At 70.9% G+C, this 113,716-nt stretch carries 101 protein-coding genes and 1 pseudogene (1 of these 102 cut by a window edge); 61 read left to right on the plus strand and 41 right to left on the minus strand.

Features of this window, described 5'->3' with window-relative positions; all coding sequences use genetic code 11:
- Positions 1–29 precede the first annotated feature (29 nt).
- The 7 genes and pseudogenes from ACIBQ6_RS25295 to ACIBQ6_RS25325 all read left to right on the plus strand — a co-directional run bounded on the left by ACIBQ6_RS25295 (position 30) and on the right by ACIBQ6_RS25325 (position 8,582).
- Complete coding sequence (locus ACIBQ6_RS25295) at positions 30–527, plus strand: hypothetical protein (RefSeq protein WP_397214830.1); 498 nt, start codon at positions 30–32, stop codon at positions 525–527.
- A gap of 361 nt (positions 528–888) precedes the next feature.
- Positions 889–1,083 (plus strand): hypothetical protein, encoded by a 195-nt coding sequence (locus ACIBQ6_RS25300; protein ID WP_397214832.1) that lies wholly within the window; start codon positions 889–891, stop codon positions 1,081–1,083.
- A gap of 232 nt (positions 1,084–1,315) precedes the next feature.
- A complete protein-coding gene (locus ACIBQ6_RS25305; RefSeq protein WP_397214834.1) occupies positions 1,316–3,775 on the plus strand; it encodes a helix-turn-helix domain-containing protein in 2,460 nt (819 codons plus the stop codon).
- A gap of 130 nt (positions 3,776–3,905) precedes the next feature.
- The gene (locus ACIBQ6_RS25310; protein WP_397214836.1) at positions 3,906–4,274 is read left to right on the plus strand and encodes a hypothetical protein; all 369 of its coding nucleotides are present in this window, start codon (positions 3,906–3,908) and stop codon (positions 4,272–4,274) included.
- Positions 4,264–7,431 (plus strand): tetratricopeptide repeat protein, encoded by a 3,168-nt coding sequence (locus ACIBQ6_RS25315; protein WP_397214838.1) that lies wholly within the window; start codon positions 4,264–4,266, stop codon positions 7,429–7,431. Before ACIBQ6_RS25310 ends, ACIBQ6_RS25315 begins: the two co-directional genes overlap by 11 nt.
- A 557-nt stretch (positions 7,432–7,988) precedes the next feature.
- Positions 7,989–8,069, plus strand: a pseudogene (locus tag ACIBQ6_RS25320) (acyl-CoA dehydrogenase family protein); the annotation flags it as partial.
- A gap of 105 nt (positions 8,070–8,174) precedes the next feature.
- Complete coding sequence (locus ACIBQ6_RS25325; RefSeq protein ID WP_397214840.1) at positions 8,175–8,582, plus strand: hypothetical protein; 408 nt, start codon at positions 8,175–8,177, stop codon at positions 8,580–8,582.
- Positions 8,583–8,629: 47 nt separating this feature from the next.
- Here the strand turns inward: ACIBQ6_RS25325 and ACIBQ6_RS25330 are convergent, their stop codons facing one another.
- Positions 8,630–9,289 (minus strand): hypothetical protein, encoded by a 660-nt coding sequence (locus tag ACIBQ6_RS25330; RefSeq protein ID WP_397214842.1) that lies wholly within the window; start codon positions 9,287–9,289, stop codon positions 8,630–8,632.
- Between the two features lie 105 nt (positions 9,290–9,394).
- Between ACIBQ6_RS25330 and ACIBQ6_RS25335 the strand changes: the two genes are divergently transcribed.
- Entirely contained in the window at positions 9,395–10,048 is a 654-nt protein-coding gene (locus ACIBQ6_RS25335) for a DNA alkylation repair protein (RefSeq protein ID WP_397215363.1), read from the plus strand.
- Positions 10,049–10,563: 515 nt separating this feature from the next.
- Here the strand turns inward: ACIBQ6_RS25335 and ACIBQ6_RS25340 are convergent.
- The 3 genes from ACIBQ6_RS25340 to ACIBQ6_RS25350 all read right to left on the minus strand — a co-directional run bounded on the left by ACIBQ6_RS25340 (position 10,564) and on the right by ACIBQ6_RS25350 (position 11,958).
- Entirely contained in the window at positions 10,564–10,827 is a 264-nt protein-coding gene (locus ACIBQ6_RS25340; RefSeq protein WP_397214844.1) for a hypothetical protein, read from the minus strand.
- Positions 10,828–10,899: 72 nt separating this feature from the next.
- Entirely contained in the window at positions 10,900–11,358 is a 459-nt protein-coding gene (locus ACIBQ6_RS25345) for a hypothetical protein (protein WP_358282574.1), read from the minus strand.
- A 363-nt stretch (positions 11,359–11,721) separates the two neighbouring features.
- Positions 11,722–11,958, minus strand: a complete 237-nt coding sequence (locus ACIBQ6_RS25350; protein WP_397214846.1) for a hypothetical protein — start codon at positions 11,956–11,958, stop codon at positions 11,722–11,724.
- 488 nt (positions 11,959–12,446) lie between these two features.
- On the opposite strand from ACIBQ6_RS25350, the gene ACIBQ6_RS25355 reads away from it, so the two are divergent.
- Positions 12,447–13,094 (plus strand): hypothetical protein, encoded by a 648-nt coding sequence (locus tag ACIBQ6_RS25355; RefSeq protein WP_397214848.1) that lies wholly within the window; start codon positions 12,447–12,449, stop codon positions 13,092–13,094.
- Between the two features lie 145 nt (positions 13,095–13,239).
- On the opposite strand, the gene ACIBQ6_RS25360 is transcribed toward ACIBQ6_RS25355, so the two are convergent.
- The 5 genes from ACIBQ6_RS25360 to ACIBQ6_RS25380 form a co-directional block, all read right to left on the minus strand.
- Entirely contained in the window at positions 13,240–13,932 is a 693-nt protein-coding gene (locus ACIBQ6_RS25360; RefSeq protein WP_358282578.1) for a DUF4097 family beta strand repeat-containing protein, read from the minus strand.
- 141 nt (positions 13,933–14,073) lie between these two features.
- Positions 14,074–14,898, minus strand: coding sequence for an LLM class flavin-dependent oxidoreductase (locus tag ACIBQ6_RS25365; protein ID WP_397214850.1), 825 nt, complete (start codon positions 14,896–14,898; stop codon positions 14,074–14,076).
- Positions 14,873–15,385, minus strand: coding sequence for a hypothetical protein (locus ACIBQ6_RS25370; RefSeq protein WP_397214852.1), 513 nt, complete (start codon positions 15,383–15,385; stop codon positions 14,873–14,875). Before ACIBQ6_RS25370 ends, ACIBQ6_RS25365 begins: the two co-directional genes overlap by 26 nt.
- A gap of 117 nt (positions 15,386–15,502) precedes the next feature.
- Positions 15,503–15,850: an STAS domain-containing protein gene (locus ACIBQ6_RS25375; RefSeq protein ID WP_397214854.1), complete on the minus strand. Its 348-nt coding sequence runs from the start codon at positions 15,848–15,850 to the stop codon at positions 15,503–15,505.
- Between the two features lie 34 nt (positions 15,851–15,884).
- On the minus strand, positions 15,885–17,327 hold the full coding sequence (locus ACIBQ6_RS25380; protein WP_397214856.1) for an LCP family protein: 1,443 nt from the start codon (positions 17,325–17,327) through the stop codon (positions 15,885–15,887).
- Positions 17,328–17,409: 82 nt separating this feature from the next.
- Here ACIBQ6_RS25380 and ACIBQ6_RS25385 point away from each other — a divergent pair, with 82 nt between their 5' ends.
- Positions 17,410–18,426, plus strand: coding sequence for a glycosyltransferase family 2 protein (locus ACIBQ6_RS25385; RefSeq protein WP_352349181.1), 1,017 nt, complete (start codon positions 17,410–17,412; stop codon positions 18,424–18,426).
- Here ACIBQ6_RS25385 and ACIBQ6_RS25390 read toward each other — a convergent pair whose 3' ends face one another.
- Positions 18,427–20,160 (minus strand): CDP-glycerol glycerophosphotransferase family protein, encoded by a 1,734-nt coding sequence (locus ACIBQ6_RS25390; RefSeq protein ID WP_397214858.1) that lies wholly within the window; start codon positions 20,158–20,160, stop codon positions 18,427–18,429.
- Between the two features lie 69 nt (positions 20,161–20,229).
- Positions 20,230–20,964: an IspD/TarI family cytidylyltransferase gene (locus tag ACIBQ6_RS25395; protein WP_352349185.1), complete on the minus strand. Its 735-nt coding sequence runs from the start codon at positions 20,962–20,964 to the stop codon at positions 20,230–20,232.
- Between the two features lie 91 nt (positions 20,965–21,055).
- On the opposite strand from ACIBQ6_RS25395, the gene ACIBQ6_RS25400 reads away from it, so the two are divergent.
- The 6 genes from ACIBQ6_RS25400 to ACIBQ6_RS25425 all read left to right on the plus strand — a co-directional run bounded on the left by ACIBQ6_RS25400 (position 21,056) and on the right by ACIBQ6_RS25425 (position 26,848).
- Entirely contained in the window at positions 21,056–22,471 is a 1,416-nt protein-coding gene (locus tag ACIBQ6_RS25400; RefSeq protein ID WP_387668864.1) for a CDP-alcohol phosphatidyltransferase family protein, read from the plus strand.
- 70 nt (positions 22,472–22,541) lie between these two features.
- Entirely contained in the window at positions 22,542–23,150 is a 609-nt protein-coding gene (locus tag ACIBQ6_RS25405; protein ID WP_358282591.1) for a DUF5941 domain-containing protein, read from the plus strand.
- A 77-nt stretch (positions 23,151–23,227) separates the two neighbouring features.
- Complete coding sequence (locus ACIBQ6_RS25410; protein WP_352349191.1) at positions 23,228–23,962, plus strand: phosphocholine cytidylyltransferase family protein; 735 nt, start codon at positions 23,228–23,230, stop codon at positions 23,960–23,962.
- Between the two features lie 29 nt (positions 23,963–23,991).
- Positions 23,992–25,032, plus strand: coding sequence for an iron-containing alcohol dehydrogenase family protein (locus ACIBQ6_RS25415; RefSeq protein ID WP_358283907.1), 1,041 nt, complete (start codon positions 23,992–23,994; stop codon positions 25,030–25,032).
- The gene (locus ACIBQ6_RS25420) at positions 25,010–25,777 is read left to right on the plus strand and encodes a CDP-alcohol phosphatidyltransferase family protein (RefSeq protein ID WP_352321579.1); all 768 of its coding nucleotides are present in this window, start codon (positions 25,010–25,012) and stop codon (positions 25,775–25,777) included. Before ACIBQ6_RS25415 ends, ACIBQ6_RS25420 begins: the two co-directional genes overlap by 23 nt.
- Positions 25,778–25,963: 186 nt before the next feature.
- On the plus strand, positions 25,964–26,848 hold the full coding sequence (locus tag ACIBQ6_RS25425; protein ID WP_358282593.1) for a glycosyltransferase: 885 nt from the start codon (positions 25,964–25,966) through the stop codon (positions 26,846–26,848).
- Here the strand turns inward: ACIBQ6_RS25425 and ACIBQ6_RS25430 are convergent.
- The 5 genes from ACIBQ6_RS25430 to ACIBQ6_RS25450 form a co-directional block, all read right to left on the minus strand.
- Positions 26,845–27,552: an acetoacetate decarboxylase family protein gene (locus ACIBQ6_RS25430; RefSeq protein WP_397214862.1), complete on the minus strand. Its 708-nt coding sequence runs from the start codon at positions 27,550–27,552 to the stop codon at positions 26,845–26,847. The two genes, ACIBQ6_RS25425 and ACIBQ6_RS25430, sit on opposite strands and share 4 nt — an antisense overlap.
- Positions 27,553–27,590: 38 nt before the next feature.
- The gene (locus ACIBQ6_RS25435) at positions 27,591–28,553 is read right to left on the minus strand and encodes a glycosyltransferase (RefSeq protein WP_387668856.1); all 963 of its coding nucleotides are present in this window, start codon (positions 28,551–28,553) and stop codon (positions 27,591–27,593) included.
- A gap of 56 nt (positions 28,554–28,609) precedes the next feature.
- Positions 28,610–29,809: an acyltransferase family protein gene (locus ACIBQ6_RS25440; protein WP_358282599.1), complete on the minus strand. Its 1,200-nt coding sequence runs from the start codon at positions 29,807–29,809 to the stop codon at positions 28,610–28,612.
- Between the two features lie 172 nt (positions 29,810–29,981).
- Positions 29,982–31,616 (minus strand): LCP family protein, encoded by a 1,635-nt coding sequence (locus tag ACIBQ6_RS25445; RefSeq protein WP_397214865.1) that lies wholly within the window; start codon positions 31,614–31,616, stop codon positions 29,982–29,984.
- A 143-nt stretch (positions 31,617–31,759) separates the two neighbouring features.
- Entirely contained in the window at positions 31,760–33,280 is a 1,521-nt protein-coding gene (locus tag ACIBQ6_RS25450) for a hypothetical protein (protein WP_397214867.1), read from the minus strand.
- Positions 33,281–33,345: 65 nt separating this feature from the next.
- Here ACIBQ6_RS25450 and ACIBQ6_RS25455 point away from each other — a divergent pair, with 65 nt between their 5' ends.
- Genes ACIBQ6_RS25455 through ACIBQ6_RS25470 form a run of 4 tightly spaced genes read left to right on the plus strand, consistent with a single transcriptional unit; the run spans position 33,346 to position 38,290 of the window.
- Positions 33,346–35,373, plus strand: a complete 2,028-nt coding sequence (locus ACIBQ6_RS25455) for a hypothetical protein (RefSeq protein ID WP_397214869.1) — start codon at positions 33,346–33,348, stop codon at positions 35,371–35,373.
- A gap of 33 nt (positions 35,374–35,406) precedes the next feature.
- A complete protein-coding gene (locus ACIBQ6_RS25460; RefSeq protein WP_397214871.1) occupies positions 35,407–36,234 on the plus strand; it encodes a hypothetical protein in 828 nt (275 codons plus the stop codon).
- Between the two features lie 58 nt (positions 36,235–36,292).
- Positions 36,293–37,222 (plus strand): glycosyltransferase family 2 protein, encoded by a 930-nt coding sequence (locus ACIBQ6_RS25465; RefSeq protein WP_358282610.1) that lies wholly within the window; start codon positions 36,293–36,295, stop codon positions 37,220–37,222.
- A 3-nt stretch (positions 37,223–37,225) separates the two neighbouring features.
- Positions 37,226–38,290, plus strand: coding sequence for a glycosyltransferase family 4 protein (locus ACIBQ6_RS25470; protein ID WP_397214873.1), 1,065 nt, complete (start codon positions 37,226–37,228; stop codon positions 38,288–38,290).
- Here the strand turns inward: ACIBQ6_RS25470 and ACIBQ6_RS25475 are convergent.
- Positions 38,191–39,150, minus strand: a complete 960-nt coding sequence (locus tag ACIBQ6_RS25475; RefSeq protein ID WP_397214875.1) for a YbhN family protein — start codon at positions 39,148–39,150, stop codon at positions 38,191–38,193. The two genes, ACIBQ6_RS25470 and ACIBQ6_RS25475, sit on opposite strands and share 100 nt — an antisense overlap.
- Positions 39,151–39,240: 90 nt before the next feature.
- Between ACIBQ6_RS25475 and ACIBQ6_RS25480 the strand changes: the two genes are divergently transcribed.
- The 7 genes from ACIBQ6_RS25480 (at position 39,241) to ACIBQ6_RS25510 (ending at position 48,691) form a co-directional block, all read left to right on the plus strand.
- The gene (locus ACIBQ6_RS25480; protein WP_358282616.1) at positions 39,241–40,068 is read left to right on the plus strand and encodes a class I SAM-dependent methyltransferase; all 828 of its coding nucleotides are present in this window, start codon (positions 39,241–39,243) and stop codon (positions 40,066–40,068) included.
- A complete protein-coding gene (locus tag ACIBQ6_RS25485; RefSeq protein ID WP_352349216.1) occupies positions 40,065–40,973 on the plus strand; it encodes a lysylphosphatidylglycerol synthase domain-containing protein in 909 nt (302 codons plus the stop codon). The genes ACIBQ6_RS25480 and ACIBQ6_RS25485 overlap by 4 nt, the downstream gene beginning before the upstream one ends.
- Positions 40,974–41,070: 97 nt before the next feature.
- Positions 41,071–42,189: a glycosyltransferase family 1 protein gene (locus ACIBQ6_RS25490; protein ID WP_358282620.1), complete on the plus strand. Its 1,119-nt coding sequence runs from the start codon at positions 41,071–41,073 to the stop codon at positions 42,187–42,189.
- Positions 42,190–42,209: 20 nt separating this feature from the next.
- Positions 42,210–43,301 carry an NDP-sugar synthase gene (locus tag ACIBQ6_RS25495; RefSeq protein WP_358282622.1) on the plus strand — a complete coding sequence of 364 codons (1,092 nt, stop codon included), beginning with the start codon at positions 42,210–42,212 and terminating at the stop codon, positions 43,299–43,301.
- 63 nt (positions 43,302–43,364) lie between these two features.
- Positions 43,365–44,258 (plus strand): DNA-3-methyladenine glycosylase family protein, encoded by an 894-nt coding sequence (locus ACIBQ6_RS25500; protein WP_397215365.1) that lies wholly within the window; start codon positions 43,365–43,367, stop codon positions 44,256–44,258.
- Positions 44,259–44,309: 51 nt separating this feature from the next.
- Positions 44,310–46,862: a bifunctional FO biosynthesis protein CofGH gene (locus ACIBQ6_RS25505; protein WP_397214877.1), complete on the plus strand. Its 2,553-nt coding sequence runs from the start codon at positions 44,310–44,312 to the stop codon at positions 46,860–46,862.
- Between the two features lie 116 nt (positions 46,863–46,978).
- Positions 46,979–48,691 carry a substrate-binding and VWA domain-containing protein gene (locus ACIBQ6_RS25510; protein ID WP_397214879.1) on the plus strand — a complete coding sequence of 571 codons (1,713 nt, stop codon included), beginning with the start codon at positions 46,979–46,981 and terminating at the stop codon, positions 48,689–48,691.
- A gap of 31 nt (positions 48,692–48,722) precedes the next feature.
- Here ACIBQ6_RS25510 and ACIBQ6_RS25515 read toward each other — a convergent pair whose 3' ends face one another.
- From ACIBQ6_RS25515 to cofD, 4 genes are all read right to left on the minus strand, one after another.
- Entirely contained in the window at positions 48,723–49,148 is a 426-nt protein-coding gene (locus ACIBQ6_RS25515; RefSeq protein ID WP_358282726.1) for a DoxX family protein, read from the minus strand.
- Positions 49,149–49,164: 16 nt separating this feature from the next.
- The gene (locus ACIBQ6_RS25520; protein WP_397214881.1) at positions 49,165–49,902 is read right to left on the minus strand and encodes a lytic polysaccharide monooxygenase; all 738 of its coding nucleotides are present in this window, start codon (positions 49,900–49,902) and stop codon (positions 49,165–49,167) included.
- Positions 49,903–50,002: 100 nt separating this feature from the next.
- The gene (locus tag ACIBQ6_RS25525) at positions 50,003–51,274 is read right to left on the minus strand and encodes a coenzyme F420-0:L-glutamate ligase (RefSeq protein ID WP_397214883.1); all 1,272 of its coding nucleotides are present in this window, start codon (positions 51,272–51,274) and stop codon (positions 50,003–50,005) included.
- Positions 51,271–52,209 carry a 2-phospho-L-lactate transferase gene (gene cofD, locus ACIBQ6_RS25530; RefSeq protein ID WP_397214885.1) on the minus strand — a complete coding sequence of 313 codons (939 nt, stop codon included), beginning with the start codon at positions 52,207–52,209 and terminating at the stop codon, positions 51,271–51,273. The genes ACIBQ6_RS25525 and cofD overlap by 4 nt, the downstream gene beginning before the upstream one ends.
- Before the next feature lie 182 nt (positions 52,210–52,391).
- Here cofD and ACIBQ6_RS25535 point away from each other — a divergent pair, with 182 nt between their 5' ends.
- The 4 genes from ACIBQ6_RS25535 (at position 52,392) to ACIBQ6_RS25550 (ending at position 59,646) form a co-directional block, all read left to right on the plus strand.
- A complete protein-coding gene (locus tag ACIBQ6_RS25535; RefSeq protein WP_397214886.1) occupies positions 52,392–54,848 on the plus strand; it encodes a hypothetical protein in 2,457 nt (818 codons plus the stop codon).
- Between the two features lie 321 nt (positions 54,849–55,169).
- Entirely contained in the window at positions 55,170–55,430 is a 261-nt protein-coding gene (locus tag ACIBQ6_RS25540; protein ID WP_020546325.1) for a WhiB family transcriptional regulator, read from the plus strand.
- Between the two features lie 104 nt (positions 55,431–55,534).
- A complete protein-coding gene (locus ACIBQ6_RS25545) occupies positions 55,535–58,342 on the plus strand; it encodes a glycosyltransferase family 2 protein (protein ID WP_397214888.1) in 2,808 nt (935 codons plus the stop codon).
- Positions 58,339–59,646, plus strand: a complete 1,308-nt coding sequence (locus tag ACIBQ6_RS25550; RefSeq protein WP_397214890.1) for a DUF5719 family protein — start codon at positions 58,339–58,341, stop codon at positions 59,644–59,646. The genes ACIBQ6_RS25545 and ACIBQ6_RS25550 overlap by 4 nt, the downstream gene beginning before the upstream one ends.
- A gap of 80 nt (positions 59,647–59,726) precedes the next feature.
- Here the strand turns inward: ACIBQ6_RS25550 and ACIBQ6_RS25555 are convergent, their stop codons facing one another.
- The gene (locus tag ACIBQ6_RS25555; RefSeq protein ID WP_221762053.1) at positions 59,727–60,086 is read right to left on the minus strand and encodes a metallopeptidase family protein; all 360 of its coding nucleotides are present in this window, start codon (positions 60,084–60,086) and stop codon (positions 59,727–59,729) included.
- A 415-nt stretch (positions 60,087–60,501) separates the two neighbouring features.
- Here ACIBQ6_RS25555 and ACIBQ6_RS25560 point away from each other — a divergent pair, with 415 nt between their 5' ends.
- Genes ACIBQ6_RS25560 through ACIBQ6_RS25580 form a run of 5 tightly spaced genes read left to right on the plus strand, consistent with a single transcriptional unit; the run spans position 60,502 to position 64,506 of the window.
- The gene (locus ACIBQ6_RS25560; protein WP_352323386.1) at positions 60,502–60,870 is read left to right on the plus strand and encodes a DUF3499 domain-containing protein; all 369 of its coding nucleotides are present in this window, start codon (positions 60,502–60,504) and stop codon (positions 60,868–60,870) included.
- Between the two features lie 42 nt (positions 60,871–60,912).
- Positions 60,913–62,262 carry a phosphomannomutase/phosphoglucomutase gene (locus ACIBQ6_RS25565; protein WP_397214892.1) on the plus strand — a complete coding sequence of 450 codons (1,350 nt, stop codon included), beginning with the start codon at positions 60,913–60,915 and terminating at the stop codon, positions 62,260–62,262.
- Positions 62,259–62,426 (plus strand): Trm112 family protein, encoded by a 168-nt coding sequence (locus ACIBQ6_RS25570; RefSeq protein ID WP_352323388.1) that lies wholly within the window; start codon positions 62,259–62,261, stop codon positions 62,424–62,426. The genes ACIBQ6_RS25565 and ACIBQ6_RS25570 overlap by 4 nt, the downstream gene beginning before the upstream one ends.
- Positions 62,423–63,529 (plus strand): SIS domain-containing protein, encoded by a 1,107-nt coding sequence (locus ACIBQ6_RS25575; protein ID WP_358282742.1) that lies wholly within the window; start codon positions 62,423–62,425, stop codon positions 63,527–63,529. Before ACIBQ6_RS25570 ends, ACIBQ6_RS25575 begins: the two co-directional genes overlap by 4 nt.
- A 50-nt stretch (positions 63,530–63,579) precedes the next feature.
- Positions 63,580–64,506, plus strand: coding sequence for a cation diffusion facilitator family transporter (locus ACIBQ6_RS25580; RefSeq protein ID WP_397214894.1), 927 nt, complete (start codon positions 63,580–63,582; stop codon positions 64,504–64,506).
- 62 nt (positions 64,507–64,568) lie between these two features.
- Here the strand turns inward: ACIBQ6_RS25580 and ACIBQ6_RS25585 are convergent, their stop codons facing one another.
- Positions 64,569–64,904: a MerR family DNA-binding transcriptional regulator gene (locus tag ACIBQ6_RS25585; protein WP_397214896.1), complete on the minus strand. Its 336-nt coding sequence runs from the start codon at positions 64,902–64,904 to the stop codon at positions 64,569–64,571.
- Between the two features lie 102 nt (positions 64,905–65,006).
- Between ACIBQ6_RS25585 and ahcY the strand changes: the two genes are divergently transcribed.
- Positions 65,007–66,434, plus strand: coding sequence for an adenosylhomocysteinase (gene ahcY / locus ACIBQ6_RS25590; RefSeq protein WP_352349253.1), 1,428 nt, complete (start codon positions 65,007–65,009; stop codon positions 66,432–66,434).
- Between the two features lie 65 nt (positions 66,435–66,499).
- Positions 66,500–67,735, plus strand: a complete 1,236-nt coding sequence (locus tag ACIBQ6_RS25595) for an adenosylhomocysteinase (protein ID WP_357990511.1) — start codon at positions 66,500–66,502, stop codon at positions 67,733–67,735.
- A gap of 4 nt (positions 67,736–67,739) precedes the next feature.
- Here ACIBQ6_RS25595 and ACIBQ6_RS25600 read toward each other — a convergent pair whose 3' ends face one another.
- Positions 67,740–68,372, minus strand: coding sequence for a DUF305 domain-containing protein (locus ACIBQ6_RS25600; protein WP_358282748.1), 633 nt, complete (start codon positions 68,370–68,372; stop codon positions 67,740–67,742).
- Between the two features lie 168 nt (positions 68,373–68,540).
- Here ACIBQ6_RS25600 and ACIBQ6_RS25605 point away from each other — a divergent pair, with 168 nt between their 5' ends.
- On the plus strand, positions 68,541–69,947 hold the full coding sequence (locus ACIBQ6_RS25605) for a hypothetical protein (RefSeq protein WP_358282750.1): 1,407 nt from the start codon (positions 68,541–68,543) through the stop codon (positions 69,945–69,947).
- A 27-nt stretch (positions 69,948–69,974) separates the two neighbouring features.
- Here the strand turns inward: ACIBQ6_RS25605 and ACIBQ6_RS25610 are convergent, their stop codons facing one another.
- A complete protein-coding gene (locus tag ACIBQ6_RS25610; RefSeq protein ID WP_358282752.1) occupies positions 69,975–70,958 on the minus strand; it encodes an RDD family protein in 984 nt (327 codons plus the stop codon).
- Between the two features lie 51 nt (positions 70,959–71,009).
- On the opposite strand from ACIBQ6_RS25610, the gene ACIBQ6_RS25615 reads away from it, so the two are divergent.
- Positions 71,010–72,002 (plus strand): stage II sporulation protein M, encoded by a 993-nt coding sequence (locus ACIBQ6_RS25615; protein WP_364325757.1) that lies wholly within the window; start codon positions 71,010–71,012, stop codon positions 72,000–72,002.
- 11 nt (positions 72,003–72,013) lie between these two features.
- On the opposite strand, the gene ACIBQ6_RS25620 is transcribed toward ACIBQ6_RS25615, so the two are convergent.
- From ACIBQ6_RS25620 to ACIBQ6_RS25640, 5 genes are read right to left on the minus strand one after another with little or no spacing between them, the layout of a single operon-like run.
- Positions 72,014–73,387 carry a DUF58 domain-containing protein gene (locus ACIBQ6_RS25620; protein WP_397214900.1) on the minus strand — a complete coding sequence of 458 codons (1,374 nt, stop codon included), beginning with the start codon at positions 73,385–73,387 and terminating at the stop codon, positions 72,014–72,016.
- Positions 73,388–73,442: 55 nt separating this feature from the next.
- A complete protein-coding gene (locus ACIBQ6_RS25625; RefSeq protein ID WP_358282759.1) occupies positions 73,443–74,399 on the minus strand; it encodes a MoxR family ATPase in 957 nt (318 codons plus the stop codon).
- Between the two features lie 13 nt (positions 74,400–74,412).
- Positions 74,413–75,678, minus strand: coding sequence for a DUF4350 domain-containing protein (locus ACIBQ6_RS25630; RefSeq protein ID WP_397214902.1), 1,266 nt, complete (start codon positions 75,676–75,678; stop codon positions 74,413–74,415).
- Positions 75,675–76,313, minus strand: a complete 639-nt coding sequence (locus ACIBQ6_RS25635; protein ID WP_397214904.1) for a DUF4129 domain-containing protein — start codon at positions 76,311–76,313, stop codon at positions 75,675–75,677. Before ACIBQ6_RS25635 ends, ACIBQ6_RS25630 begins: the two co-directional genes overlap by 4 nt.
- A complete protein-coding gene (locus ACIBQ6_RS25640) occupies positions 76,310–77,692 on the minus strand; it encodes a glycerophosphoryl diester phosphodiesterase membrane domain-containing protein (RefSeq protein ID WP_397214906.1) in 1,383 nt (460 codons plus the stop codon). Before ACIBQ6_RS25640 ends, ACIBQ6_RS25635 begins: the two co-directional genes overlap by 4 nt.
- 268 nt (positions 77,693–77,960) lie before the next feature.
- Between ACIBQ6_RS25640 and mtrA the strand changes: the two genes are divergently transcribed.
- The 6 genes from mtrA to ACIBQ6_RS25670 all read left to right on the plus strand — a co-directional run bounded on the left by mtrA (position 77,961) and on the right by ACIBQ6_RS25670 (position 85,261).
- Complete coding sequence (gene mtrA / locus ACIBQ6_RS25645) at positions 77,961–78,638, plus strand: MtrAB system response regulator MtrA (protein WP_043620615.1); 678 nt, start codon at positions 77,961–77,963, stop codon at positions 78,636–78,638.
- An 18-nt stretch (positions 78,639–78,656) separates the two neighbouring features.
- Complete coding sequence (gene mtrB, locus ACIBQ6_RS25650) at positions 78,657–80,393, plus strand: MtrAB system histidine kinase MtrB (protein WP_397164989.1); 1,737 nt, start codon at positions 78,657–78,659, stop codon at positions 80,391–80,393.
- A complete protein-coding gene (locus ACIBQ6_RS25655; RefSeq protein ID WP_358282768.1) occupies positions 80,380–82,104 on the plus strand; it encodes an LpqB family beta-propeller domain-containing protein in 1,725 nt (574 codons plus the stop codon). Before mtrB ends, ACIBQ6_RS25655 begins: the two co-directional genes overlap by 14 nt.
- A gap of 301 nt (positions 82,105–82,405) precedes the next feature.
- Complete coding sequence (locus ACIBQ6_RS25660; protein WP_397214908.1) at positions 82,406–83,005, plus strand: ComF family protein; 600 nt, start codon at positions 82,406–82,408, stop codon at positions 83,003–83,005.
- A 627-nt stretch (positions 83,006–83,632) separates the two neighbouring features.
- Positions 83,633–84,298: a ribosome hibernation-promoting factor, HPF/YfiA family gene (hpf, locus tag ACIBQ6_RS25665; RefSeq protein ID WP_358282772.1), complete on the plus strand. Its 666-nt coding sequence runs from the start codon at positions 83,633–83,635 to the stop codon at positions 84,296–84,298.
- A gap of 264 nt (positions 84,299–84,562) precedes the next feature.
- Positions 84,563–85,261, plus strand: coding sequence for a response regulator transcription factor (locus ACIBQ6_RS25670; RefSeq protein WP_352326269.1), 699 nt, complete (start codon positions 84,563–84,565; stop codon positions 85,259–85,261).
- Between the two features lie 70 nt (positions 85,262–85,331).
- On the opposite strand, the gene ACIBQ6_RS25675 is transcribed toward ACIBQ6_RS25670, so the two are convergent.
- Together ACIBQ6_RS25675 and ACIBQ6_RS25680 are read right to left on the minus strand one after the other, a co-directional pair.
- Entirely contained in the window at positions 85,332–86,525 is a 1,194-nt protein-coding gene (locus ACIBQ6_RS25675; protein ID WP_352349285.1) for a DNA glycosylase AlkZ-like family protein, read from the minus strand.
- Between the two features lie 280 nt (positions 86,526–86,805).
- A complete protein-coding gene (locus tag ACIBQ6_RS25680; RefSeq protein WP_357970282.1) occupies positions 86,806–87,066 on the minus strand; it encodes an HGxxPAAW family protein in 261 nt (86 codons plus the stop codon).
- 225 nt (positions 87,067–87,291) lie between these two features.
- Here ACIBQ6_RS25680 and secA point away from each other — a divergent pair, with 225 nt between their 5' ends.
- Positions 87,292–90,081 carry a preprotein translocase subunit SecA gene (gene secA, locus ACIBQ6_RS25685; RefSeq protein WP_358282774.1) on the plus strand — a complete coding sequence of 930 codons (2,790 nt, stop codon included), beginning with the start codon at positions 87,292–87,294 and terminating at the stop codon, positions 90,079–90,081.
- A gap of 82 nt (positions 90,082–90,163) precedes the next feature.
- Here the strand turns inward: secA and ACIBQ6_RS25690 are convergent, their stop codons facing one another.
- From ACIBQ6_RS25690 to ACIBQ6_RS25700, 3 genes are all read right to left on the minus strand, one after another.
- Positions 90,164–91,438, minus strand: coding sequence for a PTS transporter subunit EIIC (locus ACIBQ6_RS25690; RefSeq protein WP_397214911.1), 1,275 nt, complete (start codon positions 91,436–91,438; stop codon positions 90,164–90,166).
- A gap of 79 nt (positions 91,439–91,517) precedes the next feature.
- Entirely contained in the window at positions 91,518–92,834 is a 1,317-nt protein-coding gene (locus ACIBQ6_RS25695; protein ID WP_358282778.1) for a PTS transporter subunit EIIC, read from the minus strand.
- A gap of 69 nt (positions 92,835–92,903) precedes the next feature.
- Positions 92,904–93,644, minus strand: a complete 741-nt coding sequence (locus ACIBQ6_RS25700; protein WP_352349295.1) for a GntR family transcriptional regulator — start codon at positions 93,642–93,644, stop codon at positions 92,904–92,906.
- 177 nt (positions 93,645–93,821) lie between these two features.
- Here ACIBQ6_RS25700 and ACIBQ6_RS25705 point away from each other — a divergent pair, with 177 nt between their 5' ends.
- The 10 genes from ACIBQ6_RS25705 to ACIBQ6_RS25750 all read left to right on the plus strand — a co-directional run bounded on the left by ACIBQ6_RS25705 (position 93,822) and on the right by ACIBQ6_RS25750 (position 101,783).
- Positions 93,822–94,856 (plus strand): SIS domain-containing protein, encoded by a 1,035-nt coding sequence (locus ACIBQ6_RS25705; protein ID WP_352321673.1) that lies wholly within the window; start codon positions 93,822–93,824, stop codon positions 94,854–94,856.
- A gap of 51 nt (positions 94,857–94,907) precedes the next feature.
- Positions 94,908–95,144: a PTS glucose/sucrose transporter subunit IIB gene (locus ACIBQ6_RS25710; RefSeq protein WP_352349299.1), complete on the plus strand. Its 237-nt coding sequence runs from the start codon at positions 94,908–94,910 to the stop codon at positions 95,142–95,144.
- Positions 95,145–95,154: 10 nt separating this feature from the next.
- Positions 95,155–95,601, plus strand: a complete 447-nt coding sequence (locus tag ACIBQ6_RS25715) for a PTS glucose transporter subunit IIA (protein ID WP_357970292.1) — start codon at positions 95,155–95,157, stop codon at positions 95,599–95,601.
- 180 nt (positions 95,602–95,781) lie between these two features.
- Entirely contained in the window at positions 95,782–96,045 is a 264-nt protein-coding gene (locus tag ACIBQ6_RS25720; RefSeq protein WP_352321677.1) for an HPr family phosphocarrier protein, read from the plus strand.
- Complete coding sequence (gene ptsP, locus ACIBQ6_RS25725; protein WP_397214913.1) at positions 96,042–97,706, plus strand: phosphoenolpyruvate--protein phosphotransferase; 1,665 nt, start codon at positions 96,042–96,044, stop codon at positions 97,704–97,706. The genes ACIBQ6_RS25720 and ptsP overlap by 4 nt, the downstream gene beginning before the upstream one ends.
- A 59-nt stretch (positions 97,707–97,765) precedes the next feature.
- On the plus strand, positions 97,766–99,070 hold the full coding sequence (gene nagZ / locus ACIBQ6_RS25730) for a beta-N-acetylhexosaminidase (RefSeq protein ID WP_397164977.1): 1,305 nt from the start codon (positions 97,766–97,768) through the stop codon (positions 99,068–99,070).
- Between the two features lie 59 nt (positions 99,071–99,129).
- Positions 99,130–99,777: an HAD family phosphatase gene (locus ACIBQ6_RS25735; protein ID WP_357970302.1), complete on the plus strand. Its 648-nt coding sequence runs from the start codon at positions 99,130–99,132 to the stop codon at positions 99,775–99,777.
- A gap of 31 nt (positions 99,778–99,808) precedes the next feature.
- Complete coding sequence (locus tag ACIBQ6_RS25740) at positions 99,809–100,318, plus strand: DUF6912 family protein (protein ID WP_357990569.1); 510 nt, start codon at positions 99,809–99,811, stop codon at positions 100,316–100,318.
- A 34-nt stretch (positions 100,319–100,352) separates the two neighbouring features.
- Positions 100,353–100,979, plus strand: a complete 627-nt coding sequence (locus tag ACIBQ6_RS25745) for an HAD hydrolase-like protein (RefSeq protein WP_352321686.1) — start codon at positions 100,353–100,355, stop codon at positions 100,977–100,979.
- A gap of 96 nt (positions 100,980–101,075) precedes the next feature.
- Positions 101,076–101,783, plus strand: a complete 708-nt coding sequence (locus ACIBQ6_RS25750; RefSeq protein ID WP_397214915.1) for an HAD family hydrolase — start codon at positions 101,076–101,078, stop codon at positions 101,781–101,783.
- Positions 101,784–101,851: 68 nt separating this feature from the next.
- Here ACIBQ6_RS25750 and ACIBQ6_RS25755 read toward each other — a convergent pair whose 3' ends face one another.
- Positions 101,852–103,360, minus strand: coding sequence for a penicillin-binding transpeptidase domain-containing protein (locus ACIBQ6_RS25755; RefSeq protein ID WP_397214917.1), 1,509 nt, complete (start codon positions 103,358–103,360; stop codon positions 101,852–101,854).
- A gap of 185 nt (positions 103,361–103,545) precedes the next feature.
- Here ACIBQ6_RS25755 and ACIBQ6_RS25760 point away from each other — a divergent pair, with 185 nt between their 5' ends.
- The 3 genes from ACIBQ6_RS25760 to ACIBQ6_RS25770 are packed head-to-tail and all read left to right on the plus strand — an operon-like array spanning position 103,546 to position 107,349.
- Positions 103,546–104,475, plus strand: a complete 930-nt coding sequence (locus ACIBQ6_RS25760; RefSeq protein WP_358282788.1) for a LysR substrate-binding domain-containing protein — start codon at positions 103,546–103,548, stop codon at positions 104,473–104,475.
- Positions 104,472–105,329, plus strand: coding sequence for a serine hydrolase (locus tag ACIBQ6_RS25765; RefSeq protein WP_397214920.1), 858 nt, complete (start codon positions 104,472–104,474; stop codon positions 105,327–105,329). Before ACIBQ6_RS25760 ends, ACIBQ6_RS25765 begins: the two co-directional genes overlap by 4 nt.
- A 58-nt stretch (positions 105,330–105,387) precedes the next feature.
- On the plus strand, positions 105,388–107,349 hold the full coding sequence (locus ACIBQ6_RS25770; protein ID WP_387668745.1) for an acetoacetate--CoA ligase: 1,962 nt from the start codon (positions 105,388–105,390) through the stop codon (positions 107,347–107,349).
- Between the two features lie 10 nt (positions 107,350–107,359).
- On the opposite strand, the gene ACIBQ6_RS25775 is transcribed toward ACIBQ6_RS25770, so the two are convergent.
- Positions 107,360–107,995, minus strand: a complete 636-nt coding sequence (locus ACIBQ6_RS25775) for a GNAT family protein (protein WP_358282794.1) — start codon at positions 107,993–107,995, stop codon at positions 107,360–107,362.
- Between the two features lie 627 nt (positions 107,996–108,622).
- Between ACIBQ6_RS25775 and ACIBQ6_RS25780 the strand changes: the two genes are divergently transcribed.
- On the plus strand, positions 108,623–109,237 hold the full coding sequence (locus ACIBQ6_RS25780) for a L,D-transpeptidase family protein (protein ID WP_397214922.1): 615 nt from the start codon (positions 108,623–108,625) through the stop codon (positions 109,235–109,237).
- A gap of 1 nt (position 109,238) precedes the next feature.
- Here the strand turns inward: ACIBQ6_RS25780 and ACIBQ6_RS25785 are convergent, their stop codons facing one another.
- The 4 genes from ACIBQ6_RS25785 to ACIBQ6_RS25800 form a co-directional block, all read right to left on the minus strand.
- A complete protein-coding gene (locus ACIBQ6_RS25785; RefSeq protein WP_397214924.1) occupies positions 109,239–110,747 on the minus strand; it encodes an FAD-binding oxidoreductase in 1,509 nt (502 codons plus the stop codon).
- 86 nt (positions 110,748–110,833) lie between these two features.
- The gene (locus ACIBQ6_RS25790) at positions 110,834–112,441 is read right to left on the minus strand and encodes an NADH-ubiquinone oxidoreductase-F iron-sulfur binding region domain-containing protein (RefSeq protein WP_358282800.1); all 1,608 of its coding nucleotides are present in this window, start codon (positions 112,439–112,441) and stop codon (positions 110,834–110,836) included.
- Positions 112,442–112,472: 31 nt separating this feature from the next.
- On the minus strand, positions 112,473–113,300 hold the full coding sequence (locus ACIBQ6_RS25795) for a hypothetical protein (protein WP_358282802.1): 828 nt from the start codon (positions 113,298–113,300) through the stop codon (positions 112,473–112,475).
- 55 nt (positions 113,301–113,355) lie between these two features.
- Positions 113,356–113,716, minus strand: the 3' end of a protein-coding gene (locus ACIBQ6_RS25800; protein ID WP_397214927.1) for a DUF1996 domain-containing protein. It continues 980 nt past the right edge of the window; 361 of the gene's 1,341 nt are visible here — the last part of the coding sequence; its start codon lies beyond the right edge, outside the window; the stop codon is at positions 113,356–113,358.

Below are 113,716 nucleotides of genomic sequence, written 5' to 3' on the forward strand. Positions count from 1 at the left end.
CTCAGTGTGAATCAGGCGTCTAATCGATCATGGATCTGCGGCACCTGAAACGCTCGCCCGCTCTGCTGTGCGCTCTGGCAGCGCCGTTGCTGTACGCCGGAGTGACCCTGATCGCGCTCCAGTTGGCCGCCCAGGCGGGGCTCAACCCCAGGCACGAAGGCTGGAACGACCTGCTGCCAGGCCGGCTGGACGGGGCGATCGAATCGGCGAGGGGATGGGTGGGCGCCATCGCCCTCATCCTCGCCGCCGAGGCGGCCGTGCTCGCCGCACTGGGGGGCTGGCTGAATCGCCGATCCACCGCCGGCGGCCTCGTGCTGTGCACGGCCGCCGGCATGGTCTACCTGATGAGTCTCGCCCTGGCCGTACTGAGCACTTACGCGATCGTGCTTTATCCTTCTGGCGATACCGATCTCGGGCCGTTTTTCCCGGGTTGGTACTTTCCTGCACTGATCGTCATCGCCATCGTGACCCTCACCGGGCTGACCGTCTGGCTGTCCGCCGCGGTCAGGGAGGCATCAGCCTCCTGATGGTCAACGCTGCAACCATGGGTGGCCGCATACGTGCCATGCCGCGCTCCACGAACATGTCCGCAGCCTGCCAACCGGCTCCGTGGGCTGATGCGACTCCTTGAAGTGTCACAACTCCACCCCCTCAAGCTGACCTTCTCAAACACGCTCTCAGGAGTTCTCCTTCTCGGCTGATCACCATCGCAGCGTAGCGACAGCACCTCGCGAACAGTCAACGGCTTACTCCTGAGCCGGGCTCTCTCCGAAGTCGATCCTGCTAACGCAGTCGCTAACAGCGGCCTCGGATGAACGTGGACGAAGCTGGAGCAGGAGTCCCACGGGAGGCCATTCGAGCAGGCTCTTCTGTTCGCTGTGGATGCTCGTGGACGTCCTTGACCCTGCTACGGATCAGAAGGCAATTCTCTGGTTGCGCGCCGGACGCTGTACAGCAGCACACTTCCGCAGCCAGTATCTGCCGCCTGACCAGGAGAAAGACCCTCGACGCTATGACTGGTTCCCGTTGCAAGCAGGCTCTCAAATTGACGAGCCGGTGCAGATGGCCGTGTTCTTTTCATAGAGCTGGAATACCATTTCAGCCCAACTCTATGGAGATTGAGGCCGCTGCTTGCTACGGTTCTCGCATGGCTCGCCCCTTCCCTGATGATGAACCACCGTCCTGGCGTTTACGCATGCAGACCGCTCCGTCAATGCCTGGGTCTGTCGATACTTGGGCCACACGTTTACCAGGAACTCTGCTCGCGATCAGCGGTGCCACGGTAAGTGACTCCGCTCAGATTACGATCCCAGGCGTGGAGGCCCCCGTTCGCCTCCGGGACCTCATGAAGATGCTCGGCAGTACGTTCGTACACCGAAGCGGGCACCAGGCTGTCTTAACCGATGAGGCTCAGCGTTGGTTGCAGGATGTGCAGCCAGCAGGTCTTGTGAAGCTTCTTCATAGGCGCGTGCGTCTTATCGGTGAACTGCTATTTATGCTGCAAGATGGGTCGCTATCACATGAGGCGTTGCGGACTATCGCCAATGAACGATACGCCATGGGGTGGACATCTCTAGATCCGCTTCGCCGACGCACTAATTGGCTTCAAGATACAGGCTGTGTCGACAAGTTTGACGGTGTCGTTCACCTAATGCCTTTCGGGCGATCTCTGCTGGCGGACCTAACCCTTGGTGAGCCTGATCCCTTCGACGATGGTTACGCTGAGATCGATCGGCCTACCGGAATAATTGGCGGGCTTCTGGATGGGCTACAAACGGCACGTCATCAAAATCGCGCAGATGCACGGGGACTGTTTCTTCCCAGCCCTACGGATAAAGGGCCTGTCCGCTTTATTGCGGATGTGGTGACAGCGGTCATCCCCTCATTGGCTGAGGAGGACCTCGACCACCTGATCAGGCAAGACGGGGGGATCGCCGACGCATCTGCGCAGCAAGCTCGCAACTCACTGCGCTCCCTCGGTTTGATCACACGGACACGTCTAGACCAGTGGACGGCGACGGAGGTAGCACGGGCATGGCTCGAAAGTAATGATCCTGTGGACCTAGCTGTGATCATCCATGCGAACACTTGGTTTGTTGGTGAGATTCTCGCCGAGCTCAGCGTAGGAGCGAGAACTGCCCCAGAGCTTGTTACGCGAAGTGCCGGTTATGGCAGGGATGGTCTCACGATTGCCTCGGTCCGAGTACGACTAGGACTTCTGCGAGATCTGGGGTTCGTAGAAAAGCTCTCTCAGCAGGAATACCAGCTCACTGCTCAAGGGCGGGGATTGCTCCAATTTCTCCCTCTCGCCGGGAAGCGCGTTGGAGCCCAGGAGAGTTTGCCGCTGTCGGAGCCGTCTGTCCAGACGGAGGCGGATGCCCCTCCGCGTCCAAAGGCCGAGGATACTTTACCCGTAACCTTTCGATTCCCCCGTCTTGCCGCCGTGTTCGGTTCTTCACCTGAGTGCGTTAGCTATGAGCAGCTTAATGCCCTTACGGTCAACGATGCCGCTGGCGAAGCCGAGGACCTTGACTACAAACTTAAGTACGAGACGGGCGATAAGGGCTCTGACGATATTGCCGTAGACATCGCTACCTTTGCCAATCATCGCGGCGGCGTCATCGTGGTAGGTATGGCGGAAGTTAACGCCCGCCCATCGAAAGTCGTCGGAGTGGAACTCAGTGACGAATTCGAGCGGTGGATCCGCTCAAAAGCCGCTGAAAGAATCTTCCCAATGCCCCAGTTCGCACTGCGGCCAGTTGCCAACCCTGCCGACAGTAGCAAAAAGCCCAAGGGCCTTATGCTTATCATCATCCCGCCCAGCTCGTCGTCTCCGCACGCTGTCGTCGTGCCGAACGAGAAGGGCAAGCTGCGCTGGCCACGCCGCCACGGGACCTCCAAGATGTGGCTTTCGGAGAGTGAGATCGCAGCTGCTTACAGGCGAAGGTTCGTCGCCGCAGCCGACCAGGGAAGCCGTCTGATCGACATCGAAACTGATGCAATTAAGGGGATGCAGCGGCTATACGAAGAGACACGTAGCAATCCAGGTGCGCTGCTGGTTGTGTCCCTTGTGCCCGAAACGCTCGGAGACCTCATCATCGATGCCGATACATTTCGCCGCTTTCAACAGGAAGTACAAGAGCAGATCGTCGTCATTGGGGATACTCAACCAGGAGATCTGAGCCGTGCGACGGTCGGCCGTCGGCGTCTCATCTGTTGGGGCGGGTGGAGCGTAGCCCGTGCTGAGCTCCATAGCGACGGCTCAGGTACATTCGCTGTTCAGGTCCCAGCAGGCGAGCGCTCTGACGGACAAGCCCATATCTGGGATAGTGCGATCGTCATGTGGATCGCCTCCGCGTTGCGCTATCTTGGCCGACATGCCCGCCATCGCGCCAATGCGTCTGGAGTCGCAGCAACGACTACGGCTCTGCTGCCCTACATGCCGGTTGGCAACGGTTCTAATGAGCTCGGTGGTCAGGCGGTCATCCTGACCGCCAGGCACTTCGGCAACAGCAGTCGTGTCTACGGAGCGGAACCACAAACTCGTGCCGCCGGGCAAGCCGACTTCCTTCTCGATGACCTTGCAAATGATGGGCAACCACTGGCCGCTGCGACGGCTCAACTTGCCAGTGACCTCTTCCAAGCCTTTGGTGCTGTGGAAACACTTCAAATCGGCCGCGACGGTACCTTGCGACGCAATGCGTGGACTGGGTTGGACTGGCCGAGGATCGAGCGGTGGGCGGTAGCATCAGATATTCCTATCGATCCACCGTGAGTGAATGGGATGTAGCACCCTACGCTCGCGCTGTTCCAGACCGAAGCACATTGTCAGAGTGCTGTATAGCACGCCATGCGAGGCGGCATGCCACCGGACGAGCACCCATTGCTTCCCATCCTGGTTCATTATGGAGAACATGAGTGGCTGGCGAATGGTGGCGTGGGCCGGGGCAGCGGTGGCGGGAGCCGGTTGCACCCTGGCCGGGGTGCTGTTGGTGCGGGCCGGGCTGGATGACGCCGACAAGTGGGCGAGCATCATCGGCATGTGTATCGCGGCGGCCGGATTTCCGCTGGCGGTCTACAGCATCGTCCTGGCCCGTCGCTCCGCCACCGCCCTACCCGCTGCTATGGAGGAACTGCCACAACCCCGGGCTCAGCCCAAAGCGTCCCAAGAGCAGGCCAGAGGCGGACCTGTCGTGTCCAACTCCACCATCGAAGGACCCAACATCCAGATCGGCCATGCTGACGGGAATGTGAACATCCGCTATGAGCGCTGAGGCCGCACCCCTTCCCGGCGGGCTACCCTCCGGCGCGCCTTCGGTGTCCGGCTCGCTGATCGGCGGGCCCAACATTCAGATTGGGCACGCTGCTGGGGATGTGCTGATCGCTCTCGATCGGCCCGGCTACCGACTGGAGATGCTCAGGGATGCTCCGCCGGTGCGTCTGCCGCGTTCTCGGCGCGGTCCCAGTTACCTGCTGGACGTGCAGCGTCAGGTGGTGCCCTACTGGACCCGCCCCGCCGAGGAAGAGGCATTGACCGCATGGCGGGATGACCCGGATGAACCCGTGTCGATGATTTTGTTGCATGGCCCCGGAGGGCAGGGAAAGACTCGCCTGGCTGCCTACTTCGCCTCCAGGAGCCACGCCGCAGGGTGGGCGGTAGCCCAGGCGGTGGAGAAGACTCCCCGCCTTCGCAACGGCAGCAGCGCCGTAGAGTTGGCCGACGGGCAACCGCTACTGGTGGTGGTCGACTACGCTGAACGCTGGAACGCGTCCACACTGGCTCAAATGATCGACGGCCTAGCGTGGGACCTGCCTGGCCGCACCATCCGCCTGCTGCTCCTGGCTCGCCCGGGAGAAGACCTGTGGCAGAGCATATGCGCCCAACTGGACCGTGGTGGCGCCGACCTGGCTGACCCCATCGCCTTGGGCGACTTCACCCCCGCCATCGACCGGCCTCATGCCTACTTCCAAGCCGCCACCGCGTTCGCCGCACACTTGGAGCACAACGGGCCTGTGCCAGGTCCACCGGCGGACCTGAACCATCCCGACTATGCCTCAGCACTAACCTTGCACATGGCCGCCCTGGCCGCCATCTACGCCGTCCAGGAGGAGGCTCCCGCCCCCGATCGTCCAGGTCTGTCGGACTATCTGCTTAACCACGAGATGCGCTACTGGCAGGCGACAGCACCCGCCTTCACCTCCCCCGTCGTCATTGAACGCATGGTGTTCCTAGCCACTGTGTTTGGTCCCCTGGAGGACGCTGCGCAAGCACGTAGCCTGCTGCACCGCATCCACCTGGCCGACGGCCCCGCCCAAGCCGGACTGCTCCTGGATGTCCACCGCCGCCTCTACCCCCCTGCTGCAACACCGGCCCGTCCCGACCACGAGCCCAGTGAGCGGCTGGGCCACAATGGCGGCCCCGCTGGAGGCGAGATTCTGCTGCCCCTACGCCCGGATCGGTTCGGCGAGGACTTCATCGCCCACCACCTTCGCCACCACGCCGCCGAGGCGGCGCAGACCCTGACCACCCTCACTGCTGTTACTGCTGGTAGTAACAACGATGGGCAGTGGAAAGCTGACAGGCTGTCCCGGATGTCGATGCGGCGCTGCCTGATCGTGCTCACCGCAACCGCAGCCCGCCATCCTCAGGCTCGCACACTGCTCCTAGAGCTATTGGAGCAGCGGCCAGAGCTGGCCCGGTACGCCACTGCCGATCTGGTCGGATTCATAATCGATCACGCCGAGCACTCCCTAGCCACGCGCCTCCATGATGCCCTGCCTGACAAAAACACCGGCCTGCTCCAAGCTGCCGGCAACCTCGCCCACCACCTACTGCGTAATCTGCCCGCTGATGCGTCCCCCGCGTTGCGGGCCGCTCGGCTTTCAGCCCTAGGGATTCGTCTGTCGTACGCGGGGGACATCCGGGGCGCCTTAGAGCCTTCGAGGGAAGCGGTGAAGCTCCATCGTCGGTTGGTTGAGGTGCAACCGGACGTCCACCTGCCCGACCTCGCAAACAGCCTGAACAACCTAGGGACCCGGTTGTCAGCGGTCGGAGACATCCGTAAAGCGTTGGATGCCTCTTGGGAGGCGGTGGAACTCTATCGTCAGCTGCATCAGGCAAATCCGATGGCTCACCTGCCCCGCTTCACGTTGAGCCTGAATAATCTGGCGACCCAATTGTGGGAGGTGGGGGATAAGCGGAGGGCGGTGGAGCTCATACGGGAGGTGGTTGAGTCCTATCGTCAGTTGGCAGGGGCAGAAGCAACGGCCTATCTTCCTGACCTCGCGATGAGCTTGAACAACCTGGGGACTCTCTCTTCGGGAACAGGAGACATCCGAAGAGCGGTGAAATCGGTGCGGGAGTCGGTGGAGCTTTACCGTCAGTTGGCCGAGGTGGAACCGGAGGCCTATCTGCCGGGTCTCGCGATGAGCTTGAGCAACCTGGGGAACTGCTCGTCGGAGGTAGGGGACATCCGCGAAGCGGTGGACGCGGTACAGGAGGCGGTGGAGATCCGGCGAGGGTTGGCCGAGGCCGAGCCAAAGGCCTACCTGGCCGACCTGGCGAGAAGCCTGACTGCTCTGGGAGCCCGGCTGTGGGAGGCGGGGGACAAACAGGAGGCGGTGGAACCAGCACGGGAGGCGGTCGAGCTTCTGCGTCGGTTGGCCGAGGTGGAGCCAGCAGCCTATCTGCCTGGCCTCGCGATCAGCTTGAGCAATCTAGGGGGTTGCTTGTCGGGGGCGGGGGACAAACGGGGGGCGGTGGAACCGGTACATGAGGCGGTGGAGGTCTATCGTCAATTGGCTGGAGCGGAGCCAGCGGCTCATCTGCCTAACCTCGCAATCAGCTTGGCCAATCTGGGGACTCTCGTGTCGGGGGTGGGGGACAAGCGGCGGGCGGTAGAACTGGCACATGAGGCAGTAGAACTACACCGTCAATTGGCCGAGGCGGAGCCGGAAGCCTACCTGCCCGATCTCGCAAGCAGCTTGGGCACCCTGGGGATCTTCTTGTTGGAGACGGAGGACAAACGACGGGCGGTGGAACTGGCACATGAGGCGGTGGAACTAAATCGTCAATTGGCCGAGGCGGACCCGCAGGCCTACGTGCCCAACCTCGCGCTGAGCCTGTGGACGTATGCACGGGCATGCAACGAGACTGAAACAGACCTCCCCGCAGGTCTCTCGGCAGCGGAGGAAGCCGTCAGCCACTACCGCTGGTTGGCCGGGAAACTCCCTGAGGTCTTTCGCAGCCTCCTGAACGCTGCCCAGAGCACGGCAGCGGAGATCGGGGCCCGGCTTACGCCCGTCATCCACCGCGATGGCATCGGTGACCTCCTCCGCAACGCCCCGTGCCCGTGCGGATCAGGCAAGAAGTACAAGCGCTGCCACGGCACGACTGGCGGTGCCTGTCTGGCGCCGGACAGCGGCGTCTGACCACGTTCTCGATTGGCTGAGCAGGGTGATCACTCGCCTTGTGAAGCAGACGCTGCGATCGCTCAACCCATTGACGGACAGCATCACCGGGCAGAGCCTAAACGGATGAAGTTTGCTATCGTCAAGATCTTTCAAAACCATGGCCCGAGCCGGTTCCCCAACGATACGGACGGGCCGCGGGCTGGTGCAGCGCATATGGGGAAGCGGCGGTCTGCGCGCGCGTCGGTCAGCATGACGTGTTGCTCGAAGGGATGGACGGAACCCGGGTACATTGGGCGGTCTGCACGCAGTGGATGGAGACTCACTCTGACGCGACCGCGCATCTACACCGCCACGGATTCTCCAACTGACGGGGCTGGCCTGTCCACATTAAGGACGGATGAGGCCGCTCGTTTGATGCAGGCACTCACGTAGGTCCGCCCAGGCCGGTCCTACGCCACCCTTGTTCCGTGGCTGTTCCGTGGGAGTACCGGAACCTGCGAGAAGTGATGCGAAAGGTCCAAAGGTTTAGCCGCTGCTCAGTCGCATGAGCCGACTATTTTCGAAGGTAATCACGCCGAGGATCGGAGATCACCCAGATCTACGAGGGCACCAACCAGATCCAGCGCATGGTGATGGCCCGCCAGCTCCTCAAGTAGGCATCTGACCTGCAGAACCCGAGACCGCGGAGGCGGTCCCGGGTTTTCGCGGGGGAGGCCGTGGGGATCGCCGGACGACTCTGCCTTGAACGTGCCGAGGTGAGCATGTACGAGCTCGAACTGGTCGACATGGTGGACGAATCTTTTTCGCGCTGCCAGGTGATGACGTGGACCGATGGTGAGACGTACGAGCTGCGGCTGGATCGCGCAGGCGTTTCGCCGATCAGGGTTCTCTCGTCGGTCGACTTCGAAGACGGTTTGCGGCAGCTGAGAACAGAGCTGGAGCGGCGGAATCTGCTGTTGCTGTGCAACAGGTACCGTCGCGATGCGTTCGTCTCCTCGATGTCACGTCAAATGAGTGAGGGCCTTTCGTGCTATCTGGTCGTCGCCGGGGAACCTGTATCGCCGGAATTGCTTGTCGACAGCCTTGGGCCCGCCTTCAGGGGTGATGTCGTCTCAGCCGAGGAGGCGTCGAAGTTCATCGGTGAGTGGATCGCCGGCTTCGATGACTGAGGAGTCTCTTTTCGGGATCGCCGTGAGCTGTGGCGATTTCGTGTTGGTCAGACGAAGCCTTCGGCGACGAGGCGGGGGCCGTGTTCGTCGATGAAGTGGCGTTGGCCCGATCCGCCGACGACGCGGCACCAGCTTTCCACGGTCAGCCGGGTTCGCTCCAGCCGGTAGCTGAAGCCGCCGTACATGCCGGGGACGGCGAACCAGCAGGCCGGGTGACGTTGCTCGGTCAGAGGTTCCAGGTCGGGGAGGCGTAGCTGGTGCTCGGTGACCAGGTCGTCGGCGCGTTCGTGGATCAGCGCGTGGAAGTGGTGCTGGATCGACCTCAAAGTTCCGGCCGGCAGGTGGTGGCGGATGACCGGGGTGAGTGGCGCCAGGAGGGCGTGGTGTCCCCGGCGGGTGGCGATGTCGATCGCCCGTTCTCCTTGAGCCGTACGGAGCGTGCGCCAGGCGCCGCGGGAGATCAGCCGGTGCACGACGCTGACGTCGGCGCCGTGCCAGGCGGCCTGGTGGAGTGGGGCGTATCCGCTGGTGCCGCCGACTCTGCCGCCGTTGATCCACTCGGGATGCTCTTCGAGCAGCTCGAAGACTGTGGACCAGGCGCCGTCGCGTGCGGCGTCGGCCAGTTCGTCGCGTTCTTCGAGCAGATGGTCCTTGTAGGTCGAGCGCAGAGTGACGCCGTCCCACCTCGAAGCCTGGTCCTGTTCCATGCAGCCTCTGTCCGCTCGGTCACGGAGACACACCAAGGTACGTCACAACGCGTTTAGGCTGGAGCTGCTTCTGAGGAGGTGGCCGGGGTGACGTTGACCGAGGTGATGGCCGAGCTGGCCGCGCTGGAGGACCCCAAGGCGCGCGAGGTGAACGAGAGACACGGCGACGATCACGGCGTGAACCTCGGCAAGCTGCGCGCCCTCGCCAAGCGGCTGAAGACGCAGCAGGAACTCGCGCGCGGGCTCTGGGAGACGGGCGACACCGCGGCGAGGTTGCTGGCGACGCTGGTCTGCCGTCCGAAGGCGTACGAGCGGGACGAGCTGGACGCGATGGTGCGCCAGGCGCGTACGCCCAAGGTGCGCGACTGGCTCGTGAACTACGTGGTGAAGAAGAGCCCGCACGCCGAAGAGCTGCGGGTGGCCTGGTCGGCCGATCCCGATCCGCTGGTCGCCAGCGCCGGGTGGGCGTTGACCGTCGAGCGCGTGGCGAAGAAGCCTGAGGGGCTCGACCTGGTGGGGCTGCTCGACGTCATCGAGGCGGAGATGAAGGACGCCCCTGACCGTCTGCAGTGGGAGATGAACAACTGCCTGGCTCACATCGGGATCGAGCACGCCGAGCACCGCGCCCGTGCGATCGGCATCGGTGAGCGCCTGGAGGTGCTCAAGGACTATCCGACGTCCCCGGGGTGCACGTCGCCGTTCGCACCGGTGTGGATCGCCGAGATGGTACGCCGGGAGCAGGGCGGGGCGGCTCACTAGAGGGTGGGCCTGGTGCCGAGACGGAAATCGTTCGAGAGGGTCGCTGACTGTCCCGACGTGCTGACCGAGCTGCCTCGGGTGTTGCGTCACCTGGATCTCAAGAGGGATTTCTTCGACTCGAAGAAGGCTCGCGGGGGATGCGGCGTCGTCTTGATGAGCTGGGGCCGGATTTCGAGCTGCTGGCCTCTGTCGCGCACGACGTCTACGGGAGAATCGCCGGTTCAGAGTCCGCAGCGTTGGGCGAGGGCTGTTCATGGGCGCGGCGTTCTCGGCGGCTTCCCTTTGATTCCGGCGCTCGGCGGCGTCCCGGACGGCGAGAAATGGGATTTCGATGACCTCCGGGAATTTGTGCGGAGGCTGCCGCGCATAGCTCGTCATCGAGGATTGTGCAGGGCGGGGAGGAGTTTCGTCATCACCCGGAATCCGTGCGGGTCCAGGGCGGGGAGTTCTTCGGAATCCTGGAAGTCGGAGTCCCGGAAATCGTGACGCGTGTAAAGCGCGATGGCCGGGGCGTTTCACATGGACACCAGCTCGACGCTGTCCGCCGTCTCGGTCGGGACTCCGCCGGCCATCCCGGCCGGGCGTCCGTCGAGGAAGGCGACGACGTTGTGCGAGCCGCGCATCGTCAGGCGGGCCCGCCAGCGTTCCTCGCGGTCGCCGTCGCCCTGCCAGTCGGCCAGCGCGGAACCGAAGGCGGGGCCGGCGTCGGCGGGCGCGGCCAGTCGTAGTTCGCGCCAGAGCGGCCAGTCGTCGGGCTCCAGGACGCGTAGTTCGACCATGTTCCGACCTTGGCGGCCGACGGTGGGGACGGGCAAGGGGATTTGCCGCCGGAGCCGCCGGAGGGGGCCGGGTTACGGCGTGCGGTCGGTGCCGGCGCTTTCGCGGCTCCAGATCTGCCTGGCACGGGGAAGGTCCCTGATGGTGCCGCCTTCCGGGATCATGCCCCAGAGGAAGGGGACCAGGTAGGCGGGTGGGCCGTCCAGGAGTTCGGTCAGTTCGTCCTCGGTGATGGCGAGGGTGAAACGGGGGCCCGGTCGGGCGGGGGTCCAGCCCTGTTCGAGGGCGCGGCGGACGCATGCGGCGACGAGCGGCGGGCGGATCGCGATCGTCCGGGCTCCCCGCCAGTTGTCCGGCCGGGCGCAGGGGAGTGACACGAGCAGGACGCGGCCGGGATCCTCGTCGCGTTCGACGACGAAGGTGAGCGGGGCCGCGGAACTGCCGTCGCCGAAGGCGGGTCTGTGGCTGACCCGCCAGCGGAAGGCGGTGCCGTCGACCGTGATGAGCCGCGAGCCCTTCCTGGGCATCGCCATGGGCGCCTCCGGATGCTGCCTTCGCGACAAATGGGTGCAGGACGGTCGCCAGCGTAACCCGCCGCCGTCCGCGACCAGGACCGGAACGGGCGGGACCGGAACAGGCAAAACCGGAAGGGGGCCGGGGGAGGCGCGGGCCTGGGAGGGGCGGTCCGGGAAAGGTGCGGTCAGGGGGGAAGTGTGGGACCGGTGCGGGGTCTCCGACCGGTCCTCGGTGCGTTCGCCGTCCGTGCGGGTGCGGGTGCGGGTGCGGGTGCGGAAGTGCGGGTGCGGGGGTGTGCGGTTGTGGGACGTGCCGGGGCGTGAGGGTGTGCGATCGCCGGACGTGCCGAGGGGGCGGTTGCGGGACGGGTGGGGGCGGGGTCAGCCGCTGGTGTCCTGTGAAGGACTCTCGGGTTTCTGGGAGTTCAGCCAGGTGTGCACGGCCGAGGTGCCGGTGATCCAGAGCGCCGCGAAGCCGCCGGAGGCCGTCGCGCCCGCCATGATGGCGCCCGCGACCGTGCTGCCGTTCCCGGTGGCGAGCAGGCCGGCGACGACACCGACGAGCAGCGCGAGCAGGGCGCCGCTGACCGCCGACCAGATGAGGGTTGTCTTGCTCATTGATGTCCCCTTGCCGTACGGGCTTGTTCTTTGACGTAGGAGTACCAGCGGGAGTCGGGGGCGCGTCCGCGCAATTGATCGTTCCGGCCATGATCGCGCTTGCCTCGGACGTATTCGGACGGAATCGGATGGATTCGGCCGGGAAGGGCTGATGGGGCGGATGTGTGTGATGCGCCTGGCACCCCGACAAGACCGACTTATGGCACTATGGCTGCTTATCTCAACGCAACGAGAGGGTGGCGCCTGCCCCTCTTCTCGAAATGCCACTTCCACTCTTAAACCGGACAACGGTGTCCGAACCGGGGCGGCTCATGAAGGATGTCGGTCAAGGTGAAGATCACCTTGCTGTGCTCGTGACACGTCTGAACAGATTGCGTGAAATCGAATGCGGAAACCCGTCGCTGAAACGGATTGAGAAAGTCGCGCTCGCCCTTTTGGCCGAAGAGCCCGAACGAAACAGATGGCGCCGGCCGTTGCCGAAGTCGACCGTGTCCGACCTGTTGAACGGCAGGTCGCAGAAAGTGCCGGATTTCCTGCTGATGCGGACCATCGTCGAGGTGTGCCAGGTGATCGCGGTGAAGTCCGGCATGCCCATCGAGTCCGTGGCGGAGCTGACCGCCGAGTTCAGCGCCCTGTGGCAGGCCGCCAAGGCCGAGGCAGGGGAGGCCGCGCGACGCCGGAACGGGTCGCCGGCCGCCGCCCGGGCCGGCGGGGACGTCCTGGAGCCCGCGCCCGGCGAGCAGTCGTCCTGGCAGCCCTCGCCCACGGAGCTGCGGGTGCCGCTGCATTGGGGACGTCTGGGCATGTTCCGGCTGCGGTCGGCGGAGAGGGGTGACGCCAGGGCCGCCCACGAGTTGGCGGTCCTGCTGGCCTGCGAGGCGTGTGGCGCGGATGGGAAGGAGGCCGAGCACTGGCGGCGGCTGGCCACGTACTGGAACCATCGGGCGCTCGGCGCGGTGCCGGAGGCGGCGGGCTTCCAGCTCCGCGGACGCCGGCTGGTGGTGATGGCCAGGGCGCTGGCCGAGAAGTACGCCGAGGCGGGCAAGCCCAGCTCGACGTACTTCTGGAAGGCCGTGCGGCAGGCGGAGACGTCCGTGCGGGCGGTTGAGGCCCGGCAGGAGGCGGAGGTCGGCTGACGCCTCCCTCAAGCCCTCATAGGCCGGAGGTCGGCTGACGCCTCCCAAACACCAGCGCGCCCTACCGGCTGGAGGTCGGCTGACGCCTCCAAGACACCGGCGCGCCCCCACAGGTTGGAGGAAAGTCGGCGCGGCCGGAGGAGGGTCAGCGGGTCAGGACGCGTACGTTCCCGTACGTGCTGCGGGCGAGGATGGTCCTGGAGCTGGACTTCGTGCTCTTGATGTCGGAGTGCTCGGAGCCGTCCTGGCTCTCGACCTTCACCTGGTAGGAGTCCTTCGGCACCCGGACGGTCACGCCGCCCTCCCGCGACTTCACATCCAGGTCCGCGGGCGGCGCGGCGAAGGCCAGGGAGATCGAGCCGTCCAGGGTGCGTCCGTGCACGCTGGACGATCGCAACCCGTCGCCCTCGATCGTGCCGGAGTCGGTCATCAGGCGCAGCTTGCCCGAAGTGTCCTTGACCTCGATGCGGTCGCCGCTGGAGACGTCGACGTCCTGGGTGAGGCCGTTCAGGATGACGCCGTCGGGGGAGTCGATCGTCAGCCGCACCCCGGCCGGGACTCTCACGTGGTAGCGCGCGCCGCAGTCGCCGACGATGAGCGTGCAGTCGGCGCTGAGCCGCAGCACGCCGTCGCGCAGCGACCAGGAGGGGCTGGTGGACGCCTTGCCACGCGTCCAGCGCCGCACCTCGACGGCCGGGCTGGTGGCGGGCAGCACCCGCACCCCGCCCAGCGACGACGAGATCTTCAGTTCGGCCCCCGTGAACGGGAACGTCCGGACGGCGGGCACCTCATCGCTGTCGAAGCGCACGCTGCACCCGGTGACCGCCAGAATTGCCACGATTACCAGCAAAAGCCTCATACAAACGATCATGGCGAAGCGGCGGCGGAGGCCCATCGGCCGTTCGACCGATGCCCCTCCGCCATTCGGCCATAGGAACCACGGCCCCGACGCCAGAGCGCCGGGGAAAAGACGGTGGGGCTACAGCGCCGACAGCAGGGCGTGCACGTGCGGCAGGGGATCGCGCCCCAGCGGCCGGACGACCACCGTCCCCGCACCCGCCGCCCACATGCTCCTGACCTGCTCCGCCGCCTGCTCAGGGGTCCCGGCCGCCATGACGACGTCGTGCGGCGACACGCCCAGGTAGGCCGCCTGTTCCCGGACCACCGGATGGGCGAGCCGGTCCGCCTCCTCGCCGATGTGCAGGAAGGTGAAGACGCCCAGTTCGTGGTCGTCGCCCCCGGCGATCCGCTCGACGACGCCGGGCAGCTGCGCCGGGCCGACGCCCTCCGGCACGATCGTGCCCTGCGCGACGCGTCCCGACAGCGCCAGCGAGCGCGGCCCCTTCACGCCCGCCAGGACGGGCGGCGGCACGGCCGGCGGATGCACCAGCGACACGCCGTCGAGGTGCACCGCCTTGCCGTGCATGGTGACCGTCTCGCCGCGCAGCAGGGCGCGTACGGCCGTGATCGTCTCCTCCAGCAGGGCGAGCGGCGACGGCACGGCCGCGCCGACCTGGCGCATCCATTCCTGCACGCCGTGCCCGATGCCCGCGGCCAGCCGGCCGGGATGCATCCGGGCCAGGTTGCCGATCTCCATCGCCAGCAGCATCGGGTTGCGCAGCGGCGCGGGGGTGATGCCGATGCCGACGCGCAGCCGGGACGTGACGGCCAGCGCGGTGGCCGCCGCCGAGACGCCGCCGGTCCAGCCCAGGTCCTCCACCACCCACAGGTCGTCGGCGGCGGTCTCGTCGAGCGCCCGGGCGAACGGGATCAGCTCCTCAGGCGGCAGATCCCGGTCGAACATCACACCAAGTCTCACGAAGCCCTCCAGTAGTAGCGGAACAGCCGGCCGACCTCCGAGTATCCGGCACGCAGGAAGGCGTTCGCGGTAGGCGTGTCGCCCACGTCGGTCCCGGCGACGATGCGACGTCGGCGCCGGCGGTCCAGGCGAGCGTCAGCCGTTCGACCTCCATGACGAACCCGGCCCCGGTCAGCGCCTCGTGCTCCACCGCGCGGTCGACGACCGGGGTCAGGCCGGGCGGGAGCGAGATGTCGTGCATGATCTTCCCCAGCCCCGTCTCGCGCAGGCCGCGGCGCAGCAGCGCGGCCGCCGCCGCGGAGTCGGGGCCGGGCTCGAACTGCCAGACGATCACCGGGTCCGCGCCCGCGAAGGGGGCCCAGAACGCCAGGCGCGCCCGCCCCTCCGCGAAACACCACTGCGGCCGGGTCCTGCCCTCGGCGAAGGCGGCGGCGAGCTGGGAGCGGGCAGGCTCGGGGAACTCATCGAACAACGTGCGGGCCTCCGGACGTGAGAGGGATCTTCCCGCGAGCCTACGAGGCTACGAGCCGGCGGCTCCGGGGAGATGTGCCCTCGATGACATCACGTCCATGATCCCGGCCGGACGGGATCAGGCGGCCGGATCGAGGGCGGCACGGGCCTCGCCGAGCGAGGCGCTGGTCTCGAAGTGCCGGTCGAGATTGGTGATCGTGAGCAGGTGACGGATCATGCCGGGCCCGAGGACGAGGATCATGCGTCCTCTCATGTCCTGGACGTGACTGAGCGTCGCCACCAGGACGCCGAGGCCCACCGAGTCGCAGAAGGGCACCTCGGTCAGGTCCATCACCAGGTTGAGCGGATCAGCCGCCGCCAGCGCCTGATCAAGCTCGGCGCGAAGCCGAGGAGCGCCCGCCACGTCGAGATCGCCGACGACGTGCAGGACCGTACAGGGGTCCTCCCGCCAACACTTGACCACCATGCCAATCACGTGCCCTGGCTTTACCTGGTTATGCCTATTTCTTGCATATGTTCTCCATGGCGGTCTTGGTCGTCGGCGTGGAGCTCGGCTTGCTCGCCGGGGTGTCGGGCTGCTTGAGCTTCTTGATCTTCGGCTGGTCGCTGCCGGCGATCACCTCGACGCCCTCGACGTCGGCCTGCTTCAGCTCCGCGCCCGGGATGACGGACGCCACCAGGCGCGCGGCTGCCTCCTGGCCCGCGGCGTAACGCACGAGCGTCTGCTTGTGGTCCTTCTTGCCGGTGTTGCCCGGCTCGCCGGGCACCTTGAACCCGGAGGCCACCAGCGCCGACTTGGTGCGCGCCCCCAGCCCCGTGATGAGCGTGCCGTTCATGACCTTGACGGTGACGCTCTCCGGCGGGATCACGGTCTTGGCCGGCGACGGCGTGGCCGTCTTGGTCGGCACGGGCTTGGCGAGGTCCTGGTCGGCGTCGATGCGGCGGAACATGTCGCGGGCCGCCGGACGGTCCCACAACACCGCCGACTCGCCGGTCGGGGCCTTGAAGTCGACGTTCGCGAGCGGCACGTCGGCGAAGCGGACGTCCTCCAGCGACACGTCGCGCAGCTGGGTGGCCAGCCCGATCAGCCCGTCGTCGGGGTCGACCTTCACCGTGCTCAGCGTGGAGTTGACGAACGCGGCGAGCTTGGCCGGGTTGGCCAGCGTGTCGGCGCTCAGCGCCCGGTTGAGCAGCGCGGAGATGACCTGCTGCTGCCGGTCGATGCGATCGAGGTCGGAACGGGCGGTGGCGCGGGTGCGGGCGTAGCCGAGCGCCTGGGCGCCCTGGAGCTGGTGGGTGCCGGCGAGCAGGTTGAGGCCCGTCTTGGGATCGTTGATCGGGATGGGCGTGCAGACGGTGACGCCGCCGAGCGAGTCGACCACGTCGATGAACCCGAGGATGTTCACCTCGATGTAGCGGTTGATCTCCAGCCCGGTGGCGGCCTTGACGGTCTGCATGGTGAGCTTCGGCCCGCCGAACTGGTAGGCCGAGTTGATCTTGTGGTCGCCCTTGCCGGGGATCGTCGTCCAGGTGTCGCGCGGCAGGCTCACCACGGTGACGCGCTGGTGGTCCTCCGACAGGTGGATGACCATCATCGTGTCGGTGCGCTGGCCGGACTCGCGGCCCAGCTTGAGCTGGTTCTGCTGCTGCCGGGTCAGGTCGTCGCGCTTGTCGACGCCGACCAGCAGGATGTTCTCGGCCCCCTGGGACTTGGGGGCGGTCACGCCCGCGTCGACCGTGCCGATCTGCCGCGGGGTCGCCCACACCACGCCGGTGGTGACCAGGATGCCCGTGGACAGCAGGCCGGCGACGATCACGTTGCGGCGGCGGGCCTTGGCGCTCCGCACGGGCCTGCGTGGACGGGTGGCAGGAGTGAGCCTGACGCCGCCGTAGGCGTCGCCGCCCACCAGCACGCCGCCGTCCTCCTCGCCCGCTTCGCGCATGCCCTCCTCCTCGGATCCGCCGGGGACACCGGGGCTTTCGATTGCCCTTCTCCCCTGGTCGTACAGTAGCGTGAGCCCCGCCATGAAGCAGTTCCCCGACTCGCCGCACGCGCCCGCGGAGACGCGCGGCTGGCCCCCCATCTCCGTCGTCATGCCGGTCCTCAACGAGGAGCGGCACCTTCGCGAGGCCGTCGACCAGGTCCTCGCCCAGAGCTACCCCGGTGAGATCGAGGTCGTCCTCGCCGTGGGTCCGTCCCAAGACCGCACCCAGGAGGTCGCCGACGCCATCGCGGCGGCCGACCGCCGGGTGACCGTGGTGCCCAACCCGACTGGTCGCACGCCCAACGCGCTCAACGCCGCCATCGCCGCCGCACGCAACGGCATCATCGCCAGGGTCGACGGGCACGCCATGCTGCCCTCCGACTACCTGCGCGTCGCCGTCGAGACGCTGGCCGAGACCGGCGCCGACAACGTGGGCGGCGTCATGGCGGCCGAGGGCGTCACACCGTTCGAGCAGGCCGTGGCCTGCGCCATGACCTCCAAGATCGGCGTCGGCGCCGCGGCCTTCCACGTGGGCGGCACCGCGGGCCCGGCCGACACCGTCTACCTCGGCGTGTTCCGCCGCTCGGCGCTCGACCGGGTCGGCGGCTACGACGAGCACTTCCAGCGGGCCCAGGACTGGGAGATGAACCACCGCATCCGCCAGACCGGCGGGCTGGTCTGGTTCCAGCCGCGCATGCGGGTCACCTACCGTCCGCGGCCCAACGTCAAGGCGCTGGCCAAGCAGTACTTCCACTACGGCCGCTGGCGGCGCGTGGTCGCGCGCACCCACGAGGGCACGATCAACCTGCGTTACCTGGCGCCGCCCGCCGCGGTGCTGGCCATGGCGCTGGGGCTGGTGCTCTCGCCGTTCTTCCCGCTGACGCTCGTCGTCCCGGGGGGCTACGCGCTGGCCATCGTGGCCGGCTCGGCGGTCACCGGCAGCGGGCTGCCGGGCGCGGTCAAGCTGCGGCTGCCCCTCGTCTACGCCGCCATGCACGTCTCGTGGGGATGGGGCTTCCTCACCAGCCCGCGGAGGTTGTCCAGGCCGCCACGCTGATCACGAGCCCGAGAAGACCCGCTCGACGGCCGCGTCGAAGCGGGTCAGCGCGTCCGGGTACTCCGGCCCGAGCAGGTAGCTCCTGAGCTTGATCCTGGCTCGGGCCAGGGTGTCCTCACCGTCCAGGAAACCGGCGAGGGCCGCGAGGTCCTCGCCGAGGAGCACCCCCGCCTCGGTGCTCGGGTAGCGCTCGTGGAAGGCGCGCTCGGGCAGCCCCGCGACGTTCGTCACGGCGTACGGCTTCTCGCTGGCCAGGAAGTCGGCCACGACGCTGGAGATGTCGCTGATCAGCAGGTCGCACTCGTTGAAGCAGTCGTACAGGTGCGGGCTGTCGCCGGTGACGATCAGGTGCCTGATCTCCGGCGCCCCGCCGGGACTCGACGGATGCCTGGCCTTCGACCTGGCCAGCTCGGCCGCCTCGATCATCGACACGATCCTGCGGTGCGCCCGCGCGGCGCTCTTGTCGCGGTGGCCGGTCAGCGGGTGCGGCTTGTAGATGATCCGCAGCTGCGGGTCGTGGTCCAGCAGGGCGCGCACGATGCGCGGGCCCATGGTGATCAGTGACGTGTGGAACAGGTCGTCGTTCCAGCCCTCCCAGGTGGGGGCGTACAGGACGGTCCGGTACGGCAGTCGCGGGCCCTCGGTCGAGATGCCTTCGAGCTGCGGCCGGCCGACCTCGTGGATGCTCTCGTCCCGGACGCCCACGCGGGCGCGCCGGTAGCGGTCGCGACCGGCCGGCCCGGCCACCCACACCTCGTCGTACACCCGGGAGAACGGGTTGAACGACGCCTCCTTGTCGCTGTCGCCGTGGTTGAGGAACACGCTGCGCAGCGTCGGGATGCGCAGCATGTGGACGTTGCGGCCGACGTTGGAGACGTACAGGCAGAGCTTGGCGCTGAACAGGGCGCGGAAGCTCATCAGGTCGGCCGAGGACGGGATGCAGACCATCGGCAGCGTGGTCGACTCCAGGTGCCTGGCCATGCCGCGCTCGCGCAGCACGACGATCGCCCGCCGGTTGATGCGTTCGAGGGTGGGCAGCCACATCCTGGCCTGGTAGGCGGCGGCCGTCGCGCCGGAGAAGTACAGGATGACCTCCGGGTCGTAGGCCCTGACCTGCTCGCCCACGACCTCCAGCACCCTCGCCCGGTCGCCGAGCGGCCGGGTGCGGCGCACGTACGGCAGGAGCGCCAGCACGCCCGCCACGCCGAGCAGCAGCGCCACGCCCGCGCCGGCCGCCCCGGCCGCCGCGCCGAAGGTCGCGCCGAGCACCGGCAGGGCGTCGAGCCCGAGGAAGCGCAGGCCGCGGTGGGCGCCCAGGAACGGGGGCGGCATCCTGGGGATGCGCAGCGCGGACACGTCGAGGTTGCGGGTGGTCACCGGCATGCTGCTGAGCGTCTGCCGCAGGCGGATGGCCAGCCCCGAGTGCGCGGCCCGCGCGCCGTGCAGCGCGAACAGCCCGGCGGCCAGCGCCACGAACCACGGCGAGGCGGCCCCCGACACCCGCGCCACCAGCAGCAGCGCGGCCGTCTCCCGGGCCGCGAACCGCAGCGTGGTCCCCAGGTGCATCCGGCTGAGCAGCTCGGTCAGCCCGCCGGTCAGGCGTGCCGCGGCGAACTCGACGGCGTAGGAGACCACGGCGACCAGCCCGAACAGCAGCGGCGCCGGCCACAGCGCCGAGGCCAGCAGGACGGGGTAGCAGCCGAGCAGCGCGCCGATCGCCAGCAGTCTTCTCATGCGACCGCACGGTAACAACCCGCAGGTCAAGGGCCTTCCACGCGAACGTCTACGACATGCCCGGACACGTCAGGAGATGGACCCCCTGATCGCGAAGAGCTGCTCGGCGATCCGCAGGTCGTCCGGATGGGTGACCTTGATGTTGCGCTCGCTGCCGGGGACCAGGTGGATGGGCACCTCGGGCAGGTAGCGCAGCACCACGCCGCAGTCGTCGGTGGCCGGGCGCTCGGCGAAGCCCGGGTCGGCCATGGCCCGCTCGTACGCCTCACGGATCACCGAGAGCCGGAAGCACTGCGGCGTCTGGCTGCGGCGCAGCCGCGAGCGGTCGAGGACCTCGCCGATCACCTCGCCGTCCGGGCCGGGCACGGCCACCAGGACCGTGTCGGAGCTCGGGATCGCCACGTTGACGGCCCGGTGGGTACGTAGCGCCGCCACGCACTCGGTGATGATCCGCGGCTCCAGAAGGGGTCGTACGGCGTCGTGCAGCAGCACGTCGCACTCCTGCGTGCCCAGCGCCCGCAACGCCCGCCACGTGCTCTCCGTACGGCTCCGGCCGCCCTCCACGATCTGGGTGACCTTGCGGTGGCCGCCGTTCGCCACGATCTCCTTCACCCGGTCGGTGAAGCCGGGCGTCATCAGCACCACGATCTCGTCGATCTCCGGCGCCTGCTCGAACACCGCGATGGAGTGCTCCAGAATCGTCCGCCCGGCTACCTCGATGAGCTGTTTGGGTATCTCATGCCCGACCCGCTGCCCCACGCCTCCCGCGAGGAGCACTCCGACCGACCGCCGCGCTGCATCCATGTCGGCAGCGTAACGGTCCTGTTCCGTGATATCGCGCGCCCCTGTCGCTACGCTGTGTCCACGCACTCCCTACCGGGAGGAGACCTGCGCTTTGCCCGACTCACTCACCCGCGAGGGCACGACCACCTCGGTGGTGCTGCTCGCCACGACCCCGGCGTGCCGACTCTCCTGCGCCGACGGCACGCTCCTCGACCGGCTGAGCGACCAGTTCGCCGCGCTTCCCGTCCGTGACGTCCAGGTGGTGACCCCTGGTGGCGGGCTCGGGGCCGACCTGCGCGGGGTGGCCAAGATCGCCCGGGTCTCCTCGGGCACGGTCGTGGTGCTCCCCGCCGACCTCGTCGCCCACACCGAGGCGCTCGCGCTGCTGCTCGAACATCCCGCGCGCGACACCGGGGCGCTGGTCTCCCACGACGAGGCCGCCGCCCCGATGCGGCCGCCCGTACGCGTCGAGTCCGGCAGGGTGGTCGCCGCCGGCAGCTCGTTCCACACCGTCCCGGAGGCCAACGCCACCTTCAGAGGCGTGCTCCAGACCGGCGAGGCCGACCTGGCGTCCCTGGCCGACATCGCCGAGGAGCTGGCCGAGCTGGCCGACCTGGGCAAGCTCGGCCCGGTCACCCCCGTCGAGGCGGTCGACCTGCTGCTGGTGGGCCTGGTCAGGGCCGGCGTACGGGTGCGCGCCGCCTCGATCGGCCCGCTGCACGCCGACCGCGTGACCGGCCAGCACGCCGCCGACAGCGCCCTGACCAGGCTCGCCGAGGTCGACGAGGCCAGGGTCCGGCTCGACACCTCGGTCAAGGAGGACGACGGCTTCTTCGCCACGTTCTTCGTCTCGACCTGGTCGCGCCACCTGATCAGGCCGGCCGTCCGCCTCAAGCTGACCCCCAACGCCGTCACCGGCGTCTCGATCGGCCTGGCCGCGCTGGCCGCCGTCTGGTTCTCGGCCGGCACCCAGTCCGGGCGGGCGGCCGGGGGCGCGCTGTTCGTGATGTCGTTCGCGCTCGACTGCCTCGACGGGCAGCTCGCCCGCTACACCCGCACGTTCTCCCCGCTCGGGGCATGGGCCGACGGCATGGCCGACCGGCTGAAGGAGTACCTGGTCTACGTCGGGCTCGCCTTCGGCCACGGCGGGACCACGATCTGGTACCTGGCCGCCGCCGCGATGATCACGCAGGTCGTCCGCCACACCATCGACTACTCCTACGCCGGGGCGCTGGCCGACGCGGGCCGCGTCGGCGCGCTGTGGGCCAGGCCCGCCCGGTCGCTGCTGGAGCCGGCCGACGCGCGGCACGCCCACGGGATGCTCGGGCTCGCCCAGCGGCTGGAGCGCGACTCGCTCGCCCGCTGGCTCAGGAAGATCGTCGTGCTGCCCATCGGCGAGCGGACGGTGCTGATCGCCGTCACCGCCGCCGTGTGGGACGCCAGGGTGACGTTCGTGTCCCTGCTGTGCTGGGGCGGGGTCGCCGCTCTCTACCAGCTCGCCGGGCGCCTGGCGAGGTCGGCCCGGTGAGGGCCGCCGGGGCGGGCGAGGCGGCGGCGGTTCGCCGGATCGGGAGGCAGGCAGCGTGATCTCCGTGCACATGACCCCCGTGCCAGAGAGCAGGGTCGTCGCCTACCGCGACGACGGGCCGCTCTCGCGCGCGATGGGCCTGCTCGTGGCCGGGCAGCTCCCGCCGCTGCCGCCGGTGATCGCCGGCACGTTCGTCACCGGCGTGCTGCTGCTGATCGGCGTGGCCGGGTCCGACGGGCTCGCGGTGTTCGCGCCCGCCGTGACGCTGCTGCTGGCCGGGCCCGGCAGCACCCATCCGCACGACGGCCGTTTCGACTGGCTGGTGCCGCCGATCCTGCGGCTCATCGAGTACAGCTTCGTCGCCGCCTGCGGCTTCGCCCACGGGCTGCCGCCGGTGCTGACCTTCCTGCTGCTCGGCGCGCTCGCCTTCCACCACTACGACCTGGTCTACCGGCTGCGCCAGCGCGTCTACCCGCCGGCCTGGCTCTCGACGCTCGGCCTCGGCTGGGACGGCCGGATGATGGCGGTCTCGCTGGCCGCCCTGGCCGGCTGGATGACCGCGGGCTACGTGCTGCTGACCCTCTACCTGTGGGCGCTGTTCGGCTGGGAGAGTGTCACGTGCTGGCTGGCCGCGCCCCGATCGGGCGTTGAGGCGAGCGAGATGGGAACGCAAGACTAACGCCGGATTACCCGCGAAGGGGCCAAAGGCAACTAACCTTTGGGCACACGTAGTCATGCTCGACCGAGGAGTGCACGTTGCTGGGAATGGTTCTGGCCGCCGGGGCCGGACGACGCCTGCGGCCGTACACCGACACGCTGCCCAAGGCGCTCGTGCCGGTTGACGGCGAAACCACGATCATGGACATCTCGCTGCGCAACCTCGCCGAGGTGGACCTGCGGGAGGTCGTGGTCGTCGTCGGTTACGCGGCGCAGGCCGTGCACGACCGCAAGGAGGAGCTGGAGAGGCGCCACGGCGTCAAGCTCACCCTCGTGCACAACGACAAGGCCGAGGAGTGGAACAACGCCTACTCCCTGTGGTGCGCCCGCGACTACTTCGCCCAGGGCGTGCTGCTGGTCAACGGCGACACCGTCCACCCCGTCTCGGTCGAGAAGACGCTGCTGGCCGCCCCCGGGACGAGCGACGTCCTGCTCGCGGTCGACAACGTCAAGAAGCTGGCCGACGAGGAGATGAAGGTGACCCTCTCCCCGGAGGGCTCGCTGCGCCGCATCACCAAGCTGATGGACCCGGCCGAGGCGTACGGCGAGTACATCGGCGCCACGCTCATCAGGCCCGGCGCGGCCGAGCGGCTGGCCGACGCGCTCAAGACGACGTTCGAGCGCGACCCCCAGCTCTACTACGAGGACGGTTACCAGGAGATGGTCGAGCGCGGCGAGGCGATCCACGTCGCGCCCATCGGCGAGGTCGACTGGGTCGAGGTGGACAACCACGACGACCTGGCCAAGGCTCGCACCATAGCCGTTCGCTACTAGAGGGAGCGCGCATGCCGCTTCTAGCGAGGATGCTGCCGGCGCCCCTGACCATGGAGGTCAGGCGCGGCGCCGTCGCCGAGCTCGGCGCCCTGCTGGCCGACAGCCGCGTGGCCACCTCCGGCCGGGTGGCCGTGGCCGTCGGGCCCGGCCAGGGCGACCACATCGAGCGCCTGATCGCCCCCACCCTCGGCGAGGCCGAGGTGTTCAGGGTGAGCGACGGGTCGGTCGAGGCGGCCGTCTCACTCGGCGCCGACCTGCGCAAGGGCGCCTACGAGGTCGTCGTCGGCGTCGGCGGCGGCAAGACGATCGACGCGACGAAGTACGCCGCCTCCCTCGCGGGCATCCCCATGGTGGCCGTGGCCACCAACCTCTCCCACGACGGCATCTGCTCGCCCACCGCCTCCCTGGTCTACGAGGGGGGCAAGGGCACCTTCGGCGTGCCGATGCCGCTGGCCATCCTGGTCGACCTCGACTTCGTGCACAACGCGCCGAAGTCGCTGGTCAGGGCCGGCATCGGCGACGTCGTCAGCAACCTGTCGGCGATCGAGGACTGGCAGCTCGGCAACGTCGAGCGCGGCGAGCCCATCGACGGCCTGGCCTGCTCGATGTCCCGCACCGCCGCCGAGGCGCTGGTCGGCCGGAGCGACGGCATCGAGTCCGACGCGTTCCTGACCGTCCTGGCCGAGTCGCTCATCCTGTCGGGCATGTCGATGGTCGTCGCCGGGTCGTCGCGGCCCGCGAGCGGTGGAGATCATGAGATCCTTCATGCCGTGGATCAGCTCTTCCCCGGCACCTCCAACCACGGCGAGCTCGCCGGCATAGGTGCCGCCTTCTGCTTCTTCCTGCGGGAGGACGCCGCCAGGGTGGCCCAGGTGGTCGACTGCCTGCGCCGGCACGAGCTCCCGGTCGTGCCCGCCGACATCGGGCTGACCGGCGAGCAGTTCGCCGACGTGGTCGCGCTGGCGCCGTCGACCCGTCCCGGCCGTTACACGATCCTGGAGCACCTGCGCATGCAGGACTCCGAGATCCGCGATCGGGTGGGGGACTATGTCCGGGCCTTCGGTAGCTGAGCTGCGGCGGGTCGCCCAGCCCGAGGGCCACCTCGACCGCAGGAACGGCGAGCACTGGGCAGGCGTGCTCTACATGCGCCGGCTGTCCATCTACGTCACGTGGCTGACGAGCAAGACGTCGGTCACGCCCAACCAGCTCACCTGGGTGATGACGGTCGCCGGGGTCGCGGCGGGCTTCGTGCTGGCCCTGCCGGGGCTGTGGGCGGCCGTGCTGGCCGCTCTGCTCGTCCAGGTCTACCTGCTGCTCGACTGCTCCGACGGCGAGCTGGCCCGCTGGACGGGCAAGACGTCGCTGGCCGGGGTCTACCTCGACCGGGTCGGGGCCTACTTCACCGAGGCCGCCGTGCTGGCCGGGCTCGGCTGGCGGGCCTCGGCCGTGCTGCCCGACTGGTACACCGTGCTCGGCTTCGCCGCCGCGCTCGGCGCCATCCTCATCAAGGCCGAGACCGACCTGGTGGAGGTGGCGCGGGCCAAGGGCGGGCTGGGCGCGTCCTCCGAGGCGTCGGCGGTGCAGTTCCGTTCGGGGCTGCTCGGTCTGGGCAGGAGGATCCTGGCGGCGACGAAGTTCCATCGGATCATGCAGCCGATCGAGCTGTCGCTGCTCGCGGTGGCGGCCGCGGTGATCGACCTGGCGACCGGCACGCTCGGGGCCTCCCGCGTGCTCATCGTGGCCTGCGCGATCGCCGCCGCGCTGCAGACCGTGCTCCATCTGATCAGCATTATGGCGTCGAGGCGGCTTGGGTGATCTCATGTCGGAACCGGAGGAGCTTCCCGTCCGTCGTATTGATCGGACGTCCGCCGTTCGGTGGGGGTTCACCATCGGTTCCGATACGCTTAGCTCCACCATTGTCAACAAGATGCAGACCAGCAGACTCGGTGATCATGAAAGAATGCTCCGCTCGTGTCCTCAACGCGTCAGGACGATGACCCGTTGAAGATCTCGTGCGTCATCCTCACCATGGGCAACCGGGTCGCGGAGCTGAACCGGGCCGTCGAGTCCGCGCTCAACCAGGTCGACGGCGACGTCGAAGTGGTGATCGTGGGCAACGGCGCCGACGTGCCCCAGGTGTCGGCCACGCCACCCGAGGGCTCGGCCGCGGTCGTGAAGACGATCCGGCTCGACCACAACACCGGCATTCCTGCCGGCCGTAACCGCGGCGTCGAGGAGTGCTCCGGCGACGTCGTGCTGTTCCTCGACGACGACGGCTGGTACGCCAACCAGAAGGTCGTCGCCCACGTGCGCGACCGGTTCGCCACCGAGCCCGACCTCGCGGTGATCTCCTTCCGGGTGATGGACCCCGAGGGCGGCGTCGGCCAGCGGCGGCACGTGCCCCGGCTGCGCGCGGGCGATCCGCAGCGCTCCTCGCCGGTCACCACGTTCCTCGGCGGCGCCTCGGCGGTGCGGCGTTCGGCCTTCCTCCAGGTCGGCGGCCTGCCGGAGAAGTTCTTCTACGCGCACGAGGAGACCGACCTGGCCTGGCGCCTGCTGGGCGAGGGCTACCGGATCGAGTACGACGCCGAGACCGTCATGTACCACCCGCAGGTCCCGCCGACCAGGCACGCGCAGTTCTACCAGCTCAACGCCCGTAACCGGGTCTGGCTGGCGCGGCGCAACCTGCCGTGGCCGCTGGCGTTCCTCTACCTGACCAACTGGGTGGTGCTCACCCTGATCCGCGAGCGCCGTTCGGGGGTCGCGATCAAGGCGTGGTTCTCCGGCTTCTTTGAAGGGCTGCGCACGCCCGCGGGCGAGCGTCGTCCCATGGCCTGGCGCACCGCCTGGCGCATGGTCAAGCTCGGCCGCCCGCCGATCGTCTAGACCGCCTCCGCCTCGCCGAAGGTCATCGAGGCATGGGAGACGGTCGAGGCGAACAGCGCCCGCTTGGGCAGCCCCAGCTCGCTGAGCTCCTTGGCGATGGGGTGGTTGCCCAGGCGGATCAGCGCGCCGCCCGGCCGCACGCGCGTGCCCCCGGCCCGTACGGACCAGGGGATGCGCCGCGTGACGCCCTCCAGATGGGTGAAGGCGTCGAGCGGCGCCATGGCGGCCGGCGCCGGCACGCCGGGCCTGATCAGCAGGTCGAGCACGAGCCTGCCGTCCTTGCGCAGCACACACCGCTTGTACGGCGACCCGAGCCGCAGCTCGATGTCGGCCAGCTCCTTGGGGAAGCCCCAGATCGTCCGCCCCGCCTCCAGCGTGAACCGCTGGTCGACGGGCAGCCAGTGGACGAAGACGCCCGCGCCGCGCAGGTCGCCGAGCCCGACCGAGCCCGCCGCCCCCGGCCGCCGGATCAGGAAGGCCATCCCGAACTCGTGGTAGGTGTCGAGGTCACCCTTGCGGTAGTCGACGAACACCAGCACGCACACGGCCTTGCCGGGGAACACCTCGGCCACGTCGAGGCCGGAATAGGCGATCACCGCCCGCGCGGCGTCGGCCCGCACCGCGTAGAAGGCGCTGCAGACCTCCGCGTCCTCCACTCGCACAGGCATGCCCACCGTCCGGCCCTGGATCAGATGCGATGCCATGAGACCAGTACATCAACCCGGGGGCCCGCTGGCCATTCCTACACCGCCAGCGCGTGTTCCGGCAGTGCCGCCCACGACTCGGCCAGCTTGACGAAGTCCGCCGCCCGGTCGGGCCAGTGGTGGCGCAGCCGGGCCTCGGCGTGCCCGACCGCTCCCAGGTCGGCCCGTCGCACGGGGTCCTCCTTGAGGTCCAGGACGGCGTCCAGCAGCGCGTCCACGTCCCGGGGCACCACCAGGCCGCAGCCGACGGCCCGCACCAGCGGGGCGGCCTGCGGGGTGGCGATCACCGGCAGGCCGCGGCCCATGTAGTCGAGGATCTTCGTGGGCGGCCCGGTCACGGTGTCGGCGGCCAGGGACAGCCCGGCCAGCGCGCCCTCGGACATGCGCAGGGCGTGCCGGTTGGGCACGTACCCGAACCAGTCGAGCAGGCCGACGCGCTGGGCGTCGCGCAGCAGCGGGCGCACGTCGCGGTCGGCGGCGCCGATGAGGTCCATCCGGATGCCGTGCGGCGCCAGGCGCTCGGCCAGCGCGATCAGCTCGGCCACGCCGCGCTCGGCCGACAGGCGGCCGATGTGCACGACCCTGGTGTCGCCGGGAGGGGGCGGGCTGGGCGACACCAGGGTCGCTTCGGGCACCTCCGCGGAGGTGATCACGTGATGCCGTCTTTCCGCGCGGGCCCGCCGCCTGGGCGAGACGTCCTCGCGGACGTCCCAGACGACCGGAGGGCGCCGGTGGGGCAGCGCGCGCAGCAGCCGGTGATCATGGACGATCAGCAGGTCGGCGTCCCGCACGCCGCGCCTGAGCGCCGCGCGGGCCTTCCCGTACGGGGCCTGCCGGGCGACGTCGACGGCGGTGAGCCCGACGGCCGGGGTGACGTTGTAATAGGTGAACGGCGCGACGTAGGTCACCTCGTGGCCCGCGTCGAGCAGCGCCCTGATCTGCCGGTGCATGATCCGGGCGTCCTCGGGATGATGGACGGTGGTGGCGACACATGCGCGCATGTGTCGATGCTCCGCGCCTACCAGGTCAAAGGCGTTAACTCAGGTGAAAGGGCCGCTTAACTTCCAGAGGGGCGGCGATAGAGCCAGGTCAGGCGGGGTTCGAGCACCCACTTGAAGACGGTCCGCGTCTCCGGCAGGCACAACACGATCGCCAGTGCGAACGAGCTGCACGCGATGGCCAGCACGCCGAGCGGCCCGTGCAGCCACGGGAGCGCCAGCCAGCCCTGGTCCTTGGCGATCAGGACGGGGATGCCGTGGAGCAGGTAGCAGTAGAGCGTGCGGGTGCCGAGGTCGGAGTACCAGGTCTCGCCGCGCGGCACCAGCGCCAGCACCGCGAAGGACATCGCCAGGGCGCAGACCAGCAGCCCGACCTTGAGCAGCAGGCCCATCCACCAGGACAGGTCCATGTCCTGGAAGCTGTGCTTGAAGTAGAAGGGGTCGAGCGGCGCCTTGGGCGCGATGACGATGGCCACGGCGGCCGCGCAGAGCAGCGTGACCCCCGACGCGATCTTGATCCACAGCTTGTTGAGCATCTCGAAGTGCTCGGGCTGCATCACCAGGCCGATGACGAAGAACGGCAGCAGGCCGAAGAAGCGGTCCATGCTGAAGTCGCCGGTGATCTGCGAGAAGCCGGCGAACATGTAGATCACGATGGCCACCGGGACCGGGTGCTTCATCCGCTTCCACACCGGTGTGGACAACCGCCAGAACAGCAGCGCCAGCAGGTACCAGTTGAGCCACGCCGGATCGATGATCGTGAGGCTCCACTTCTGGCCGAGCCCGTAGCGGACGGCGGCGTAGCCGATCTCCACGATCACGTACGGCACGACGAACGTGTCGACGAGCTTGTTCGTCTTCGCGTTGGAGTTCCAGAAGTTCCTGGACAGGTAGCCGCTGATCATCACGAACAGCGGCATGTGGAACATGTAGATGTAGATGTAGAGCGCTCTGGAGGAATGGGTCGAGAGCGTGGGCACCAGCGAGTGGCCCAGCGGCACGAGCGCGATCAGGATGAACTTGACGTTGTCGAGGTAGGGGTCGCGCCTGCGCTTGGGCGGCTCGGGCTCCTCGGCGGGCTCCTGCCGCTCCTCGGGGCGCTCGCCCGTCGCGATGCCGTGGGGGTCGGTCTGGTTGCCCCAGACGGACTCCTGAGGCAGGGGCCAGCGAGCTCCAGTGTTCGCCGGCCCGCCTTCCTCGACGGGGCCGTCAGGGCTCCGCGGGGTCGTGACCGGTGGGGAGAACTTTGTGTCAGACACTGGGGAGCTCAGCTTCGCTAGGGGCCGGGGTGCACGACGCAACTCTGACATCTCATACTTACAACCGCCTTAACAGCGGCCGTGTCGCGCTGCGTCGCCGACCCGCAAACATTATCCCGATCTAGTGGTCCCTGTCTCACCAGAAGTCCGGTTCCACAGGGAACTTGGAGCCTCAGGTGCACACGTTCTTCTGGTCGGCGGCCGTGATGGTGCTGTTGTTCACGCTGTCAGGAAGCTTGGTGACCTTGACCGACTTGAAGTCGGACCCGACCACGAGCTGGATCACCGGGGCGCCCTTGCCGCCCGCGCCGGCGGCCGTGCCGGTCGTGCCGGAGGTGTAGGGCTGCGGGTTGGTCGCGGCGACCTTGCCCGCCGAGGGAGCCGGCTTGGGCAGCACCGCGCCGGACAGCACGGCCGCGTAGTCGGCGCCGGTGGCGGCGCCCTTGGCGTAGTGGATCTCGCTGGAGGGCAGGCTCGCGCCGTCGGCGGCCTGGTAGTTGCCCACGCCGACGACGTTGAAGCCCTGCTTGGCCAGCTCGTCGGCCACCAGGCGGGCCTTGCCCGGCGTGGTGGTGCCGTTGAGCACCTGGACCTTCACCTGCTCGGGCTTCGGCGTGACCTTGGGCTTGGTGCTCGCGCTGGCACTCGCGCTCGGGGTCGGGTCGGGGAGTTCGGTGTCGCTGATGATGGAGGCCCACAGCGCGGAGGCGTCGGGCTCCTTCCAGATCACCCGGTTGGGGTCCTGCGGGTCGGGCAGCCACGGGATCGTGGTGAGCTGCACGCCGCCCGCGGTCAGCTCCTTGGCGCTGGTGGCGATGTCGATGAGCTGCTGGGTGTCGTTGGCCAGCTCGGGGTCCATGGTGACCGAGCCCGCCGCCGCCTTGATGAAGCCGGTCAGCTTGCCGATGTCGGTGAGCAGCTCGCTGCTCGTGGCCTTGGCGATGACCTTGCTCAGGAAGATCTGCTGGCGCTTGATGCGCTGGATGTCGCTGCCGTCGCCGTAGTGGCGCAGACGTACGTAGCCGAGCGCCTTCTCGCCGTTGAGCAGGCTCTTGCCCGGAGGCAGGACGAGATGGGACGCCCTGTCGTTGACGCCGGACTTGAGGCAGATCTCGATGCCGCCGAGGGCGTCGACGATGTTCTTGAAGCCGCTGAAGTCCACCTCGACGAAGTGGTTGATGCGGATCTGGGTGAGCGTCTCGATCGTGGAGATCGTGCACGCGATGCCGCCGGAGTTGTACGCCGAGTTGATCATGTCCCGGCGGGGCGGCATCTCGGCCTTGGTGGTCTCGTTCTTGCACTTCGGGATCTGCACCATCGAGTCGCGCGGGAAGCTGATCAGGCGCGCCTTGTCCCGGTTGGGGGAGATGTGCATGACGATGATCGTGTCGGTGCGCTTGCCGCCCGCGTCGGCCGTCCTGGCGAGCTGCTGGCCGTATTTGGCGTTGCCCTTGCCCGCGCGGGTGTCGGAGCCGACGAGCAGCACGTTGAGCGCGCCCGTGTCGCGCGGACGCGGGTTGATGATGTCCTCTTTGACGCTCTTCTGGGTGATGTTGCCGAAGGCGTCGCGGTAGACGGTGTAACCGGTCAGCGCGCCGGCCACCATGACCGTGGTGGCGGCGATGCTGACCCAGGCCAGCACCCGCATCTTGCCCTGACCGCCGCCGCCGTCGCCGCGGTGGCCGCGTGGGGGCCGGTCGTCGGGCGGGGGAGGCGGGGAGCCGGCGGCCCTTCGCGCCATCCGGCTGCCCGGAGCGCTGGGGGCGACCCTGGCGTCCTGGACGGACGCGCTCCTGTAGTCACTCATACGCCCCCTAGCCTCGTTCCCTGCGCCAACGCGCCGGCTTGGTCGCTCCGCGCCACGAGATTAGGTCACGTACGGCGTGCCCGGTGCCATGACCGCCGGAAACGACCGTGACCCGGGCGTGATGTTTCCGCGGCACAGCATACTCAGAGCCGGACATTTCGTGGAATATCATTGCCAAAGTCTTTCCCGCTTTCTGACCGTCCCCGCAGGTCAGGCCGGACGCTCAGCGCCGCCGCGAGGCAGGCCAGAGGCACGGCCGGGAGCACGTACCGGTAGTCGAACTCGGCCACGGCGGGCGGTGTGACGAGCAACACAACGGCTGCCGCCCAGGGCGCCGCCCATGCCGGCGGACCGGCGTGCCGCAGGCCCCGCGCCCGGCGCACGGCGGCCGCGACGGGCGGCGCGAGCAGGAGCGCCAGCAGCACCGGGCCGGGCAGGCGCACCACGCTCTGGTAGCCCCGCAGCCATCCGGCGTAGGGCTCGACGATCTCCGTACCGATCGCACCCTGCTCATAGAGCTTGGCATAGTCGGCGCCGACCTGCGCGGGATAGCGGCCAGGTGGGCCGGGCGGGGTCACCGGGAACTCGTAGTAGGCGTAGACCTCCGCGTCGGGGTAGACCGGCCGTCCCCACGCGAACGTGCGGGCCAGCTCGGCCAGCACCGAGCCCGCGTAGTCGAGCGGCTGGCTGGTGACGGCGAGGGTCGCGAACCTGGAGGCCAGGTCGTCGTTCGCCTTCGAGAACGTGATCCCCGGCAGCTTCACCAGCGGGGAGTCCTTGCTCCAGATGTACTCCTGCGACGGCGGGCGCAGCTCCGGCGGACGGGGGTCGCACAACACCCGCAGGTCGGCCGGCGGGTTCATCCTGGCGCAGTCGGCGAAGGACATCGTGCGGGCGTAGAGGAAGACGCCGTTCGCGCCCACCAGGCCGACGCGGTGGTGGGCGGCGTAGAACCAGCCGCCGTAGGCGATGACCGGGACCAGCGCGGCGGCCAGCAGCACCCCGGCCAGGCCCACGCGCCTGCGCAGCACGAACCACGCGGCCAGGACGACGATGAGCGGCAGGCCGACGGTCCTGGTCAGGGTGGCGGCGGCCAGCAGCAGGCCGATGGCGGCGACGGTGGCGCGCTTCTCGGTCAGGCTCAGCGCCACGGCGGCCACGACCAGGAACAGGAACAGCGTGTCGGAGACCAGCAGGTGCTCCAGCTCGACCTGGTACGCGTCGAGCAGCACGGGCACGGCCGCGAGCGTGCGCGCCCAGCGCGGGGCCCGGCGCGCGGCCACGTAGACGAGGACGCCGGTGGCCAGGCCGAGCAGGTGTTGCGCGGCGGTGACCGCCCAGAAGCCGTGGAAGGGCTCCAGGAGCTTCATGAACATCGAGTAGCCCGCCGGGCGCACCAGGTCGGGGCGCGGCCGGAAGACGGTGACGATGTAGGTGTAGGAGTCGGGGAACCACAGGGCCGGGCGGTAGCCGAGCATGGCGAGCGCGCGCAGGGCCGCGCCGGCCGCCAGGACCCCGGCGAACCAGCCGTGCCGCCGCCACCATCCGGCTTCTCGGACGCGCGCGAACCAGCCGTGCCGCCACCAGCCGGGCTCCTGGACGCGGGCGGGGGTTCCCGCGCGCGGCTCCGGTCTCACCCGCTGGTCATCCCGCTCCTCCTGCACCTCGCGTACGCTACCCGCGTTTCCGCGGACGCCGTGACCGCGGCGTTGGATACGCTCGCTCACCGATGGAACGTGATCGATCGGGCCGCGTACTGGCCGCGTTGTCGGTGTCGCCCGCGCTCGCCCTGGCGGGCTGGCTGCTCGCGGGCCTGCCGCTGCTGCTGGCCGGCCGGTTCGCGCCGCTGCCCGCGGTGCTGCTCGGAGTGCCCGCGGCGGCGCTGCTGTGCTGGGCGGGCACGCGCGGCGTCCTGCGCGGGAGGCGGGGCGCGGGCCAGGGCGTCCAGGCCACGCCCTGGCAGGTGGCGGGGGTCGTGGCGGTGGCCGCCGGGTCGGGCGTGTTCAACGTCGTCATGCATTCCGAGCAGCTGCTGGTCCGGCGCGACCCGGCGACCTACGCCCAGTACGCCGCCTGGATCGCCGGGCACGGCTCGCTGCCGATCCCGGACCAGGCGGCGGCGTTCGGCGGCCACCACCCCTCCCTGTACTTCGACAGCGTCGGCACGTATGCGGTGGACGGCGGGGTGGTGCCGCAGTTCATGCCGGGGCCGCCGCTGGTGTTCGCGATCGGCGACTGGCTGGGGGCGCCGTTCGCGGCGCCGGCCGTGCTGGGGGCGCTGGCCGTACTGACGGTGGCCGGGGTGGCGGCGCGGCTGGCCGGTGGCCGGTGGGCGGTGCTCGCGGCGGCGGCGTTCGCGGTGAGCCTGCCGATCCTCTACACCTCGCGCACGACGTTCAGCGAGATCCCGTCGCTGATCCTGCTGTTCGGCGGGCTGGCGCTGGCCCAGGACGCGATCGAGGTCGAGCGGCCCGGCTGGCGGCAGGGACTGCCGGCCGGGCTGGTCCTGGGGCTGGCCGTGCTGGTCAGGGTCGACGGGTTGCGCGACGTGCTGCCGGTGCTGGCGTACGCGGGGCTGCTGGTCGCGATGCGGCGCTCCGGCAGGCCGCAGGGCGCGGTGGGGCTGCCGCTGCTGGCGGGGCTGGTGGCGGGGGCGGGGCTCGGGCTGCTGGCGGCGTACGTGCTGGCCCGTCCGTATCTGGAGTATCTGTCCGGGTCCGTGCGGCCGCTGCTGCTCATCTGCGCGGTCGTGCTCGTGCTCACGCCGGTCGGCGTGGCCGTCGCGCCCAAGCTGGCCGGGTTCCGGCCGCCGCGGTGGTTGCCGACGGCGGGGGCCGCGCTGGTCGTGCTGGTGATGGCCGGTCTGTACGCGCGTCCCTGGTTCCAGACCGTGACCAGGAAGGCCACGAACGAGGAGGACGCCCGCACGGCCGAGTTCATCGCCCAGATCCAGCAGGCCAACGGCCTGCCCGTCCAGGCGGACCGGCTCTACTTCGAGCTCTCGCTCCACTGGGTGACCTGGTACATCGGCATCCCGGCCGTCGTGCTGGCCACGGTCGCGGCGGCCGTGCTGCTGCGCAGGCTGCTGCGCGACGGCAGGCCGTTCGTCTGGCTGCTGCCGCTGGCGATGATCGGCTGGACGACGATCACCACGCTGCTGCGGCCCGAGATCACCCCCGACCAGCCGTGGGCCTCCCGGCGGCTGGTCCCGGTCGTGATCCCGGGGCTGATCGTGCTGGCGGTGTGGGGGCTCGGATGGCTGCGCGAGCGGTCGTGGCCGCGGGAGCGGGTACGGCGGTGGGCGACGGTCGCGGGGGTACTGCTGGTGCTCGTGCCGCCGGTGGTCACTTCGATCGGCACCGCGTTCACGCCGGTCGAGCGGGGGGAGGCGGCGGCGGTCCGGTCGATGTGCGCGGCGCTTCCGGCCCAGGCGTCGGTGCTGTTCGTCGAGCGGGTGACCGGCGACCGCTTCACCCAGCTCGTCCGCGGGATGTGCGGGCGTCCGGCGGCGCAGGTGAAGCGGCCGCCCGGAGGCTCCGACCTGGCGGCGGAGCCGGAGGTCCGGGCCGCCGTCGAGAGGGTCAGGGCGGCCGGCCGGGTGCCGGTCGTGCTGGCCGCCGACCCCGCCCAGGTGGCCCCTTACGGGACGCCGCGGCAGATCATGGGCCTGGTGACGCGCCAGGACGAGCGCTCGCTCGTGGACCCGCCCAACGGGACGTGGACTCTGCGGGTGAACGTATGGATGGCGGTGGGTTGACCCCGCTCAGGGCGTATCGCGATAGTTCTGGACATGTCTGACACCGACGAGCTGTCGTTCGGCGACGACCGGGAGCCGTGGTTACGGCCCTGGGTCAGGGCCCACCAGAGGACGGCGGCGATGATCGTGGCGGCCGTCCTGCTGGTGGCGGCGCTCGGCGGGGGCGGCTGGTACCTGCACCTGCGCTCGCTCCTGCCCTCGCCGCCGCCCGTCGGCGCGCTGCCCGTCGTGGACGGCTTCACCGTCACGCTGTGCACCGAGGGCACCCAGGGCTGCCCGGAGGGCACCGCCGAGCGGGTGCTGGCGCTGGTCCGGCGGATCCCCGAGGCGGTCGCGCCCACGCTGGTGCCCGCCGACGAGGTCGAGCGGCGCTGGGCCCAGACGGCGATCATCACCGAGGGCCTGACCAGGCCCCCCGATGCGAACTGGATCCCGATGATCGAGGGCGGGGTGCGCGGACCGGCCGACTACGACGCCGTCCGGCGGGGGCTGGCCGAGGAGAAGGGCGTCCTGCTTCTGCCCCGGGTGCCCGACTTCTGGCGGGGCAAGGCGGACCTGACCGTCGTGATGTGCGGTCAGTGGCAGGAGGACGCCGCCTGCCGGACGGTGGCGACCGAGGCGCAGCGCGACGCCGTCGTGGCCCGGCTGCGCGAGCTGGACGGCGTGGCCGAGGTGTTCCTCCAGGACAAGCCATTCGGACTGCGGCTGGCCCGGCTCTATCGGAGCGACGCCCGGCCTCTCACGCTCGCCGAGATCCCCGAGGTGCTGTACGTGCGCTTCGACGACCCCGCCAGGGCCAGGGCGGTGGGTCAGGAGATGCTCAGGATGCCCGGCGTAGGATGGTCACAGCTGATCAAGTGAGTGTAAAGCCCGTCGATGTGGACTCGGCTTCCAGCGGGGCAGAGTACCCTCGACCCCCGTGAGCACGCTTGAGACCCCCAAGAGTGGACCTGCCGTGGAAGAAGCGCCGTACGTCACGATTGTCCTGCCCTGCTACAACGAGCAGGACCACGTCATCGACGAGGTCGAGCGCATCACGCGGGCGATGGACTCCAGCGGCTACACCTACGAGCTGGTCGCCGTCGACGACTGCTCGACCGACCAGACCCTGGCCCGGCTCGAAGAGGCCGCGCCCGAGTACCCCCACCTGCGCATCCGCGCCTTCCACCGCAACGGCGGCTCGGGCACCGTGCGCCGCATCGGCACGCAGGAGGCCAGGGGCGAGATCGTCGTCTGGACCGACGCCGACATGACCTACCCCAACGAGCGCATCCCCGAGCTGGTCCAGATCCTGGAGAAGGACCAGACGGTCGACCAGGTCGTCGGCGCGCGCACCACCGAGGAGGGGTCGCACAAGATCCTGCGGGTGCCGGCCAAGTGGGTGATCCGCAAGGTGGCCGAGAAGCTCGCCGGGCAGAAGATCCCCGACCTCAACTCGGGGCTGCGCGCGTTCCGCAAGTCGGTGGCTCGCCCCTACCTGCGGCTGCTGCCGCCCGGGTTCTCCTGCGTCACGACGATCACGCTGTCGTTCCTGTCCAACCAGCACGACGTCTACTACCTGCCCATCGAGTACGCCAAGCGGGCCGGCAAGTCGAAGTTCAGCTTCGTCTCCGACGCCTACCGCTACATCCTGCAGGTGCTGCGGATGATCATGTACTTCAACCCGCTCAAGGTGCTCATGCCGCCCGCGCTGTGGCTGGTGGCGATCGGGCTCGTGAAGGGCGTCTGGGACATGATCCGGCAGCCGTTCTACTTCCCGGCCAACACCGTCATGATCTTCCTGTCGGGCCTGCTGATCGGCTCGGTGGCGCTGCTGGCCGACCTGATCGTGCGGTCGCGGGGGGAATAGCGCGTGCGGATCGCGATCGTCGGCCCGACCCATCCGTACAAGGGGGGCGGGGCGCAGCACACCACCGAGCTGGCGCACCGGCTGGCGGGCCAGGGCCACGACGTGGTGATCGAGTCGTGGCGGGCCCAGTACCCGTCGTTCCTCTACCCCGGGCAGCAGACGATCTCCGAGCCCGAGGGCACGCCGTACCCGCGGACCGCGCGGCGGCTCGACTGGCGGCGGCCCGACGGGTGGTACGCGGCGGGACGCCGGTTGCGCACGGCCGACCTGGTGGTGCTGGCGGTGCTGAGCTCCGTCCAGGTTCCTCCGTACCTGGGGATCCTGTCCGGGATCGGGGGTCAGGCCCGGACGGTCGCGCTCTGCCACAACGTGCTGCCGCACGAGCGCAAGCCGTACGACCAGCCGCTGATGAGGGCGCTGCTGCGGCGGGCCGACGGCGTGCTGGCCCACTCCGAGCAGCAGGCCGAGCTGGCCAGGGGGCTCGCGCCGGGCAAGCCGGTCGGGGTGGCGGGGCTGCCGCCGCACCTGCCGTCCACGTCGGCCGAGAAGTCCGGCGGGGTGCGCCGGCGGTTGTTGTTCTTCGGGATGGTACGCCCGTACAAGGGGCTCGACCTGCTGCTGCGGGCGTTGCCCGAGGGCATCTCGCTGACCGTGGCGGGCGAGTTCTGGGGCGGCCTCGACGAGACGAAGGCGCTGATCGACGAGCTGGGCCTGGCCGGCAGGGTGGAGCTGCGGCCCGGGTACGTCCCCGCCGCCGACGTGCCGAAGCTGTTCGCCGCGGCCGACGCGCTGGTGCTTCCCTACCGGAGCGCCACCGCCAGCCAGAACGTCTGGCTCGGCCACGAGCACGGCGTGCCGGTGATCGCCACCCGGGTGGGCGCGCTGGCCGACCACGTGACCGACGGCGTCGACGGCCTGCTGGTCGAGCCGGGCGACGCCGGGGCGCTGCGCGCGGCGATCGAGCGCTTCTACGCCTCGGGCGAGCCGGAGAGGTTGCGGTCGGGGGTCAAGGCGGTCGATCCCGAGCCGTTCTGGGCCGCGTACGCGGGCGCGCTGCTCGCCCTCTGACGGCCCAGCAGGAACGCCGCCCCCGCGGCGACCGCGTCGGCCAGCGTGAACGCCAGCCGGGACACGATCGCCATCGCGATGGCCGGAGCGGTGCCGATGACCGGCCCGAGCACCAGCACGAGCGCGCCCTCCCGCACGCCCACCCCGGCGGGCACCACGAAGGCCAGGATGCCGGTGCACCAGGCGAACGCGTACGCGCCGGTCGCCACCAGGTAGAGGTCGGGGCGGCCGGACAGCAGCCAGGTGTGCAGGCCGTAGACGAACCAGCCGAGCGCCGTCCAGGCCACCGTGACGACGACCGTGCGGCCGGGCAGCACGCTCTCCAGCGGCTCCTTGCGGGCGACGCGCAGCGCCAGGTTGAGCCCCCAGGTGAGCACCCTGGGATGCAGGCACACGATGATCACCGGCACCAGCAGCACCACGTACCAGGCCCGGCGGACGGCCTCGTGCGAGCTCAGCGTGGCGGCGGCGATCGAGATGCCGACGCCCAGGTTGACCACCAGCCCGAGCGAGATCGTGGCGAACGTGCGCCGCGGCGGGCTCCCGTGGTCGCGCCCGAGGTCCATCATGGCCGCGTACGCCCACACCGCGCCCGGGATGTACTTGCCGAGCTGGCCCACGAACATGATCCGTCCGGCCACCCGCAGCGGCAGCCGCGTGCCGAGCCCCGCCATGATCTGCCGCCAGGCCGCCAGCATGCAGACCTGTCCGGCCAGCACCGCGCCGAACGCCCCGAGCACCGCCCACGGCGACAGCCTGGAGAGGGCCTGCGTGGTGTCGTGCCAGTTCCGCGCCAGGCCGTAGCCGAGGAAGGCGAGGGCGACCAGCGCGAGCAGGACGCGCAGCAGGCGGCGCAACATCAGCCCAGGCTACGCGGGAGCCCGGGGGAGAGCCAGCATGTGTGCCAGGTCAGCCTGCCGAGGCCCGCGGCGCGGGTACTGTTGGGCGACGTGGGCAAGCAACGGGTCGCGCAGCTCGAGTACTCCGAATTCCAGTCGGCCATGCTCGACGAGGACAAACGCCGCCGCAAGGCCGCGAAGATCATCGCCGTGCTGGAGCACTTCCAGGGGCCGCTCGGCGGGCTGACCGTGGGCGACGTCGGCTGCTCGGCCGGGTTCATCGCCGACGAGCTGGCCCAGGCCGGGGCCAAGCACACGCTGGGCATCGACATCGACGTGCCGGGGCTGCGCAAGGCCGCCGACCGGTTCGGCGAGCGGGTGGCGTTCGTCTGCGGCGACGGCACGGCGCTGCCCTTCCCCGACGGGTCGATCGACGTGCTGGTGTTCAACCACATCTACGAGCACGTGGTCGACCCCGACGCCGTGGTGGCCGAGATGCACCGCGTGCTGTCCGACACCGGGGTGCTCTACCTCGGGCTCGGCAACCGGCTCGGGGTCGTCGAGCCCCACTACAAGCTGCCGTTCCTGTCGTACCTGCCGCCCGCGCTGGCCGACCGTTACGTGCGCGCCTTCGGCCGGGCCGACCACTACTACGAGCGGTTCAGGACCCGGCGGGGGCTGCGCCGGATGCTGCGCGCCTTCCACGTCTGGGACTACACGTTCCCGGTGCTGGCCACGCCGACCAGGTTCGCCGGGTCGGAGCTGTTCCCCGGTCTGCCGGGCCGGCTGGTCAAGGCCGTGCTGGCCCGCGCGCCGCGCGAGGTGCTGCGGCTGCTGCTGCCCGTCGTGCCGACGTACCTGTGGGTGGCCACCAAGACCCCGCGCAGGCCCGCGGGGCCGGCGCTGCCGCAGCCGCCCGAGCGGGTCCTGCCGCTGTGAGCCTCGTGGACGAGACCGGCGCGAGCGCGATCCCCAAGCGGTCGCTGCCGCGCCGGCTGCTGCGCTTCGGCTTCCTCGCCGTCGCGCTCGCCTTCGGCGCGTGGGCGGTGGCCAGGCAGTGGGACGCCGTGGTCGCCGGGTTCGCCCGGCTGTCGTGGCCGGCGCTGGCCGGGTCGCTCGTCGCCGTGGTCGCCGCGCTGCTCGGGGCCATGCTCACCTGGCGCACGCTGCTGGCCGACCTGGGCTCGCCGCTGCCGCTGCGACCGGCCGCCAAGGTGTTCTTCGTCGGCCAGCTCGGCAAGTACATCCCCGGCGCGGTCTGGCCGGTGCTCGCCCAGATGGAGATGGGCCGCGACCTCGGCGTGCCGCGTCCGCGCAGCGCCGCGGCGTTCTTCCTGATGATGCCCGTCCAGATCGCCAGCGGTCTGCTGGTCACGCTGGTCACGCTCGGCTGGCACCGGTTCGGGTGGGTGCTGCTGTTCATCCCGCTGCTGCTGGTGCTGCTGGAGCCCAAGGTCGTCAACGGCGTGATCGGCTTCGGCCTGCGCAGGCTGAAGCGCGAGCCCCTGGAACGCCCGCTCACCCGGCGCGGCATGCTCACCGCGCTCGGCTGGGCGCTGGCCGGCTGGACGGCCTACGGCGTGCACTTCTACTTCGTCGCGCCGCAGGGCGGCCTGCTGTTCGCCGTCGGGGCCTTCGCGCTGTCGTGGTGCCTGGGCATCGTGACCTTCGTCGTGCCGGCCGGGGCCGGGGTGCGCGAGCTGGCGATGGTGGCGGTGCTCGCCCCCGTGCTCGACAGCGGCGCGGCCATCGCGGTGGCCCTCTGCTCCCGCATCGTCATCATCCTCGGTGACCTGATCTGCGCAGGTATGGCAGGAATTGCCGCACGTCGCGACTCGGTGTGATTTGGCCCACGATTTGGGGGAGGGTGGTCATAAGCTGAATCAAAGAGGGGGGACTTGCCAGGTCCCACGTCGATCTTGAGGGGAGAAGATCCACGTAATGCCTCGAGTGCTCGTCGATGCCGCCGCGGTCCCCGCCGACCGTGGTGCGTTGATCCGGTACGTGGACGGGCTCGTGGCCGCGCTCCACCAGGCAGGGACCGATCTGGTCGTGGTCTGCCAGCGTGCGGAAGCGGAAAGGTACCAGCGGCTGGCGCCTTCGGCCCGTGTCGTCCCCGGCCCCGTCGCCATCACCAACCGGGCCGCCCGGCTCGCCTGGGAGCAGACCGGCGTGCCGCTGCTCGCCCGCCAGACGGGGGCCGAGGTCATCCACGCCCCCTACTACTCCATGCCGCTGCGTTCCGGCCTGCCGACCGTCGTGACGGTGCACGACGTGACCTGGTTCACCGAACCCGAGCAGCACAGCCCGGCCAGGGCCGCGTTCTTCCGCTCGGCCACGCGGACCGCCGTCCGGCACGCGCAGCGCGTCATCGTGCCGTCCAAGGCGACCAGGGACGAGCTGGTCCGCGTGTTGTCGGCCGACCCCACCCGCATCGACGTCGCCTACCACGGCGTCGACCTCGCCCAGTTCCACCCGCCGAGCGAGGACGAGGTGCGCCGGGCGGCCATCAGGTGCGGGCTGCGCGGCCAGCCGTACGTGGCCTTCCTCGGCAACCTCGACCCCCGCAAGAACGTGCCCAACCTGATCCGCGGCTTCGCCGCCGCCGTCAAGCGGCTGGAGACGCCGCCCGCGCTGGTGCTCGGCGGCGGCGTGCACGAGGACGACGTCGACGCCGCCTGCCGCGAGGTCGAGGCCACCGTCCGGGTGATCAGGCCGGGATACCTGCGCGCGCCCGATCTGCCGGGGTTCCTGGGCGGTGCGCTCGTCGTGGCGTTCCCCTCCCGGGGCGAGGGCTTCGGCATGCCGGTGCTGGAGGCCATGGCCTGCGGCGCGGCCGTCCTCACCAGCCACCGCACCTCGCTGCCCGAGGTGGGCGGCGACGCCGTCGCCTACACTGAGCCGGACGCCGACAGCATCGCCGACGCCCTGGGCGAACTGCTCGCCTCCGCCGACCGGAGGCGGCAGTTGCAGGAGGCCGGGCGGGCGCGGGCACGCGAATTCACCTGGGAGGCCTCGGCGGAGGCGCATCTCAACTCTTATCAACGCGCAATCGAATAGTTCGCTACTCTCACGGAGTGATGGAGAGCTCTTTGCCAGACCTCGAGGCGATCCTCCTGGTCGGGGGGCAGGGCACACGCCTGCGTCCGCTGACACTGGGCACGCCCAAGCCGCTGCTGCCGACCGCCGGAGTGCCGTTCCTGGCCCACCAACTCGCCCGTGCCCGGTCCTTCGGCGTGCGCCGGATCGTGTTCGCGACCTCGTACAAGGCGGCGATGTTCGAGCCCGCCTTCGGTGACGGGTCGGCACTCGGGCTCTCGCTCGAATACATGACCGAGGAGACGCCGCTCGGCACCGGCGGGGCCATCCGCAACGCCGCCGAGGCGCTCACCGGCGGGCCCTCCGACCCGGTGCTCATCCTCAACGGCGACATCCTGTCCGGCCACGACATCGGCGACCAGGTGCGCACCCACTGCGAGCGCGGCGCCGCCGTGACGCTCCACCTGACGGAGGTGGACGACCCGACGCGGTTCGGCTGCGTGCCGACCGACGAGTCCGGACGGGTGACCGCGTTCCTGGAGAAGACCCCCAACCCGGTCACCAACCGCATCAACGCCGGCTGCTACGTCTTCACCCGCTCGGTGATCGACTCGATCCCGCGCGGCGAGGTCGTCTCCGTGGAGCGCGAGACGTTCCCCGGGCTGATCGACTCCGGCGAGCTGGTGCTGGGCTACGCCGACCGCACGTACTGGCTCGACGTGGGCACGCCGGCCGCGTTTGTGAAGGGCTCGCGCGACCTGGTGCTCGGGCGGCTCGACTCGCCGGCGCTGCCCGGCCCCCAGGGCGAGCACCTCGCCCTCGACGGGGCGAAGATCTCGGCCGAGGCCAAGGTCCAGGGCGGCACCGCCGTCGGCGCGCGGGCCGTCGTCGAGGCGGGTGCGTCCGTGGTGGGCTCGGTGTTGTGCGACGACAGCGTCGTCGAGGCGGGCGCCACGGTGAGCGACTCGGTCGTGGGCAAGGGCGCCCGGATCTGCGCCGGCACGGTCGTGCGCGACGCGGTGATCGGTGACGGCGCGGTGGTCGGGCCGGGCAACGAGCTGCAGGGCGGGGTGCGCGTCTGGCCGGGCGTCGAGCTGCCCGAGCGCGCGGTCCGCTACTCCAGCGACGTCTGACCCGCCCGCCGGGGCCGCGCGGGTGAGCGACCACCCGCCGCCGCGCGGCAGACTGGACATGTGATGGAACGCAGGTGGGAGCCCGACGGGCCGCTCGACGTGGAGCTGGCCCTCGGCCCCCACCGGCGCGGCACCGGCGATCCCGCCTGGCGCCGCACCTCCGACGGCTCGATCTGGCGCGCCTGCCGCACCCCCGACGGCCCGAGCACGCTGCGGGTGACCGTGACGGCCGCGGCCGTGCGGGCCCAGGCGTGGGGGCCGGGCGCCGGATGGTCGCTGGAGACCCTGCCCGCCCTGCTCGGCGCGCTCGACGACGTCTCCGGCTTCCGCGTCCGGCACGACGTGCTGGCGGACGTGGCGCGCAAGCACGCGGGGCTGCGCATCGGGCGTACCGGGCGGGTCATGGAGGCGCTGGTGCCCGCGGTGCTGGAGCAGAAGGTCGTCGGCCGGGAGGCGTGGCGGGCCTGGGGCTACCTGCTGCGCCACTACGGCGAGCCCGCCCCCGGTCCCGCCCCCGACGGCATGCGGGTGCCGCCCGAGCCGGTCGTGTGGCGGCAGATCCCGAGCTGGCACTGGCACCGGGCGGGCGCGGAGGCCGTCCGGGCCCGGACGATCGCCAACGCCGCCTGGCACGCCGCCAAGCTGGAGGCCGCGGCCACCACGGAGGAGCTCGACCGGCTGCTGCGGGCCCTGCCCGGCATCGGCGTCTGGACGTCGGCCGAGGTGCGCCAGCGGGTCTTCGGCGACGCCGACGCGGTGAGCGTGGGGGACTTCCACCTGGCCAAGCTGGTCGGCTACGCGCTGACCGGGGAGAAGACCGACGACCAGGGGATGATGCGGCTGCTGGAGCCGTACCGGGGGCATCGGCACCGGGCGACGGTGCTCGTCTGGCTCAGCGGTCTGCGACCGCCCGCGCGCGGGCCGCGGATGGCCGCGCGCGACTACCGCTCCTTCTGACATCCCGCCCTGAGTGCGCGTCACGAACTCAGGGGTGCGTACTGTGCCTCTATGAGTCTTGTCAGTGATTCCGCGCTTCGCCGTGCCCTCGCCCGTGCCCGTGACGGCAAGGCGCTCGACCTCACCGAGGCCGTCGTGCTGCTGCACGCGCGCGGCGAGCAGCTCGACGCGCTGCTCGACCACGCCTCCCGCGTGCGCGACGCCGGGCTGAAGGCCGCCGGCAGGGAAGGGGTGATCACCTACAGCAGGAAGGTGTTCATCCCGCTGACCAGGTTGTGCCGGGACCGTTGCGGCTACTGCACGTTCGCGACCGCGCCGCACAAGCTGGAGTCGGCCTTCCTGAGCCCGGACGAGGTGCTGGAGATCGCCCGGCAGGGCGCGGCGATGGGCTGCAAGGAGGCGCTGTTCACGCTGGGGGACCGGCCGGAGGACCGCTGGCACCAGGCCCGCGAGTGGCTGGACGCGCACGGCTATGACGACACGTTGTCCTACGTGCGAGCCATGGCCATCCTGGTGCTGGAGGAGACCGGGCTGCTGCCGCACCTCAACCCCGGCGTGCTGAGCTGGCGTGACCTGCAGCGGCTCAAGCCGGTCGCGCCGTCGATGGGCATGATGCTGGAGACCACCTCGCGGCGGCTGTTCGAGGAGAAGGGGCAGCCGCACCACGGCTCCCCCGACAAGGACCCGGCGGTACGGCTGCGCGTGCTGGAGGACGCCGGCCGCAGCAACGTGCCGTTCACGACCGGGATCCTCATCGGCATCGGCGAGACCGTCGAGGACCGGGCCGAGTCGATCTTCGCCGTCCGGAAGGTGGCCCGCGAGTACGGCGGCATCCAGGAGGTCATCGTCCAGAACTTCCGCGCCAAGCCGGACACGGCCATGCGCGGCCTGCCGGACGCCGACCTGCACGAGCTCGCGGCCACGATCGCCGTCGCGCGCCTGGTCCTCGGCCCCCGCGTACGCCTCCAGGCCCCGCCCAACCTGGTCGACTCCGAGTACGCGCTCATGATCCGCGCCGGCATCGACGACTGGGGCGGCGTCTCGCCCCTGACCCCCGACCACGTGAACCCGGAACGCCCCTGGCCGCAGATCGACGACCTGGCGGCGCGTACCGCCGAATCCGGCTTCGACCTGCGGGAACGCCTGACGATCTACCCCGAGTACGTGCGGGCCGGCGAGCCCTGGCTGGACCCGCGGCTGTTCGCGCACGTCGAGGCCCTGGCCGACCCCGGCACCGGGCTCGCCCGCGAGGACGCCGTGCCGCAGGGCCGTCCCTGGCAGGAGCCGGACGGCGGGTTCACCGCCGCCGGCCGGGTGGACCTGCACGTCGAGGTGGACACCACCGGCCGGGCGACCGACCGGCGCGACGACTTCGACCACGTCTACGGCGACTGGACGGCCCTGCGCGAACGCCTCGGCCCGATCGCCGCCTCGACGCCGAGCGACGTGCGCCAGGCGCTCCGGCGGGCCGAGGCCGACCCCGCCGGGCTGACCGACGCCGAGGCCGTCGCGCTGCTGGGCGCGGAGGGCGAGGCGCTGGACGAGCTGGCGGCCATCGCCGACGCGCTGCGCGCGCAGGCCGTCGGCGACGAGGTCACCTACGTCGTCAACCGGAACATCAACTTCACCAACGTCTGCTACACCGGCTGCCGCTTCTGCGCCTTCGCCCAGCGCAGGACCGACGCCGACGCGTACACGCTCAGCCTGGACCAGGTGGCCGACCGGGCCGAGGAGGCGTGGGCGGCGGGCGCGACCGAGGTGTGCATGCAGGGCGGCATCCATCCCGACCTGCCGGGAACCGCGTACTTCGACATCGCCAGGGCGGTCAAGGCCAGGACCCCCGGCATGCACGTGCACGCGTTCTCCCCGATGGAGGTCATCAACGGAGCTTCCCGGACGAACCTGTCTATACGCGACTGGCTGGAGGCCGCCAAGGAGGCCGGGGTGGACTCGCTGCCCGGCACGGCGGCCGAGATCCTCGACGACGACGTGCGCTGGGTGCTGACCAAGGGCAAGCTGCCGGCCAAGGAATGGATCGAGGTCATCACCACGGCCCACGAGGTCGGCATCCCGACGACGTCCACGATGATGTACGGCCACGTGGACCACCACCTGCACTGGGTCAGGCACATCAAGCTGATCAGGCGGCTGCAGGAGCAGACCGGCGGCTTCTCGGAGTTCGTGCTGCTGCCGTTCGTGCACACCAGCGCCCCGATCTACCTGGCCGGCATCGCCCGGCCCGGCCCCACCGCCCAGGAGAACCGCGCGGTGCACGCCCTGGCCAGGATCCTGCTGCACGGCGCGATCTCCAACATCCAGTGCTCGTGGGTCAAGCTCCAGGACGACCTGTGCCGCCAGGTGCTCCGGGGCGGCGTGAACGACCTCGGCGGCACCCTCATGGAGGAGACGATCAGCCGGATGGCGGGCTCGGAGAACGGCTCGTACAAGACGATCAGCGAGCTGCGCGAGATGGTCGAGGTCACCGGCCGGCCGGTACGCCAGCGCACCACCGAGTACGGCAGCCCCACGGCCGAACGGCTGGCCGCCGCGCAGGCGAGCGACGGGGTGTGCCAGAGCGTGAGAAGAATCTTGCCGATGGCATAGTTGTAACAAGTTCTAACAAGGGTTGCGCCCGGTATGGGAGGCACTGGAAGAATCATCACTCCACTGGAGAGAGGTTCATCGTGCGGTTGGGTCGACACCGTGCCGCGCTGCCTCCCGTGCAGCGACGCAGGAAGGCGCTCCAACGGGGCATGCTGGCCGGCCTCGCCGCCGTGGCCGTCGCCGCCGGCAGCCTGTACGTGGTGCTCGGCGGCGGTCCCGCCCTGTGCGTGTCACGAGATCCTGTTCTGGTCAGCGTGGCCGCCGCCGTGGACGTGGCGCCGGCGGTCATGGAGGCCGCCGGGCGCTTCAACGAGACCAGGGCGTCGGTCGGCGGGCGGTGCGTGCTGGTCCAGGTGACCGAGCAGCCGTCGGCCACCGTGCTGCGCACGCTGATCGGCGACCGGGCCGGCGTGCTGCGCGAACGTCCCGACGGCTGGATCGCCGACTCCTCGGCCTGGATCAGGCTGGCCCGCAGCCAGGGCGCGAGCTCGCTGCCCGCGGGGGAGACCGTGGTGGCCACCTCGCCGCTGGTGTTCGCCACGCGCTCGTCGCTGGCCCGGCGCTTCTCGGTCGGCGGGACCGAGATGAACTGGCGGATGGTCTTCCCGCCGACCGTGCGCGGGCGGCTGACGCCCAGCTCGGGCGAGCCCGACGTCGTACGGGTGCCCGACCCGTCCCTGGTGGGCGCGGGGATCGCGACCGTGGCCGCGGCCAGGGACGTCGTGGGCACCGGGCCGGCCGCCGACAAGGCGCTGACGGCGTTCGTCCGCTGGGCGCAGGCCGGGTCGGCGCCCGACTACCGCAGCATGCTGGACGCCGTGGACGACCGCGGGTTCTGGCAGCGGCCGGTGGTCATCGTCCCCGAGCAGTCGGTGTGGAACCACAACCGGGTGCCCTCGCCCGACCCGGTCGTCGCGCTGCACCCGCGCGAGGGCACGATCGACCTCGACTATCCCTACGTCGTCACGGCGGCCGATCCCGACGTCGCGGAGGCGTCCACCGCCTTCGCCGACTGGCTGAAGGGCGGCCAGGCCCAGGAGATCGTCCGGCGGGCCGGGTTCAGGTCGGGCGACGGCCGGCTGGGGCCGCTCCCGCCGGGGCCGCAGCTGCCGTCGGAGGCGCCGAAGACCAGGCCGTCGGTGTCGCAGCAGGACATCGACGAGGCGCTGCGCGCCTGGAGCAGGCTGGCGCCGCCGACCAACATCCTCGTGCTGGCCGACACCTCCAAACACATGGCCGAGCCGCTGAACGGCAGCACGAAGGTGCGCATCGCGCTGGCCGCGGCCAAGATCGGGCTGCAGCTCTTCCCGAACTCCACGCACATGGGCATGTGGGAGTTCGCCGACAAGGTGGGGAACCTCCGCGGCTACCGGCAGCGGGTCAGCCTCGGCCCGATCAGTGAGCCGGAGTCGGGCCAGGTGCTGCGGCGCAGCGTCCTCGACGAGCTGACCGGCACGATCGCCCCCCACCCCGACCTGGACAGCTCGCTCTACGACGCGATGCTGGCCGGGTTCCGCAGGATGAGCGGCGACTACCGCGACGACATGAACAACACGCTGCTGGTGATCACCGCCGGCAAGGACGACGGCAAGGGGGTCAAGCTCCCGCGGCTTCTCGACGCCCTGCGGAAGGAGTGGGACCCGGACAAGCCCGTCCAGATCGTCATCATCGCGTTCGGCAAGGACGTGGACCGCGGCAGCCTGTCGCAGATCGCGGCGGCCACGAACGGCTCGCTGCACGAGGCGCAGGAGCCCGGGGAGATCATCGACGTCTTCCTCGGCGCGCTGGCCCGCAGACTCTGCCATCCCACCTGCAAGCCGGCCGCCTGAGGGGATGCCGGTCGCCCGGCATCCCCTCGGCCTACATCTGGTGCACGGTGGCGTTCTCGCCGCGGTGGGTGAAGCGGGACACGAGCTTGTCCAGCGACCACGCGCCGCTGCCGAGCAGCGCCAGCATCAGGAACGACCACGAGAACATGGCCGCGGTCTCGCCCCCGTTCTGCAACGGGAACAGACCCTTGGGCAGGTGGACGGTGAAGTAGGCGTAGGCCATCGTGCCCGAGCAGAGCAGGGCGGCGACGCGGGTGGCGAGCCCGATGAGGACGAGGCCGCCCGCGCCGAGCTCGATCACCCCCGCCCACCAGTCGGGCCATTGGCCTACGGACGGGGTCGTTCCGCCGTACGGGCCGCCGAGTACGCCGAACAGAGTGGCGGCCCCGTGGCAGGCGAACAGCAGGCCCACCACGATGCGGAACAGCGACAGCGCGGCGTCACGAAGCTTGGTCATCGGCCTGTCCGGACCCTCAGATCCGCTGCCAGAGCGCCGGGACGTTCGGCGGCTCCCAGCCCGCGATGGCCGTGTGGGGCTGCAGGCACCGGTAGGAGGCGCCGTTGTAGGTGACCGTGCTGCCCGTGGTGTAGGCCGTGCCGGCCTTCCAGGTGCCCGAGGCCGTCGTGGTCGGCGTCGGGGTCGGGGTCGGGGTGGGCGTGGGGGTCACGGTCGGGGTGGGGGTGGGGGTCGGCTGGCCGCCGCCGCCGATCTGCAGGTCGATGCAGGAGTAGAAGGCGTTGGAGGTGTCGGAGATGTTCCAGATCGCCAGCACCTTCTGGCGGCCGGAGTAGCCGGAGAGGTTGACGGTGTGGGAGATCGTCGACGGCGGTTGCTGGCCGTTGCCGTTGAAGACCGCGACCCGGGTGCCGCCGATGTAGTACTCGTAGTTGAGCGTGGCGTGCCTGGCGGTGAACGTCCAGGTGAAGGTCACCGAGTTGCCCACCGAGGTGGCCGGCCACGGCTTGCTCTCGTCGCTGAGCTGAGCGAACTGCCCAAGATTGGCGTTGCAGCTCCGCAGGCCCTTCGGGCCCTCCACGCTCTGCGGCTCGTACACGATCTGGCCGCAGTCGGGCACCTTGCCCTGGGCGCAGAACGCCTGCCTGCTGGGCGGCGAGTTCACATAACCGTGGGCGAACGCGGGAGAGGTGTTGAACACCGCCGTGGCGATGGTGATCACCGCCACGGCGACTAACGTGAGAGTCCTTCGCATTGAAGTGGCTCCTTTACATGGGGGGATAGTCCAAATGTAAAGGAAAGTTTCCTAACGGTAAACGGTTGGCTTACCAGATTTCCAGACTCTCGTCAGAGGCTCAGCGCGTCACGATGAAATCGCGCGGGTCACGGGGGGCGCGGTCGCGCGGCGGCGCGGCGGCGTGCCCGATCGCCACGCAGCCCATCGGGTCCCAGGACTCCGGCAGGTCGAGCACCCGCCTGACCACCGGCCGGCAGAACATCGTGGAGGACACCCACGCCGAGCCCAGCCCCTCGACCGCGAGCTGGATCAGGAAGTTCTCCACGCCGGCGCCCGTCGCCACGACGAACATCTCCCGCTCGGAGGCATTGCGCCGGTCGTCGCGGTAGGTGTGCGAGCCCTCCATCACCAGGCACGGCACGACCAGGTAGGGGGCGTTGCGCAGGACGTCGCCGCGTTTGATCCGCTTGGCGATCGACTGCTCGGTGAACCCGTCGCCGCGCAGGTCGTCGATCCACGCCTCCCGCATGGCGTCGAGCAGCTCGGTGCGGGCCCGCGCCGACTCGACCAGCACGAACCGCCACGGGGTCGTGTGGTGCGGCGCCGGCGCCGCGATGCCCGCGGCCACCGCCCTGCGCACCGCCTCGCCGTCGACCGGCCGGTCGGAGAACTCCCTGATCGTACGGCGGGCGAACACGACGTCGCGGGCGCCGAAGCGGAACATGTCCTCGTCGGCCGGGCGGACGAGCGGCCTGACCCCCGGCCCGTCGTCGTCGGTCACCAGATGGGCCAGACCGCGCACGATCGCCGCGGGCACGCCGTCGAGCTTGCCCTTGACCAGCTCGGCCGCGCTCGCGATCTCGTCGGCCAGCGCGGTGACGGTGGCGCCGAGCGCGTTGCCGTAGGGGTCGGAGGAGCCGCGGAAGTCGTCGAGCGGGCGCACCCCGGCGGCGCCGATCGCCACGTCGGTCAGCCCGTTGCGCCACGGACGCCCGAACGTGTCGGAGACGATCACCCCCACCCGCGCGCCCAGCCCGGCCCTGATCCGCGCCGCCGAGGCGTCGGGGTCCTCGGGCAGCAGCAGGACGGTGCCCGGCTCGGTGTTGGAGGCGTCGACCCCGGCCGCGGCCATGACGAAACCGTGGCGGCTCTGGACGATCACCGTGTCGCCGCGTCTGGCGACGACCCGCTCGGTCTCCTCCTCGATCGCGCTCGCACGGTCGGGCGCCTGGCGGACGCGCCCCTCGGCCTTGCTGACGATCTTGGAGGTGACCACCACGATGTCGCCGTCACGCAGGTCGGCGTCCTTGAGCAGGGCGGCCACGTCGTCGCCCGGCCGGACCTCGCCGATGCCGGTGACGGCGATCACCTCGACCCGTCGCGAGCTCATCGGGCCAGCTCCAGCGCCAGGTCGAGCGCCGTGCGGGCGATGTCGGCGGCCGTCTCGGCGTCGTGCATGAGGATCGGACGGGACACCACGCGCACGCCGTCGAGCGCCACCCCGGAGTCCTCCTCGGCCACCAGCCAGCCGTCGACCAGGCCGGCGCCGTAGAGGTCGAGCACGGCCTGGGCCGTGGTCTCCACCCCGATGGTCGTCAGGCAGGCGTCGGCCATGCCGCGCACGGGCGCGCCGCCGATGATGGGGGAGACGCCGACCACGGTCTTGGCCGCGACCGCCTCGCGGATGCCCGGAATCTGCAGGATCGTGCCGATGCTCACCACCGGGTTGGACGGCGGCAGGATGACCACGTCGGCCTGCTCGATCGCCTCCAGCACACCCGGCGCGGGCTTGGCGCTCTCGACCCCCACCAGCGCGAACGACTCGGCCGGGACCGAGGCGCGCAGGCGCACCCACCACTCCTGGAAGTGCACGGCCCGCTTGCCGCGCTCGTCGGAGATCACCACGTGCGTCTCGCAGCGGTCGTCGGTCATCGGCAGCAGCCGCACGCCCGGCTGCCAGCGCACGCAAAGGGCCTCGGTGATCTGCGAGAGCGGGTAGCCCGCCTCCAGCATCTGCGAGCGGACGATGTGGGTGGCGAAGTCGCGGTCGCCGAGCCCGAACCACTGCGGCTCGACCCCGTAGGCGGCCAGCTCCTCCTTGACGACGTGGGACTCCTCGGCCCGGCCCCAGCCCTGCTCCTCGTCGATGCCGCCGCCCAGGGTGTACATGACGGTGTCGAGGTCGGGGCAGACACGCAGGCCGAACAGGGTGATGTCGTCGCCCGTGTTGCCGATGACGGTGATCGAGGCGTCGGGTGCGGTGGCGCGCAGACCGCGCAGGAAACGGGCGCCGCCGATGCCGCCGGCGAGTGACACGATGTGCATGCGCCCCAGTCTTCCATCGGCGTCCGACATCCCCGTGGGGGGAGTGGTTCTGCCCCACTTCGGAGCAATGAAGCTCCAGGTATAGGGGTAAATGGGATGGAAGAGGTTCTTGGGACATCCGCCGCGAAAGTCGGCAATGTGGCAAACTCCCTTCGGGCCAAAGGGTCCGATGGGGGTTACTCATGAGCAAAGTAAATGCCGCCCGACTACGGGAGCCGGCTGCCTGGATCATGCTCGTCACCGGGCTGGTGGACGTCGTCCTGACGATCGGCCACATCCTGATCGGCTCGGGCAGCCCGCTCGGCGGCGGGTTCGCCACCCGTGCCGCCGCGAACCTGACGGGCCTGACCAGCCCGGTCGTGACCGCGCTGCTCGTGGGCGCCGTGCTGCTCGTCACCAGGACCGGCGAGCGCTCGCCCAAGGCCCGGCTCATCGCCTACGGCTCGGCCGCCGGCCTGCTGCTCGCCGCCGTGTTCGGCGCGCTGGCGCTGATCGTCGGGCTGTTCGCCGGTGGCGGCTTCCGCGGCGTGGTGGAGTACGTGCTCACCGGCGTGCCCATGCTCGCGCTGACCGCCGTCGGACTGGTCTACCTGCTCCCCGAGGTCATGCCCGGCCGGACCCCCATCCCCACCCTCGACGGGTACGGCCGCCCCACCACCCACTACGGCCAGCCCCAGCAGTTCGGCCAGCAGGACCAGCCCCAGTACGGCCGCCCCCAGCAGTTCGGCCAGCAGGACCAGCCCGCCTACGGCCAGCCCGACCAGCCCTCCCAGGGCCGACCCGACCCCGCGCCCCAGCCCGCGTACGCGCAACCGCACGCCGCGCCGACCCCCTACGGCCAGCAGCCCGCGCTCGCCCAGCTCCCCCCGGGCCAGGACGCCCAGCCCCCGGCTCCCGACAGCCAGCCCGCCTCCTCCGGCTACGCCCCGCAACCGCCGTCGGGCCAGGTCCCCGCAGGCTCGGGCTACACGCCCCAGCCGCCCTCGGGCCAGCAGTCCCCGGGCTACGCGCCCCAGCCGCCCTCGGGCCAGCAGTCCCCGGCCTACGCGCCGCAGCCCCCGTCCTCGGGCTACGAGCCCCAGGCCGCCTCCGCCGGGTACGCGCCCCAGCCCCCGTCCGGCCAGCACGCCACCGTCGCCTTCGGCCAGCAGGACCCGCAGGCTCCGTACGGCCACCAGGATCCGCGGGCCCCTTACGGTCAGCAGGACTCCCAGGCTTCCTTCGGGCAGCAGGACTCCCAGGCTTCCTTCGGGCAGCAGGACCAGCAGGCCGCCTTCGGGCAGCAGCCGGGTTACGGCGGCGGACAGGCGCCGACCCCCGGCGCGCAGCCCGGCTACGGCCAGCAGCCCCCGAGCTACGGCGGCCATCCCGACCCCGCCACCGGCGGCTACGGCCAGCCCGAGCCGTCCACCCCCGGCTATGGCCAGCCCGCCGCTCCCGCCTTCGGCCAGCCCGACCCCGCCGGCTACGGCCAGCCCGCGCCCTCCGCGCCCGGCTTCGGCCAGTCCGACGCCCCCGGCTACGGCCACCAGCAGGAGACCCCCGTCCCGCACGCGGCCGAGGCGCAGTCCCCCTACGCTCCCCAGACCCCCGACGCCCAGCCCGCCTACGGCCAGGTCCAGGGCCAGGGGCACGGCCAGCAGCCCGCCTACGGCCAGCCCGAACAGCCCCCGTTCGGCCAGCCCGCCCAGGGCCAGCAGCCCGACCAGGCCCCCTTCGGGCAGTCTTCGCACGGCCAGCAGTCCGAGCCGTACCAGCAGCAGCCCTACCAGCCGGCCAGGGCCGCGCTTCCCGCCGCGTCCGCCGAGCAGCCGTTCGGCAACCCCCAGGCACCGGCCGGTCAGCCGTTCGCGCAGCCGCAGGGCTTCGGCCAGGACCAGGGGTACGCCCCGCCCGCCTATACCCCGTCCGAGACGCTCCCCGACTCCGGCTACCAGCCGCCGGCCGGCGAGTACACCCCCGCGCCGTACGTCCCGGCCGACAGTCAGCCCAGCGCGTACGGCCAGTCCGGCTACCCCACCCCGGAGAACCCGTACGCCCCGAGCAACAGCTCCCCGAACGCCTTCGCCGACCAGGCGTACCCGAGCGGCGAGACCAGCCCGAGCGTCCCGTACCCGCAGGCGGAGCCGCAGCAGCCGTACCAGGACCGGCAGAACGCCTTCGACCAGCAGAGCGGCCAGCCGTTCACCGGCTACTCCGGCCACGAGTACGCCACCCCCGCCTTCCAGGAGCCGGACCCGCCCGTGGACCCGCGCTCCCAGCAGCTCCTGGACGCCTACCAGCAGGCCGAGACCTACCAGAGCTCGACGGCCGCCTCCGGCACCCAGCCCGACCTGCGGGTGCCCGACTACGCCGGCCAGCCGGCCCGGCCGTACGACGACCCGTTCGGCCACCCGCAGCAGGCCCAGCCGTACCAGCAGCAGCAGAACGCGTACGAACCCCAGCAGGGCCAGTACGAGCAGCCCCAGACCTACCGCCCCACCCACCAGGCCCCGGCCGGCTGGAGTGAGGCGCAGGGCGAGTCGACGATGCGGCTCGACCCCTCGCAGTTCGGGGACGCCCTGGGCGCCCAGAACCGCCCGGGTGACGACCCAATCGACCCAACGGCCATATACACGCCCAACGAGCCACGCAGGTAACGGACCGGCAAACGACGGCTAGAGAGAAGGTGGCCCAAAGGGCGGGCGTCTACCCCGCCCTGGTACGGTTCCGACCGCTGACAGCGTTGAACGAACCGGGTCGAAGCCTTGCTGTGCAGGGGGCCTCGGCCTGGTGCGAACACCACATGCCGAGCACACCGGGGCGAGAGTCGGTCTTTCCCCGGATACCGTCATGCCGCTTGACGTCACGTACGGCACGCGCGTGTAATTACAACCATGTTGTTACGCCTTCCCGTGGGTGGGTAGGAGGAAGGCGTCCATGGGGGGCTCCATTGCGGGCGGGCGGCAGGGAGGTGTGCAGTGACCGATCCGGTCATCGCACAGGATCAGCTTGACGCTGAAGAACTCGGATGGCAGGAGCGTGCGTTGTGCGCGCAGACCGATCCGGAGGCGTTCTTCCCGGAAAAAGGCGGCTCCACCCGAGAAGCCAAGAAGGTTTGTCGATCGTGCGAGGTCCGTGCCGAGTGCTTGGAGTACGCGCTCGAACACGATGAGCGCTTCGGCATCTGGGGTGGGTTGTCGGAGCGGGAGCGCAGACGGATCAAGCGCCAGGCCGTTTAGGGGATATGAGCGAAAGGGTCACGCGGTAGCCCGCGTGGCCCTTTTTCGCGTGTGATGTCACCTGTAGGGTGGGCGCGCCTGATCAACGCTGGAGTCGCCCGCCCATGTCACGCCCCCTCGTCACCGCGATCGTCGTCGCCCATGACGGCGGCCGCTGGCTGGGGGACACCTTGCGCGCGCTGGCCGGTCAGAGCCGCAGGCCGGAGCGCGTCGCCGGGGTCGACAACGGCAGCAGGGACGGCTCGGCCGACCTGCTCGCGCAGGCGCTCGGCGCGTCCAACGTGCTCGCGCTCCCGCGCTCGGCCTCCTTCGGCGACGCGGTGGCGGAGGTGCTGGACCGGCTGCCGCCGTGCGGCCAGGACGAGTGGCTCTGGCTGCTGCACGACGACTGCGCCCCCGACCGGCGGGCGCTGGAGGCCCTGCTCATGGCGGCCGAGCAGGATCCCAAGGCGGCGGTGCTCGGCCCGAAGCTGCGCGACTGGCTCGACCGCAGGCGCCTGCTCGAACTGGGCGTGACCGTCGGCCTCACCGGGCGCAGGGACACCGGGCTGGAGCCGCGCGAGTTCGACCAGGGGCAGCACGACGGCATCCGGGAGGTGCTCTCGGTCTCCACGGCGGGCATGCTGGTCCGCCGCGACGTCTGGGAGCGGCTCGGCGGTCTCGACCCGCTGTTCCCGCTCTTCCGCGACGACCTCGACCTGTGCTGGCGGGTGCGCAACGCCGGGCACCGGGTGCTGGCCGTCACCTCGGCGGTGGCCTGGCACGCCGAGGCGGCGGCCCGCAGACGGCGGCGGATCACGGTCAGCGGCGACCATCCGCGCAGGCTCGACCGGCGCAACGCGATGTTCGTCGTCATGGCGAACCTGCCGTTCCGCGTGATGGTGTGGGCGCTGCTGCGGAACCTGGCCGGGTCGGCCCTGCGCACGCTGCTGTTCCTGGTGGGCAAGCAGCCGGCGAACGCGCTGGACGAGATGGTGGCGCTGGGGTCGATCCTGGCGCATCCGTTCCGGCTGCTGAAGGCGCGCAGGGCCCGCCGCGAAGGCCGTAAAAAGGGATTTATTCGTATCAAGCGGTTGCTGACGCCGCCGGGGGCGGCCTACCGGCGGCTGACCGACATGGTGCAGAGCTTTCTCGCCGGCGCGGGCCCCGTCGACTCCGCCGGCCGCCACCACCACTCCACCCCGGAGGACGACGAGGACGGCGCGCCCGCCGACACCGGCGCGGTCAAGGGCTTCCTCCGGCGGCCCGGCGTCGTCCTCATGATCGCCCTGGCCGTGATCTCGGTGGCCGCCGAACGGTCGTTGCTCGGCGGCGACCGGCTGGGCGGCGGCGCACTGGTCCCGGTCACGGGCGGTGCGGGTGATCTGTGGAGGTTCTACACCGAGGGCTTCCACGACATCGGGCTCGGCTCCACCGACTGGGCGCCGCCGTACGTGGCGCTGCTGGCGCTGGCCTCGACGCTCGCGCTCGGCAAGACGTGGCTGGCGGTGTCCGTGCTGCTGCTCGGCTCGGTGCCGCTGGCCGGGGCGTCGGCGTACCTGGCGACCCGGCACGTCATCCCGGCGGTGCCCGCGCGGGCGTGGGCGGCGGGCACGTACGCGCTGCTGCCCGTCGCGACCGGCGCGATCGCGTCCGGACGGCTCGGCACGGCGGTGGTGTTCGTGCTGGTCCCGGTGTACGCCGCGCTCGGCACCACGCTGCTGTCCGGGGAACGGCGCCGCGCGCGGCGCGCGGCCTGGGCGCTGGGGCTGCTGCTGGCCGTGGGGACGGCGTTCGTCCCGCTGGTGTACCCGCTCTTCGCGGTGCTCGGCGTGCTGGCCGCCGTCGCGTACGGCGGGGTGCGGCGCGGCGTGGTGACCTCCATGGTGATCGCGCTCGCGGTGCCCGTCGCGCTGCTGCTCCCGTGGCTGGCCGGGCTGGTCACGGACCCGGGCCGGATCCTCCTGGAGGCGGGCCTGCACGATCCCGCCCTGGTGGCGGCGGGGCTCGCGCCGGAGTCGCTGCTCGCGCTCAGCCCGGGCGGGCCGGGGCTGCCGCCGTTCTGGGTGACGGCCGGGCTGGTGGTGACGGCGCTGGCCGCGCTGCTCATGCGCCGCCAGCGGCTGATCGTCGCGATCGGCTGGGGCGTCACGCTGTACGGCGTGCTGGCGGCCGTCCTGGTCAGCCGGATCAGCGTTGAAGGGGCGCGGGCCTGGCCCGGCGTGCCGCTGGCGTTCGCGGGGACCGGGCTGCTGGTGCTCGTCGGCCTGACCGCGCACCGGCTGGCCGAGCTGCGGGCCGACGGCGGGCTGCGCAGGATCGGCGCGTCCCTGGTGGTGGCCGCGGCGGTGAGCACGCCGATCCTGGCCGCCGGCCATTGGGTGGCGTACGGGGTGCGCGGCCCGCTGACCGGCCACGCGCCCGGCGTGCTGCCCGCGCTGGCCGCGTGGAGCACCCGGCACGGCGAGCGCACGCTGGTCGTCAAGGGGGACGCCTTCACCGTGCTGCACGGCCGTACCCCGTTGATCGGCGAGGCCGAGCTGCCGGTCGCGTCCGAGGGACGGTCGAAGGTGGCGGACGCGGCGCGCGGCCTGGTCGGCGGCCGTGGCGGAACCGACGCCGCGACGCTGGCCCAGCACGGGATCGCCATGCTGGCGGTGGCCGCGCCGGTGCCGCCGCCGCTGGCCAGGTCGCTGGACTCCCAGCCGTCGCTGGAACGCATGAGCCTGTCGGAGGCGGGCGGCCTGTGGCGGCTGACCGAGCCGTTCACCCGCGTGCCCGCCCAGCCGGCGGACGTCCTGCACGCGCCCTGGTTGTGGGCCCAGGGCGTCCTGGCCCTGGTCGTGCTGGTCCTGGCCATGCCGGGACGCCGGGGGAGCGGCGCGGTCGAGGGCGTCGAGGCGGCCGTCCCCGTGCCCGCGGGGGTGCGATGAAGGCGTTCGTGGAGAACAGGTTCGGCCTGCTGGTGCTGGTGGTGGTGGCCCTGTCCGCCCTGTACGGCGTCGCCCTCGTCACCCGCCCGGCCTCCGTCCCGGCCCGGGCCGAGGGGCCGCGGAAGGTCGCCGTCGAGTCGGTGACGGCCGTCTGCCCCGGCGCCGAAGGCGCGCGGATGAATGTCTACCTGCCCGGACGCCTGTCCCACGAGGTCATGAAGAACGCCGAGCCGTACGTGACGAACGGCCCGGGAGCGCTCGAAGCCGGATACACCACCCGGGTGACCTCGGGCGCGGCCCGCGGGCTGTCCGGGGTGCGCTGCACCGAGCCGGCGCAGTCGGCCTGGCTGGCCGGCCCCGGCCCCGCGGCGGCCGACGTGATCCTGCACCTCACCAACGCCGACAAGGCCCCGGCCCAGGCCGACGTCGAGGTGTACGCGGCCGAGGGCCTGGTCTCCGGCGACGCGGGCCGCGGCCTGGAGATCGCGCCCGGCGAGCACAAGGAGATCGACCTCAAGACGCTCGCGCCCTCGGCCGACGTCATGGCCGTCGGCGTGACCACCGTCTTCGGCCGGCTCGCGGTCGCGGCCAGGGCGTCGATGCGCGGCGGCGGCGTGGACTGGCTGCCGCTCGCCGCGCCCCCGGCCACCCGCGTGGTGGTGCCCGGCATCCCCGGCGGCGGCGGGCGGCGCGAGCTGCTGGTCGCCGCCCCCGGCGAGAACGACGTGTCCGTGCAGGTCAAGGCGGTCAGCGAGGACGCCGCGTACGCGATGAGAGGCCGCGAGAGCGTCGACGTGCCCGCCGGCAGCGTGGTCGCGCTGGACGTGACCACCGGGATCGGCGGCGAGGCGGCCGCGCTCGTGCTCACCGCGCCGGCGCCGATCGTGGCCGGGCTGGTCGCCACCGGCACCGGGCAGCGGCTGGACGTGGCGTTCACCGCGGCCACGCCCCCGCTCGACCTGGGCAGCGCGGTCGCGGGCAACGGTCCGGGCACGCGGCTGCTGTTCACCGCGCCGGACGGGCCCGGCGAGGTCAGGGTGCAGGAGGTGCCGGCGAAGGGCGCGGCGGGCAGGCCGTACGACGTGGCGGTGCCCGCCGGGCGGACCAAGGAGGTGCGGCTGCGCGGCAAGGGCGAGTTCGCCGTGGTCGTCACGCCCGTGTCGGGCCAGGTCTACGGCGGCCGGGTCATCGAGGAGCGGGAGAAGGACGGCCTGCTCGTCACCGCCCAGCCGCTCGCGCCCGCGCGCGTGTGGACCGTGCTGCCCGCGCTGACCGACAGCCCCCGCGTGGTGCTGCCCGGCTGAGCCGCGGATCGACGGCGGACGGCGTAGCCCGGGGGAGCCACGGATCAGCGACGGTCGTCGTAGCCCGGGCGAGCCGCGGGTCAGCGGCGGTCGTCGTAGCCTGGGTCGACGGTCTCGGGGGCGAGGCCGAGCAGCGTGGCGACCTGCTCGACCACCGTGTCGTGCACCATCGCGCCCAGGGTGTCGCGGTCGCGGGCGCGCGCCTCCAGCGGGCGGCGGTAGATCACCACCGCGGCCGGTGACTGGCCGCTGGCCGCGTCGGCCCGGCCGAACGGGATCGGCTCGGTGCCCATGCTCGGGCCGTCACCCAGCTCATTGAGCGGCGGCACCTCCTCGACCGCGAACTCCACGGCGGACAGCTGTTTGTCCCACCGGGGCCGCAGCCGGTCGACGGCGTCGAGGACGAGGTCGTCGAAGCGCTCGCTGCGGGAACGGGCCATGGGGACGTGGGAGGGGGCGAGGGGGCCGCGCAGGCCACGACCGTGGCGATCGCGCCGTCTGGGACCGCGCTTTGGAGTCACCGCCCAAGTGTAAGGGCACGTGCCCGCGAACCCCCGGAACCCCCGCCCGCGTCGCCGCCCTCAGGGAGCGGGGGAAGGAGCGCTTCCAACGGACGCCCTCACGCCCGGCTGTTGGTTCCGGCCGGTCACCTTCCTCGGTCGTCGATCAAGGAAATCAGGAAAGTACGGCGCGACCGGTGTGGCGTCAGCGGCGAGGGGGCGAGGTTGTCCCTCAGGCGCGCGCATCGGCGCATGTGGGTGGAAAGCCTGCGACAGGTGTCCGAATTGTGGCGACACGCTCGTTAAGAGCGCTCAGATAGTGGCGCCTCGCACTCTTACCAGATACGGTCCCTCCGTGAGCCCCGTCCGCCGCTGTTCCCGCACCGCTTGCAGCCAGCCTGCCGTCTTCACGCTCACGTACGTATACGCCGACTCGACCGCAGTTCTCGGCCCTCTGGCGACGTACGCCGAGCCACACTGTTACGACCTGTGCGCCGAACACGCCGAGCGGCTGACCGCTCCCCGCGGCTGGGAGGTCGTCCGGCTCCCCACCGACGGCAACTCCCCCAGCTCAGACGACCTGGAGGCGCTGGCCAACGCGGTCAGGGAAGCCGCCAGGCCCACCCCGTCCGGCAGCGGCGAGCCGGTCGGCCAAGGGGTCGAGGTCGGGCGCAGGGGCCACCTGCGCGTTCTTCGGTCGGCCCAGCAGCACCGCGACCGGTAGGCTCGTTTCACACGACAAACGACCTAGGGGCGGAGCTGGAGAGTGGGCGACCTCGCCAAGATCTTCAAAGCGTACGACGTTCGCGGGGTGGTTCCCGACGAGCTCGACGAGCCGATCGCCGAGGCCGTGGGTGCGGCGTTCGTCGAGGTGACCGGAGCCGCGTCCGTCGTGGTCGCCCATGACATGCGAGAGTCCTCCGTGCCGCTGGCCGAGGCGTTCGTCAGGGGCGCCCGCTCGCGCGGCGCCGACGTCGTGTTCGCCGGGCTCGGCTCCACCGACCTGCTCTACTACGCCAGCGGCAGCCTGGGCCTGCCCGGCGTGATGTTCACCGCCAGCCACAACCCGGCCCGCTACAACGGGATGAAGATGTGCCGTGGCGGCGCGGTGCCGATCGGCGGCGAGACCGGGCTGGCCGAGATCCGCGACCGCGCGGCCGAGCTGCTGGGCGCCCCCGCCACCCCGACCGGGTCGCTGATCGAGAAGGACCTGCTGTCCGGCTACGCCGCCCACCTGCGCGGGCTCGTCGACCTGTCGGCGATCCGGCCGCTCAAGGTCGTCGCCGACGCCGGCAACGGCATGGCCGGCCACACCGTCCCGGCCGTGTTCGAGGGCCTGCCGCTGGAGCTGGTCCCGCTCTACTTCGAGCTCGACGGCAGCTTCCCCAACCACGAAGCCAACCCGCTGGAGCCGCAGAACCTCCTCGACGTGCAGCGGGCCGTCGTCGAGAGCGGCGCCGACCTGGGCCTCGCCTTCGACGGCGACGCCGACCGCTGCTGGGTGGTCGACGAGCGGGGCGCGTCCGTCTCGCCGTCGGCCGTCACCGCCCTGGTCGCCACCCGTGAGCTGGCCAAAGACCCCGGCGGCACGATCATCCACAACGTGATCACCTCGCTCGGCGTGCCGGAGATCGTCCGCGAGCACGGCGGCACGCCCGTGCGCACGCGCGTCGGCCACTCCTTCATCAAGGCGGAGATGGCCCGCACCGGCGCGATCTTCGGCGGCGAGCACTCCGCCCACTACTACTTCCGCGACTTCTGGTTCGCCGACTCTGGCCTGCTCGCCGCGATGCACGTGCTGGCCGCGCTCGGCGAGCAGGAGCGCCCGCTGTCCCAGGTGGTGGCGGCCTACTCGCGCTACCACGCCTCCGGCGAGCTCAACAGCGCGGTCGCCGACCAGGATGAGGCGCTGGCGCTCGTCAGCGCGGCCTTCGCGGGTCGCGGCGAGGTCGACGAGCTCGACGGCCTGACGATCACCGGCCCCGACTGGTGGTTCAACCTGCGCGCGTCCAACACCGAGCCGCTCCTCAGGCTGAACGCCGAGGCGGCCGACGAGAGCAAGATGAAGGCGATCAAGGACGAGGTCCTCGCCATCGTGGGAAGGGTGTCACTGTGAAGATCGACGACTGGCTGCTGGAGATCCTGGCCTGCCCGGCCTGCAAGGCGCCGCTGCGCGCCGAGGCCGAGACCGAGGAGCTGGTCTGCACGGACTGCGGTCTGATCTACCCCGTGCGCGACGACATCCCCGTCCTGCTGGTCGATGAGGCAAGGAAGCCGTGACCTGGGAGCCCGGGCGGCTCGATGACCAGCAACACCTCACCGCGGCCGATCCGGGCGGCATGCTGCTCGCGGTCGCGGCCTCGGCCGCCCAGGTGCGCACGGGTCACCGTGCCGCGGTCGAGGCGGGCGTCGACCGGCTGTCCGCCCAGGGCCGCCCGCGGGCCGTCGTGGTCGCGGGCATGGGCACGGCGGGCCTGACCGGAGACATCCTCGCGGCGGTGTGCGGCAACGGCGTGCCGGCGCCGATCGTGACGTTGCGGTCCTACCAGCTGCCGGGCTGGGTCGGCGCGACCGACCTGGTCATCGCCGTCTCCGCCACCGGCGACGACGACGAGACGGTCTCCGTCGCCGTCCAGGCCGTCCGGCGGGGGTGCGGGCTGCTGGCCGTGTGCCCGCCGGGTTCGCCGCTGGAGGCCGTGGCCGTGCAGGCGTCGGCGATCCACGTCCCGGTGCGGGTCGAGGGGCAGCCGAGGTCGGGGCTGTGGCTGCTGACGGTTCCGGTGATCGTGGCCGCGTCCGCGCTCGGGCTGGTCACCGCCGGGCCCGAGGTGTTCGAGCGGGTGGCCGCGATCCTGGAGGACATCGCCAACCGCTGCCGTCCCTCCAGCGAGTCCTTCGTCAATCCGGGTAAGTCGCTCGCCACGGACCTGGCCGAGAGCATTCCGATGATCTGGGGTTCCTCGCCGGTGGCCTGCGCGGCGGCGTACCGGCTGGCCTGCCAGCTCAACGAGACCGGCAAGTACCCCGCGGTCTTCGGTCAGCTGCCCGAGGCCGGCCACAACCAGGTGGCGGCCCTGGAGGGGCCGCTGGCCGAGCGGGACATCTTCGCCGACGAGGCCGGGCCGACGCTCAGGCTCGTCATGCTGCGCGACGTCGAGGAACATCCTCAGGTCACGCGGCAGCGCGAGGCGTCGCTGCGGCTCGCGCACGACCGTGACGTGCCGGTCACCGAGCTGACCGCGGAGGGCGTGCATCCGCTCGAACGGCTGGCCACGCTCGTCGGCCTGGCCGACTACGCCGCCACCTACCTGGCCCTCGGCTACGCCGTCGATCCGACGCCTGTGGCCACGATCAATGAGCTTCGGGCCAGGATTTCCCAATAGGATCCCATGTCAGGGTCTTTTTAGGTGATCTTTATGAGTGGAGACGTCCGGTGAGCGCGAGTGGTGGCACGAAGGCAATCATTGCGGCGCTGAGCGCCAACCTGGCGATCGCGGTGTCGAAGTTCGTGGCGGCGTTCTTCACCGGGTCGTCCTCGATGCTGGCCGAGGGCATCCACTCGGTCGCCGACTCGGGCAACCAGCTCCTGCTGCTGATCGGCGGGAAACGGGCCCAGCGGGCCAGCGACAAGACCCACCCGTTCGGCTACGGGCGCGAGCGGTACTTCTACGCGTTCGTGGTCGCCGTCGTGCTGTTCACGATCGGCGCGGTCTTCTCCCTCTACGAGGGCTGGCACAAGATCGTCGAGCCGGCCAAGGTCGAGTCGCCCATCTGGGCGTTCGCGGTGCTGATCTTCGCGATCATCGCCGAGGGCTTCTCCTTCCGTACGGCGATCAAGGAGTCCAACCCGCTGCGCGGCAAGCAGTCGTGGTTCGCCTTCATCCGCCGGTCGAAGTCGCCCGAGCTGCCCGTCATCCTGCTGGAGGACCTGGGCGCGCTGCTCGGCCTGATCTTCGCGCTGTTCGGCGTGACGATGGCCGTCATCACCGGCGACGGCGTCTGGGACGGCATCGGCACCCTCATGATCGGCGTGCTGCTGGCGATCATCGCGGTCGTGCTGGCCGTCGAGACCAAGTCGCTGCTGCTCGGTGAGGGCGCCTCGCCCGAGGTCGAGGAGCAGATCCGGGCCGCGCTGGAGGGGGCGCCCGAGGGGGCCAGGATCATCCACATGCGCACGCTGCACCTCGGCCCCGAGGAGCTGCTGGTGGCCGCCAAGATCGCGGTCGAGCACGACGACACGGCCGGCGAGGTGGCCCGCGGCATCGACGAGGCCGAGCGGCGCATCCGCGACGCCGTGCCGATCGCGCGGGTGATCTACCTGGAGCCCGACCTCGACCGGCTGCGCACGACGACGAGCTGACGCTCGTCCCGGAGGCCGGCCGCGCACGACGGCCGGCTGACGCTCCGCGGGGCGTATGACGCTCAGCCCTGGGGTCGCAGGAGCCTCAGGGCCTTCTCCTTCTCGAAGTCCAGGGCCCGGCGCGGCACCTGGATGCGGCCGATGCGCACGCCCAGGTCGCGCACGGCCGCGGCCACCTGCGGCTCGCTCAGTACGCGCAACGCGAACGCCAGCTCGGCGGGCGAGACGTCGAAGCGTTTCTCCAGCTCCACCCCCTGCGCCACGGCGGCCAGCTCCTCTGGCCCGAATCTGCGGTGCGCCCCCCGCTCACGGACCGGCGGCAGCAGGCCCATTGCCTCCCGGTATCGGAGCATTCGTGGGGACATGCCGAGCCGCTTGGCCGCTTCCGTGATGCGCATCCTTACATTCTTACGTCAGTTTCGCTGTCTCGGAGATGCGGGGCTGCCCGAGCGCCGCCTAAACTCGTCCGCGACAGCAATCGTGACGCGAGGGGAATCCCGATGGACTTCAAGGTCGCCGACCTTTCACTTGCCGACTTCGGCCGTAAGGAAATCCGGCTCGCCGAGCACGAGATGCCCGGCCTCATGGCGATGCGCAAGGAATACGCGGCCTCCCAGCCCCTCCGCGGCGCGAAGATCATGGGCTCGCTGCACATGACGATCCAGACGGCCGTGCTCATCGAGACGCTGGTCGCGCTCGGCGCCGAGGTCCGCTGGGTCAGCTGCAACATCTTCTCCACCCAGGACCACGCCGCCGCCGCGGTCGTCGTCGGCCCCGAGGGCACCGTCGAAGACCCCAAGGGCGTCCCCGTGTTCGCCTGGAAGGGCGAGACGCTGGAGGAGTACTGGTGGTGCACCGAGCAGGCCCTCACCTGGCCCGGCGGTGACGCCCCCAACATGATCCTCGACGACGGCGGCGACGCCACGCTCCTCGTGCACAAGGGCGCCGAGTACGAGAAGGCCGGGGCCGTGCCCCCCGCCGGCGCCGACGACCCGGAGGAGTGGCACGTCATCATCGACCTGCTCACCCGCACGGTCGGCGAGGACAAGCGCTGGACGCGCATCGCCGAGAGCATCAAGGGCGTGACCGAGGAGACCACCACCGGCGTGCACCGTCTCTACGAGATGCACAAGAACGGCCAGCTGCTCTTCCCGGCGATCAACGTCAACGACTCGGTCACCAAGTCGAAGTTCGACAACAAGTACGGCTGCCGCCACTCCGTCATCGACGGCCTCAACCGCGCCACCGACGTGCTCATCGGCGGCAAGGTGGCCGTGGTCTGCGGCTACGGCGACGTCGGCAAGGGCTGCGCCGACGCGCTGCGCGGCCAGGGCGCCCGGGTCATCGTCACCGAGATCGACCCGATCTGCGCCCTTCAGGCGGCCATGGACGGCTTCCAGGTCACCACGCTGGAGGACGTCGTCGGCATCGCCGACATCTTCGTGACCACCACCGGCAACTTCAACATCATCACCGCCGAGCACATGGCGCAGATGAAGCACCAGGCGATCGTGTCCAACATCGGCCACTTCGACAACGAGATCGACATGGCCGGCCTGGCCAAGCTGCCCGGCATCGTGAAGAACAACATCAAGCCGCAGGTCGACGAGTGGGTCTTCGCCGACGGCCACTCGATCATCGTGCTGGCCGAGGGCCGCCTGATGAACCTGGGCTGCGCCACCGGCCACCCCAGCTTCGTCATGTCCAACTCCTTCACCAACCAGGTGATCGCGCAGATCGAGCTGTTCACCAAGACGGCCGAATACCCGATCGGCGTCTACACGCTGCCCAAGCACCTCGACGAGAAGGTCGCCCGCCTCCACCTCGACGCGCTCGGCGTCAAGCTCACCGAGCTGACCAAGGAGCAGGCGGCCTACATCGGCGTGCACGTCGAGGGCCCGTACAAGTCCGACCACTACCGCTACTGATCGGCTGGGCGGCTCCGGGAGGGGGGTCCCCTCCCGGAGCCGTGCTCTTTCGCGAGGGGCTGGGCATGGATCTCTGGGAAAGCGGCGAGCGGCAGATCTCCTGGGCCGCGCGCTCGATGCCGGTGCTGACCGCCATCGGCGAGCGGTTCGCGCTCGAACGCCCGCTCGACGGGCTCAAGATCGCGGCCTGCCTCCACGTCACCGCCGAGACGGCCGTGCTCATGGGCGCGCTGAAGGCGGGCGGCGCCGAGATCGCGCTGGCCGCCTCCAACCCGCTGTCCACCCAGGACGACGTGGCCGAGGCCCTGCGCGCGTACGGGATCGCCGTGCACGCGCGGGCCGGGGTCGATCGCGCCACCTACTACCTGCACATCCACCAGGCCCTCGACCTCGGCCCCGACCTCGTGCTCGACGACGGCTGCGACCTGGTGAACATCCTGCACACCGAGCGCACCGACCTGCTCGAAGGCGTGAGCGGAGGGTGCGAGGAGACCACGACCGGCATCATCAGGCTGCGGCAGATGGCGGCCGAGCAGGCGTTGCGCTTCCCGGTCGTGGCCGTCAACGACACCCGTACGAAGCGCATGTTCGACAACCGGTACGGCACCGGGCAGTCCACCCTCGACGGGATCATGCGCGCCACCAACACGATGCTCGCCGGTCGTACGGTCGTGGTGGCCGGGTTCGGGTTCTGCGGGCGCGGCGTGGCCGAGCGGGCCAAGGGGCTCGGCGCGCGGGTCGTCGTCACCGAGATCGACGCCGTCAAGGCCCTCGACGCCACCCTGCAGGGCTACGAGGTGCGTCCCATGGCCCAGGCGGCGATGATCGGCGACCTGTTCATCACCGTGACGGGCAACCGGGACGTCATCAGGGCCGAGCACCTGTCCGTGATGAAGGACGGCGCGATCCTGGCCAACGCCGGCCACTTCGACGTCGAGATCGACGTGCGGGCCCTCGACGAGATGGCCCGCGAGGTGCACCGGGGGGTGCGCCCGAACACCGACGAGTACGTCATGCCCGACGGCAGCCGTCTGCTGCTGCTGGCCGAGGGCCGTCTGGTCAACCTGACCGCCGCCGAGGGCCATCCGGCGGCCGTCATGGACATGTCGTTCTCCGCGCAGGCGCTGGCCGTGGCCTGGCTGGCGGGGCAGCGGGCGGGCCTGGTGCCCGGCGTGTACGACGTGCCGGAGGAGATCGACCACGAGGTGGCCAAGCTCAAGCTGGCCGCCGCCGGCATCGGCATCGACACGCTGACCCCGGAGCAGGAGGACTACCTCCACTCCTGGCGGGTCGGCTCCTAGGGAGCTAGAGGGCCGCCTGCATCTCCTGCATGCGGCGGATCTCGGCCGTCTGGGTGACGCTGACGTCCGTGGCCAGCTCCTCGATCTTGATGTGCGAGCCCGCGGTCAGGACCCGGTCGGACATCTCAAGGGCGCCCAGATGGTGTTTGATCATCAGCTCCAGGAACAGCCGGTCGAAGCCCTTGCCCGTGGCCGCCTTCAGCGCCGCCATCTGCTCGGGCGTGGCCATGCCGGGCATGTCGCCGTGCGCCGCGTGGTGGTCGGGCACCTTCTGGTCCTGCTCCTTGAGCCAGGTGGTCATGAACTGGATCTCCGGGCCCTGGGCCGTCTTGATCCGGTCGGCCAGGCCCTTGAGCTTGACGGAGTCCGCCCTGGTGGGAGCCAGGATCGCCATGTCGAGGGCCTGCCGGTGATGGACGATCATGTCCTGGACGTACGTGATGTCGGCGGCGTTGGCCGTGGGCCCGGGGACGGCGGTGGCCGCCTCGCCCGGGGCCAGCGTGCGGGCCTGCTCGCCCGGACGGCCGGGGGCGAGCACCGGCGCGGTGGAGTCGGCCCGTGGCGCGGAGGACGCGCCGGAGGAGCAGCCGGACAGGGCAATCAGCGTGCCCGCGATGACGATGAGCGCGCCGCGCACTCGGCCTCCTGACTGGCTCGGGACGAGAATGCGGACTCTAGGCCATATACCGCTCCAGCGAAAGAGGTTGAAACGGAACAAGATTTGACACATTGGACACTGGCCAGGTCCTGGCGGCGTGAGCGACGATGACGGAGATTTATGCCCCCTTTATAGGAGGACCACGGAGTGTTCACCCCCCGCAGGGCCCTCATCCTGGTCGCCGCCCTCGTGGCGGCAACGGGCGCCACACTGCCCGCCCAGGCTGCGGACATCCCGGCTCCCGGCGAGATCGTCATGAGCTCCAACATCACGCACGTCACGAACGTGCCCAAGCCACAGGCGCTGTCCGACATCCACACCGACATGGCCTTCCAAGGCGACTACGCCTTCGTCGGCAACTACTACGGCTTCTCGATCTACGACATCAAGCAGCCGAAGAAGACGTCGCTGGTGAGCTCGGTCGTGTGCCCAGGCGGCCAGATGGACATGTCCGTCTACGGCAACCTGCTGTTCGGGTCCGTCGACTCCTCGCGCAACGACGACTCGTGCAGCAGCACCTCCCAGAGCGCCTCCGTCAAGGAGTCGTGGGAGGGCATGCGCATCTTCGACGTGAGCGACAAGTCCAACCCCAAGTACGTCAAGTCGGTCGAGACCAACTGCGGCTCGCACACCAACACGCTGGTGCCCGGCCGCGACGGCAAGAACGTCTACATCTACGTCTCCTCCTACGGCCCCAACGCGAACTACCCGGACTGCAAGCCGCCGCACGACCTGATCTCGATCATCAAGGTCCCGCTGGACAACCCGGCCGCCGCGGCCGTCATCGCGACGCCGAACCTGTTCCCCGACGGCGGCAACCCCGGTCTGCCGCTGCCGTACCCGAACGGCAAGTCGGCCACCACCGGCTGCCACGACATCACCGCCTACCCCGAGAAGGGCATCGCCGCGGGCGCCTGCATGGGCGAGGGCGTCCTGCTCGACATCTCCGACCCCGAGCAGCCCAAGGTCACCGCGAAGGTGCGCGATGACGTGAACTTCGCGTTCTGGCACTCGGCCACGTTCAACAACGAGGGCACGAAGGTCGTCTTCACCGACGAGCTGGGCGGCGGCAGCCGGGCCACCTGCAACGCGGCCATCGGCCCGAACAAGGGCGCCAACGCCTACTACGACATCGTCGGCGGGCAGCTCGTGTTCAAGGGCTACTTCAAGATCGCCCGGCACCAGGCCGACACCGAGAACTGCGTCGCGCACAACGGCTCGCTGATCCCGGTCAAGGGCCGCGACGTCATGGTGCAGGCGTGGTACCAGGGCGGCATCTCGGTGGTGGACTTCACCGACTCCGCCCACCCGCAGGAGATCGCCTACTTCGAGCGCGGGCCGGACGAGACCGCTCCGCCGCTCGACGGGGGCTTCTGGTCGGCGTACTACTACAACGGCTACATCTACGGCTCGGACTTCAACCTGGGCCTGGACGTGCTCAAGCTCAACGACCCGCGGACGAACCAGGCCAACAGCGTCAAGATGGGCCAGCTGAACGCGCAGACGCAGGGCTCGTACCCCGAGCACGGGCGCGGCGTCCCCGGCGGCAACTGATCCGCTGCATGATTCCGCGCCGCCGGCTCACTGCGGCGGCGCGAACCCGCCCGGAGTCGCCTTCGGCGGCTCCGGCGCGGGCCCCGGCTGAGGCCGCTGCGGAGCCTGCCGCGGGTAGGGCGCCTGCTGATGCGGCGCCTGCGGGTACGGCCCTTGCTGCTGGTACGGCCCCTGCGGCGCATAAGGCCCCGGCTGCTGGTACGGCCCCGGCTGCGGGTACGGCGCGTACGGCGTGGACCGCGGCGCGGCGCCGGCTGCCAGGGCGGCCTGGCGCGCGAAGCGGGCCTCCTCCCGCCGCCGGCGCTCGGCCAGCACCGCGCTCAGGTACGCGTGCGGCGGCACCCCCGCGGGCGCGGCGGGCGACACGAAGGCCGCGGTCTGCGTCGCGATGCGCACCCCCATGTCGTGCTGGACCTGCGGCGTGAGGTCGTGCCAGCGCATCAGGTACTGGCGGGCGGCCTGCGCCACCTCCTCGGGAAGCTGGGAGAGCTCCAGGGTGGCGGCCCACGCGGCCAGCGGCGGCGGCATGAGGATGGCCTGCCCGCTCTCGCGCGGCCCCCGGTCGGAGATCACGATGGTCCCGGCGAAGATGTCGCCGAGCCGCTTGCCCCGCTGGGAGACCAGCGAGGAGATCAGCGCGGGCGCGCCGGAGAACATCCAGAACTCCACCAGCCCGGCCAGCCCGCGGAACAGCGCCTGCCGGAAGCGTTCCGGGCTGCCGTCGTCGGCGACCACCCGCAGGCCGAGCGCCAGCTTGCCGAGGCTGCGCCCTCTGCTGAGCGTCTCGAAGAGCACCGGATAGCCGATCATGACCAGCACCAGCAGTACGATCATGGCCGCGCCGAGCATCGCGTCGTCCGTGACGACCGCGAACGCGCCCAGGAGCATGTACGCGCCGATCAGCACGACGAGCTGCACCGTCATGTCGATGACGAACGCCAGCGCGCGCGAGGGCATCTGGGCCACCCGCACCTCGACGACGACGGCGTCCCCGGTCACAACCTCTGACATATGTGGAGCCTAACGGCAATGCCGCATTGATCGAGCGGCCACAATGGTCGGGTGGACATCGATGCGTTCGTCACAGCACACCGCCCCGTCTGGGACCGGCTCGACCACCTGGTCAAGAACCGCTCCTCGCTGACCGGCGCGGAAGTGGACGAACTGGTCGACCTCTATCAGCGGGTGTCCACGCACCTGTCCATCGTGCGCTCCTCCTCCCGTGACGCGGTGCTGGCCGGGCGGCTGTCGGCACTGGTGGCCAGGGCCAGGTCGGCGGTGACCGGCGCGCACACGCCCGCCTGGCGGGAGCTGGCCCGCTTCTTCACCGTCTCCTTCCCCGTGGTGGCCTACCGGGCGCGCTGGTGGTGGCTGGCCGCGGCGCTGGCCAGCATCGCGGTCGCGTGGGTGCTGGGGGCGTGGGTGGCCGCCAACCCTGACGTGCAGGCGTCGATCGCCTCGCCGGACGAGATCGCCCAGCTCGTCGACCACGATTTCGCCGACTACTACTCCGAGCACCCCGCCGCCTCCTTCGCCAGCCACGTGTGGGTCAACAACGCCTGGGTGTCGGCCCAGGTCATCATCTACGCCATCCTGCTCGGCATCCCCATCCCGTTCATCCTCTACAGCAACGCCGAGAACGTCGGCGTATCGGCCGGGCTGATGGCCTCCAGGGGCAAGCTGGACATCTTCTTCGGCCTGATCACACCGCACGGCCTGCTGGAGCTGACCGGCGTCTTCCTGGCCGCCGCCGTCGGCCTGCGCCTGGGCTGGACGGTGATCGATCCGGGGCCGCGCAAACGGCTGGAGGCGCTGGCCGAGCAGGGCCGGGCGGTGATGAGCGTCGCGCTCGGGCTGGTCGTGGTGCTGTTCGTGTCGGGCCTGATCGAGGCGTTCGTGACGCCGTCCGGGCTGCCCACGGCCGTGCGGGTGGGCATCGGCGTGCTCGCCGAGGCGGCCTTCCTGGCGTACGTGATCGTCTTCGGCCGCAGAGCCCTGCGCGAGAACGAGACCGGCGACGTCGAACGCGCTCCCGACGTCGCCCCCACGGCCTAGCGGCCCTCGGTCTAGAGCCGGCCCGCGGCCTTCAGCGCCAGGTAGGCGTCCGCCAGCGCGGGCGCGATGTCCTCGGGCGGCGCGTCCACGACCTCGACGCCGTGCCGGCGCAGCCTGGCCGTGATGCGCCTGCGCGCGAGCTGGGCCTGCTCGGCCGCCGCCGCGTCGTAGACCTCCTCGGTGCTGCCGCGCCTGGCCGCCATGGCCGCCACCCGCGGGTCGGACACGCCCGCGACCAGCACCAGGTGCCGCGAGGACAGCTGCGACAACACCGGCATCAGGCCCTCGTCGAGCGCCGCCGCGTTGAGGTCGGTGAGCAGCACGACCAGGCAGCGCCGCTTGGCCCGGGACAGGACGGCGGCCACCATGCCCTGCCCGTCGGCCTCGACCAGCTCGGCCTCGATCGGCGCCATCACGTTGACCAGCGACGACAGCAGCTCGGTACGGGACGCGCCGCTCACCCACGCGCGCACCGCCCGGTCGTAGGCCAGGAAGTCGACCTGGTCGCCGGCCCTGGCGGCGAGCGCGGCCAGCAGCAGCGCCGCGTCCATCGACCAGTCGAGCCGCGGCCAGCCGGGGGCGGGCCGCGGGTCGGGACGTAGCAGCAGCCCCGGGCCCTGCGCGGCGGCTCCGGCCAGGGGCAGCGGCGCGTCGCCCACCCGGCCCGCCGACGTGCGGCCGGTGTCGAGCACGATCAGCACGCGCCGGTCGCGCTCCGGCCGCCACGTGCGCACGACCACGTCGTTGCGGCGCGCCGTGGCCCGCCAGTCGATGGACCGCACGTCGTCGCCCACCACGTACTCGCGCAGCGAGTCGAACTCGGTGCCCTGCCCGCGCACCAGCGCCGGATGCCGGCCGTCGAGCTCGCGCAGCCGCGCCAGCCTGGACGGCAGGTGCTTGCGCGACAGGAACGGCGGCAGCACCCGCACCGACCAGGGCGAACGGTGGCTGCCCTGACGGGCGGCCAGGCCGAGCGGCCCGACCGAGCGCACGGTCACCGCCACCGACGACCGGTCCCCGCGCCTGGTCGGGTTGAGCGTGACCACGATCCTGCGCCGCTCGCCGCCCGGCACGTCGAGCTCGGCGACCCGGGGGACGGCCCCGGCCGAGGGCGGCCAGGCGTCCCTGATCCGGCCGCGCACCCGCCGGCGGCCCGGGTTCTCCACGATCAGCTCGACCGTGGCCGTCTGCCCCAGCCGTACGAGCGTGTCGCCAGAACGGTGGAACCGCAGGGGCCGCACGGCGCCCGCGAACACCAGGTCCACGATGATCGCGGCGGCCAGCAGCAGGCAGACCCCGGCCAGCGCGGCCCCGGGCTGCGGCGCGAGCAGCACGACCACGATCCCGGCCGCGGCCAGCAGCCCGGCGCGTCCCGTCAGAGCCATCGGCGCCTCCCGGCCGAGCCCGCCGCGGACCTCTCGCGTGCGTCGGAGCGGGCCATCAGCGCGGGACCGGGACCGAGGCCAGGATGCCGTCGAGCAGGCCGTCGGCGGTCGCGCCCTCCAGCTCGGCCTCGGGCCGCAGCTGGACGCGGTGCCGCAGCGCCGGCCTGGCCAGCGCCTTCACGTCGTCGGGCGTCACGTAGGGGCGCCCGGACAGCCACGCCCACGCCCTGGAGGCGGCCAGCAGCGCCGTCGCGCCCCGCGGCGAGACGCCGAGCTGCAACGACGCCGAGCTCCTGGTCGCGCGGGCCACGTCGACGATGTAGCCGAGCACCTCGGGGGCCACGTGCACCTGGGAGACCGCCTCGCGGCCGGCCGCCAGGTCCTCGGCCGTGGCCACGGGCTTGACGTCGGACAGGTCGCGCGGGTCGAAGCCGCGCGCGTGCCGTTCGAGCACCGAGATCTCGTGGTCGCGCGGCGGCAGCGGCACGGTGAGCTTGAGCAGGAACCGGTCGAGCTGGGCCTCGGGGAGCTGGTAGGTGCCCTCGTACTCGACCGGGTTCTGGGTCGCGCAGACCACGAACGGGTCGGGCAGCGGACGGGCCGCGCCCTCCACGCTCACCTGCCGCTCCTCCATGGCCTCCAGCAGCGCCGCCTGCGTCTTGGGCGGGGTTCGGTTGATCTCGTCGGCGAGCAGCAGGTTCGTGAAGACCGGTCCCTCCCTGAACTCGAACTCGCTGGACTTCGCGTCGTAGATCAGCGAGCCGGTCACGTCGCCCGGCATCAGGTCGGGCGTGAACTGCACGCGCTTGAAGTCGAGCGACAGGGCCGCTGAGAGAGTGCGCACCATCAACGTCTTGGCCACGCCCGGCACGCCTTCGAGCAGCACGTGCCCCCGGCACAGCAGGGCGATGACGAGCCCGGTGACCACGGCGTCCTGGCCGACCACGGCCTTGGACACCTCGGCCCGCAGCGCGCCGAGCGCCTCCCTGGCCGCCTCGCCCGAGGGGGCCACGCGGAAAGTCTCCTCAGAGTTCACTGACCTGCCTTTCGATGGAGTCCAAGTACCCGGCCAGCGCGACGAGCCCGGCGTCGTCGGCCGGCGGCGGGCCGTACAGTGCGGCGCCGACCACCTGCGGGTCGTCGGCGATCCGTGCCGCCAGGGCCGCGACCAGCTCGTGCGGCCCGGCGCCCTGGGCCAGGCCCAGGCGGGGCGTGAGCCGGTCAACCGTGCCGGCGCGCAGCGAGTCGGCGGCCCGCTGCCTGGCCCTCCTGGCGCGGTAGAGCCTGCCGCGGCCCTCGACCGTCTCGGCGGCCCGCACGACGACGGGCAGTTTCTCGGTCACCACCGGTCCGAGGCGGCGCCCCCGCCAGAACGCGACGAGCGCCACGGTCAGGCAGGTCATCAGGATCGCCCAGGGCACGCTCGGGGGCATCAGCTCGTACATCGATTTGCCCTCGGAGCCGGGCAGGTCGAGCGGGGGCGGATTGTCCGGGCGGACCAGCCAGGTGACGGGCCTGCCGGTGCCGACGAGGTTGAGCGCGAGGGCCGCGTTGCCGTCCTCGGGCAGGCGCAGGTTGGTCATGAACGCGCCGTCGCCGACGACCGTGGTGGTGGCGCCGTCGCCGGTGCGGTAGCTGACCAGGGAGTAGCCGTCGCCCGCGGGGTAGCAGGAGGCGGCGCCGGGCGGGCCGTTCAGCACCAGGCCGCCGACGTGCGCGCTGCCGGCCCGCGTGGCGGCGGGCAGTGCGCACCCGGGCTCGCGGGAGCGCACCCGCGACGGCTCGCGCTCGGTGCTCGTGCCGGGGGCCAGCACGCCGAGGCCGGGCAGGTCGCCGACGATCAGCCGGTCGCCGGGGATCTCGGCGAGGCGGTGCTCGTCGAGGTAGGTCAGGTCGGTGACCAGCAGCAGCCGGCCGCCGCCCGCGGCCTTGGCGGCGGCCGCCTCGACCGAGTCGACCCGGTCGACCTGGACGCCCCGCGCCCGCAGCAGCTCCGCCAGCGCCTTCGACCCGGCGAGCGAGGTGTCAGAGGGGTCGAGGAACCGCGAGGGGCCCCGCTGCGGGCCGAGCAGCACCGCGGCCACCGCGACCAGGACGACGACCAGGCCCAGTACGACGATCATGCGGCTCGCCCGCCAGGTGGAGCGGGCAGTGGGAGAGGTGGCGGCTGAGGGCCCGGCGGCCCCCGGCGCGGAAGTGGCGACCGGGGTGGTGACTGGGGCGGCGACCGGGGCGGTGTTCGCGCTCGGCGCGCTGCCGGCCGCGGCCGGCTTCGAGTTCCAGACGCTCACGACGGCCCGCCTCCCACGGCGAGCGGGACGGGCCGCGCCTGGCGCAGCCGCTCGTCCAGGTCGCTCATCGCCTGGTACGCGGCCTGCGTGCCAGGCACGCCGCCGTAGCTGACGTCGTCGAACGAGCGCGCGGCGGCGGCCAGCTCGGCGGCGAAGCCGGGCAGCGCCCTGCCCGCCTCGGCGGCCAGCTCGTCGGCCGTGCGGCCCGGCATGCCGTCCACCAGGGCGCGTTCCTCCAGGTCGCGGGCGATGGCGCGGAGGCGTTCGCGGATGGCCTGCGTCCATTCGCCCTCGGCGGCCAGGCGTTCGGCGGCTCTGCGGTGCTCGGCGGCGTTGAGCACGCGCTCGCCGTAGAGGCCGCCGATGGCCATGGCGTTCCGCCGGGCGGTCCTGCGCAGCCGCCAGCCGACCAGCAGGATCACGCCCAGGATGATGAGCGTGATCACGACCGCGGCGATGATCCCGCCGGCCGGGCCGCCGCCCGTCACGGCGTCGGTCAGGTCGCCGATGAACTGGACGAAACGCCGGTAGAGCTGGTCGAACAGGGATTCCTTCTCGTATCCGGGCTTGAGGAGCTCCTCGGCCGCCTTGCGCGCCGCCTCCTCCCGGCCGACCGGGCTCACGACCGGGCTCACGACCTGGCTGAGTTGGACGGGTGCCAGAGATCGTCGGCCGAGGCGTGCACCCAACCCTGGCGCTGCTGCTCGATCGCCGCCGTCTGCAGCACGAGGTCGAACGCCTCGCCGCGCATGCGCCGGTCGGCGTAGAGCAGGCCGGAGACGCCGGCCTGGAAGGGATAGGCGAACATCGAGCTCAGCGTGGCGCCGGCGGCGATGAACACCGCCGCGACCACGGCCGAGCCCGGCGAGCCGCCGCCGAGCATGCCGATCAGCGTCCCGCCGAACGAGAACGGCACCGACAGCACCCCCGACACCAGGCCGACCAGCAGCGACGTCAGCAGCAGGATGCCGAGCACCCGCCAGAAGTCGCCGGTCACCAGGTGCCACGAGCGCCGCATCGCGTCGATCGGACCCCTGCCCTCCAGCACCACGGCGGGCGCGGCGAACGCGAAGCGCGTGGTGATGAACAGGTAGTAGGGGATGAACAGCAGGACGAACAGCCCCATCACGCCGATGGTCAGCCCGACGCCCTCGGAGGAGGAGACGTTCATCGCCAGCGCCACCACGATCAGCGCGAGGACGATCAGGGGCACGACCATCATGGCGGCCATCAGCCCGACGACCCCGAACAGCGCCGGGAGCCGGCCCTTGCTGAGGTGCCAGGCCTCGGCGGCGGTGATGTTGCCGCCGAAGACGGCCCGGCCGAGGATGCGCGTCAGCACGCCGGTCAGCACCGTGACCACGACGAACTGGATCGCGTACGAGGCGAACATGCCGCCGTACTGGGCGACGAGGCCGTAGAAGCTGTCGAGACCGGCGGAGGCGGCCTGCGGATCGTCGAGGATGTCACCCATCGAGCCGAGCATGACCGCCTGTCCCACGGCCAGCGGCACCGCGCCGAGCAGGGCGGCGACGGCGGACAGGCCGAGCACGGCCTTGGGGTTGGACCTGATCAGCTTGATCGTGCCGTCGAGGATGTCGCCGAGCCCCAGCGGCCGCAGCGGGATGATGCCGGGCCGCAGCGCGGGTGGCGGCATGTAGCCGTAGCCGGGCTGCTGGTAGCCGCCCTGCTGGTAGCCGGGCTGCTGATAGCCGGGCTGCTGATAGCCGGGCTGTTGGTGTCCCGGCTGTTGGTATCCGGGCTGGGGGTACCCCGGTTGCGGATGACCGGACTGCGGGTGGCCCGGCTGGGGGTAGGGTGGCTGAGGCCCCGGCGGGCCGTAGGGCGGCGGCTGGGGGGCTTCGCCCTGCGGCTCGTACGGTTGGCCGTACGGCGTCTGCGTGGGCGATCCCGGCGCGGTCCACGGTGAAGCCTGCGGGGCGCTGTAGGGCGGGGGCTGTTCGGCAGACCAGCCTGGGGGCGTCTCGGGCGTGCGTCCGTGACCGTCTGACATATCCCAATCCTGGCACGCTGGGCGGGTGGCTGGTGTCACCGAGGTGATTCGCCGGCTCATCTTGCCCTCATTTATCGGCGAAACGGGGCAAGGAAGGCAGCCGGGGATGGCCGAAAGTCGCTCCGTTACCGCAGACTGGGTTTGTGGTTGCCGGGGGAACCTAAAATTCGCCTTTCGTAGGGCTCATGTCCCACACATGGGCCGACCAAGGGTAACCTTCAGCGATCGTGCGGGTATGTCCCACAATGCGTAGAACGAATGAGGGGCCATGAAAGGTCGCGTGCTGGTCGTCGACGACGACGCCGCTCTCGCCGAGATGCTCGGCATCGTGTTGCGCGGAGAAGGCTTCGAGCCGTCCTTCGTCTCCGACGGCGACAAGGCCCTCGACGCGTTCCGGGATACACGCCCGGACCTTGTCCTGCTCGACCTGATGCTGCCGGGCGCCGACGGCATCGACGTGGCGCGCAGGATCAGGGCGGAGTCGGGGGTGCCGATCGTGATGCTCACCGCCAAGAGCGACACGATCGACGTCGTGCTCGGGCTGGAGTCCGGCGCCGACGACTACATCGTCAAGCCGTTCAAGCCCAAGGAGCTCGTGGCGCGGGTGCGGGCGCGGCTGCGCCGCACCGACGAGCCGACGCCCGAGATCCTGCAGATCGGCGACATCACCATCGACGTGGCCGGCCACTCGGTCAAGCGCGGCGAGGAGACGATCAACCTCACGCCGCTGGAGTTCGACCTGCTCGTCGCCCTGGCCCGCAAGCCGCGCCAGGTCTTCACCCGCGAGGTCCTGCTGGAGCAGGTCTGGGGCTACCGGCACGCCGCCGACACCCGGCTGGTGAACGTGCACGTGCAGCGACTCCGCGCCAAGATCGAGAAGGACCCCGAGCACCCCGAGATCGTCGTGACGGTCCGCGGCGTGGGCTACAAAGCCGGCCCCGCCTAGCCTTCGCCCCGCCCCGCCATGCCCCCGACCAGAAAAGCCCGCCGACGGACGATCCGCCAGATTCTCGGCGGCGTCCGCCGGAGGGTGCGCCGTGCGGCGGGCCGGGTGCGCAGCGTGTGGCGGCGCTCGCTCCAGCTCCAGGTGGTCACCAGCACACTGGTGATCTCCGTGACCGTCGTGGTCGTCCTCGGCACGTTCCTGTCCGACGAGATCAACCGGTCCGTGGTCGCGAGCAGCCAGCAGTCGTCGCTCAACGAGGCGTACGCCGACCGCCTGCAGATCGCCGACGCGCTGATCCCGCCCTCCGACGACGGCGCCAAGGCCCCCGACACCGACCAGAAGGTCAACCCGCTCGACGAGGTCATGGACACCGTCACCGGGTCGGGCGAGGACGGGTCCAAGAAGCGCTACGACGTCCTCATACTCAACGAGGCCAAGCCCGGCATGTCGCGGGCCTCGGGCCGGGTGGTGCAGGCCGACGTGCCCGCCTCGCTCCGGCAGCGCCTGCAGAAGTACATGAACCGGGCCGAGTACGGCAAGACCGAGATCCAGATCGAGTCGATCAGGTTCGCCGGGCAGAGCCAGGCCACGCTGACGTTCGTGGTCGGCGGCGTCGTGCACGAGCCCACGACCGGCCAGGACTACCAGGTCTACCACTTCTTCCCGTTCAGCGAGGAAGAGGAGCTGCTGTCCAACGTCCGGCTGGCCATCGTCGTGGTGGGGCTCGGGCTCGTGCTGCTGCTGGCCGCCATCGCGTACCTGGTCGCGCGGCAGGTCGTCACGCCCGTGCGGCTGGCCCGCCAGGCCGCCGAGCGCCTGGCCGCCGGCAAGCTGGACGAACGCCTCAAGGTGCGCGGCGAGGACGACCTGGCCCGCCTGGCGAACTCGTTCAACGAGATGGCCGCCAACCTGGCGCTCAAGATCCACCAGCTTGAGGAGCTGTCGCAGGTCCAGCGCCAGTTCGTCTCCGACGTCTCCCACGAGCTGCGCACGCCGCTGACCACCGTCCGCATGGCCGCCGACCTGCTGTACGACGCCCGCGAGGACTTCGACCCCATGGCCGCCCGCTCGGCCGAGCTGATGCAGGCCCAGCTCGAACGGTTCGAGTCGATGCTGGCCGACCTGCTGGAGATCAGCCGCTACGACGCCGGCGCCGCCACGCTCGACGTCGACTCCGTGGACATGCGCGACGTCGTCCACCGGGCCATCGCCGACTCCGAGGCGCTGGCCGAGCGCCACTCCACCCGCTTCGACATCCGCCTGCCGCACGAGCCGTGCATGGTCGAGGTCGACAACCGCCGCGTCGAGCGCATCCTGCGCAACCTGCTGTTCAACGCCATCGAGCACGGCGAGGGCAGGGAGATCGTGGTGACCGTGGGGGCCGACCGAGACGCCGTCGCCGTCGCCGTGCGCGACCACGGGATCGGGCTCAAGCCGGGCGAGGAGACGATGGTCTTCGACCGGTTCTGGCGGGCCGACCCGTCCAGGGCCAGGACCATCGGCGGCACCGGGCTCGGCCTGGCCATCTCCCGCGAGGACGCCACGCTGCACGGCGGCTGGCTCCAGGCGTGGGGGCAGCCGGGCGAGGGCTCGCAGTTCCGCCTCACGCTGCCCAGGCTGGCCGGCGCCGACCTGAAGGGCTCGCCGCTGTCGCTGGTGCCGCCCGAGATCGAGATGCGGCGCACCTGGCGCAGCCACATGACGCCGGTGCTGCTCCCGGCCTCGGGGGACGGAGGCGGCCATGAGGAGGACTAGACGGGTGGGCGCCGCGGTCGCCCTCGCCGCGGCCGTGGCCTGCGCGGGCTCGGGGTGCACCGTGATCCCGGTGAGCGGGCCGTACACGGTGAGCGACACCGGGGGCGGCGATCCGCTGAACAAGCCGTTCCAGCGCATGATCGCCGTCCCGCCGCGCGACGACTGGAACCCCGAGTACCTCATCAAGGGGCTCCAGGCGGCCATGGCGGCCTACCCCGACGACCCCACCGTGCTGGCCAGGTACCTGACGCCGAAGGCCCAGGCCAAGTGGAAGGCGTCCGGGCCGGTGACGGTGATCGAGGACGCGTACCAGGTGGACCCCCCGGGGGAGGGCGACGAGCCGGAGACGTACGGGCTCAAGGGCAAGCAGGTCGCCCGCATCGACCCCGACGACGCGTACGTGCCGCTGTCGGGGAACGCGCCCGAGCGGCTGTTCGTGCTGAAGAAGGACGCCCGGGGCGTCTACCGCGTCGACGACCTGCCGGACGGGCTGCTGCTCACCAAGTCCGACGTGGCGCGGGCGTACCGCCTGACCAACCTGTACTACCTCAACAGCGCCCGCGAGCGCCTGGTCGTCGACCGGGTGTGCCTGCGGCTCAAGCCGACCGAGACCTTCGCCCAGACCATCGTCAAGCGGCTGCTCAAGGGGCCGAGCGGCGCGCTGCGCGGCGCTGTGGGCACCGTCTTCCCCGAGGGCACGCAGGTCGAGTCGGTCGGCACCGGCGAGGACCGCGTCCTGATCAACTTCTCGGGCCCGCTCCTGCCGCTCGACCTGGGCGAGAAGGCCGCCCTGGTGGCGCAGCTCAAGTACAGCCTGACCAGCAACAAGGTCGCCAACAGCCGCACCATCGAGGTGCAGGTCGACGGCGAGCAGTACTGGACCGAGCCGCCCAACCTGGAGGCCCACTGGCTGGACAACGGCGGCGGCACGCCGTACTACACCAGCAAGGGGTCCGTGCACGTCATGAGCCCCGAGGGCCCAGGAATCGCCGTGTCCGGGCCGGCGGGGGAGGGGAACACCGACTTCAAGGCGTTCGCGCTGTCCACGCAGCAGACCGGCGCGATCGTCGCGGCGCGCACCTCCACCGGCATCTCGATCGCCGGGCTCACCCCCGAGGGCCGCTGGCAGCAGGTCGTCGAGGGCGCCGACCTCACCGACCCCACCTGGCGCCGCGACGGCTCCCTGTGGACGTTCGACCAGCACAACAAGGTGGTCCTGCGGTACGACCCCAACGGCGGCCGCGGCCCCGAGCGCGTCTCCGCCCCCGGGCTCGACGGCCTCGACGTCACCGCGTTCCGGATCGCCAGGGACGGCGTGCGGGTGGCCCTGCGCACCGGCAAGAACACCGTGCAGCTCGGGGCGCTGAGCGAGGGGCTCAACGGGCCCATGCTCGGCAACCTCCAGACGCTGACCTCGACGGAGGTCGAGTACGAGATCGAGGACATCGCCTGGGAGGACGACGAGCACCTGCTGGTCCTCATCAAGAGCAAGGCCGGGCAGATCCTGAACGAGATCGACATCGGCGACGGCGAGACCATCGGGATCCCGCTGAAGGACCGGCTGGCGGGGGTGACGGCGCTGAACGGGCGGGTGCTCGCGGAGGCGAGCACCGAGAAGGGCCCCAAGATCATCGAGCTCAACCAGGACCGCCAGGGCTGGACCAGCAAGATCGAACCCAACGCCAAGAACCCCTTCTTCCCCCTAGGCTGAACCCGCCCCCCCGGACTGCCTTCCGCGTAAGGGTGCGCCCCCGTCTTTCGCCTGGGCTCGGGGGCGCATGGTCCTCCGCCTGGACTCAGAGGGCGTCCTCTTTCGCCTGGGCTTGGTTGTCCCTGGGGTGGTCCTCCGCCTGGGCTGAGAACCCGTCCCCCGGGCCGGAGCCGGGGAACTGTCGGTGGTGGGGTGCATGCTGGGGCGCGTGTTGGCGGGGGTGCTTGATGTGTTTCTGCCGCAGTCCTGCGTGGGCTGCGGGCGTGCCGGGGCGCGGTGTTGCGCCGAATGCGCGGCCGGGATGGCGGTCGCGCCCGCCAGGCGCGGGCCTGAGCCGGGCCCGCCCGGCCTGCCCGAGTGCTGGTCGGCCACGTCGTACGAGGGCGCGGCCCGCGCGGCGATCCTGGCGTACAAGGAGCGGGGGGCGGTGGGGCTGGCCGGCGTGCTGGCGCAGGTGCTGGCGTTCACCGTGCTCACGGCGCTGGGCGCGGCGGCCGGGACCGGGGCCGGATGGGCGCGGGGGCCGTTCGCCGTCGTGCCGGTGCCGAGCGCGAGGAGGGCGCTGCGGGTCCGTGGGCACGATCCCATGGGCCGGGTGGCGGTGCTCGTCGCCCGTCATCTGGTCGCGTCCGGCGTGCGGGCCGAGCCGTGGGCGGCGCTGCGGCAGGCTCGGCGGGTGGCCGACCAGGCGGGCCTGAGTTCCACGCAGCGCGCCGCGAACCTCGCCGGGTCCCTCTGTGTGGCCGGGCGCGTGAAAGGCCCTCCAGCGCCGTCTGCGGTGCTGCTGGACGACGTCCTGACCACCGGCGCCTCGCTCACCGAAGCCGCGCGAGCACTGCGCGCCGCCGGTCTGCGGGTGCCGTTGGCGGCCACCGTCGCCGCGACACGCCGAAGATCTTGAAATCGCTCTGCATCACTGTCGGTAAAGAAAGATCCAATTCTTGGGGACGTCTTGAAGAGGGGATGTCTCTTCCCGGGAACAAGAGGTGGCACAGCTCAGGCGACCGGAAGCCGCGTGGCCGCAGGGGTTGGCGACCGCCGGTGCCGGGGTCATTCGGACGTCCGGAACTCCGGGAAAATCACGGAAAGTGATCCTTTGGCCGAGCCTCCGGCTGACATTCGCCCAGGATGCGGATAGCGTTCTGACATGGCACCCGTCCGGGTCCGTGGTTGCGCAGAGTCGGTGTCCCCGGCTCTGCTAGCCGAGGCCAGCCGCAGGCAAAACGGTCCACGTAAGGCGACTCTTTGTCGACCGATCACGGTGCGGCTTAGGGGTAAGTCCTGCCTTCCCGAGGGTCCAGATGTCCCTCGCCAGAAGAGAAGGGCAGTAGTGGCAACAGAGCTGCGAAATCCTCAGCAGGCGAATGTGGGGTCGAAGACCAGGTCGGCCGGACGGGTGCCACCCGAGAACCCGGTGACGTCGTGGCGGAAGAGGGTAGCGGTGACAGAGAGGCGGACAGGAAACCCCGTCCGGTACGCACATCGTCGGGCGCTCTTGCTCAGTCGTTAGACGAAGGGGGGCTGTTGCATGGACATCATCGTCAAGGGTCGGCACACAGGAGTGAGTGACCGGTTCCGAGACCAGGTGACGACCAAGCTGGCCAGGATCGAACGTCTGGACAACAAACTCATCCGAGTCGATGTGGAGGTGTCCAAAGAACGCAACCCTCGCCTCGCCGACCAGCGCGAGCGCGTCGAACTCACCATCCATTCGAAAGGCCCGGCCATCCGCGCCGAAGCCTCGGCCGACGACCGGTTCGTAGCCCTCGACCTAGCCCTCGACAAGCTGGAAGGCCGCCTCCGCCGGCTGGCCGACCGGCGCAAGGTCCATCACGGCAACCACTGCCCGCCCTCGGTGGCGGAGCTCACCGCCACGCTCCCTGACGTCGCCGGCCCGCCGTCCCGGGGAGCCAAGCCCGTCCCCGAGCCGGCCGAGTCCTACGAGGACCTGCCGGTGCAGGAGGACAAGCTCGACGACGACATCGTCCCGATCGAGATGGACGGCGACGGCCCGCTCGTCGTGCGGGAGAAGTTCCACAGAGCGGAACCCATGACCATCGACCAGGCCATGCTCGAGATGGAACTGGTCGGGCACGACTTCTACCTGTTCCGTGACAAGGAGAGCGGCCTGCCGAGCGTGGTCTACAACCGGCGCGGGTACAACTACGGCGTGTTGCGGCTCGTAGAGCCCTGATCGCACACCGGAAGATCTTCTCGACCACCCGAGGACCGTGCCATACGTGCCATCATGGCGGTCCGACGGCTCTGGCCCCCCGACGAGGAGGAGACGTGAGCGAGCTCAGTCAGGTTCAGATGAGCGAGCGAAGCGAGGGTACTGACGGGACAACCGCCATGCGGACCGCCGCTACGGCCCCGACCGGGCGTGACAGCGGAGCGGCCGTCCGATGAGCAGGTTCCCCGTGAGCAAGGCAGGCGCAAGTCGGACCGAGGAGGGCTCGTGACCGAGTCCGGCGAGGTCCGCACGGCAGACAGCGAGCCGATCCGCGTGCTGATCGTTGACGATCACGAGCTGATCCGGCGAAGCCTGGCGTTGACGCTGGCCGCGGAGCCCGACATCGAGGTGGTCGGTGAGGCGAGCGACGGGCAGGAGGCGGTCGAACTGGCCGATCGCCTCATGCCCGACGTCGCGCTGATGGACGTGCGCATGCCCCGGCAGGACGGGATCGAGGCGACCAAGAGCATCAGGGCGTCCGTCCCGAGCACCCGCATCATCATGCTGACGGTGAGCGACGAGGAGGAGGACCTCTTCGAGGCCATCAAGGCCGGCGCCACCGGATACCTGCTGAAGGACGTGCAGATCAACGACGTGCCCGCCGCGGTGCGGGGCGTGCACGAGGGCCAGTCCTTAATCAACCCGGCGATGGCCGCCAAGCTCATCAGCGAGTTCGCGAACATGAGCCGCAAGGAGGCCGAACGCCCGCCGCAGCTCCCCGTGCCCCGGCTGACCGACCGCGAGATGGAGGTCCTGCGCCTGGTCGCCAAGGGCATGAACAACCGCGAGATCGCCAAGCAGCTGTTCATCTCCGAGAACACGGTGAAGAACCACGTCCGCAACATCCTCGACAAGCTTCAGCTGCACTCGCGGATGGAAGCGGTGGTCTACGCGGTACGCGAACGCATGCTGGAGATCACCTGACCCTGGCGCGGGCCCGTGCAGAGGCCGCCGGCCGTGGCGGGCGCGGCCGTGGTGCCGGCCCGCTGACGAGCTACGGCCGGGGCGCGGTCAGGAGGTGGGCGAGCTCCGGAGGGTCGGTGCGTTCGACGCGGACGGCGTCGCAGCCCACCCAGTCGGCGGCCGACCACAGGGCGTCGCGCAGGGCGTCGGCCCACTTGGCCGGGGACAGGCCGGGCTCCAGGTGGACCTGACGGGCGACCAGGGTGGTGCCCTCACGAGCCGGGTCGACCCGGCCGATCAGGCGGCCCCCGGCCAGCACCGGCATCGTGAAGTAGCCGTGGACGCGCTTCTCCTTGGGCACGTAGAGCTCAAGCTGGTACTTGAAGCCGAAGACGCGCTCGGTGCGGCCGCGGTGCCAGATCAGGGAGTCGAACGGCGACAGCAGCGTCGTGCGATGGCGGCCGCGCGGCTCGGACTCCAGCGCCTGCGGATCGGCCCACGCGTTGGCCTGGCCCTTCTTGGCCGGCCAGCCCGCCACCTTGACCGGCACCAGCCCGGCGGCGCCGCTGAGCAGGGCCTGGTCGAGCATCGCCGCGTACTTGCCCTTGAGCCGCAGGAAGTCGAGCAGGTCGGTACGGTTGGCCACCCCGAGCGACCGGCCCGCGATGGCGGCCAGCAGGACGACGCACTCCTCGTCGGGCAGGTCGTCGGCCAGCAGGTCGGCGGGCACCACGCGCTCGGTCAGGTCGTAGACGCGGCGCCAGCCGACGCGGCGCACGCAGGTGATCTCACCGATGTCGAGCAGCCACTCCAGCCCGATCTTGGAGTCGGACCAGTCCCACCACGGGCCGCCGTTCTTGGCGCCGCCGACGTCGGACGTCGTGAGCGGGCCCGAGTCGCGCACCTGCTGCAGCAGCTTGTCGACGCTGTCGGGCACCTCGTGCCAGCGGTAGCGCCGGTCGCGGTAGGCGCGGCGCCGGAAGGCGTAGAGCGGCCAGTGCTCGATGGGCAGGATGCAGGCGGCGTGACACCAGTACTCGAAGCTCTGGGCGGGATCGTGCCAGTAGGCGCGCTCGACCGTGGGCCTGCCCACCGCGCCCAGGCGCGCGTAGGCGACCAGCTCGTGGGAGCGGGCCAGGACGGAGATCGTGTCGAGCTGTACGGCGCCGAGCCGGCGAAGCATGCCGCGCACCCCGCCCTTGCGCGCGTCGGCGCCGATGAGCCCCTGGGCGCGCAGGATGACCCGGCGCGCCTCGTCGGCGGTCAGGTCGGTCACGTTCGTCATGCGGCGAACCCCGGGAGGCTTTGGGGGACGGTAGGGCTATCCATGGGAGGAATTTAGCGGCGCCCACCGACAGAATCGGCCCACCCCCGGGCACGCCCTGGACCGGAAGGGCGGGCCGGGAGAGACGCGCCATGCAGGGGGCGGGAGCGGCGGGGCGGGGGCGACACGCCGATGTACCGGGGTTGGGGAATTGGATGCCGAGAAGAAAGAGTCCAGGAGGGGGCCTGGCATGGGAACGGCGGGCGCCCGGTTCGTCGGGGCCCGCCGTGTGCCGGGTGGGTCAGCGGTGGTCTTCGGCGCGCATGCCGACGCGGGGGGCGTCGATCACCACGTCCGTGAAGATGTCGAAGACGAGGGCGAGGATGCCGCCGACGACGAACACGCCGGCGCCGACCCAGACCAGCGTCCAGTTGTCGGCCGTCAGCCCGAAGCCGGCCACGATGGTGCCCACCACCATGACAGTCACGGCCAGCCACGAGGAGGCGCGCCCGCCGTGGTTGCCGAGATTCTCCGTGTGCTCGGACTTCTTCCCCTCAACCATGACTAAATCCTTCCTTTGCCGGATATCCCGCTATTGGTGCGAACCGGCGCTCAACCGGCATACCCTCTGCCTTGGCCCCATTCTCCCAGACGTGTCCGGCGCCCTCGTCGTCACGGTGGCTGTGTCTGGTTGCGGAACCGCCTACGATGGCAACCGGGGAAGTTTGTCTCGGCCTCTCCTCCTGGCGGCGCCGCCGGGGTAGACCTGCGAGGAGCTTTACATAAAGTGGCAGCCATTCTCGACAAGATCCTACGTGCCGGCGAAGGCAAGACTCTGCGCAAGCTCAAGCGGATCGCCGATCAGGTCAACTCCATCGAGGACGACTTCACGAGCCTGTCCGACGCGGAGTTGCGCGCGCTGACCGACGAGTTCAAGCAGCGTTACGCCGACGGCGAGAGCCTCGACGACCTGCTTCCCGAGGCGTTCGCGACCGTCCGCGAGGCGGCTCGCCGCGTGCTCGGCCAGCGGCACTTCGACGTGCAGATCATGGGCGGCGCCAACCTCCACCTCGGCAACATCTCCGAGATGCGCACCGGTGAGGGCAAGACCCTGACCTGTACGTTGCCCGCCTATCTCAACGCCCTGTCCGGCAAGGGCGTCCACGTGGTCACGGTCAACGACTACCTGGCCAAGCGCGACGCCGAGACCATGGGCCGCGTGCACCGCTTCCTCGGGCTGGAGGTCGGCTGCATCGTGTCCGGGCAGGCGCCCGACGAGCGTCGCAAGCAGTACGAGGCCGACATCACGTACGGCACCAACAACGAGTTCGGCTTCGACTACCTGCGCGACAACATGGCGTGGTCGCTGGAGGAGTGCGTCCAGCGCGGCCACAACTTCGCGGTCGTCGACGAGGTCGACTCGATCCTCATCGACGAGGCCCGCACGCCGCTGATCATCTCCGGCCCCGGCGAGCAGTCGGGCAAGTGGTACAGCGAGTTCGCCAAGATCGTTCCGCGGCTGCGCAAGGGCGTCGAGGCGAAGAACCCGGGCGAGGAGAGCACCGGCGACTACATCGTCGACGAGAAGAAGCGCACGGTCGGCATCCTGGAGGCCGGCGTCGAGAAGGTCGAGGACTGGCTCGGCATCGACAACCTCTACAAGCCCGAGCACACCCACCTGGTCGGCTTCCTGAACAACGCGCTCAAGGCGAAAGAGCTGTTCAAGAAGGACAAGGACTACATCGTCGCCGACGGCGAGGTGCTCATCGTCGACGAGTTCACCGGCCGCGTGCTGCACGGCCGGCGCTACAACGAGGGCATGCACCAGGCCATCGAGGCCAAGGAAGGCGTGAAGATCAAGGACGAGAACCAGACTCTCGCCACGGTCACCCTCCAGAACTACTTCCGCCTCTACGCCAAGCTGTCCGGCATGACCGGCACGGCCGCCACCGAGGCCAACGAGTTCCACCAGACGTACAAGCTGGGCGTCGTCCCGATCCCGACCAACCGGCCGATGGTCCGCAAGGACCAGCCGGACGTCGTCTACAAGACCGAGGACGCCAAGTTCAACGCGGTCGTCGAGGATATCAAGGAGCGTTACGAGGCCGGTCAGCCGGTCCTCGTGGGCACCACGTCGGTGGAGAAGTCCGAGCGGCTGTCCAAGGCGCTCAAGCGGCGCGGCGTGCCGCACGAGGTGCTCAACGCGAAGAACCACGCGCGTGAGGCGTCGATCATCGCCGAGGCGGGCCGCAAGGGCGCCGTCACCGTCGCCACGAACATGGCCGGTCGAGGCACCGACATCATGCTCGGCGGCAACTCCGAGTTCCGCGCCGACCTCGAACTGCGCCAGCGCGGCCTCGACCCGGTCGACACGCCGGAGGAGTACGAGAAGGCCTACCCCGAGGCGCTGGAGAAGGCCAGGGCGGCCGTCAAGGCCGAGCACGACGAGGTCACCCAGCTCGGCGGCCTCTACGTCCTCGGCACCGAGCGGCACGAGTCGCGCCGCATCGACAACCAGCTCCGCGGCCGTTCCGGCCGTCAGGGCGACCCCGGCGAGTCGCGCTTCTACCTCTCGCTCGGCGACGACCTCATGCGCCTGTTCAACGCGGCCAGGGTCGAGCTGATCATGAACAGGCTGAGCATCCCCGACGACCAGCCGATCGAGTCGGGCATCGTCTCCAAGGCCATCGCCTCCGCCCAGCACCAGGTCGAGCAGCAGAACTTCGAGATCCGCAAGGAAGTTCTGAAGTACGACGAGGTCATGAACCGGCAGCGCAAGGTGATCTACTCCGAGCGCCGCCGCGTGCTGGAGGGCGCCGACCTGCACGACCAGGTGCGCGGCTTCATCGGCGACGTGATCGACGGCTACGTCGCGGGCGCCACCTCCGAGGGCTTCGCCGAGGAGTGGGACCTCGACCGGCTGTGGAAGGCGTTCGGCGAGCTCTACCCGGTCACGGTCACCATCGACAACCTCGTCGAGGAGGCCGGCAGCCGCGAGGAGCTGACCGCCGAGTTCATCTCCGAGAAGATCAAGGCCGACGCCCTGGAGGCGTACGCCAGGCGCGAGGAGCAGCTCGGGGCGGAGGCCACGCGCAACTTCGAGCGTCAGGTCATCCTGTCGGTGCTCGACCGCAAGTGGCGCGAGCACCTCTACGAGATGGACTACCTGCGCGAGGGCATCGGCATGCGGGCCTACGCGCAGAAGGACCCGCAGATCGAGTACCAGCGCGAGGGCTTCGAGATGTTCTCCGCGATGCTGGAGGGCATCAAGGAGGACTCCGTCGGCTTCCTGTTCAACCTCGAGGTCGAGGTGCAGGAGAACCCGATCGTCGAGGAGGAGGACGCCGCGGTCACCGAGACGCGGTCGATCATCTCCACCGCCCTGCGCGCGCCGCAGCGCCCGGCCGAGCTCGAGTACTCCGCCCCGGGCGAGCAGGGCGACGTCGAGCACACGCGGGTGCGCACCACGTCGGCCGAGCGGGCCGCGTACGGGAACGTCGAGCGCAACGCGCCCTGCCCCTGCGGCTCGGGCAAGAAGTACAAGCGCTGCCACGGCGACCCGAAGAACGCCGTCTGACCCGCTGAGGCGAGCCTGAACGGGCCCCCGTCCCCCTGCGCGAGCAGGAGGGCGGGGGCTTCGTCGTCGGCGCGGGGGGCACCTAGGGGGCCGGCGGGGCGGGGGGTTCGTGGCCGGGGGTGGGGATGTTCAGGCGGCGGATCAGGAACGCGAAGATCAGATAATAGAGAACGAAATACAGCAGCCCGAAGCCGATGATCAGCCCGAGCCGGTGGGTGTTCGATTTGCTGGCGTTCAGCAGCATGTCAATGGCGCCGCCGGAGAAGGTGAAGCCGAGCCGCGCGCCCAATTCCGCCATCAGGGCCATCGACAGCCCGGTCAGCAGGGCGTGCACCACGAAAAGCACCGGCGCGACGAAAATGAAGGCGAATTCCAGGGGCTCGGTTATGCCGGTGATGAATGCCGTCAGCCCGGCCGACAACATGATGCCGCCCACGGACTTGCGGCGTTCCGGCGGGGCCGCCCGCCACATGGCGATGGCGGCCCCGAGCAGCCCGAACATCATGACGGGGAAGAAGCCGGTCATGAAGATGCCGGCGCCCTGCTCGCCGGCGAAGTAGCAGTTCAGGTCGCCGGCGGCGTCCCGGGTGGCGCCGTGCACGCCGGCGTGGCACTCGGGCAGGGTGAACCAGACGATGGTGTTGAGGAAATGGTGCAGGCCGACGGGGATCAGCAGGCGGTTGGCCACGCCGTAGATGCCGGTGCCCACGGTGCCGTGGGCCGAGAGCCAGTCGCCGACGCCGGACAGCCAGTCGCCCACCGGCCGCCAGACCAGCCCGAACACGACGCCGAGCAGCAGGGCGGCGACGGCGGTGATGATCGGGACCGAACGGCGTCCGCCGAAGAAGGCCAGCCACGGGGGCGGCTTCAGCCGGTAGAAGCGCTGCCAGAGCAGCGCCGCGGTGATGCCGATGACGATGCCGCCGAGCACGCCGGTGGGGTTCTGGGCCCCCAGGTCGAGCATCGGCCCCTGCGGGGTGGCGACGACGACCTTGTCGTAGACCGCGCCGTGGCCCGCGTCGTAGAAGAGCGTACGGCTGACGCGGTCGAACACCAGGTAGCCGACCAGGGCGGCGAGGGCGGTGGAGCCGTCGGACTTGCGCGCGAACCCGATCGCGACGCCGATCGCGAACAGGACGGGCAGGTTGTCGAACAGGGCGCCGCCGGCCGCGGCCAGGACGTTGGCGACGGGCAGCATCCAGGGCAGGAGGCCGCCGAGGCCGTCCTTGCCGAGCAGGTCGTCCTGGCCGAAGCGGAACAGCAGGCCGGCGGCGGGCAGCACGGCGATGGGCATCATGAGCGAGCGGCCGATACGTTGCAGCACCGCGAACGTCGCCGACCAGGGCGACGCGCCCATGGTCCTCACCCCCGCTCGGTGGTCCGTCAGCGGGGGAATGCCAGGTTCCTACCACGGCGGGCGTGGCGGAAAACGGCCGCTAGGTCTCGCCGGAGTCGAGGTCGGGCTCGGGTTCCCGGCCCGGCGTCATGATGTCGAACCTGCGGATGAGGAAGGTGAACACGACGTAGTACACGACGCCGTAGATCAGCCCGAGCAGCAGGATGCCGGGCAGGTTCTGGGTGTTGGACTTGCTGGCGTTCAGCAGCATGTCGAGCAGGCCCGCGGAGAAGCCGAAGCCGAGCTGCCCGCCGATGAGCGTGGTGAGGGCCATCGCCAGGCCGGTCAGGACGGCGTGCGCGACCAGCAGCGCGGGCGCGACGAAGATGAACGCGAACTCGATCGGCTCGGTGATGCCGGTGACGAACGAGGCCAGCCCGGCCGAGAGCATGATGCCGCCCACCGTGGCCCGGCGGTGCGGGGGCGCGGCCCGCCACATGGCCAGGGCGGCGGCGGGCAGGGCGAACATCATGACGGGGAAGAAGCCGGCCATGAACTGGCCGGAGTGCGGGGCGCCGCCGAAGTAGCAGTTCCAGTCGCCGCCCAGCACGTGACCGCCCACCTCGCACTGCGGCACGACGTACCAGACCACCGAGTTCACGAAGTGGTGCAGGCCGAGCGGGATGAGCAGGCGGTTGATCAGGCCGTAGATGCCGGTGCCGATCGGGCCGATGGCGGCCAGGGCCTCGCCGGCGTGCCGGATCCACTCGCCGAGGACCGGCCAGAGCCAGCCGAACAGCACGCCGAGGAGCAGCGCGACGATGGAGGTGATGATCGGCACGAACCGGCGTCCGCCGAAGAAGGCCAGCCACGGCGGCAGCTTGATGCGGTGGAAGCGCTGCCACAGCAGCGCGGTGACCAGGCCCATCACGATGCCGCCGAGCACCTTGGTGGGGTTCTGCATGCCGTAGTTGATGACCTCTTTGATGCCCTGGTCCTGGACCTGGCGGATGGCCACCGTGTCGCGGATGTCGGAGCCGAAGAACATCACCTTGGTCACCCGGTCGAACACCAGGTAGCCGACGACGGCCGCGAGCGCGGTGGTGCCGTCGGCCTTGCGGGCGAAGCCGATGGCCACGCCCACCGCGAACAGCAGCGGCAGGTTCTGGAAGAGCGCGTCCCCGGCCGCGGCCAGCACCTCGGCGACCTGGCTCATCCACGCGAACCCGGGCACATCGGCCAGGCCGCCGGGGGCCGGGCCGTTGGAGCCCAGCATGTCGGGCTGCCCGAACCGGAAGAGCAGCGCGGCCGCGGGCAGGGCCGCGATGGGCAGCATCAGCGAGCGGCCCAGCCGCTGGAGCACGTTCATCACGCGTGCGAACGGCGAAGGCCGGGCGGCGGCGGTGGTCTCGTTCACCGGGCGTTCCTCCGGGGGGTGGGAGTCAGGCGTCCGCCGGGCAGGCCGTCCGGGCCCGGCGGAGTGGCCCTAGCCCCGTCTAACGGGCATTTCGAGGATGGTCCGCAGCTGATAGCGGTCAGCGCGGTAGGTGGACACGCCGAGCTCCGCGCAGACGCCGCCGGAGAAGGACCTGCGCTGGAGCAGCAGCACGGCGCCGCCGCGTGGCAGCTTCAGCAGGTCGGCGTCGCTCGGGTCGGCGATGCCGCCGTCGATGGTGAGCTCGCCGGCGTCCATGACCAGCCCGTAGCGGCTCTCCAGCAGCTCGTACAGCGATTTGTCCGACAGGTCGTCATCAGCCAGATCGGGGGCGAGCTTGACCGGGATGTGTGCCCGTTCGATGGACAGCGGCTCGCCGTCGGCCGTGCGCAGGCGTTCGATGAAGTGCACTTCCTCACCCGGCTGGATCCCCAGCTCCTTGGCCAGGTGGGCGCTGGCCCGCACGATGCGGCGGTCGAGGTCGCGCGAGCCCGGGATCATCCCGCGCGCCCTCATGTCGTCGGTGAACGACGTGAGCTGCAACGCCAGCTCGATCTTGGGCCTGGCCACGAACGTGCCCTTGCCCGGCACGCGGTGCAGGCGGCCCTCGGAGACCAGGTGGTCGACGGCCTGCCGTACGGTCATCCTGGACAGGCCGAACCGCTGGCAGAGCTCCCGCTCGGACGGGATGGCCGCGCCGATGCTGAGCTCGTTGCTGTCAATGAGGTCCAGCAGGATCTCGCGAAGCTGGAAGTACTTGGGCACCGGGCTATCCGGATCGATGTGCGCCACGGATCCTCCCCTCGATCGGCAAAGAAGAAATCTGGATCTGGTGGTGCGGCAGTCTATGGGCAGATTTCTTGTTTGGTGGCCATGGGCTATGGTTCGTACTGGTCTAGTCCGGACTAGACCACATGTCGCGAAAGACGGTCAAGTCCGACACCGTATGAATCGAGGGATGAGCTCAGGATGACCACCAAGATGCGCAGTGAGATCGCCGAGCAGCCGGAAGCGCTGCGGGCCACGCTTGACGCCCTGCTCCCCAGGGTGGGCGAGGTGAAGGCGGTGGGCGAGCAGACTCGCCAGCTGCTGTTCATCGCGCGTGGAACCTCCGACAACGCCGCAGTCTACGGCCGCTACCTGGTCGAGTCCCACGCGGGCCGGATGGGCGCGCTGGCCGCGCCGTCCATCGCGACGACCTACCGGCGCAAGCTCGACCTCGACGGCGTGCTGGCCGTAGCGATCTCCCAGTCGGGCCGGACGGAGGAGATCGTCGAGACCCTGGCCTGGGCCAAGGACTGCGGCGCGAAGACGGTCGGCATCACCAACGGCGGCGAGGACAGCCCGCTCGCCCAGGCGGCCGACGTCGCGCTGTGCACGCTGGCCGGCGAGGAGAAGGCCGTCCCGGCGACCAAGACCTACACCACGCAGCTCGCCGCGCTGGCCGTGCTCGCGCTGGGCCTGGGCGCCGACGTGGACGCCGAGGACCTGCGGCGGGTGCCCGACGCGGTCGAGAAGCTGATCGCCGAGCCGGGCGACCTGGACGCGGTCGTCGAAGGGCTGCTGGACAAGCCGGGCGTGGTGGTGTCCGGACGCGGGCTCGCCTTCTCCACGGCCCTGGAGACCGCGCTCAAGCTCAAGGAGGCCTGCTACCTGCACGCCATGGGCCTGTCCTACGCCGACCTGCTGCACGGCCCGATCGCCGTCGTCGACGCCGACACCCCGGCGCTGCTGGTGGCCGCCGAGAACAGCCCCACGCTGTCCGGCACGGTGGCCCTGGCCGAGCGGGTCGTGGCGGCGGGCGCGGCGGCGTACACGATCGGCGGCGGCGACGCGCTCGCGCAGGCCGGCACGGCCGCGCTGAACGGCCCCGACCTGCCCGAATGGGTGGCGCCGATGGGCCTGATCATCCCCGGCCAGCTCCTCACCGAAGCGCTGGCCCGGCGCCTCGGCATCGACCCCGACTCGCCGCGCGGCCTCAACAAGGTCACGCAGACGGACTGAGCGAGGCACCTCGTTTAGCCTGGTCACGGAGTTGGAACGAGGGAGGACCGGATGGCGGCGGATGTGAATGCGATCATCGCCGGTCTCGGCGGTGCCGACAACATCATCGAGATCGAGCCCTGCATCACCCGGTTGCGCACCGAAGTGCACGACGCGTCCAAGGTCGACCAGGCCGCACTCAAGGCGGCGGGGGCGCACGGCGTGATGGCCGCGGGGAACGTGGTCCAGGTCGTCGTGGGGCCCGAGGCGGACACGATCGCCAGCGACATCGAGGACATCATCGGCTAAGGGCGAGACCATGACGACTGTTCTCGCCCCGGTCGAGGGGGCGGCTGTGGGGTTGGCCGCCGTGCCCGATCCGGTCTTCTCCGCGGGCATGGTGGGACCGGGAACGGCGATCGACCCGCTGCGGGGGCCCGGCAAGGCCGTAGCCCCCATAGCTGGAAAAATCATGAAACTGCATCCGCATGCCTACGTCATCGTGGGGGACGACGGCAGGGGCGTGCTGGTGCACCTGGGCATCGACACGGTCCAGCTCAAGGGGAAGGGGTTCCAGCTGCTGGCGGCCGAGGGCGACAGGGTCAGCGCGGGGCAGCCCGTGGTGGCGTGGGACCCGTCCGTCGTCGAGGCCGGCGGACGGTCCCCGGTCTGCCCCGTCGTGGCCCTGGACGCCCTCTCGGAGTCGGTGACCGGCATCGTCCAGGGGGCGGTGCACGTGGGGGACGAGCTGTTCACATGGATGTAGACAGCGTCGGCGCGGTCCCCGAGACCGGCGTACGACGCCTCAGCGGCACGGTCGTACCGGTAGAAGACGTCACAATAGGCGTGCCCCCAGCCACGCCGGCGCCCGGCCCGACCGCGAGCGGCCGGCCGCCATTCACGCAAGGGTCCAGCTGGTCTGGACCGGGTACAGAAGGAGAGGCTCATGGGTGAGCGCAAGGTCACGGTCGCGGCGGAGGTGGGTCTGCACGCCCGTCCCGCGGCGACGTTCGTGAAACGGGCCCAGCTGGCCCCGATGGACATCAGCGTCGCCAAGGCCAGCGGCGGCGGCGCCCCGGTCAACGGCAAGAGCATCCTCGCCATCATGGCGCTCGACGTCCGGCAGGGCGAGACCGTCGTGATCACGGCGGAGGGCGACGGCTCCGAGGAGATCCTGGACGAACTGGCCACGATCGCCGGAGCGCCATGAACCTGCGGGGGGTTGGGGTCAGCCCGGGAATCGGGCACGGCCCCGCGTACGTTCTGACCGCCTCTGTGCCCGAACCCCCCGAGGGCAGCACCTACACCGGTGAGGCGGAACAGGAGAAGGAGCGGGCCTCGGCCGCGCTCTCACGGGTCGCGGGCGAGCTTGAGGCCCGCGGCAACCAGGCCGGCGGCGAGGCCGGGGAGATCCTCAAGGCCCAGGCGCTGATGGCCGAGGACCCCGGTCTGGTGGTGAAGGTCAGGACCCTCATCGACCGGGGCCTGGCCGCTCCCCGGGCGGTCTTCGAGGCGTTCACGAAGTACCGGGACGTGCTCAGCGGGGCCGGCGGCTACCTGGGCGAGCGGGCCGCCGACCTCGACGACATCAGGGACCGGGTGATCGCCCTGCTCACCGCGCACCCGATGCCGGGGCTGCCGGCCGCCCCCGAGGTGCCGTACGTGCTGGTCGCGACCGACCTGGCGCCCGCCGACACGGCTCTGCTGTCCAGGCGGGACGTGGCCGGGTTCGTCACCGAGCAGGGCGGGCCCACGAGCCACACCGCGATCATGGCCCGGGCGATGGGCGTGCCCGCCGTGGTCGCCTGCCCGGGGGCGACCGGCATCCCCGCCGGCGTCCCCGTCCTGGTGGACGGCACGACGGGTGAGGTGAGCCTGGAGCCGTCCGACGACCACGTGGCCGGGGCGCGGGACGCGGCGGCGGCGAAGCAGGCGGCGATCGGCGCGGCCAAGGGGCCGGGCCGGACCGCCGACGGGCACGCGGTGCCGCTGCTGGCCAACGTCGCCGGCCCCGCCGAGCTGGCGGAGGCGCTGGCCGCCGGGGCGGAGGGCGTCGGGCTCTACCGGACCGAGTTCCTCTTCCTCGACCGGGCCGAGGCCCCCGCCGTCGAGGAGCAGCGACGGGCCTACCGGGCGGCGCTGGAGGCCGTGCCCGGCGCCACCGTGGTCGTGCGCACGCTCGACGCGGGCGCCGACAAGCCGCTGCGGTTCCTGCCCGCCCCCGCCGAGCCGAACCCGGCGCTGGGGGAGCGCGGGCTGCGCCTGTTCAGGCGCTTCCCCGAGGTGATGGACGCGCAGTTGCGCGCGCTGGCGGCGGCGGCCGAGGACGCGCCGGCCGAGCTGCTGGTGATGGCGCCCATGGTGGCCACGGCCGAGGAGGCCAGATGGTTCGCCGACGCCTGCCGGGCACGCGGGTTGTCCAAGGTGGGCGTCATGATCGAGATCCCGTCGGCGGCGCTGCGGGCCGGTCAGCTGGCCGGGGTGGTGGACTTCGTCTCGCTCGGCACCAACGACCTGGCCCAGTACGCCTTCGCCGCCGACCGCCAGCTCGGCACGGTGAGCGGGCTCCAGGACCCGTGGCAGCCGGCGCTGCTCGACCTGATCGCCATGTCCTGCGGCCACGGCAAGCCGGTGGGCATCTGCGGTGAGGCGGCCGCCGATCCGGCTCTGGCGTGCGTGCTGGTCGGGCTGGGGGCGACCACGCTGTCGATGGGGGCGGGGGCGCTGGGTGCCGTACGGGCGGCGCTGGCCGCGCACACGCTGGAGCAGTGCAGGATGGCGGCGCGCACCGCGCGGGCCCAGGTCACGGCGGCGAACGCGCGCGCGGTCGCGCGCACCCACCTGCCGGGGCTCGCGGCGCTGGGGCTGTGAACGGGCCGTTTTCGGGTCGCCGGACTCGTGCGGGCCGCGGCATGGATACCTTGGAAGGCATGTTCAGACGGATCGGCCCGGCAGGGCTCCTGGTGTTGGCGCTGACCGCGTGCGGCGGCGGCGGTGGCGCCCCGGCGAGCGCGGCCCCGGCGGGCGACGGGGCCACCCCCGCCGCCACCCCCGCGGGCAGCACGACCCCACAGAGCCCGCCGCAGGCCGAGTCCGACCCGGTGCTGCGGGCCCTGCGGCGGATGACGCTGGAGGAGAAGGTCGGCCAGCTGTTCATGCCCGTCCTGTACGGCACCGCCGCCGACACCGTCTCCGGCGAGAACCAGGCCCGCTACGGCGCCCAGACCCCGGCCAAGGTGATCGCCCGCTACCACCTGGGCGGCGTGATCCTCTTCCCGGCGAACGTCAAGTCCACCGCCCAGGTCGTGCAGCTCACCAACGGCCTGCAGGAGGCGTCGAAGAAGGTCCCGCTGCTGGTCGGCACCGACCAGGAGAACGGCCTGGTCTCCCGCATGTCCGCGCTGATGACCGACTTCCCTGGCGCGGCCGAGATCGGCGCCACGAAGGACCCGGCGAACTCCAGGGCCGTGGCCAGGGCGACCGGCGAGGAGCTGCGGGCGCTCGGGGTCAACCTCGACTTCGCGCCCGTCGCCGACGTCAACGTCAACCCGCGGAACCCGGTCATCGGCAGGCGGGCCTACGGCGACGACCCGGCCGCGGTGGCGAAGATGGTCGCGGCGGCGGTCAAGGGCTTCGGCGACGCCAAGGTGGCGGCCACGGCCAAACACTTCCCGGGCCACGGCGACACCTCCGTCGACAGCCACACCGGCCTGCCGGTGATCAAGCACACCATGGCCCAGTGGGAGAGGATCGACGCGCCGCCGTTCAGGGCCGCCGTCGGCGCCGGGGTCGACGCCGTGATGAGCGCCCACATCGTCTTCCCCAAGCTCGACCCGTCGGGCGACCCGGCGACGTTGTCCAAGCCCATCCTGACCGGCCTGCTGCGGCAGAAGCTCGGCTTCAAGGGCGTGATCTCCACCGACGCGCTCAACATGGAGGGCGTGCGCAAGAAGTACGGCGACGGCGAGGTGGCGGTGCGCGCCGTGCTGGCCGGGGCCGACCTGCTGCTCATGCCGTACGACCTGGGCAAGGCGTACCAGGCGGTGCTGGCGGCGGTGAAGTCGGGGCGCGTCTCCGAGGACCGCCTCGACCAGTCGGTGGTCCGGCTGCTCAGGCTCAAGCAGAAGAGGGGCCTGCTGTCGGCGGCGCCCGTCGCGTCGGCGCAGCAGGCGGCCGGCGTGCTGCGCTCGCCCGAGCACCGCAGGCTGGCCGCCAAGGTGCGGGCCGCGGGGTAGGCGCGAAAGCCGATTCGCGGGGTTCTATCCTAGAACCGGATTCGAGCGAGGAGGCGGTCGTGGTCGCAGGGGTGCTCATCGACTGGGGTGGCGTGCTCACGACCAGCCTGACCGACTCCATCGCCCGGTGGCTCGCGGCCGACCGGATCGACGCCGAGCACTACCGTTCGGTGATGCGCGAGCTGGTCGACCACGCCTACCGGGGCGGCGAGGGGCAGAACGTCGTGCACGCGCTCGAACGCGGCGAGCTCGACGGCCCGGCCTTCGAGCGCGACCTGGCCGCGCGGCTGCTCACCGTGGACGGCGTGCCGCCGGTGGCCGAGGGGCTGCTGGAGCGCATGTTCGCGGGCTTCGAACGGGTTGACGCCATGTACGACATGCTCCGCGACGTACGGAAAAATGGTGTTAAGACGTGTTTGTTGTCTAACTCCTGGTCGAACACCTACCCCCGCCACGAATGGGACGGCCTCTTCGACGCGGTCGTGATCTCCGGCGAGGTCGGCATGCGCAAGCCCGAGGAACGCATCTTCCGCCACGCCCTCGACCAGGTCGGACTGCCCGGCGAGCAGTGCGTTTTCATCGACGACATCGAGGCCAACATCCTGGCCGCCCGCGCGCTCGGCATCACCGGCATCCACCACCGCGACGCCGACACGACCCTCACAGAGCTGGAGACCGTACTCCGGCTCACGCTGCGACGGGCATGATGGTGCCCTTGCGATTTCGGAAAGGTTCGTGATGCGCGTCTATCTGCCGTGCACCCTCCCCGCCCTCGCCCGCGCGGTCGAGGCGGGGGAGCTGGGTCCGGCCCCCCTGACCGGTTACGCGGTGACCCCCGCGCTGACCGAGTGGTACGCCTCGGGCGACACCGAGGAACTGGAGTACGTCGCGCTGACCGAGGCGGCCCGCGCCTCGCTGCGCATGCTGGCCGCCGACCGCGCCGACGGCGTGGCCGCCGCGCACCGGCGGGTGGTGGTGGCCGCCGAGGTGCCCGACGGCTCGGTCTCGGCCGGCGTCGACCTGGAGGAACGGGCCCGCGTGCGCCTGGCCGCGGCCGTCCCGATGGCGAAGGTGGCCGCCGTGCACGTCGACGACCACGACGCCGTCGGCGACATCGAGGCCGCCGTCGAGGCGCTGCCCGCAGCCGACGACGGCGACGACGACGCCCGCTTCACGGTCGACGGCGCCGAGGCCCACGAGCTCATGTGGTACGCCACCCAGGAGATCCCGGACCTGCTGGGTTCATAGGATCGTCACCCTTGTCGAATAAGCTTGCTGGGACATGACAAAACACATCATCTGGGATTGGAACGGGACGCTCTTCCACGACGTCGAGGCCGTCGTCGGCGCCACCAACGCCCTGTTCAAGCCGTACGCGCTGCCTGAGCTGACCGCCGACGGGTTCCGTGCGGTCTACACCCGCCCCATCTGGGTCGCCTACGAGCGGCTGCTCGGCAGGCCGCTGGCCGAGGGGGAGTGGGAGCTGCTGGACGACGGGTTCCACGAGCACTACTTCAGGCTCAGCGCCGCCTGCGGGCTGGCCCCCGACGCCGAGGTGGTGCTCGGGGGCTGGGCCGGCACCCAGTCGCTGTGCTCGATGGCTCCCCACGCCCATCTCGTGCCGATCGTCGAGTCCTTCGGCATCACCCGGCACTTCACCCGGATCGACGGGCTGGTCGGCACCACGGGCGGCGAGAAGGCCGTGCACATGACGGCGCACATCCAGGCCCTCGACCTCGACCCCGGCGAGATCCTGGTGATCGGCGACAGCGTCGACGACGGGCTCGCCGCGCGGCACGTGGGCGCGCGGGCGGTGCTCTACACCGGCGGCATGACCACGCGGGCCGAGCTGGAGGGCACCGGCCTGCCCGTGGTGGACACGCTCGCCCAGGCGCTCCAGTACGCCTGAAGGGGGACATGCCGGATCCGCCGGGGGGCAGCCCCCGGCCGGGCCGGGGCCGTACCCTTGCCGGGAACCCCTCAGGAGGTCGCCATCAACCGCCTTGTGCTCTGGAACGTCGATCTCACCCTGGTCGACGTCGCCATCGTGACCCGGGACGCCTACGCCGAGGCGTTCCGCGCCGTGACCGGCCGGCCGCTGGTCAAGCTCGTGCCGCCGCTCGGCCGTCCCGACTCCGAGATCGTCTTCGAGACGCTGGCCGTCAACGGCATCCCGGCCGAGGACGACCACCTGCCCAGGTTCCTGGCCGCGCTCGCCCTCGCCTTCGCCGACCGGCGCGGCCGGCTGGCCAAGGAGGGCCGGATGATGCCGGGGGCCAAGGACGCGCTGAAGTCGGTGGCCCGGCTCGACGGCGTCGTGCAGTCGGTGCTGACCGGCACGATCAAGGGCAACGCCGTGCACAAGCTCAAGGCGTTCGGGCTGGACAGGTACGTCGACTTCGAGCTCGGCGGCTACGGCGAGGAGGTCTACCCCAAGGCGACGCTGCTGCAGGTCGCGCAGGGCAGGGCCAAGCAGCGGCTGGGCACGCCGTTCACGGCGGCCAACACGGTGGTGATCGGCGACTCCACGCGCGACGTGCAGGCCGCCAGGATCGGCGGGGCCGCCGTGATCGGGGTCGCCTCCGGGCGGTCGACGGCCGCCGAGCTGCGCGAGGCGGGCGCCGACCTGGTGCTGCCCGATCTGTCGGACGCCTCGGAGGTGGTGGCCGCGGTGGCCGGCCTGACCTCCCCGCTGGACCGCAAGGCCAGCTGACCCCGCCCGGTCGCCCCGCCTCAGCCGACACGACACCCCGGCCGGCTGACGCGTCCCCGTGCGGCGCGTCAGGGCAGGGCGGCGAGGAAGCGGGCGGCGACGGGGGCCGCCACGGCCGAGCCGGCGCCGCCGCCCTCCACGATCACCGCGAACGCCACGTCCCCCTTGTAGCCGATGAACCACGAGTGCGCGGGCGGCTCCTTGCCCGAGCCGTACTCGGCCGTCCCGGTCTTGCCCGCGGTGCCCGCGGGGAAGTGCGCGCCCTTGGCGGTGCCGTCCGTGACGACGGCGGGCATGAGCTTGCGCAGGGCCGACACCACGCCCCGCTCCAGCGGGCGCGGACGGTCGTCGGAGGCCATCTCCTTGGACACGATCCGCGGCGGGATCCAGGCGCCCGAGGCGATGGCGGCGGCGACGGAGGCCATGTTGAGCGGGCTGGCCAGCACCCGGCCCTGGCCGATGGAGGCCGAGGCGAGGTCGGTGTCGTCCTTGGGGTCGGGGAACTCGGCCCGCACGGCGGGCACGCCCGGCTTGATCGGGGTGCCGAAGCCGAAGCTCCTGGCCACCTCGGCCAGCCTGCCGCCGTTCAGCTCGGCCACGCTCATCTCGCCGAACGTCGTGTTGCACGAGTGCGCGAAGGCGTCCTGGAAGGAGAGCGTGCCGTAGTCCTTGAAGCCGGCGTTGTGGAAGGGGAAGCCGCCGATGTTCTTCTCGGCCGGGCAGGTGACCGTCCTGCCGGGCTCGACCCCGTCCGCGACCAGCGCCGAGGCCGTCACGACCTTGAACGTCGAGCCGGGCGGGTACTTGCCGAGCAGCGCCCGGTTGAAGCCGCCGGGCTTGTTGACCACGGCCAGGATCTCGGCGGTCGAGGCGCGCAGCGCCACCAGCGAGGCCGGCTTGGTGACGTCTTCCAGCGCCGCGGCCCCCGCCGCGTGCACCTTCAGGTCGATCGTGGTGCTGAACGGCTTGGTGCCGCCCGGCTTGGCCAGCGTCTCGACCAGCTCGTCGCCCTTGTAGAGGCCGATGATGGAGTCGCCGCCCAGGTCGAAGCGGTCGGGGTAGGTCTGCTTGATGCCCTCGACCAGCTGCTGCACCGAGCCGGGGGCGTCCGCGCCGCCGATCTCGGTGCCGTCGGCGGCCAGGACGCTGATGGGGTCGCGCTTCTGGGCGACCAGGCGCAGCGAGAGGCCCTTCCTGAGCTTGGGGTGGATGGTCGCCGGGGTCCAGGCGACCTTCCAGGCGCCGTCCCGCTCGACCAGCTTGAGCCGGCTGCCGTACGTCCAGTCCCGGGGGCCTCGCAGGCTGACGGAGAAGCCCAGGTAGCCGTCGTCGTCCGGGCCGTCGTCGGCGAAGGGGCCGGTCGAGCGGGAGCGGGCGAAGGTGGCCTGGTCGACCTTGAGGTCGGTGCGGAAACGCCGGTGCCAGGCCTCGAAGTCGGTGGGCGGGTCGGCGACGAGCGCCCGCATCTTCGCATAATCCTGGACGGACCAGGCCGAGAGGTATTCGTCGGTCGTCTGCTCGGGTGAGCCCTTCGTGCGCAACAGCCAGACCGTGGCCCCCGCCGCCACGATCAGCACGACAAGGACGGTCAGGACCAACGGCCACCTGCGCCGCCGTCCGCGACGTGGTCCTTCCGGGCGGTGATGCCCGTACAGTGTCCCCGTTTGTGATGCCATGGCCCGAGGACACCAGAGACGGAGGAGTCGCGTCCAATATTGATATGACGGCTATCTAGATATAAATCTGGATATAGTGGCTGGTCATGGACTTGGTCCGGCATCTCCGCTACTTCGTCGTCGTGGCGGAGGAACTGCACTTCGGGAACGCCGCGATCCGCCTCGGCATGGCGCAGCCGCCGCTCAGCCAGCGCATCAAACGTCTGGAGGAGGAGCTCGGCGTGCAGCTTTTCGACCGCTCCGCCCGGCAGGTACGCCTGACCGAGGCCGGACGGCTGCTGCTCGGCGAGTCCCGCGAGATCGTCTCCAGGGTCGAGCGGCTGCGCGAGCTGGCCCGCCGCGGCGACGGCGGCGTGCTCAAGATCGGCGTGCCGCCTGACCTGGCCGCCTCCGTGATCGCCGCCCTGGTCGCGGGCTTCCGCGCGGTCAACCCGGACGTACGGCTCGTCCCCGTCGAGACCTGGACGGCCGACCAGGTGTCCGCCCTGGCCGGAGGCGCGATCGACGTCGGGCTCGTCCGCCATCCGGTCGCCGCCCCCGGCCTGGACTTCGGCCAGGTGCTCGTGCAGCCCCTGGGCGTGCTGCTGGCCGGGGACGACCCGCTGGCCGGGGCCGGCGAGGTGCACCTGACCGATCTGGCCGGGCGCGAGCTGCTGATGCCGCCCAAGGAGGGCGAGCCGGGCTGGCACGCCGAGACGCTGGCCGAGTGCCGCCGCCACGGGTACGTGCCCGGCCAGGTGCACCAGGGCGCCGGGCTCGGCCTGGTGCTCGCCGGCCAGGCGGTGGCGTTCGGGCCCAGGGCGGACGTCCCTGGGCTGGCCTGGCGGCCGCTGCTAGGCTCGCCGATCGCGTGCCGGGTCTCCACGGCCTGGCGCGCGGCGACGGGCCCGAAGCAGGACTGGGTCGCCGAGTTCTCGGACGTCGCCGTACGCACGTTGAAGGAGAACGCCGGGATGACCGACGAGGGCGCCGCGCCCGCGCGGCGGATCAGCCGGAGGCCGGGGATGCTGGCATGAGCGATCCCGACTACGCGTCGCTGTTCCGGATGGCCGGGGTGACGGGCTGGCTGCATGCCTGCGACATCGACTCCGGACGGGAGTCCGGCCACGGCGCCGACGAGCCGATGCCCCTGGCGTCGGTGTACAAGCTGCCGCTGCTGGTCGAGTTCTGCCGGCAGGCCGACGCCGGGCGGCTGGACGCGACGGCCCCGACGACCGTGACGTCCGGCCAGCGGGTCTCGGGCCCCACGGGCCTGTCGGCCATGCTCGACGACGTGACGATGTCGCTGCGCGACCTGGCGTACCTGATGATGGCGGTGAGCGACAACACCTCCGCCGACGTGCTGCTCGACCGGGTGGGCATGGACAACGTCAACGCCATGCTGGACGCCTTCGGCCTCGACGGCACCCGGATGCTGCAGAGCGGCCGCGACCTGTACGAGACCATGGAGCTGGACACCGGCCACGGGTGGCCGTACCTGGATCCCGACGACATCTCCCGCATGCGGGCGCTCGACCCCGCGCACACCAACCGCGGCACCCCGCGCGAGATGACCCGCCTGCTGTCCATGATCTGGCGGGACGAGGCCGCCTCGCCGCAGTCGTGCTCCTGGATGCGCGGCGTGCTCAACATGCAGGTGTGGCCACACCGGCTGGCCTCGGGCTTCCCGTACGACGACGTCGAGGTCGGCGGCAAGACCGGGTCGCTGCCGACGCTGCGGACCGAGGTCGGCGTGGTCGAGTACCCCGACGGCGGCCGGTACGCGGTGGCGGTGTTCACCCGCTCGTTCAGCACGGCGGTCATCCAGCCGCGCGCGGACGCGGTGATCGGCACCGCCGCCCGTATGGCGGTGGACCACCTACGGAGGTAGCAAGTTATGGGGGAGGTCAGGTATGACTTTCCACCTGACGGGCGACAGGATGGGGCACATGGTTGCTGAAGGTGCGCTTCTCTGGGAACCGACCGGCGAGGTCGTGTCCGCCGCCAAGCTGACCCGCTACCTGGAGTGGCTGGGGCGGTCCGGCGCGAGCTACGAGGAGGTGTGGCAGTGGTCCGTCGACCGTCCTGAGGAGTTCTGGACGTCGATCTGGGACTACTTCGACGTCGTCGGGGAGCGCGGCGACGGGCCGGTGTTGTCGGGGGAGATGCCGGGCGCGACCTGGTTCGCGGGCGCCGAGGTCAACTACGCCGAGAACGCGTTGCGGCGCACCGAGGGCACCGCCCTGGTCTTCGTCTCCGAGGACGGCGCCCGCCAGGAGCTGACCCACGCCGAGCTGCGCGACGAGGTGGCCCGCGTCCGCACCGGCCTGGCCAGGCTCGGCGTCACCAGGGGCGACCGCGTGGCCGGCTACCTGCCGAACATCCCGCAGGCCCTGATCGCCTTCCTCGCCACGGCCTCGCTCGGCGCCGTCTGGTCGGCCGGCTCGCCCGACTTCGGGGTGCCGAGCATCGTCGACCGGTTCCGGCAGATCGAGCCCAAGGTGCTCATCGCGGTCGACGGCTACCACTACAACGGCAAGAGCTACGACCGTTCCGACGCCGTGAACGAGATCGCCGCCGAGCTGCCCACGCTGCGCGCCACGGTCTGGATCCCCTACCTGTCGGCGGCCGGCGAGGGCCGCGCCCCCCAGGAGGCCGAGCCGGCCGCCGCGCACGCCCGTTCGGTGCCGCACGGCGAGGTCATCGGCTGGGAGGGGCTGCGGGCCGAGGCGGGGCCGCTGGAGTTCGAGCGGGTGCCGTTCGGCCATCCGCTGTGGATCCTCTACTCCAGCGGCACGACGGGGCTGCCCAAGCCGATCGTGCACGGGCACGGCGGCGTGCTGCTGGAACACCTCAAGTCGCTCGCCTTCCACCAGGACCTGGGCGAGGGCGATGTGTTCTTCTGGTACACCACCACGGGCTGGATGATGTGGAACTACCTCGTCGGCGCCCTGCTGGTGGGGGCCACGCCGGTGCTCTACGACGGCTCGGCCACGCATCCCTCGCCCGCCGCGCTCTGGCGGATCGCCGCCTCGGAGAAGGTGACGTACTTCGGGGTGGGGGCGCCGTACATCATGGCCTCGCTGAAGGCCGGGCTGCGTCCGGACGGGCTGGAGCGGCTGCGCGGCATCGGCTCGACCGGCTCGCCGCTGCCGCCCGAGGGCTTCGCCTGGGTCGCCGCCGAGCTGCCCGGCACGCCGATCGGGTCGTTCTCCGGCGGCACCGACGTGTGCACGGGGTTCGTCGGGGCCACGATGCTCCACCCGATCAGGGCGGGGATCATCCCGTGCCGGTCGCTGGGGGCCAAGGTGGAGTCGTACGACCCCAAGGGCGAGCCGGTGGTGGGCGAGGTGGGCGAGCTGGTGCTGACCAAGCCGATGCCCTCGATGCCGGTGATGTTCTGGAACGACCCCGACGGGCGGCGCTACTTCGACAGCTACTTCGACGTCTACCCGGGCGTGTGGCGGCACGGCGACTGGATCAAGATCAACGAGGACGGCAGCTGCGTCATCTACGGCCGCTCCGACTCGACGCTCAACCGCGGCGGCGTGCGCATGGGCACCAGCGAGTTCTACCGGGTCGTGGAGCGGTTCGACGAGATCGCCGACAGCCTCGTGATCGACACCGGGCAGCTCGGCCAGGAGGGCAGCCTGCTGCTCTACGTCACCCTCGCCGAGGGCGCCGAGTTCGGCGAGCCGCTCGAACGCGCCCTGTGCGCGGCCCTGCGCCAGGAGCTGTCGCCCCGGCACGTGCCGAACGAGATCCGCGTCGTGCCCGGCATCCCCCGGACGTTGTCCGGCAAGAAGCTGGAGGTGCCGGTGCGCAAGATCCTGCTCGGCACGCCCGTCGAGGAGGCGGCCAACCCCGACGCCATGGCCAACCCGGAGGTGCTGCGGCACTTCAGGCCGTGACGGGGAGGGCTCAGGGCTCCAGGCCGAACAGGGGCAGGCAGGCGTCGAGGTTGCGGATCTCGACGTCGGGGGACGGCGACCAGTCCTCGCGGGCCATGCGGAAGCGCCGGGTGACGACCGGCTCACCCTGGCGCGCGTGGACGGTGACGCCGTCCTCGCGGTAGCCGAGCTTCCTGGTCACCGCCAGCGAGGCGTGGTTGTCCTCGAAGGCCTCCGTCGTGGCGTGCCGCGCGCCGAGGCCGGCGAAGGCGAGGTGCAGGACGGCCCTGCGCATCTCCGTGCCGATGCCGCGGCCCTGGAACCGCCGGCCCAGCCAGGAGCCCGTCCTGACCTCGCGGGCGACGGGAAAGCTGGTCGCCATGACGCCCTGGGTGCCGACGACCTGGCCCTCGTGCACCACGACCAGCTCCAGCGACCAGTCGTCGGCGGCGAACCCGGCCCAGCTGCGGAAGTGGTACTGCACCGTACGGCGGGCCCGCTCGGCCGGGGGCGCATCGGTCCACGGGAAGAAGAACGGCATGAACCCGGCCTCGTGGACGCCCTCGGCCGCCCGGTCGGCCAGTTCGTCGAGGTCGTCGAGGGTGGGGTGCCGCAGTTCCAGCCGCGGCGTGGTGATGGAGAGCTCAAAGAGCGGCCAGTTACGCATATTCCGGCATACTTCCAGGCGTACCTCCGCGTGCGCGACTCATTTTTTGCCCGGCCCCGAACTTTGCCGGAAAGGATTTGCCGAACGGTGTGCGTTCCGGGTCTCGCCTTGGCTAAGGTTGGGGCTGTTCGGAGGGGTGAACAGAGGCCGGGCGGGTGAACGCGCAGCTCGCTCCCCGGCCTCTGGAGAAAAGGCGGATGCGTCCATGGCGCATCCGCCTTTGCTTTGTTCCGCTGATTTCGCGCGTGTCTCGCCTCGGTCCATGCTTGCTAAAGGTTTGACCGTGCCGTCGCATAAAAGCGATATGCCGGTTTTTAGTGGGATTTGCCAGTGTCGTGAATTGTCGGCGATCTGGGTAGGCGTTGACCTATGATCACAAAGGTTCGGAGAGCGGTTGTTTTCGCCGCTCTCGGGTGTGGTGGGCTTCCCTTCCTGGCCGGTACGCCCGCCGTGGCGGACACGCCGGACAAAGCGGACAGGGCGGACGCGGCGGACACGGTTGACATAGAAGACAGGGCGTACCGGCCAGACAGGGTGGACCGGGCAGAAACGGTGGACCGGGTAGAAGGGGTGCACCGGGTAGAAAGGGCGGACCGAGCGGACAAGGCGGATAAGGCGGACAAGGCGGTGCCCGGCGGGGGGATCGTGCTGCGGCCGGGCGACCGCGGCGAGACCGTCAGGCGCCTCCAGGAGCGGCTGCACCGGAACGGCTACTACTACGGCAGGCTCAACGGCGTCTACGACGAGCAGACCAAGTTCGGCGTGTGGGCCTTCCAGAAGCACCGGCACCTGCGTCCCCAAGGTGCGGTCGGGCCGGAGGTGTGGCGGGCCTTCGACCGTCCGGTGCGGATGAAGCCGCTGGTCCCGCGCGGCGAAGCGGACCGGGTCGAGATCAACCTGCGCTACCAGCTGCTCATCGTCTACCGCCACCGCCGCCCGGCGCTCATCTCGCACGTCTCGACGGGCGCGCGGGTGAACTACTGCGAGAACGGCCACTGCGGCAACGCGATCACCCCGACCGGCGACTTCCACGTCACCAGCCGCGCGCCGGGCTGGACCGAAGGGCCGCTGGGCACGATGTACGACTCGCTCTACTTCGTCGGGGGCATCGCGATGCACGGCTCGTCGAAGGTGCCGCTGCGGCCCGCCTCGCACGGCTGCGTCCGCCTGCCGCTGCCCACCTCGAAGCGGCTGTTCGACATGGTGAAGATCGGCGAGCCGGTCTATGTGCGGGAGAAGTAGGTCAGACGCCCTGCGGCAGGCGGAACAGCCGGTCGGGGTCGTAGGTGGCCTTCACCTCGGCCAGGCGGGCGGCGTTGGGGCCGTAGTAGGCGCCGCGCCAGCCGGTCAGGTCGGGGTCGACGTAGTTCACGTAGGCGTGCTCGCCGAAGTGCGGGGTCAGCTCGCCGTGCAGTCGGCGCAGCCACGTCCGGTCCGTGCCCTTCGCGTAGTACTGCACGCTGTAGAGCGCGGCCCGGTGCGGGAAAGCCGTGGCCGCCGGCTTGACCCGGCCCACCGCGCCGCCGAGCGCGTCCAGCAGCACGGCGTGCCGTCCGCCGCGCGCCACCCCGTCCACCAGGCGGCGCACGCCGTCGGCGGGGAGCTCGGCGTAGGCCAGGTGCGACTTGGCGGCGAACGCCTCCCGCCGCGGCCGCCGGCACTGCGCCACGGGCCGTGACGCGCATCCCGCCATGATCATCATGGCCTCCCGGTACGACGTCGTCCGCACCGACCTCGACGACGGCGCGCCGACCCGGGCGACCAGCGGGGCGAGCAGGCGGTCCAGTGACGCCTTCGTGCCCTCGTACGTGCCGACGAGGAGCACGTCCAGGTCGCGTTCCTCGCGCGCCAGGTGCAGCGAGGACCACAGCTCGTCCGGCGCGGACGGGGCCCACGACTGCCAGGCGCGCACCGCGGCCCCGGCCCTGGACCACGGCCAGTGCAGGAAGAACACGGTCAGGTCGCGGGTGGCGTGGGTGCGGAAGGTGAAGGAGACCGCGACGCCGACGTTGCCGCCGCCACCGCCGCGGCAGGCCCAGTAGAGGCCGGAGTGGTGGGTGGCGTCGGCGGTCAGCAGGCGGCCGTCGGCCGTGACCACGCGGACGGACTCCAGGGTGTCGCAGGTCAGGCCGTACTTCCTGGACACCACCCCGATGCCGCCGCCCAGCGCCAGCCCGGCGATCCCGACCGTGGGGCACGAGCCCGCCGGGATGCTCACGCCGTGCCGGGCCAGCCCGTCGTAGACGTCGACCAGCTTGGCGCCCGCCCCGATCGTGGCCCGTCCGGCGGCGTAGGCGACCGTGTTCATCCGGGACACGTCGATGACCAGGCCGGTCCCGGTGGACCAGCCCGCGTAGGAGTGGCCGCCGGAGCGGGGGGTGACCGCGACGCCGCTCGCGCGCGCGAAGGCCAGGCACGCCGAGACGTCCGCCGGGCTCGCGCAGTAGGCCACCCCGCCGGGCCTGATCCGGTCGTAGGCCGGGTTGACCAGACGGCGGGCGGCGTCGTACCCGGAGTCGCCGGGCAGCACCAGCGTGCCGGCGAGCCGCCCGCGCAGCCGCGCCCAGTCCGGCGGCGGCGCCGACCGCCCGGCGCCGAGCGCGCCGATCAGCTCAGCGCCGCGCGTGCCGGTGCCGTACGGTCCGGCGCCGGACGGCCGGGCGCCCGTGGCCGGTGCGGCGGGCGTCCTCGCGTCGGCGGCCAGTGCCAGCGGCGCGAGCGCGGTGAGGTGGAGAAAGTCGCGGCGGTCCATGGGCGTCCCCCGTCGGTCGTGTCGAACCGATCGATGAGACGCCTGGCCCTCCGGACAAGTTCGTCACAACTACATCACTACCGCCATCACCCCGCTGTCCCGCCAAATCCGAAGATGTTGGTACTGGCCCCCACCCGCGTCAGCCCGGGAGCCTTCCGCAGCACGCCGTCCTTGACCAGCCGCAGCGGCGACGTGGGCGGCTTCGGCGCCTCCCCGCTCGTCTGGACGATCCGCAGGGCCAGCGCCGGGCACATCTCGACCGCCCGCCGCGCGTCCTTGACCATCCACCCCGGCACGTTCCGGAACGACGGGAACCCGTAGTCGTCCAGGTCCACGAACTCCGGCAGCAGGTGCGCGCACAGGCCGTGCCCCTGGCAGCGGGTCCAGTCCACCTCCAGCCGGTACTCGGGCTCCACCTCCGGCTCGGGCATCGGCAGCACGCCGCGCACAGGCCGGCCGCACGAGCCGTGCTCCAGGTGCAGCGCGATCTCGCTCTCGAACGCGTCCAGCGCCGACAGCACGAACTTGGCCGTGCCGTCGGGATGGAAGCACGCGCCGCGCCGCTCGACGGCCCGCACGCACCGGCGCACGGCGTCCACGGAGCCGGTGCCCTCGGCGATCGCGCACAGGGCACGCGCCACGTCGGGCAGCCCCAGACGGCAGGGCCCGCACTGCCCGGCCGACTCGGCGGCCAGGTACGAGGCCACCCTGGCCGCCTCGCCCAGCGGGCAGGTGCCGTCGCCGAGCGGCACGATGATCCCCGCGCCCAGCGTGGCGCCGGCCAGCTTCATGCCCTCCCGCGAGATCACCGCCGATCCGGCCACCTCGGCCGACAGCCACGCGCCGTGGTAGCCGCCGACCAGCACGCCGTCCCCGGCCTCGGCCTCGCACAACGCGAGCACGTCGGCCAGCAGGACGCCGGTCGGCGCCTCGATCACCGCGCCGTTGGCCGCGCCGCCGCTCACCGTGAGCAGGATCGTGCCGGGCTCCTTGCTGGTGCCCACCTCGGCGTACTTCTGGGGGCCGTACTCGGCCAGCAGCGCGAACTGGGCGTAGGTCTCGGTGTTGGACAGCAGGGTCGGCAGCCCGTCCACGCCGCTCGTCGCGGCCCGCCGCTTCCTTCCCGGCGGGATGGCCTCCTCGCCGTTCACGCCGCGGACGAGCGCACCGCCCTCCCCGCTGATGAACCTCTCCGCCAGCCCGACCACCCGGATCGGGATGCGGCTCTCCGAACCGCCCGACACGTTCGCGGCCCGGCGTTCGGCCACGGCCGCCGCCACGGACGACTCGGCCACCTCGCCCTCGACCGTGGCCACGACCACCTCGCGGGCGCCCAGCGCCTCCGCCGCCAGGATGGCGCCGTCCAGCACGAGGTGGGGGTTACGGGTGAGCAGCATGGCGTCCTTGGAGCTGGCCGGCTCGCCCTCGGCGCCGTTGACCAGCACCACGCTCTCGCCCGTGCCCGCCGCGTCGGCCACGGCCCGCAGCTTGCGGGCGAACGGGAAGGCGGCGCCGCCCCGTCCGCGCATGTCGACCTCGTTCACCATGGAGATGAGCTCGGCCAGTTCGCGCGGCCGCGGCTCGCCGTGCAGCGTCCGGTGCGCGGGCAGGTCGAGCCGCCGGCAGTGGTCGAGCCCGGCGGTCAGCCGCGCCGGGCCCATCCGCAGCACGCGCGGCACCCGGTGCGGGATCACGACCGGCTCCCCGGGGTCGCGCGGCGCGGGCTCATCCGGCCTCCCGGTACCTGCGCCGTGCGTCGGCCAGGCTCACCGGCGCGTCGGCCACTGCCGTGGCAGCCGCTGTGGCCGCGGCCGTCGCCCGCGGCCGCTCGACGGGCACGTCCGCCGCCACCCCGGCCGTCACGGCGGGCGCCTCGACCCTCTCCGGTACGACGGGCGGCCTGCGCAGCGTGGCCAGCACCCGCACGATCAGCGCGGACCCGACCGCGGCCAGGCACGCCACGTACGACCAGGCCACCCAGCCGGCCGGTGACCGGCCGGCCGTCAGCCCGTGCATGATCGCGATGGGCCAGGCCAGGTAGGCGGCCGAGTGCAGCAGCCGCCACAACCACGGCGTGCCCCGTACGGCGAAGCGGCCCCTGAGCATCCCCGTGGCCACCGCCACGACCATCAGGTCGAAGGCGAGCGCGCCGAACCCCACGTAGATCCCGGCGACCGGCACGATCGCCGCGCCCGGCGGCGCGTGTCCCAGGCTGATCATGAGGACGATGTGCGTGACCAGGTAGGCGAGCCCGATGAGAGCGGTGGCGCGGTGCGCGAGCTGGGCCCTGACCCGGTTGGGCGGGGACAGGAAGACGCGTTCGGTGGTGACCAGGCCCAGCGCGACGGTCGCGGTCAGCAGCACCAGGGCGAACACGCCCGCGTAGAACTCTAGGAAACTCACTCCTCGGCCGAGCAGCGCGACGCCGCGTTCTGTCCTGGCCAGCGCGAACACCGACAACAGGACGGCCGTCAACGAGGCGCTCGCCCCCAGCCGGACGTTCCTTGTGTCCAGCTTGGTGGGGGCGTGCCGGGGGTGTCGTCTGTGGAGCATCTATTTCCCTCCAAGGTCGGGTGAGGGTACGACTCGGAAGGCTGATGGGGACGTGTCAGCAGCGGCGACCCCGGTTGATGCACGAGACGACGAACTGCATCAGCCGTTCGGGCATGACGTTGGCGAAGTCCGCGTGGTCGGTGACCGGGTTGTGCTTCTGTTCAGGGAACGCGTCCACGGCGAACGACGGACCCTGTGGAACCGTGTAGGCGAGGAGCATGCGCAGTTGCGGAATCGCCCTGGTGCCTTGCGGACAAGCGCCGTTCTGCCCGGGGAAGACCACGTGCGTGCGGTGATTGGCGCTGTCGGTGTTCTGACCGTCCCAGCAGCTGGGGAAATCCAGAATACGAAGAACCTGACTTCCGCGCGGGCAAAGCGGATATTTATCGGGACTTATGCGATTTGTGAATCCTGTG

The organism is Nonomuraea sp. NPDC049655 (assembly GCF_044465465.1).
Taxonomy (GTDB): domain Bacteria; phylum Actinomycetota; class Actinomycetes; order Streptosporangiales; family Streptosporangiaceae; genus Nonomuraea.

What these genes read in the sequence shown, in the direction of transcription:
- ACIBQ6_RS25460 (WP_397214871.1), top strand. Translation starts at nt 35,407, where the DNA reads ATGTCTGACACCGACGAGCTGTCGTTCGGCGACGACCGGGAGCCGTGG.
- ACIBQ6_RS25455 (WP_397214869.1), top strand. Translation starts at nt 33,346, where the DNA reads ATGGAACGTGATCGATCGGGCCGCGTACTGGCCGCGTTGTCGGTGTCG.
- ACIBQ6_RS25525 (WP_397214883.1), bottom strand. Translation starts at nt 51,274, where the DNA reads ATGAGCTCGCGACGGGTCGAGGTGATCGCCGTCACCGGCATCGGCGAG.
- ACIBQ6_RS25545 (WP_397214888.1), top strand. Translation starts at nt 55,535, where the DNA reads ATGTCACGCCCCCTCGTCACCGCGATCGTCGTCGCCCATGACGGCGGC.
- ACIBQ6_RS25500 (WP_397215365.1), top strand. Translation starts at nt 43,365, where the DNA reads ATGGAACGCAGGTGGGAGCCCGACGGGCCGCTCGACGTGGAGCTGGCC.
- ACIBQ6_RS25550 (WP_397214890.1), top strand. Translation starts at nt 58,339, where the DNA reads ATGAAGGCGTTCGTGGAGAACAGGTTCGGCCTGCTGGTGCTGGTGGTG.
- ACIBQ6_RS25415 (WP_358283907.1), top strand. Translation starts at nt 23,992, where the DNA reads ATGCTGCCGGCGCCCCTGACCATGGAGGTCAGGCGCGGCGCCGTCGCC.
- cofD (WP_397214885.1), bottom strand. Translation starts at nt 52,209, where the DNA reads ATGCACATCGTGTCACTCGCCGGCGGCATCGGCGGCGCCCGTTTCCTG.
- ACIBQ6_RS25795 (WP_358282802.1), bottom strand. Translation starts at nt 113,300, where the DNA reads ATGCTCCACAGACGACACCCCCGGCACGCCCCCACCAAGCTGGACACA.
- ACIBQ6_RS25380 (WP_397214856.1), bottom strand. Translation starts at nt 17,327, where the DNA reads ATGCGCGAAGCGGGCGAGGAGGACGGCGGCGTGCTGGTGGGCGGCGAC.
- mtrB (WP_397164989.1), top strand. Translation starts at nt 78,657, where the DNA reads ATGCCCCCGACCAGAAAAGCCCGCCGACGGACGATCCGCCAGATTCTC.
- ACIBQ6_RS25495 (WP_358282622.1), top strand. Translation starts at nt 42,210, where the DNA reads ATGGAGAGCTCTTTGCCAGACCTCGAGGCGATCCTCCTGGTCGGGGGG.
- ACIBQ6_RS25295 (WP_397214830.1), top strand. Translation starts at nt 30, where the DNA reads ATGGATCTGCGGCACCTGAAACGCTCGCCCGCTCTGCTGTGCGCTCTG.
- ACIBQ6_RS25435 (WP_387668856.1), bottom strand. Translation starts at nt 28,553, where the DNA reads ATGCGCGCATGTGTCGCCACCACCGTCCATCATCCCGAGGACGCCCGG.
- ACIBQ6_RS25475 (WP_397214875.1), bottom strand. Translation starts at nt 39,150, where the DNA reads ATGTTGCGCCGCCTGCTGCGCGTCCTGCTCGCGCTGGTCGCCCTCGCC.
- ACIBQ6_RS25770 (WP_387668745.1), top strand. Translation starts at nt 105,388, where the DNA reads ATGGTTGCTGAAGGTGCGCTTCTCTGGGAACCGACCGGCGAGGTCGTG.
- ACIBQ6_RS25520 (WP_397214881.1), bottom strand. Translation starts at nt 49,902, where the DNA reads ATGCGAAGGACTCTCACGTTAGTCGCCGTGGCGGTGATCACCATCGCC.
- ACIBQ6_RS25720 (WP_352321677.1), top strand. Translation starts at nt 95,782, where the DNA reads ATGGGTGAGCGCAAGGTCACGGTCGCGGCGGAGGTGGGTCTGCACGCC.
- ACIBQ6_RS25515 (WP_358282726.1), bottom strand. Translation starts at nt 49,148, where the DNA reads ATGACCAAGCTTCGTGACGCCGCGCTGTCGCTGTTCCGCATCGTGGTG.
- ACIBQ6_RS25765 (WP_397214920.1), top strand. Translation starts at nt 104,472, where the DNA reads ATGAGCGATCCCGACTACGCGTCGCTGTTCCGGATGGCCGGGGTGACG.
- ACIBQ6_RS25420 (WP_352321579.1), top strand. Translation starts at nt 25,010, where the DNA reads ATGTCCGGGCCTTCGGTAGCTGAGCTGCGGCGGGTCGCCCAGCCCGAG.
- ACIBQ6_RS25445 (WP_397214865.1), bottom strand. Translation starts at nt 31,616, where the DNA reads ATGAGTGACTACAGGAGCGCGTCCGTCCAGGACGCCAGGGTCGCCCCC.
- ACIBQ6_RS25375 (WP_397214854.1), bottom strand. Translation starts at nt 15,850, where the DNA reads ATGGTGGTCAAGTGTTGGCGGGAGGACCCCTGTACGGTCCTGCACGTC.
- ahcY (WP_352349253.1), top strand. Translation starts at nt 65,007, where the DNA reads ATGGACTTCAAGGTCGCCGACCTTTCACTTGCCGACTTCGGCCGTAAG.
- ACIBQ6_RS25690 (WP_397214911.1), bottom strand. Translation starts at nt 91,438, where the DNA reads ATGGGCGCGTCGCCCTGGTCGGCGACGTTCGCGGTGCTGCAACGTATC.
- ACIBQ6_RS25430 (WP_397214862.1), bottom strand. Translation starts at nt 27,552, where the DNA reads ATGGCATCGCATCTGATCCAGGGCCGGACGGTGGGCATGCCTGTGCGA.
- ACIBQ6_RS25335 (WP_397215363.1), top strand. Translation starts at nt 9,395, where the DNA reads ATGGCCGAGCTGGCCGCGCTGGAGGACCCCAAGGCGCGCGAGGTGAAC.
- ACIBQ6_RS25390 (WP_397214858.1), bottom strand. Translation starts at nt 20,160, where the DNA reads ATGAGAAGACTGCTGGCGATCGGCGCGCTGCTCGGCTGCTACCCCGTC.
- ACIBQ6_RS25660 (WP_397214908.1), top strand. Translation starts at nt 82,406, where the DNA reads ATGGCGGTCGCGCCCGCCAGGCGCGGGCCTGAGCCGGGCCCGCCCGGC.
- ACIBQ6_RS25705 (WP_352321673.1), top strand. Translation starts at nt 93,822, where the DNA reads ATGACCACCAAGATGCGCAGTGAGATCGCCGAGCAGCCGGAAGCGCTG.
- ACIBQ6_RS25640 (WP_397214906.1), bottom strand. Translation starts at nt 77,692, where the DNA reads ATGTCAGACGGTCACGGACGCACGCCCGAGACGCCCCCAGGCTGGTCT.
- ACIBQ6_RS25325 (WP_397214840.1), top strand. Translation starts at nt 8,175, where the DNA reads ATGTACGAGCTCGAACTGGTCGACATGGTGGACGAATCTTTTTCGCGC.
- ACIBQ6_RS25710 (WP_352349299.1), top strand. Translation starts at nt 94,908, where the DNA reads ATGGCGGCGGATGTGAATGCGATCATCGCCGGTCTCGGCGGTGCCGAC.
- ACIBQ6_RS25745 (WP_352321686.1), top strand. Translation starts at nt 100,353, where the DNA reads ATGACAAAACACATCATCTGGGATTGGAACGGGACGCTCTTCCACGAC.
- ACIBQ6_RS25715 (WP_357970292.1), top strand. Translation starts at nt 95,155, where the DNA reads ATGACGACTGTTCTCGCCCCGGTCGAGGGGGCGGCTGTGGGGTTGGCC.
- ACIBQ6_RS25680 (WP_357970282.1), bottom strand. Translation starts at nt 87,066, where the DNA reads ATGGTTGAGGGGAAGAAGTCCGAGCACACGGAGAATCTCGGCAACCAC.
- ACIBQ6_RS25675 (WP_352349285.1), bottom strand. Translation starts at nt 86,525, where the DNA reads ATGACGAACGTGACCGACCTGACCGCCGACGAGGCGCGCCGGGTCATC.
- ACIBQ6_RS25785 (WP_397214924.1), bottom strand. Translation starts at nt 110,747, where the DNA reads ATGGACCGCCGCGACTTTCTCCACCTCACCGCGCTCGCGCCGCTGGCA.
- ACIBQ6_RS25655 (WP_358282768.1), top strand. Translation starts at nt 80,380, where the DNA reads ATGAGGAGGACTAGACGGGTGGGCGCCGCGGTCGCCCTCGCCGCGGCC.
- mtrA (WP_043620615.1), top strand. Translation starts at nt 77,961, where the DNA reads ATGAAAGGTCGCGTGCTGGTCGTCGACGACGACGCCGCTCTCGCCGAG.
- ACIBQ6_RS25340 (WP_397214844.1), bottom strand. Translation starts at nt 10,827, where the DNA reads ATGGTCGAACTACGCGTCCTGGAGCCCGACGACTGGCCGCTCTGGCGC.
- ACIBQ6_RS25350 (WP_397214846.1), bottom strand. Translation starts at nt 11,958, where the DNA reads ATGAGCAAGACAACCCTCATCTGGTCGGCGGTCAGCGGCGCCCTGCTC.
- ACIBQ6_RS25775 (WP_358282794.1), bottom strand. Translation starts at nt 107,995, where the DNA reads ATGCGTAACTGGCCGCTCTTTGAGCTCTCCATCACCACGCCGCGGCTG.
- ACIBQ6_RS25555 (WP_221762053.1), bottom strand. Translation starts at nt 60,086, where the DNA reads ATGGCCCGTTCCCGCAGCGAGCGCTTCGACGACCTCGTCCTCGACGCC.
- ACIBQ6_RS25490 (WP_358282620.1), top strand. Translation starts at nt 41,071, where the DNA reads ATGCCTCGAGTGCTCGTCGATGCCGCCGCGGTCCCCGCCGACCGTGGT.
- ACIBQ6_RS25620 (WP_397214900.1), bottom strand. Translation starts at nt 73,387, where the DNA reads ATGGCTCTGACGGGACGCGCCGGGCTGCTGGCCGCGGCCGGGATCGTG.
- ACIBQ6_RS25345 (WP_358282574.1), bottom strand. Translation starts at nt 11,358, where the DNA reads ATGGCGATGCCCAGGAAGGGCTCGCGGCTCATCACGGTCGACGGCACC.
- ACIBQ6_RS25385 (WP_352349181.1), top strand. Translation starts at nt 17,410, where the DNA reads ATGAAGCAGTTCCCCGACTCGCCGCACGCGCCCGCGGAGACGCGCGGC.
- ACIBQ6_RS25610 (WP_358282752.1), bottom strand. Translation starts at nt 70,958, where the DNA reads ATGTCAGAGGTTGTGACCGGGGACGCCGTCGTCGTCGAGGTGCGGGTG.
- ptsP (WP_397214913.1), top strand. Translation starts at nt 96,042, where the DNA reads ATGAACCTGCGGGGGGTTGGGGTCAGCCCGGGAATCGGGCACGGCCCC.
- ACIBQ6_RS25585 (WP_397214896.1), bottom strand. Translation starts at nt 64,904, where the DNA reads ATGCGCATCACGGAAGCGGCCAAGCGGCTCGGCATGTCCCCACGAATG.
- nagZ (WP_397164977.1), top strand. Translation starts at nt 97,766, where the DNA reads ATGTTCAGACGGATCGGCCCGGCAGGGCTCCTGGTGTTGGCGCTGACC.
- ACIBQ6_RS25740 (WP_357990569.1), top strand. Translation starts at nt 99,809, where the DNA reads ATGCGCGTCTATCTGCCGTGCACCCTCCCCGCCCTCGCCCGCGCGGTC.
- ACIBQ6_RS25310 (WP_397214836.1), top strand. Translation starts at nt 3,906, where the DNA reads ATGGAGAACATGAGTGGCTGGCGAATGGTGGCGTGGGCCGGGGCAGCG.
- ACIBQ6_RS25395 (WP_352349185.1), bottom strand. Translation starts at nt 20,964, where the DNA reads ATGGATGCAGCGCGGCGGTCGGTCGGAGTGCTCCTCGCGGGAGGCGTG.
- ACIBQ6_RS25505 (WP_397214877.1), top strand. Translation starts at nt 44,310, where the DNA reads ATGAGTCTTGTCAGTGATTCCGCGCTTCGCCGTGCCCTCGCCCGTGCC.
- ACIBQ6_RS25595 (WP_357990511.1), top strand. Translation starts at nt 66,500, where the DNA reads ATGGATCTCTGGGAAAGCGGCGAGCGGCAGATCTCCTGGGCCGCGCGC.
- ACIBQ6_RS25365 (WP_397214850.1), bottom strand. Translation starts at nt 14,898, where the DNA reads ATGTTCGACCGGGATCTGCCGCCTGAGGAGCTGATCCCGTTCGCCCGG.
- ACIBQ6_RS25535 (WP_397214886.1), top strand. Translation starts at nt 52,392, where the DNA reads ATGAGCAAAGTAAATGCCGCCCGACTACGGGAGCCGGCTGCCTGGATC.
- hpf (WP_358282772.1), top strand. Translation starts at nt 83,633, where the DNA reads ATGGACATCATCGTCAAGGGTCGGCACACAGGAGTGAGTGACCGGTTC.
- ACIBQ6_RS25405 (WP_358282591.1), top strand. Translation starts at nt 22,542, where the DNA reads ATGACCCCCGTGCCAGAGAGCAGGGTCGTCGCCTACCGCGACGACGGG.
- ACIBQ6_RS25315 (WP_397214838.1), top strand. Translation starts at nt 4,264, where the DNA reads ATGAGCGCTGAGGCCGCACCCCTTCCCGGCGGGCTACCCTCCGGCGCG.
- ACIBQ6_RS25760 (WP_358282788.1), top strand. Translation starts at nt 103,546, where the DNA reads ATGGACTTGGTCCGGCATCTCCGCTACTTCGTCGTCGTGGCGGAGGAA.
- ACIBQ6_RS25330 (WP_397214842.1), bottom strand. Translation starts at nt 9,289, where the DNA reads ATGGAACAGGACCAGGCTTCGAGGTGGGACGGCGTCACTCTGCGCTCG.